The sequence below is a fragment of the Microbacterium yannicii genome, assembly GCF_024055635.1.
Taxonomy (GTDB): domain Bacteria; phylum Actinomycetota; class Actinomycetes; order Actinomycetales; family Microbacteriaceae; genus Microbacterium; species Microbacterium yannicii.
In genome coordinates, this window is the sequence record NZ_JAMXMB010000006.1 from 1 (window position 1) to 113,542 (window position 113,542).

A 113,542-nucleotide genomic window follows, 5' to 3' on the forward strand; every position below is an offset into this window, starting at 1 on the left:
TGGTGCGTCCGATCTTTGAGAACTCAACAGCGTGCACTTGTCAAATGCCAATTTTTGTATCCTCGCTGACCATTTGTTTGGTTGGTGGGGGTCCTTTTTGGATCAATTCATGGATGTCAGTTTGATATTCGTTTTTGGTCATGGTTGAACTCGCTGCTTTCGGCCCGTTTTCCCGGGTTGTTGGTGGTTTTCATTTTTTATGGAGAGTTTGATCCTGGCTCAGGATGAACGCTGGCGGCGTGCTTAACACATGCAAGTCGAACGGTGAAGCTCAGCTTGCTGGGTGGATCAGTGGCGAACGGGTGAGTAACACGTGAGCAACCTGCCCCTGACTCTGGGATAAGCGCTGGAAACGGCGTCTAATACTGGATACGAGACGTGATCGCATGGTCAACGTTTGGAAAGATTTTTTGGTTGGGGATGGGCTCGCGGCCTATCAGCTTGTTGGTGAGGTAATGGCTCACCAAGGCGTCGACGGGTAGCCGGCCTGAGAGGGTGACCGGCCACACTGGGACTGAGACACGGCCCAGACTCCTACGGGAGGCAGCAGTGGGGAATATTGCACAATGGGCGGAAGCCTGATGCAGCAACGCCGCGTGAGGGATGACGGCCTTCGGGTTGTAAACCTCTTTTAGCAAGGAAGAAGCGAAAGTGACGGTACTTGCAGAAAAAGCGCCGGCTAACTACGTGCCAGCAGCCGCGGTAATACGTAGGGCGCAAGCGTTATCCGGAATTATTGGGCGTAAAGAGCTCGTAGGCGGTTTGTCGCGTCTGCTGTGAAATCCCGAGGCTCAACCTCGGGTCTGCAGTGGGTACGGGCAGACTAGAGTGCGGTAGGGGAGATTGGAATTCCTGGTGTAGCGGTGGAATGCGCAGATATCAGGAGGAACACCGATGGCGAAGGCAGATCTCTGGGCCGTAACTGACGCTGAGGAGCGAAAGGGTGGGGAGCAAACAGGCTTAGATACCCTGGTAGTCCACCCCGTAAACGTTGGGAACTAGTTGTGGGGTCCTTTCCACGGATTCCGTGACGCAGCTAACGCATTAAGTTCCCCGCCTGGGGAGTACGGCCGCAAGGCTAAAACTCAAAGGAATTGACGGGGACCCGCACAAGCGGCGGAGCATGCGGATTAATTCGATGCAACGCGAAGAACCTTACCAAGGCTTGACATACACGAGAACACCCTAGAAATAGGGGACTCTTTGGACACTCGTGAACAGGTGGTGCATGGTTGTCGTCAGCTCGTGTCGTGAGATGTTGGGTTAAGTCCCGCAACGAGCGCAACCCTCGTTCTATGTTGCCAGCACGTAATGGTGGGAACTCATGGGATACTGCCGGGGTCAACTCGGAGGAAGGTGGGGATGACGTCAAATCATCATGCCCCTTATGTCTTGGGCTTCACGCATGCTACAATGGCCGGTACAAAGGGCTGCAATACCGTGAGGTGGAGCGAATCCCAAAAAGCCGGTCCCAGTTCGGATTGAGGTCTGCAACTCGACCTCATGAAGTCGGAGTCGCTAGTAATCGCAGATCAGCAACGCTGCGGTGAATACGTTCCCGGGTCTTGTACACACCGCCCGTCAAGTCATGAAAGTCGGTAACACCTGAAGCCGGTGGCCCAACCCTTTGTGGAGGGAGCCGTCGAAGGTGGGATCGGTAATTAGGACTAAGTCGTAACAAGGTAGCCGTACCGGAAGGTGCGGCTGGATCACCTCCTTTCTAAGGAGCACTTGGACCTCTTCGGGGGTTCCAGGACTCAGTACCACACCGTTCGTGTGTGGCTGGGGCTCAAGGGTGGAACATTTGACATGGCGTCAGCGCAGCTGGGGTCTACTAGTACGCCGCACTCTTCGGGGTGTGGTTGGAGGGTGGGTTCTGGTGAGCGGGGCGTCGGCACGCTGTTGGGTCCTGAGGGACCGGACGCTGCGCTTGCCGCCCTTTTGGGGTGGTGGGTGTGGGGGTCACTCCTCATGGGCCTTCTGATTCTGCACCTTTGTGGTGGTGGGGTTGGGGGGTACCGCCCGTACTTTGAGAACTACACAGTGGACGCGAGCATCTTCAAGATGATCCTTCGGGATTGTTCTTGTTATAGATGATCTTAAAGATCATTAGTCAATTTCAGCCCGGACCTTTTGGTTCGGGTTCGATTCTTGATGAAACTCATGTGATTTCAAGTCTTTAAGAGCAAACGGTGGATGCCTTGGCATCTGGAGCCGAAGAAGGACGTAGCAATCTGCGATAAGCCTCGGGGAACTGATAAGCAAGTTTTGATCCGAGGGTGTCCGAATGGGGAAACCCCGCCAGGGCGCGTGCGTGCCTGGTGACTCCCGCCTGAATATATAGGGCGGGTAGAGGGAACGTGGGGAAGTGAAACATCTCAGTACCCACAGGAAGAGAAAACAACAGTGATTCCGTGAGTAGTGGCGAGCGAAATCGGATCAGGCTAAACCTCATGTGTGTGAGAGCCGGCAGGCGTTGCATGTGGGGGGTTGCGGGACTTTCCGGACCATTCTGCCGAGTGGTCGACGTGACAGAAGCGTATAGACGAACCGTCTTGAAAGGCGGGCCAGAGTGGGTGCCAGCCCCGTAGTCGAAATGCGTGTTCTGACGTGGAGAGTATCCCAAGTATCACGGGGCCCGAGAAATCCCGTGTGAATCTGTCAGGACCACCTGATAAGCCTAAATACTCCCAGATGACCGATAGCGGACAAGTACCGTGAGGGAAAGGTGAAAAGTACCCCGGGAGGGGAGTGAAATAGTACCTGAAACCGTTTGCTTACAAACCGTTGGAGCCTCCTTAGTAGGGGTGACAGCGTGCCTTTTGAAGAATGAGCCTGCGAGTTAGCGATATGTGGCGAGGTTAACCCGGGTGGGGTAGCCGTAGCGAAAGCGAGTCTGAATAGGGCGATTCAGTCGCATGTCCTAGACCCGAAGCGAAGTGATCTATCCATGGCCAGGCTGAAGCGACGGTAAGACGTCGTGGAGGGCCGAACCCACTTAGGTTGAAAACTGAGGGGATGAGCTGTGGATAGGGGTGAAAGGCCAATCAAACTTCGTGATAGCTGGTTCTCTCCGAAATGCATTTAGGTGCAGCGTTGCGTGTTTCTTGCCGGAGGTAGAGCTACTGGATGGCCGATGGGCCCTACAAGGTTACTGACGTCAGCCAAACTCCGAATGCCGGTAAGTGAGAGCGCAGCAGTGAGACTGTGGGGGATAAGCTTCATAGTCGAGAGGGAAACAACCCAGACCACCATCTAAGGTCCCTAAGCGCGTGCTAAGTGGGAAAGGATGTGGAGTTGCTTAGACAACCAGGAGGTTGGCTTAGAAGCAGCCACCCTTGAAAGAGTGCGTAATAGCTCACTGGTCAAGTGATTCCGCGCCGACAATGTAACGGGGCTCAAGCACGCCACCGAAGTTGTGGCATTGACATTATTGGTAGGCCTTCGTGGTCCAGCCGTGTTGATGGGTAGGAGAGCGTCGTGTGGCGAGTGAAGCGGCGGGGTGACCCAGCCGTGGACGCCACACGAGTGAGAATGCAGGCATGAGTAGCGAAAGACGTGTGAGAAACACGTCCTCCGAAAGACCAAGGGTTCCAGGGTCAAGCTAATCTTCCCTGGGTAAGTCGGGACCTAAGGCGAGGCCGACAGGCGTAGTCGATGGACAACGGGTTGATATTCCCGTACCGGCGAAGAACCGCCCAAACTAATCCAGTAGTGCTAAGTGTCTGAATCCCATTGACGGATCCCTTCGGGGTGATGCTGTGGGCCTAGCGCACGACCCCATTCTGGTGCGGTTAGCGTATTAACAGGTGTGACGCAGGAAGGTAGCCCATCCCGGGCGATGGTTGTCCCGGGGCAAGTGCGTAGGCCGAGTCATAGGCAAATCCGTGACTCATACAGGCTGAGACACGATGCGGATGAAAAGTGGGTGATCCTATGCTGCCAAGAAAAGCATCGACGCGAGGTTCTAGCCGCCCGTACCCCAAACCGACTCAGGTGGTCAGGTAGAGAATACCAAGGAGATCGAGAGAATCGTGGTTAAGGAACTCGGCAAAATGCCCCCGTAACTTCGGGAGAAGGGGGGCCATCCACTTATATGAGCTTGCCTCAAAAAGGGTGTGGTGGCCGCAGAGACTAGTGGGTAGCGACTGTTTACTAAAAACACAGGTCCGTGCCAAGTCGCAAGACGATGTATACGGACTGACGCCTGCCCGGTGCTGGAAGGTTAAGAGGACCGGTTAGCCGCAAGGCGAAGCTGAGAATTTAAGCCCCAGTAAACGGCGGTGGTAACTATAACCATCCTAAGGTAGCGAAATTCCTTGTCGGGTAAGTTCCGACCTGCACGAATGGCGTAACGACTTCCCAACTGTCTCAACCGCGAACTCGGCGAAATTGCATTACGAGTAAAGATGCTCGTTACGCGCAGCAGGACGGAAAGACCCCGTGACCTTTACTACAGCTTGGTATTGGTGTTCGGTGTGGCTTGTGTAGGATAGGTGGGAGACTGTGAAGCGGATACGCCAGTATTCGTGGAGTCATTGTTGAAATACCACTCTGGTCACTCTGGATATCTAACTTCGAACCGTAATCCGGTTCAGGGACAGTGCCTGGTGGGTAGTTTAACTGGGGCGGTTGCCTCCCAAAAAGTAACGGAGGCGCCCAAAGGTTCCCTCAACCTGGTTGGTAATCAGGTGGCGAGTGTAAGTGCACAAGGGAGCTTGACTGTGAGACTGACAGGTCGAGCAGGGACGAAAGTCGGGACTAGTGATCCGGCAGTGGCTTGTGGAAGCGCTGTCGCTCAACGGATAAAAGGTACCTCGGGGATAACAGGCTGATCTTGCCCAAGAGTCCATATCGACGGCATGGTTTGGCACCTCGATGTCGGCTCGTCGCATCCTGGGGCTGGAGTAGGTCCCAAGGGTTGGGCTGTTCGCCCATTAAAGCGGTACGCGAGCTGGGTTTAGAACGTCGTGAGACAGTTCGGTCCCTATCCGCTGCGCGCGTAGGAAGTTTGAGAGGATCTGACCCTAGTACGAGAGGACCGGGTTGGACGAACCTCTGGTGTGCCAGTTGTACTGCCAAGTGCACCGCTGGTTAGCTACGTTCGGGATGGATAACCGCTGAAAGCATCTAAGCGGGAAGCCGGCCTCAAGATGAGACTTCCATACCTTCGGGTGAGAGGCTCCCAGCCAGACTACTGGGTTGATAGGCCAGATGTGGAAGCGCAGCAATGCGTGCAGCTGACTGGTACTAATAAGCCGATGACTTGATAACACACCGTTTCTGGTGCTTGCGTCCACTGAGTGGTTCCCGATGTACGGTCGGGAACACAACAGAACATTGTTTTTCACGTTGTGAAGACTGAAACATCGAAAGAGTTTCGGCGGCCATAGCGAGAGGGAAACGCCCGGTCACATTCCGAACCCGGAAGCTAAGCCTCTCAGCGCCGATGGTACTGCAGGGGGGACCCTGTGGGAGAGTAGGACACCGCCGGACACCCATTCACGTAATGGCCACCCCCCAAGGGTGGCCATTACGCGTTAACACGGTGGATTGCCGAGGCAGACCACATCCAGGAGGATCGAAGAATGGCCGAGCAGGAGCCGCGCGACGACAGACGCGCGCCGAGCGAACGATCCGACGGGAAGCAGTCGCCGGCACGAGCCGACCGCAAGCCGTACCAGAAGCGCGACGGGGATCGGAAGCCGTACCAGAAACGCGACGGCGATCGTCCTTCCGCTGCGCGTGACGGTGCCCGCTCGTATGCACCGCGCGATGGCGGCGATCGGAAGCCGTACCAGAAGCGTGACGGTGACCGTGCGTACGCTCCCCGTGACGGGGACCGCAAGCCGTATACCCCGCGCGATGGCGGCGATCGGAAGCCGTACCAGAAGCGTGATGGCGACCGTCCGTACGCTCCGCGCGACGGGGACCGCAAGCCTTACACGCCGCGCGACGGCGGCGATCGGAAGCCGTACCAGAAGCGTGACGGTGACCGTCCGTACGCTCCCCGTGACGGGGACCGCAAGCCTTACGCCCCACGCGACGGCGGTGACCGGAAGCCGTACCAGAAGCGTGACGGCGACCGCCCCTACGCGCCTCGCGATGGCGGTGACCGCAAGCCGTACCAGAAGCGCGACGGTGACCGTGCGTACGCTCCCCGTGACGGGGACCGCAAGCCCTACACCCCGCGTGAAGGCGGGGACCGGAAGCCGTACCAGAAGCGTGACGGCGACCGCCCGTACGCTGCCCGCGACGGCGACCGCAAGCCCTACACCCCACGCGACGGCGGGGACCGCAAGCCGTACCAGAAGCGCGAGGGCGACCGTCCGTACGCACCTCGCGACGGTGACCGCAAGCCGTACCAGAAGCGCGAGGGCGACCGTCCTTACACGCCTCGCGATGGCGGGGACCGCAAGCCGTACCAGAAGCGTGACGGCGACCGCAGCTACGCCCCCCGCGACGGTGAGCGTTCGTACACGCCGCGCGATGGCGGGGACCGCAAGCCGTATGAGCGCAGCGCCCGCCCGACGCGTGGCGGGGCGAACCGTCCCGATCGTGAGGTGCGGGAGGGTGAGATCCGCGCGATCCGTCCGCGGCACGATGATCCGTACATCCCGGATGACGTCACCGCCCGCGACCTGCCGCCGGCCGCGCGGAACGAGCTGAAGACGCTGAGCAAGGAGAACGCCGACGAGGTCGCGCGCCACCTGGCAATGGCGTCGGAGCTCATCGACGAGGATCCCGCCCTGGCTCACCAGCACGCGCTGTCGGCGTCACGTCGGGCCGGGCGCATCGCCGTGGTGCGGGAGACGCTCGCGATCACTGCCTATGCGATCGGCGACTTCGCGCTCGCGCTGCGCGAGCTGCGCACCTATCGGCGCATCTCGGGTCGAGACGACCAGATCGCCCTCATGGTCGACAGCGAGCGGGGAGTCGGCCGTGCCGACCGTGCCCTGGAGGTCGGTCGTTCCGTCGACCGCGCCACGTTGGACACGCCCGTCCGCGTCGAGCTGGCCATTGCGATGTCGGGCGCTCGCCTCGATCTCGGCGAGCCGGAGCGTGCTCTCCAGGAGCTCGACATCCCCGAGCTCGATCCCGATCGCGCCTTCGAATGGAGCCCGGGACTGTTCGCCGCACGAGCCGCGGTGCTCGAGGAGCTCGGACGCACCGAAGAGGCCGCCCAGTGGCAGCGTCGCGCCATCGTCGCCGGAGACGCGATCGACGCGGCAACCGGACTCGGGGACCTCGAGACGGTGCTCGTCGAGGAAATCCTCGAGGAGAACGACGAGGACGAGTTCTCCGACGAGGTCGAGGAACACGATGATTCCGAGGACGGCGACGACTCAGCCGACGCCGAGGACGAGGTCGGCACCGAGGACGAGGACGGCTCGGTCGACGACACCGAGGACGCCGAGACCGATGCCGACGACGAAGCCGCACCTGAGCCCGAGCCCGAGCTGAGCCCCCAGGAGGAGTTCTCGGTCGCAGACGAGGTGGCCGAGATCCTCGAGGAGGCCGGCGTCGATGAGCCGCAGCCCGAAGCTGACGCAAGCGCGGATGCGGAGGCCGACGCAGACATCGACGAGGCCGGGCGCTGATGGCGCTCTTCGGCAGGCGGACGGCGACGCCCGCCCCGCTCGATGGCGTCGATGTGGTGCTCGCCGATCTCGACGGGGTCGTGTACGCCGGCGCAGGAGCGCTGCCGTACGCGGTCGAGAGCCTGAATCGCGCACGGGGCGGCAGATCCCTCGCCTACATCACGAACAACGCGGCGCGCACCGACGCGTCGGTGGCGGCGCACCTGACCGAGCTCGGGCTGCAGACCGCCCCGCGGGATGTCGTGACCAGCCCGCAGGCCGCGATGCGGCTGCTCGCTGAGAGGATCGCACCGGGTTCGACGGTGCTCGTCGTCGGAGGCGACGGGCTCGTCGTCGAGGTCGAGAAGGCGGGCTTCGTCGTCACGCGAAGTGCCGACGACGCCCCGGCGGCGGTCGTGCAGGGGTTCGCGCCCGAGGTCGGATGGACGCAGCTCGCCGAAGCGGCGTTCGCCCTCCACACGCCCGAGGAGGACGGTGGCATCCCCTGGGTCGCCACCAACACCGACTGGACGATTCCGCAGTCACGCGGCATCGCCCCGGGCAACGGCACGCTGGTCTCCGCGGTGCACACCGCGGTGGGCCGGCTCGCGACCGTGGCCGGCAAGCCGGAGACGCCCATCTTCCACGAGGCTGTCGCACGGTTCGGGGCGCGGCATCCGCTCTTCCTCGGTGATCGCCTGGACACCGACATCCTCGGCGCGAACCGTGCCGGCATCGCCTCCGCGCTCGTGCTCACCGGCGTCGACCGGCCCAAGCACGTACTGGCCGCCCCCGAGGACTCGCGGCCCACCTACATCCTCGGCGATCTTCGCGAGCTTCACGAGCCGTATCCCGACGTGCAGGTGAAGGACGGCATCGCCAGCGTGCGCGACGCGCGAGTGGCGATCGACGGCGCCGACATCCGCATTCTCAGCGAGGGGGATCGCCCCATCGACCTGGTGCGAGCGGGCGCCGCCGCGATCTGGGCGAGCGGCCGTGCGATCTTCGGGTTCCGCGTACCGGAGCGGCTGTACGCCGACCCGTTCCACCGGCCCTGACACCGTGCCGGGTCAGCCCGGCCGCGTCGAATCCGGTCGGCTGTCGTGGTGCCCCGTATTCTGGGGGAATGGATCAGGCCAGCCCGCGTGACGACCAGACCGGCGACCTCCTGTCGAGCCTCGAGGTGATCGAGGCGCAGCCGCTGGCCACGCGCGCCGAGGCCTACGACGCCCTGCACGACACGCTCGCCCGCCGCCTCGAGGCGACCCCCGGCTCTTCGTCATGACGAGCCGGCTGGACGCCGCTCTCGCCGCCCGCGGTCTCGCGCGCTCGCGCACGCAGGCCGCGACACTGATCGCAGACGGACTCGTGAGCGTCGACGGCCGGCCGGTGGTGAAGGCCTCGACGCCGGTGGGGGACGACAGCCTCATCGAGGTGGCCGGTGCCGATCACTACGTCAGCCGCGCGGCGCACAAGCTCATCGCCGGACTTGACGCCTTCGACGTCGACGTCCGTGGCCGTGTGGCGCTCGACATGGGCGCGTCCACCGGTGGGTTCACCCAGGTGCTCCGCGAGCGCGGTGCTGAGCCGGTGATCGCGGTGGATGTCGGTCACGGCCAGCTCGCGGCATCCGTCGCCGACGACCCCGGTGTCGTCGCGATCGAGGGCTTCAACGTCCGCTACATGACGTCCGACTCGCTCGCCGAGGCGAGCGGTGTGGCTGCCGCGCCGTCCGTGATCACGGGGGACCTCTCGTTCATCTCGCTGGGCCACGTGCTGCCGGCCGCGACGGCGGTGGCGGCATCCGATGCGGATCTCGTCCTTCTCATCAAGCCGCAGTTCGAAGTCGGTCGCACCGCGGTGAAGGGCGGCCTCGTGACCAACCCCGTGCTGCGCGCCGATGCGGTGGCGCGGGTGCTGTGGTCGGCGTGGGACGCGGGGCTCGGCACGTGCGGCATCGTCTCCTCCCCGATCGCGGGCACGCACGGCAATTCCGAGTTCATCGCCCACCTCGCGCCGGGGCGGGGAAGCAATCCGACAGAATGGTCAGGCACTGTGAACCGACTGGCGGGGAGCCGATGAACAACGCCGACGCACCGCACGACACGCCGGCGCACGCGCAGGCCCGGACTCCGGGGCACACCGAGCGCAGCATCCTGGTCGTCGCACATGCGCATCGTGCCGAGACGGTGACCGCCGCTGAGAGAGTCGTCGACGCATTGCGCGAGGCCGGTGCACGGCCGGTGTTCGCGCCCGACGACGCAGAGGAACTGCTGGCGGCGGGCTCCACGCTCGGCGATGTGGCGCTGCTGGGACGCGATGTGCCGGTCGGCGAGGTCGAGCTGGCGATCGTGCTGGGCGGCGACGGCACCATCCTGCGCGCGGCGGAGCTGGTGCGCGACGGGCGCGCGCCTGTGCTCGGCATCAACATGGGCCACGTCGGCTTCCTCGCCGAGACCGAGCGCGACGACATGGACGAGGCGGTCCGTCGCGTCATCGCCCGGGAGTACGAGGTCGAGGAGCGCATGGCGCTGCAGGTGCGCGTGAAGGACACCGCCGACTCGGTGATCTACGAGACGTGGGCACTCAACGAGGCCACGGTCGAGAAGGCCAGTCGCGAGCGGATGCTCGAGGTCGTGGTCGAGATCGACGGCCGACCGCTCTCGACGTTCGGCTGCGACGGCATGGTCGTGTCGACGCCCACGGGGTCGACCGCCTACAACTTCTCCGCGGGCGGCCCGGTCATCTGGCCGACCGTCGAGGCGATCGCCGTGGTGCCGCTCTCTGCGCACGCGCTGTTCGCCAAGCCGCTCGTCGTCGGTCCGGAGCACTCGGTGGCGATCGAGGTGCTCGAACGCACCAATGGCACCGGCATCCTCTGGTGCGACGGCCGCCGCTCGCACGATCTGCCGCCCGGCGCGCGCGTGGTGGTGCGTCGCTCCGACCGTCCGGTGCGCCTGGCGCGCCTGCATCCGGCGCAGTTCACCGATCGGCTCGTGCGCAAGTTCCGCCTGCCCGTCGAGGGCTGGCGGGGGCCGGCGGCGATCACCGGCGTGCTGCCCGTCTCATCCGAGGTGGCGCCGTGATCGAGGAGATGCGCCTGCGCGACCTCGGCGTGATCGCTGAGGCGACGCTGCCCATCGGCGCGGGCTTCACCGCGATCACGGGGGAGACCGGCGCGGGCAAGACGATGGTCGTGACGGGCCTGGGTCTGCTGCTGGGTCAGCGCGCCGACTCCGGCGCCGTCCGCGCCGGCGCTTCGCAGGCCACCGTCGACGGCGTGTGGATCGTGCCCGAGGACGGGCCCGTCGCCGCGCGCGTGCGCGAGGCGGGCGGCGACGTCGAGCCGATCGGCGACGGCCGCGCCGAGCTCTACATCGGCCGCTCCATCTCGAGCGAGGGGCGCGGCCGGGCTTCCGTCGGCGGGCGCGCCGCCCCGGCCGGCGTGCTCGCCGACCTCGCCGACGAGCTCGTGGTGGTGCACGGCCAGTCCGACCAGCTGCGTCTGCGCTCGGCGGCCGCCCAGCGCGACGCGCTCGACAGGTTCGGTGGCGAGGCCGTCCACACCGCGCGCGATGCCTACCGGCGCGCGTTCGAGCACTGGCGCGCGATCGACCGCGAACTGTCGCAGCTCACCGACGCGCGCGATATCCGCGCCCGCGAGGCCGAAGAGCTGCGGGCACAGCTGGCAGAGATCGAGCAGGCCGCCCCCCAACCGGGTGAGGACGCCGAGCTCGCCGCCCGCGCGGAGCGGCTGGCGAACGCGGAAGAGCTGCGGGTCGCCGCCGCGACCGCTCACGACGGCCTGTCGGGCGAGGGCGACGAGCCCGACGCGGCCACGCTCCTGGCCGAATCCCGCCGTGTGCTCGAACGTGTCCACGATCCGGTGCTCGAAGAGCTCGCCGGACAGCTCGCCGACCTCGGCTATCGCGTCGCCGACGTGGCCGCAGCCCTCGCCGGCTATCTCGCCGACCTCGACGAGTCGGGCCCACATGAGCTCGCGGCCGTCGAGGAGCGGCGCGCGGTGCTGGCCGGGCTCGTGCGCGCCCACGGCACCCTCGATGCCGCGATCGACCTGCTCGACACCGGCTCGTCGCGCCTCGCAGAGCTCGACGACGACTCCGACCGCATCGAGCGGCTGACCGAGGACCAGGATGCCGCGGCCGCCGCTCTCGACGAGACCGCCGCCGTGCTCACCGCGGCGAGGACCGAGGCGGCCGCGCGGCTGGGGTCCGCCGTGACGACGGAGCTGCATGCTCTGGCGATGCCGGATGCCCGCCTCGAGGTCGCCGTCACGCCCGGAGCGGAGACGGCCTCGGGGCGCGACGATGTCGCGATCCTGCTCGCGCCGCACCCGGGCGCGGAGCCGCGCGCCGTCTCGCGCGGCGCCAGCGGGGGAGAGCTGAGCCGCGTCATGCTCGCCATCGAGGTCGTGATCGCGGCCGTCGACCCGGTGCCGACGTTCGTCTTCGACGAGGTGGACGCCGGGATCGGCGGCGCCGCGGCGATCGAGGTCGGCCGGCGCCTCGCCCGTCTGTCGGAGTCCTCGCAGGTGATCGCGGTCACCCACCTCGCCCAGGTGGCCGCATTCGCCGCCAACCATCTCACCGTCGTGAAAGCGAACGACGGGTCGGTGACAGCATCCGATGTCCGTCGCCTGGACGGTGCCGATCGCGAGGCCGAGATGGCCCGGCTGCTGTCGGGCATGCCGGATTCGGACGCCGCCCTCACCCACGCCCGCGAGCTGCTGGGCCTCCGCACTGAAGCCGACTGAGATTCGGCGCCCCGCCTCCGCGTGTCCTCAGCTTCTGCGGAGCTCATCGAAAAAACCGCCTGATAGGATAAAAGCCCGTGATGCAGACTTCTGGTTCTTCCCGCGGCGACAGTTCGAACGACACCACCAAGCACATCTTCGTGACGGGTGGTGTCGTTTCCTCGTTGGGCAAGGGCCTCACCGCCGCGAGCCTCGGGAACCTCCTCACGGCGCGCGGTCTGCACGTCGTGATGCAGAAGCTCGATCCCTATCTGAACGTGGATCCGGGCACGATGAACCCGTTCCAGCACGGCGAGGTGTTCGTGACCGACGACGGCGCCGAGACCGATCTCGACATCGGCCACTACGAGCGCTTCCTCGACATCGAGCTGAGCCAGGCTGCCAACGTCACGACGGGCCAGATCTACTCGCAGGTGATCGCCAAGGAGCGCCGTGGCGAGTATCTCGGCGACACCGTGCAGGTGATCCCGCACATCACCGACGAGATCAAGCGGCGCATGCGCCTTCAGGCCGACGCGACACCGAAGCCGGACGTCATCATCACCGAGATCGGCGGCACGGTCGGCGACATCGAGTCGCAGCCGTTCATCGAGTCGGCCCGCCAGATCCGTCATGAGCTCGGCCGCAACAACGTCTTCTTCGTGCACGTGTCGCTCGTGCCGTTCATGGGCGCGTCCGGCGAGCAGAAGACCAAGCCCACGCAGCACTCCGTCGCGACGCTGCGCTCCATCGGCATTCAGCCCGATGCGCTGGTGCTGCGCAGCGACCGCCCGGTGACCGAGTCCAACAAGCGCAAGATCGCGCTGATGTGCGACGTCGACGAGGGCGCGGTCGTGAACGCGGTCGACGTTCCGAGCATCTACGACATCCCGTCCATGCTGAACGAGCAGGGTCTCGACGAGTACATCGTCCGCACGCTCGGGCTGTCCAAGGCGGCCGACGTCGACTGGTCGCGCTGGCAGCGCGTGCTCAGCGCCGTGCACAACCCCAAGCACGAGGTCACGATCGGTCTGGTCGGCAAGTACATCGACCTGCCGGACGCCTACCTCTCGGTCACCGAGGCGCTGAAGGCGGGCGGGTTCGCGCAGGAGACGCACGTCAACATCCGGTGGATCCCGTCCGACGAGTGCGAGACGCCGGAGGGTGCGGCCAAGGCGCTCGCGCCGCTCGACGGCATCGTGATCCCCGGCGGCTTCGGCATCCGCGGCATCGAAGGCAAGATCGGTGCGCTGAAGTTCGCGCGCGAGCAGGGCATCCCGACGCTCGGCATCTGCCTGGGCCTGCAGTGCATCGTCATCGAATACGCGCGTCACGTCGCCGGCATCGCCGACGCGTCGTCGAGCGAATTCGACCCCGACACCGAGCACCCCGTCATCGCGACGATGGAGGAGCAGGTCGACATCCTCGATCACGGCGACCTCGGCGGCACCATGCGCCTCGGTCTCTACCCGGCGGAGCTGACGCAGGGTTCGATCGCCGCAGAGGTGTACGGCTCGACCCGTGCCTCGGAGCGCCACCGCCACCGCTACGAGGTGAACAACCGCTACCGCGACCGGATCGCCGACGCCGGACTCGTGTTCTCGGGCATCAACCCCGACCTCGACCTCGTCGAGTACGTCGAGCTTCCGCGTGACGTCCACCCCTACTACATCGCGACCCAGGCGCACCCGGAGCTGCGTTCGCGCCCGACGGACGCCAACCCGCTGTTCCGCGGGCTGGTCGGTGCGGCGCTCGAGCGTCACCGCGCGAGCGAGCTGTTCGAGGTGGAGCCGTTCGATGAGCTCGCGGGGCGGTGACGTGACGGACGAGCGGATGCCGCAGCCCGGCGCTCCGGCCGCGCCGACGCCGTCGCTGCTCGCGGACGAGCCCGTCGATGCCGCCATCGTCGACAGCCAGCTGGTCTACGAAGGACGGGTGTGGGACGTCCGCAGCGACACCGTCGCGTACGGTGACGGACAGATCGTGCGCCAGTACGTCGATCATCCCGGTGCCGCGGCCGTCGTCGCGGTGGACGAGGACGGCAAGGTGCTGCTGATCCAGCAGTACCGTCATCCGATCCGGCTCCGCGACTGGGAGATTCCCGCGGGTCTCCTCGACATCGAGGGGGAGTCGCCGCTCGAGACGGCCCAGCGCGAGCTGGCCGAGGAGGTCGACCTCGTCGCCTCCTCGTGGGAGCCGCTGGTGAGCATCTTCACCACACCGGGCGGGAACGACGAGATCGTGCACCTCTTCCTCGCCCGAGGCCTGACCCCGGCGGACGACGTGCATGCGCGGGAGGACGAAGAGGCCGACATCCGTCTGGAATGGGTGCCGATCGCCGACGCCGTGGCCGGCATCTTCGCCGGCCGGCTGCGCAACGGCATCCTCGCGGTCGGTGTGCTGGCCGCGGCGGAGCGTCTTCGGGACTCGAAGACGGGCGGCGCGGGGGACGCACCGGTCGCGTGAGATGAAGCTCGCCTGCGAGGAAGGTCGCCTGAGGTGAAGGTCGACCGTGCGGTGGACGCGTACCTGCGGCATGTCGCGATCGAGCGCGGTCTGTCTGAGAACACGATCGCCGCGTACCGTCGCGATCTCTCGGGCTACGCGGGGTGGCTGCGCGAGCAGCGCATCGAAGACACGGCCGAAGTCACCGCGGTGACCCTCGCCAGCTTCATCGCCGACCGGGCGGCCGGGCGGCCTCCGATCGCCGCGTCGTCGCTCGCCCGCCTCCAGTCATCGGTTCGCGGACTGCACCGCTTCCTCGCGCGCGAGGGCAGCGAGCCGGCCGATCCGTCGTCCAACCTGCGTCCGCCGAAGCAGCCCCGGCGGCTGCCGAAGGCGCTCACGATCGAGCAGGTCGAGCAGCTGCTGGATGCCGCCGGCCCGGCGCCGTCGACCGACGCCGACGCCGCGGGTACGGCGGCCGCGGCGCAGGGCGACCTGGTCGGCACGCGGGATCGTGCGCTCCTCGAGCTGCTGTACGCGACCGGCGCACGGGTATCGGAGATCGTCCAGCTCGACGTCGACGACGTGTCGCACGGCGACGTGCTGAGGGTGCGCGGCAAGGGATCGAAGGAGCGGATCGTGCCGGTCGGCTCATACGCCCGCGCCGCCGTCGACGCCTACCTCACGCGTGCCCGTCCGGAGCTGTCGTTGCGAGGCCGTTCGACGCCCAAGCTGTTCCTCGGCGCGCGGGGAGCACCGCTGTCGCGCCAGAGCGCCTGGCTGATCATCCAGTCCGCAGCCGAGCGCGCCCACCTCACGGCGCACGTGTCGCCGCACACCCTGCGTCACTCGTTCGCCACTCACCTGCTGCAGGGCGGCGCCGACGTGCGCGTCGTGCAGGAGCTGCTGGGACATGCGTCGGTGGCGACCACCCAGATCTACACCTACGTGTCGGTGGACGCGCTGCGCGACGTGTACGCGACCTCCCACCCCCGCGCGCGGTAGCCCCCGCGCGCGGTAGCCGTCGCCGGGGGGAGCGGAGAGCGCTCATCTCCCGCTGCCGCGGCGCTTTGCTGAAGGATTTCGCGGACGGCCCACTAGGATCGAGCGAGCACGAGGAAGCGGGAGCACGGTGGCTGACAGCACGGCGAAGACCAGATCGGGGAAGGCCTCGGAGTCCGAGGTTCCCATCGGGCCGACCGGTCGTCCGTACCACGGCTTCCCCACTCCACCGAAGCTCGACGGTCACGGCCCCGCTCGCATCATCGCCCTCTGCAACCAGAAGGGCGGCGTCGGCAAGACGACCACCACCATCAACCTCGCCGCCGCGCTCGCCGGCTATGGCCGCAAGGTGCTCGCGGTCGACTTCGACCCGCAGGGCGCGCTGTCGGCGGGCCTCGGCATTCAGACGCACGAGATCCCGACGATCTACGACCTGCTGCTGGACAGCAAGCGCGACCCGCACGAGGTCGTCGTCCACTCGCGCGTCCCGAATCTCGATGTCATCCCGGCGAACATCGACCTGTCGGCCGCCGAGGTCCACCTCGTCAACGAGGTTGCCCGCGAGCAGACCCTCTCACGTGCGCTGCGCAAGGTGTCCGCCGACTACGACGTCGTGCTCATCGACTGCCAGCCCTCGCTGGGACTGCTGACCGTCAACGCCCTCACCGCCAGCCATGGCGTGGTCATCCCGCTCGAGTGCGAGTTCTTCGCCCTGCGCGGCGTCGCGATGCTGATCGAGACGATCGACAAGGTGCGCGACCGTCTGAACCCCACGATCACGCTCGACGGCGTGCTCGCGACGATGTACGACGCCCGCACCCTGCACTCGCGCGAGGTGCTCGAGCGCGTGGTGGACGCGTTCGGCGACGACGTCCTCGAGACGGTCATCGGCCGCACCGTCAAGTTCCCGGATGCCTCGGTCTCGGGCATGCCGATCACCGAGTTCGCGCCGGAGCACGCTGCCGCGCAGGCCTACCTGCGGCTGGCACGGGAGCTGGTCGCCCGTGGTGCTGTCGCCTGACCCTTCGACGAGCTCAGGGACCGTTGCGGGCCCCGTGAGGGGTGAGGAGTCCGCGACCGAGGCGGGGTTCCGCGTCGCCCTGGCGAACTTCGACGGACCGTTCGACCTGCTGCTGACCCTCATCTCCAAGCACGAGCTCGACATCACCGAGGTCTCACTGTCGCTCGTGACCAACGAGTTCATCGCTTATCTGCGCCAGTTGGGTCCCGACGAGGATCTGGATGAGGCATCCGAGTTCCTCGTCGTCGCCGCGACCCTGCTCGACATGAAGGTCGCCGGACTCCTGCCCCAGGGCGAGCTCGTCGACGCCGAGTCCGTCGCACTGCTGGAGGCGCGCGACCTGCTCTTCGCGCGGCTGCTGCAGTACCGGGCGTTCAAAGAGGTGTCCACGTGGTTCGAGCGGTGCCTTCGCCGCGAGGGCGTGCGGCACACGCGGTCGGTGCGCCTCGACGAGAAGTACCGCCAGGCGGTGCCCGAGCTCGTGTGGTCGCTGAGCCCCGACGATTTCGCCGCGCTCGCGCTGCTCGCGATGACGCCCAAGGAGATTCCCCGGATCGGCTTCGATCATCTGCATGCGCCGCTCATCAGCATCCGCGAGCAGGCCGCGATCGTGGTGACGCTGCTGCGGGATGCCGGATCGCTGACGTTCCGCGAGCTGATCGCGGGCGTCGGGCAACCGGGTGTCGTGGTCGCGCGATTCCTCTCGGTGCTCGAGCTGTACCGCCACGCCGCCCTGTCGTTCGAACAGCTCGAGCCACTCGGCGAATTGACCCTCCGCTGGAGCGCGCAGCGCTGGAGCGACGAGAACCTCGCCACGTTGGGGGCCGACTATGACCGATGATGCTTCGACAAGCTCAGCAACCGGCGGTGGGAGCTCGGCAACCACGGGTGTGCACGCTGCTGTGACGGCGACCGATGTCGCGCGGCGGCTCGAGGCGATCCTGCTGATCGTCGAGGAGCCGCAGAGCCTGGTGAGCCTGGCGGCCGCGGTCGGTGCGCCCGTGCCGGCGGTGCGGCAGGCGATCGAGACGCTCGTCGACGACTACGACGGCAAGTCGGGCGGGCCGGTGCGCGGCTTCGAGCTGCGCGAGGTCGGCGGCGGCTGGCGGTTGTACGTCCGTGAGGAGCTCGATGACCTCGTCAGCGAGTTCGTCGGTGGTCAGGCGCCGTCGCGACTGTCGCAGGCGGCGCTCGAGACGCTCGCGGTCATCGCGTACAAGCAGCCGGTCACGCGCAGCCAGGTCGCGTCGATCCGCGCGGTCAACGTCGACTCGGTCGTGCGCACGCTGCTCGCGCGCGGACTCATCACCGAACTCTTCGCGGATGCCGAGACTGGCGCCATCAACTACGGGACGACCGACGCGCTGCTGGTGCACCTCGGCATCAACTCACTGGACGAGCTGCCCCACATCTCGCCGCTGCTGGACGGCGTTGACGAGGTGTCGAGGGCGGACGAGGTGTCGAGGGCGGACGAAGCCGGCGGCACCATGGACGAAGGGATACGGCGATGAACGACGGAGCACCACAGGGATGGGGCGCGCAATCCACCGACGGCGTACGCCTGCAGAAGGTGCTCGCGAACGCCGGGGTCGCGTCGCGCCGGGTGGCGGAGGATCTCATCGTGGCCGGCCGCGTCCGCGTCAACGGCGAGGTCGTGACGGAGCTCGGCTCGCGCATCGATCCGGAGAACGACCTCGTCGACGTCGACGGCACCGCCGTGCAGCTCGACCAGTCCAAGCGCTACGTCATGCTCAACAAGCCGACCGGCGTCGTGAGCTCGATGAAGGACGACCGCGGTCGCCCCGACCTCCGCCGTTTCACCCAGGACTGGGACGAGCGGCTCTACAACGTGGGGCGATTGGATGCCGAGACCAGCGGCCTGCTCGTACTCACCAATGACGGCGAGCTCGCGCATGTGCTCGCTCATCCGTCGTTCGGCGTGACCAAGGTCTACATCGCCAAAGTGGACGGCCGCGTCACGCCGCAGACCGTCCAGAAGCTGGTGCGCGGCGTCGACCTGGAGGACGGCCCGATCGCGGCCGACAAGGCCCGGCTGCTGTCCGCTTCGACAGGCTCAGCGACCGGACGCGAGGAGTCGCTCGTCGAGCTCACCCTCCACTCGGGGCGCAACCGCATCGTGCGCCGCATGATGGCGGCGGTCGGGCATCCGGTCGTCGAACTCGTGCGCCGGCAGTTCGGACCGCTCCACCTGGGAACCCTGCCAGCCGGGCGCGCCCGCGAGTTGACTAAAGTGGAGCGGGGCGCTCTGCTGACTCTCGCGCGCAGTGCGACTTCTTCCACGCCGGCGGAGGACGCGCCCGATACCCGCGATGGCGATCCGTCCGCGGAGTGAAGATGCCTCTCTGCGGGGCGAACAGGAGACGCAAGTGACCGACACGAGGCCGACCTCGGCGCGCGAGCGCGCCGGTGAGTCCGCGCTCGCCCCGCGCGTGCAGGGCACGGTGCGGATCGTCGGCGCAGGCCTCCTCGGGGCCAGCATCGGTCATGCGCTCACCGCTCGCGGGGTCGACGTCGCACTCGACGACACCTCGCCCTCGCAGCTGCGCCTCGCGGTGGACTACGGCGCCGGTCGCCATGCCGCCGACACCGACGAGCCGTCGCTGGTCGTCGTCGCCGTGCCGCCGGACGTGACCGCCGACGTCATCCAGCGCGAGCTCGCCCGCTTTCCGCGCGCGGTCGTGACGGATGTCGCGAGCGTCAAGCTCGAGCCGCTCCACGTCCTGCGCGAGCGTGGCGTCGACCTCACCCACTACATCGGCTCTCACCCCCTGGCGGGACGCGAGCGCGGGGGAGCGATCTCGGCGCGCGCCGACATCTTCGTCGGGCGGCCGTGGGTCGTCTGCCGCGACGAAGAGACCCCGTCGGCCGACCTCGCGCTCGTCGAGGGCCTGGCGCTCGACCTCGGCGCGACGCCGCTGGAGATGACTCCCGAAGACCACGACCGTGCCGTCGCACTCGTCTCGCATGTGCCCCAGCTGGTGGCGAGCCTCCTGGCCGGCCGCTTCGTCGACGCGCCCGACGGGTCGCTGCGCCTCGCCGGCCAGGGCGTGCGCGACACGACGCGCATCGCGGCATCCGCTCCCGAACTGTGGGTGCAGATCCTCGGCGCGAACGCCGCACCGGTCGTGGACGTGCTCGACCTGCTGGCCTCCGACCTGACCGCCGTCGCGGATGCGCTGCGCGCGCCCGATGCTCCAGGCTCGCGCCGCGCGGTCGCCGACACGATCCGCCGCGGCAACGACGGCGTCGAGCGCCTGCCGGGCAAGCACGGTCAGAACCGTCGCTTCGAGCAGGTGGTCGTCATGGTCGACGACACCCCCGGGCAACTGGGCCGTCTCTTCGGCGAGCTCGGCGAGCTCGGCGTCAACGTGGAAGACCTCCGGCTCGAGCATTCGCCGGGCGCCCAGTTCGGCCTCGCCGATATCAGCGTCGTCCCGAGCGCGGTGCGCCGGGCCGTCGACGGTCTCGAGTCGCGCGGCTGGAAGATTGCGAGCAGCACCAATGACTGACCCCACCACCCCCTCCACGGCCGCCGACGTGGTGTTCGTCGTCGCCATCGACGGACCTGCGGGCAGCGGCAAGTCGAGCGTCTCGAAGCAGGTCGCCCGCCGACTCGGCTACGGCTACCTCGACACCGGCGCAGCGTACCGGGCGCTCGCGTGGCACGCCCTCGAACACGGCATCGACACGTCGGACGCGGCATCCGTTCTGGACGTCACCGGGGACTTCGAGTACGCGATCTCGCTCGATCCCGATGCGTACTGGGTGCGGGTCGGCGCGGCCGACGTGACCGACGCGATCCGCGAGCCGCGCGTCTCGGACGCCGTCAGCGGCGTGGCGCGCGTTCCGGCTGTGCGGGAATCGGTGAACCGGCTGTTCCGCGGTCTCATCGCCGGCTCCGGCCGCCCCGGTGTGATCGTCGAAGGCCGTGACATCACGACAGTCGTCGCCCCCGATGCCCCGGTGCGCATCCTCCTCACCGCCGCACCTGAGGTGCGTGCCGCCCGTCGGAGCGCCGAGGTGACGACGCAGGATGCCGCAGCAGTCGCCGCCGCACTTCACCAGCGCGACGCCTCCGACTCGGCCGTCGTCGACTTCCTCACCGCCGCTCCCGGCGTCGAGGTCGTCGACTCGACCCGCCTCGATTTCGACCAGACCGTGGACGCCGTGCTCCGTGTGATCCGGGCGGCGCAGTCCGCCCCGATGATCCACGGCGCACCCGCGGTCGAACCACAGCAGACAGGAGCCTGAGATGGCCGCTGACAACTCCACCGACAGCCCCGGCGACTTCGACGAGTTCGAAGACACCGCCGGCGACCAGATCGCCGAGAATCTCGCCGCACTCGACGACAACCTCGCCGAGCAGCGTGCGGCGGCCCTTCGTGCCGGCCTCGAGGACTACGACCTCGATGAGGAGGATGCCGAGCTCCTCGAGGGCCTCGTGCGCGGCGAGGACGGCATCGAGTTCCTTCCTGCCCTCCCCGTGGTGGCGATCGTCGGCCGGCCGAACGTCGGCAAGTCCGCCCTGGTGAACCGCATCCTCGGCCGCCGCGAGGCCGTCGTGGAGGACACGCCGGGCGTCACGCGCGACCGCGTCACCTACAAGGCCGAGTGGATGGACCGCCGGTTCACCATCGTCGACACCGGCGGCTGGGAGCCGGACGCCAAGGGCATCGACCGCTCCGTCGCCCTGCAGGCCGAGGTCGCGATCGACCTGTCGGACGTCGTGATGTTCGTCGTCGACGCCATGGTCGGTGCCACCTCCACCGACGAGCACGTCGTGCGCCTGCTGCGCAAGGCCGGCAAGCCCGTCTTCCTCGTCGCCAACAAGATCGACGATGCCCGCCAGGAGCCCGAGGCCGCGGCCTTGTGGAACCTCGGTCTCGGCGAGCCGTACCCCGTCTCGGCGATCCACGGCCGTGGCGTCGCCGACCTGCTCGACGAGATCGTCAAGGTGCTCCCCGACGTGTCGGCGGTCGCCAAGCACGAGATCGGTGGGCCTCGCCGCGTCGCGATCCTCGGGCGTCCGAACGTCGGCAAGTCGTCGCTGCTCAACAAGGCCGCCGGCGAGGAGCGCGTCGTCGTGAACGAGCTGGCCGGCACCACGCGCGACCCCGTCGACGAGATCGTCGAGCTCGGCGGCAAGCTGTGGCGCTTCGTGGACACCGCCGGCATCCGGCGCCGCGTGCACCTGCAGCAGGGCGCCGACTTCTACGCGTCGCTGCGCACATCGGCCGCGCTGGAGAAGGCGGAGGTCGCCGTCGTGGTGCTCGATGTCACCCAGTCGCTCAGCGAGCAGGATGTGCGCATCATCGACCTCGTGCTCGAGTCGGGTCGCGCGCTCATCCTGGCGTTCAACAAGTGGGACCGCCTCAACGACGACGACCTCGACGGGCAGGACCGCCGCCGCTACCTGGAGCGCGAGATCGAGCAGGACCTCGCGCACGTCGCGTGGGCGCCCCGCGTCAACATCTCGGCGCGTACCGGGCGCCACCTCGACAAGCTGGTGCCGGCGCTCGAGACGGCGCTCGAGTCATGGGACCAGCGCATCCCGACGGGTAAGTTCAACGCGTTCCTCTCGGAGCTGATCGCCGAGCACCCGCACCCGCTGCGCGGCGGCAAGCAGCCGCGCATCCTGTTCGGCACCCAGGCGTCCACGCGCCCGCCGACCTTCGTGCTGTTCACCACCGGCTTCCTCGACCCGGGCTACCGTCGCTTCATCCAGCGCCGCCTGCGCGAGCTCTACGGCTTCGAGGGCACGCCGATCGTCATCAACATGCGGGTGCGCGAGCGTCGCCAGCGCTGACGTCGACCGCATCGACGGTGGGGGAGCGATGCCTCGGCCGAGGCATCCCCTACTCTCCGGTTCGGTGCGCGAACGCCGGCCGCACCATCGCGGTGCGGTCGGGCTCGGCGAAGCCGAACTGCCGGTACAGGCCGTGCGCGTCGCCGGTGAAGAGCGTCCACCGCAGGTCGCGCCCGGGGCCGTCCTCGATCATGAGCTGCAGCAGCCGCTTGCTGAGCCCGTGACCGCGGTGCGCGTCGAGGACGAACACGTCGGCGAGGTACGCGAAGCCGACGCCGTCCGACACTGCGCGGGCGAATGCGACCTGCTCGCCGGTGGTGCGGTCGTACGCACCCACGACGCGCCAGGCGTTGCCGATCTGCGTCTCGACGTCGGAGCGTGTGCGCCAGCGTCCCCAGTACGCCTCCGTCGACAGCCACGCCCATACCACCTCGTGCTGGATGCGGGCGGGGTCGTCGTCGAGGTCGTAGTCCATCCATCCATTGTGGTGAGTCCCTGCACGAGCCCGGTGAGTCTTCGCGTGACAGGGGCCGGGCCGGTCCCCGGCCGGTGGCCCGGCGGTGTGACAGGCTGGCAGAGACGGAAGGGCTGGCACAGTGACGATCGAGCCTCTCGCACCCGGCGAGCCGCGGCGTCCGCACGGACCGCGTGATCCGGGCGACGCCTGGGTGGTCGCGCCGACGGGAGAACGCTACTGGGGACGCTTCGGCGCCGCCGGACTGCTCGCCATCGACGCCGAACGTGGGGTGTTGCTGCAGCACCGCGTCTCGTGGAGCCACTTCGGGGACACCTGGGCGCTGCCGGGCGGCGCGCGTCACGAAGGGGAGTCCGCCTGCGACGGCGCCCTGCGGGAAGCCTCGGAGGAGGCGGGTGTGCCCGACGCCGCGGTGCAGCCGCGGGTGCTGAGCGTCTTCGACCTGGGCTACTGGAGCTACACCACCGTCGTCGGCGATGTGGTCCGGCCGTTCGAGCCCGTCATCAGCGACCCCGAGAGTCGAGAGCTGGCGTGGGTGCCGGTCGCGGATGTGACGGAATACCCGCTGCATCCCGGTTTCGCGGCATCGTGGCAGGGACTGCGGAGCCTTCTCGATGTGCGGCCCGCCGTGATCGTGGACGTCGCCAACGTCATGGGCTCGGTGCCCGACGGCTGGTGGAACGACCGCGCCGGGGCGGCATCGCGGCTCATCTCGCGGATCGCCGAGCTCGCTGCCCGCGGGGTGCCGGCCTCGGCGCTCGAACTGCCCGAGCACACCTGGTACCCGGAATGGACGGCGGTCGTCGAGGGGCAGGCGCGCTCCGTCGCCGCGGCGGGTGCCGTGGGCGTCGATGTGGTGCCGGCCGAGGCCTCCGGTGACGACGCGATCGCCGCCACCGCTCAGCGCGCTGTCGCCGCCGGGCGGAGCGCGACCGTCGTCACGAGCGATCGCGGTCTGGCCGAGCGGGCGAGGGATGCCGGTGCCGCCGTCCGCGGTGCGCGCTGGCTGCTCGACCTCCTGGGCTGAGGCGACGTCGCGCCGCCCGTTGCCCGCGCGAGCGGGCCGGCGGTCCTTGGACCGCCGGCCACACCCGTCTAGTGTGCGGGTTCGGGCTCGGCAGGCGTGCGGACGAAGCAGGCGAGCACCACGGCGACCGAAGCGACGATGGCGCCGATCAGGAAGGCGCTGTGGACGCCCGCGGCCGTCGCGGCCGCGGCATCCGTTCCCTGCTGCAGCTGTCGGGCTGCCGTCACCGACATCAGGGTCACGAAGAGTGCGGTGCCGGCGGCGCCCGCGACCTGCTGGATGGTCGAGACGATCGCGCTGCCGTGAGGGTACAGCGGCTTCGGCAGCGACCCGAGCGCCGAGGTCAGCAGCGGCGTGAAGACGAAGCCGAGGCCCAGATTGAGACCCATCTGCACGACGACGATCCACCAGATCGGCGTCGCAGCGTCGAAGGTCGTCATGCCCCACAGTGCTGCCGCGGCGACGGCCATGCCCGGGATGACGAGCGGGGTGGGCCCGTAGCGGTCGAACAGCGAGCCCACGATCGGCGCGATGACGCCCATCAGGATGCCGCCGGGCAGCAGCATGAGTCCGACCGTGAGGGTGTCGAGGCCGAGCACCTGCTGCAGGTACATCGGCAGCAGCACGAGCGATCCGAACAGTGCGGCCATCACGATCGCCACCAGCACGATCGCCAGGCTGAACGAGCGGGACCGGAACGTGCGGAGGTCGAGCAGTGCCGAATCGGTGCGCTGCAGTCGCAGCTGGCGCAGCACGAAGGCCACGAGGGCGAGCACGCCGATGGCGAGCGGGATCCACACCGGTACGGGGGCGTGTCCGGTCGCCGCCTCGCCGATCGAGCTGAGACCGAAGATCAGACCGCCGAAGCCGAACGCGGAGAGCACGACGGAGAGCGCGTCGAAACGCACCCGGTGCGTCTCGGTGATGTTGCGAACCCAGATCGCGCCCAGGATGAGCGCCACGACCGCGATCGGCAGGACGAGCCAGAACATCCACCGCCAGTCCAGCACCGCCAGGATGATGCCCGACACCGTGGGGCCGATCGCCGGCGCGACGGCGATGACGATCGAGATGACACCCATCATGCGGCCGCGATGAGCGGGAGCGACGACCGTGAGCACGGTGGTGAACAGCAGCGGCATCATGATCGCGGTGCCGGAGGCCTGCACGATGCGTCCGGCCAGGAGCATCTCGAAGCCCGGCGCGAGGGCGGCGATGAGGGTACCCGCGGCGAAGAGCCCCATCGCGCCGAAGTAGACGCGCCGCAGCGGAAAGCGCTGCAGCAGGTAGCCCGTGAGAGGAATGACGATGGCCATGGTCAGCAGGTAGCCGGTCGTCAGCCACTGCGCGGTGGCGGCGGTGATCTGCAGGCTCACCATGAGGCTCGGCAGGGCGACGCTCATGATCGTCTCGTTGAGGATCACGACGAACGCCGAGGCGACGAGGAGCGCGATCACGGGGCCGGTGCGGGGCGTGGCGGCAGGCGCGCCGACGGGGGTGGAAGTCAGGGTGGGCGGGTGCTTCTCGAGGGTCACGTCGGTCTTTCTTTCGGGTCGCGACGGCAGGCTGCGCGGCGACGGGGGTGACGGCGCAGCGGCGGGCCGTGAAGAAGGCGAAGGTTCCATTATATGGCAGGGACTGCCAACTTGTCACCTCCTGTACGATGTGGGGATGGATGCCTCGACCCGCGCCGGCTCGCCGAAGGAGCCTGCTGGACCACCGGATGTGCCGCTGGGCCTGCGCGAACGGCGGCGGCGCGAAACGCTCCGCGAGGTGTCCGACGCCGCCATCGCTCTCTTCGAGCGCAAGGGTGTCGCCGCGACCACGGTCGACGACATCGCCCACGCTGCCGGGATCTCGCAGCGGACCTTCTTCCGTTACTACGCGACGAAGGAGCACGCCCTGTTCGTCGACGACGAGGGCTTCGGCACGGTCATGAGTGAGACGATCGCGGCGATCCGCGCGGGCACACCCGTCGTCGCCGCTCTCGAAGGCGGCTGGCTGCGATTGTTCGCCGACTTCGACGCACGACCCGAAGACCATGCGCGTACGCTGCGCGTGCGGCGGCTGATCCACACGGAGCCGAGCCTGCTGGCCCTCGCCCTCTCGAACGAGGCCGAGCACTCGGATGAGCTCACCGCGGCGACAATCGATGCAGCCGGTGCTGACGCAGACCTGCTCACCGCCCGTGCGCTCGTCGCAGCGATCGCCACCACCACCCGGCTCGCGTTCGACGAATGGGCGCGCCGCACCGAGCTCGCCGGTGAAGCCGGGGTGAGCCTCCGTGCTGAGCCAGGCGCGCCCGCACGCGTGCGCGACATCTACCTCGAGCTGCGCCGCGGGCTCGCCGCCTACGCGGTGCAGCTCGGAGAAGATCCGGCCTGAGCGAAGAGGAGTCGGCCCCGGAGGGGCGGTCCCGTGGGCGCCGGGCACCCGCCTGTCACGCGACGTCAGCCCACGGCGGCGCTCGCTCCCGTTTCGTCGATGCGGGCGAGGTCGCCGAGCACGTCGAGGCGCGCGATGCGCCCCTCGGCGACGGTGAAAGCCATGAGCGAGACCACACGGCCGCGCTCCACGACGGCGACGCCGGGCAGCCCGTCGATCAGCACAGGCTGTGAGTGCGCGGCCAGGCGGGCGGCGAGAGTGGCCCGGGCGGCGATCTCGGCCGCACCGCGGAGCGTCTCGGACGACGAGCCGTAGTCGGCGTGCAGCACCGCGCCGTCGCTGAGCAGCGCGAGCAGCGCGCGCAGGTCGCCGTCCTGCACGGCCGCCAGCCACGCCGCCACGATCGCCCGGCAGGCGCTGCCGGCGCTGGGCGCGTCGTCCTCGGGCGCGCCCTGCAGTCGTCGGCGGGCACGCGAGGCGAGCTGACGGACGGCGTCGGGGGAGCGATCGAGGGTGCGCGCGACGTCGTCGAAGGGCACGGCGAAGACGTCGTGGAGCACGAAGGCGATGCGCTCCGCAGGGCTGAGCTGCTCGAGCACCATCAGCAGGGCCACGCTGACGCGGTCGGCGCTGACCGCCGCCTCCTCGGGATCGCCCCAGCCCTCGAGATCTGCGGGCTCGTCCGGCCAGCGCTCCACCTGCCAGGCGCGCTCCCGGCGGACGCGGGCCGAACCGAGGATGTCGAGGCAGATCCGCGACACCACGGTGGTCAGCCACGCGTCGAGGTTGTCGATGGATGCGGCATCCGTCCGGGCGAGTCGCAGCCACGCTTCCTGCACCGCGTCATCGGCGTCGCGGTTCGATCCGAGCAGCTGCACCGCGATGGCCCGCAATCTCGGGCGCTGAGCCTCGAAACGTTCGGCCAGAGAAATCTCACCGGTCATGTCACATCCTCCTCGGGAGCGTCGTCGTGATCATGACGGGGCAGCACGCCCCGATGTGACAGAAGGAGACATGATGGCTTCCATTCTCGTGACCGGCGGTACCGGAAACCTCGGGCGCCACGTCGTCCCGCTGCTGCGCGGACGCGGCCACGACCTGCGACTGCTCAGCCGTACGCCCCGCGAGGGCGCGGGGTTCGTGGCCGGCGACACCGTGGCCGGCGCCGGTCTCGCGGAGGCCGTTGCAGGAGTCGACGCGGTCCTGCATCTGGCCGGCAGCAGCAAGGGCGACGATGTGGGAACGGCGAACCTGGCTCAGGCCGCTCGTCGCGGGGGCGTGCGGCATCTCGTGATGATCTCGGTGATCGGGGCCGACACGATGCCGATCGGCTACTTCCGCGCCAAGGAGCGCGCGGAAGCCGCGCTGGCCGCATCCGGCGTGCCGTTCACCGTGCTGCGGGCCGCCCAGTTCCACGACTTCGCCTGGAACATGTTCTCGCCCATGCTCAAGCTGCCGGTGGTGCCCGCGCCGGGCGCGATCCGACTCGAGCCGATCGATGTCGGCGAGGTCGCGGCGCGACTGGCGGACCTCGTCGACGACGCCCCCAGCGGACGGGTCGCGGACCTCGCCGGGCCTGAGGTGATCGACGCGCCGACGATGCTGCGCGCGATCGCGGCGGCGCAGGGCCTTCGTCGCTCGTTCTTGCCCGTGCGTGTCCCCGGTGCGATCGGACGCGCCTACCGCGACGGCGTGAATCTCGCGGCTCCCACGGCGGAGCACGGATCGCGCACGTGGGCCGCATACCTGCAGGAGCGGGTCGCGGTGCCTGCCGTCGCGTGACCGGCCGCGGAGCACAGAGACAGCGCTCAACGGTCCTGGCCGCGCAGCCGGTCGATCTCGCGGCGCTCCCGCTTGGTCGGCCGGCCGGCGCCGCGGTCTCGCTGCGCCATGATCGGCGTCGGGTCACGCGGAGGCGTGCGGTCTTCCATCGCGGTCGCGACGAGGGGCGCGCCGACGCGCTTCGAGATCGGCTGACGCACCACGAGCATCCGGTCGAATCCGTCGATGCGCACGCGCACCTCGTCGCCGATCCGCAGCTGCTGCGCCGCCTTCGCACGCTCGCCGCCGACGCGGACGTGGCCCGCGCGGCACGCCGTCGTCGCCGCCGACCGGGTCTTGTAGATCCGCACAGCCCAGAGCCAGGCATCCACACGCACCGTCTTGCCGGGGGCGAAGGGGTCTGTCATGCCGTCACCGCCGGGGTGGGGAGCGGGCGGCGCGCCCGGACGCCGGCGAGCACGCCGGCTGCGATGAGGCCCTGGCCGAGGCAGTAGGTCAGCATGACGAGGGGACTCGTCCAGTCCGGCATCGCGTCGGGCAGGAACAGCCGGAACGCGAGCACCGAATCAGAGGCGAGGAAGAACACGCCGCCCCACACGACCAGAGGATGGCAGCGGGATGCCGCGACCGCCGTGCCCCCCAGCACCAGGCCGTAGAGCGCGACGGCGACGGTGAGGCCGCCGAGATGGGGCCACAGCACCGCGAGGAGCACGATCCACCACGCGGCGAAGACGGCCGCCCACGGCGGCACGCGCCGGACAGCGAGCAGGCGCCAGAACAGCCAGATGTAGCAGAGGTGAGCGAGTCCGAAGAACAGCAGCATGGCGGGAACGGTGGGCAGCCACGGGAAGAACGCGCCCGCGCCGTCACCGAGCCACGACAGCCCGAGCGTCACCACGAGCAGCGTCTGGGCCGGTGTCCAGGCCGAGCCGCGTGAACCCCAGAGCACGGCGACGGCGAGCAGCGGCATCAGCGCCAGCTTGGTGGGCGTGGCGACGGCGGTCGCGTCCGCCGCGAGAGCCGTGACGTGCACGAGCGACACTGCGATGTACGGCACGAAGGCGATCCACAGCCGGCGCATGGTCCTCCTCGAGATGCAGGGCGACCCTCATCGTCGCATGCCGGAGCCGGCGGCCGATCCCCACACCGGCGGCGGTCAGCCCGCCAGGTCGAGCGAGACGATCGCGAGGTGGGGCTGCGGGCGGGCCACCTCGCGGAAGCCGGCCGCTTCGAAAGTCGACACCACGCCGTGGTAGAGGTCGTTGACGGGGATCTTCTTTCCCGCATCGGGATCGAACGGATAGGCCTCGATGACGCGTGCCCCGCTCGCGCGGGCGTGGTCGATCGCGGCGTCGAGCAGCCGCGCGTTGAGTCCCTGACCGCGATGCTCCTTGCGCACCACGAAGCAGCTGACCGTCCAGACCGACTCGTCGTCCCAGGGTTCTGGCGAGTTCGGCGCCAGCTTGCGCGTTCGCCCGAGGCGCACCTGCCGGTTGCGGGGTCCGACCCGCACCCAGCCGGCCGCTTCGCCGTCGACGTACGCGATGAGGGCCGGAGGTGGGCCGGCGTCGATCTCGGCGCGCAGCATGCCCTCGCGCTGCTCTCTCGTCGTCCGATCCCACTCGCTGTTCGGCATCATCCACCACTGGCACTGGCAGCCGTATCCGTCGCCGCCGCCGCTCAGCGCGTGCTCGGCGTCGTCGAAGCGATCCGCGGTGGCCGGTTCGATGGAGATGTGCGCCATGCGGTGAACCTAGTGCGCCCCACCGACACCGGCAAGGCGCAGACGGATGCCGCGCCCGGGCGCACGCCGGTTCGCGAGCCCTCCGCGGAGCGGGTAGGATGGGGGAGTTGTCCGCGCGGAAGCGGGGCCGACGGGATGTGGCGCAGCTTGGTAGCGCACTTGACTGGGGGTCAAGGGGTCGCAGGTTCAAATCCTGTCATCCCGACAGAGAGCAAGACGGTCGGAAAGAGAAGGGCACGGGCTTCGAGCCCGTGCCCTTCGCTTTTCCTGGCGTCCGTGACGGCGACATCGAGCGTGAGACACCTCACCGATTCCTCACCCCGCGCGGCGCTTCGCGCGTCCGGCCTGCGCGATGTCATCGGCGAGCAGATCGAGGTTGATCGAGCCTCCGACGAGCGTTCCGAGGCCCAGCGAGACGGAGACGTTCGATCGCGGATTGACGACGTTGCCGACGGCATACACGCCTCGCACGCTGGTTTGTCCGTCGTCGTCGATCGTGATCCAGCTCCCGGTCTCGTCCTCGGTGGCGGTCGCACCGACGGCGCGCAGCAGAGAGTCATGGGGCCTCAGCCGTGTGCCGATGAAGATCACACCGACCGAGACCGTGCGGTCGCCGAGATCCACGCCGGTCAGTCGATCGCCATCGATGCGGAGTCCTGCGACGTCTCCGAGTTCGATTCGGATGCCCCGATCGGCGAGCGCAGCGGCGTCCTCGGGGTCTGGTTCGCCGAAGGCGCCCGGGAAGTAGACGACCCGTTCGGCCCACTGGCGCAGCAGCTGTGCCTGATCGACGCTGCGCGGAGAGGTCGCGATCACTCCGACCACGTCGAGGCGGTGCTCCCAGCCGTCGCAGTACGGACAGACGACGACTCCGCGTCCCCATTGGTCGCGCAGGCCGGGGATGTCGGGGAGGTCATCGCTCAGCCCGGTCGCCACCAGCGCGCGCCGTGCACGAAAGCGCGTCCCCGTCAGGGTCATGGACACCTCGACCGCATCGTCGCGCACGGTCAGCGCGGACACGGTGCCGCGTTCGAATCGGCCGCCGTACCCGGCGATCTCCGCCCTCCCGAGCTCGAGCAGCCGCCGTGGCGGGAGGCCGTCGTGTCCGAGGACGCCGTGCATGTGTGCGGCAGACGCGTTGCGCGGCCGCCCGTCGTCGACGACGATGACCCGGCGCCGGGCCCGACTCAGCAGAAGGGCTGCACTGAGGCCCGCCGACCCACCGCCCACCACGATGACGTCGACCGTCTCCGTCGAATTCTCCATGCCTGCGACGGTCCCAGTTGGGTGTGTAAAGTCGCAACCGGATTTGCCAAGTCGACAACAACCCACGCAGACGACGACCACGACGAACTCCGATGCACGAGCAAGGACGAGGAGGGGACTGGTGGAGCGAGACACAGAATTCACGCGACTCGGTTCGCGCCTCCGGTCCATCCGAGAGTCGCGGCACCTGACCCTCGCAACCGTGAGCGAGGCGAGCGGCATCTCGATCAGCACTCTGTCGCGACTCGAGTCCGGCTCGAGGCGACCGCATCTCGATCTTCTGCTTCCCCTTGCGCGCGTCTACCGATTGACGCTCGACGATCTGGTCGATGCTCCCGCTTTGGGCGACCCGCGCATCCGTCCACGGCCACGAGTGCGCGAGGGCGTCGTCACCGTGCCGCTGTCCGGTGGAGATGGCCCCTGGGAAGCCTTCAAGCAGGTCCATCCGCCCGCTCCGGACGCCGACATCCGCCAGTGGGTGCATCAAGGCTGGGACTGGATCTATGTGATCTCCGGGCGCATGCGCCTGCTGCTGGCAGACGACGACCTGATGGTGGAGGCGGGTGCCGCGGTGGAGTTCGACACCCGCGTTCCGCATGGGTTCAGCAACCCCGGTCCCGGGGTGCTCGAGGTGCTGTGCCTGTTCAACGCGGCCGGCGCGCGTCTTCATACGCGGGCTGTCGGGGAGGACGACCGGCTCGTCAGCGGGTGACGCGCGCATGCGACGCAGCGACGTGGCTGTGTGCCCCGCCTCACGGTGTGTCAGAGCACGCTGACAAGCTGGTCGAGGTCGTCGTTGGGCAGCTCGTCGGCGAGAGCGCTGACAGAGACGTTCACGAGTTCGGCCCTGCCGGAGAGGACGTTGAGGAACGCCGTGTCTGCCGCATCCCTTCCGGTGGCGATCCTCACCAGGGTCGAACGCGGGGCGAGCGTGGTGGCGTCGACTGCCCGCCACGCACCGTCCACCCACGCCTCCGCGACCGCGTGGAAGTCCATCGGGTCGAGCCCGGGCGCATACACGGCGACGGAGCGGGCCGGGACTCCCCGGGCGCGCAGCAGCGCGACGCAGAGGTGCGAGTAGTCACGGCAGACGCCGCTGCGAGCCAGCAGGGTCCGCACCGCGCCGTCGGTCGGGAGGGAGGAGCCCGGGATGTAGCTCAGCCGCGTACCGACCCACGACGACACCGCCGTGAGGAGCTCGGCCGCGCCCTGGATGCCGCGGAACTCGGCCGCGGAGGTCTCGGCGAGCGCGTCCGACTCGGCATACCTGCTGGGGCGCAGGTACGTCAGGAGCTCCACGTCGTCTCGTGCCGTCGGCGTCGCCGCGCCCTCGATGGTGGCGGTGTAGCTCATCACGAGCTCGCCGATGCCGCTCTGAACCCGATGGAGCCGCGTGGAGTGGACGTCGGTCAGCTCGGTGATCGAGACGGGCGCGCCGTCCAGATTCGCGGTGACATGCTCGCTGCTCATGTCGTAGACGCCGGCTGCCGCGATCGAGAAGACCAGGTCGGCGGGCTCGGTGACGTTGAGGACGATGGTGCTGCTGACCGTGCGCTGCATTGCCCAAGCCTGCCTGAACGCGGCGAGAAAGCGAAAAGAGATCAGGTCCAGGCGGTCTCGATGAGAATCTCGTGCCCCATCACCCGCGACGCCGCCCGGTGGCCGGACCGCATCGCCGCGGTCACGGTGGCAGGGTCATCGGTCCAGGTCGCCTCGCCGGCGAGATGCAGGACCCCGCCGATCGGCGTCGCGAGATCGTCGTGGTCGGACGTCGCCGATCCCACGGTCATGTAGGCGTAGGACCCGTGCGACCACGGGTCGTCCTGCCAGTCGGTGACGTGCACCGAGGTCGGCTGCTCCACGCGATCGCCGTACAGGCGCCGCAGCTGCACGAGGATCGATTCCACGATCTCCTCCTCGGTCCAGTCGCGCGTCTCGACGGCGGCGGGTCCGGCGGCGAAGGTCAGCAGGGTGGGCGTGTCGTGCAGCGCGGTCAGGTCGTACCACGAGTGCCACCAGCGGCTCTCCGGCCCCTGCTGCCGGATCGCATAGACCCCGTCGTCCCAGAACCGGCTGCGGAACCGCAGGAACACCTTCTCGAACGCGTTCATGGTGAGCCGGCTCAACGCGCCGGCGACCGGATCGGGGAGCGCCGGCTCGATGACGAAGTCCTCGGACTGGAGCACCCCGACCGGCACGGTGACGACGGCCGTGTCGGCCGAGAAGGTGCCGTGGTCGGTCGTGACGACGACGCCCTCGGCCGACCACTGCACGCGCGAGACGACATGGATCAGTCGGATGTCGAGGCCCTCCGCCAGCCGTCGCGGAAGGCGGTCGTACCCGTCGGGGAACACCACCTCGTCACCCTCGACGACATCATCGTCGAGGCCGTGGGCGGCGAGGTCCTCGATCCAGGCCCCGTACTGCTCCTCAGAGCGGTGCTCCAGATACTCGCGCACGCGCGCCGTGCGCTCGGCGTCCCACCCCTGGGCGGCGAGCGCCGTCTCGGTGACATCCCGGTACGAGGCATCGGCAGCGGAGGCCGCGACCACATCGAGCAGGGCGGCGTCGACGGCGTGGATGTCGCCGACGAACGCCTGCGTCGCGGCATCCGTCAGCCGACGACCATCGGGGCCGTAATACGCGATCGGACGGCTGGCGGGCTGGTAGCCGCCGACGGTGAACTCGACCATGGGCATGCCGAACGCTTCGGCCGCGGCGGCGACGGGGGAGTCCGTGATGCCGTGGATCCACGACGCGCCCATATCGGTGACCAGGCCGAAGCGGCGGTCGGTCGAGACGCGGCCACCGACGCGGTCGCGGGCCTCCAGCACGACGACGTCGCGTCCGGCCTCGACGAGAAGTCGCGCGGCGGTGAGGCCCGCGACCCCCGCGCCCACCACGATGGTGTCGAAATGATCCATGTGCCCCGTCCTCCTGCGCGCAGCACCGCGCGCTCCGACGCTATCGCAGGCGGTTCGGACCTCACGGAGATCGGGCGGAGCGACGCTCTTTCCTCGGGCGGAGGCGAGTGGGACGATGAGCCATGGCGACTGGGGCCGACGACAGGTCCGGCGCGTCCGAGCGCGCCGGCGACGCCGGCGATGACGCCCGCGCGGCCGCCGTCGCCACCGATGCGGCGCTCGCCCGCCGGCTGCAGATCCTCGCGACGGAGCACTGGGGACTGCTCGCGGCGCGCAGCACCGCGCAGAACGAGGTGCTCACCCGCATCAGCATCTATCTCACGCTCGTGTCGGCGGGGCTCGTCACCATCGGCCTGCTCGGTCAGGCCACCCGGTTCGGGTCGTGGTTCCCGGTCGCCGCGCTCGCGATCCTCGGGTTCCTGACGGTGGTCGGCCTGCTGACATTGATCCGCATGCTGACGATCTCCGAAGAGGACATGATGTTCGTCGTCGCGATGAACCGCATCCGGGGCGGCTACGCGGATGTCGATCCGACGGCGGCCGAGTACTTCCTCGCCTCCACCCATGACGACTTCGTCGGAATGACCGTCACATACTCGTTCCTCCGTCGTCGCGGAGGTTTCGAGCAGGTGCTCGGCTCTTCCTTGATCATGAGCGCACTCGTCACCGGATCGGTGGGAGGGATGTTCGCCGGTGGTCTGTGTGCAGCGCTGGGCGTGCCCACCGGCGGGGCAGTGACCATCGGCGTCGTCGTGGGGCTGGGGGTCGTCGCCACCACCGCCTGGTACGGCGGCTACCGCTTCACGGGGTCATGGCGGACGTACACGCCGCGGCGCCCGAGCGCGGGGCCGCCGGCGCAATGGGGGCCGCGCTGAGGCCACGCCCGGCGAGAGCGTGAGAGTGTGGTGCCCGTGGCACCGCCTGCTCCGCTCCCGTCTCGCATTCCGGCCCTCGTCATTCGCGAGGAGAAGCGAGCGGATGCCGAGGCCGACCTCGAGCACTCGGTCGAGCTCCTGCGGGGCGTCGCCGCCCGCGAGATCGCCGAGGATCGCGTGGTACGGGTGTACGCGCCGGCGCCGACGGTCGCCATGAGCCGCCGGGAGAGCCGCCTGCCCGGCTTCACCACGGCCCGCCGGGCGTCGGTGGAGCACGGCTTCGCGCCGGTGATCCGTCCCACCGGCGGCCGCGCCGTCGCGTACGACGAGACGTGCATCGTGTTCGACGTGATCCAGCGCGAGGAGGACGGCGCCATCGACCAGGTGCGGTTCTTCCGGGCGGTCGGCGAAGCGCTCGCCGCCGCGCTGCGCGGGCTGGGCGTCGACGCACGGGTCGGCGACGTGCCGGGGGAGTACTGCCCGGGTGAGTTCAGCATCAACGCGCGCGGCGCCGTCAAGCTGGTCGGCACCTCGCAGCGGGCGGTCCGCGGCGCGCGGCTGCTCAGCGGGATGCTGCCCCTCGCCGGTGTCGAGCGGTTCGCCGACGTGCTCACCGCCGTGAACGCGGCTCTCGAGCTGGACTGGGACCCGGCGACCTTTGGCAGTCTGGGCGCCGAGGCGGCGGGGATCCCCCGTGCCACCGTCGAGGACGCCCTGATCGCCGCGCTCGCCGCCGGCTGAGGGGCTCGGCGCCGGCTGAGGCGCTCGACGAATCGGACGTGGATGTATCACCGCGCCGTCGGCGTGCTCTGAAGTGACATCGCTCCGACGACTCTGGGGGAATCATGCGTCTCGCATACCGCATCATCTCGTTCATCATCTGCGCGCTCGTCGCGCTGCAGGCGGCGTCCCACGCGTGGGCGTCCGCCGGGCTCGGTCTCTTCATCGCGGAGGGCGGCGTGGTCGACGCCTCGGCCCAGGAGGGACCGCCGCCGTTCCCCGAGGCCCTGGGCTTCATGATCCACGGCATCAACGGCATGATGGTCATCCCGGTCCTCGCGCTGGCCCTCCTGATCGTGTCGTTCTTCGCCAAGGTCCCACGCGGCATCGTTTTCGCGGTCGGCGTCCTCGTGCTGGTCGTCCTCCAGGTGACGCTGGGCCTGCTGGGCCACGGCATCCCGATGCTCGGATTCCTGCACGGCGTCAATGCGCTGCTGCTGTTCGCGACCGCGCTGATCGCGGGACTGCGCGCGTCGAAGAACCGCGCGCCGTCGACCACGGCAACGACAGCCACCGCAGCCGGTGCCCCGGTCTGAGGCGGCTCCGGCTGAGAGCACGCCGTCGAGAACGGCTCCTGCGGCGAGCCGGTGGGCCTGGTTCGCCCGCCGGCTCGCGCTGGTGGTCGTCGCGATCGCGTTGGTCGCGTTCGGCTGGGCCTGGTGGGCCAGCGTCCTTCCGGGGACGTACCCCGCGATGGACATGGGCGTGCCCGACTACGGCGGCGGACCCGGCGACGGCTCCGGTCCGAGCGCCGCGCATGCAGCGATGCACGACGACACGTCGGCCGAGGTCACGGCAGCACGCGGCTCGGGCACGACGAGCACGACGAGGGTGACCGATCTCGTGGCCGATCCTGACCGGCCCGTGGACGTCCGCCTGGAGCTCGTCGCACGCGCCGAGCGCATCACGCCGGATGGCGGCGAGCCCTTCGACGGATTCACGCTCAACGGCCAGTCGCCGGGTCCGGTCATCCGGGCCAGGCAGGGCGAGCTCGTCGAGGTGGTGCTGCGCAACGACGATGTGGCTGACGGTGTCACGCTGCACTGGCACGGCGTCGATGTGCCGGCGGCGATGGACGGCGTCGCGGGTGTCACGCAGGATGCGGTGCGCCCCGGCGAGAGCTTCACCTATCGGTTCGTCGCCGAGCAGGCGGGCACGTTCTGGTATCACTCGCACCAGGCGTCCCACCCGCAGGTGGTCGGCGGTCTGTTCGGCGCGCTCGTCCTCGAGCCGGCGGAGCAGACAACGGATGCCGCGGCCGACGCGCTCGCGGCGATCCACACGTATCCCGGTGGTCAGCGCACCATCAACGGCGCCGTCGGCGACGCGCACCGTGATGCGGCGCCGGGGGAGACGGTACGGGTGCGGCTGATCAACACCGACAGCACGCCCACATCCGCATGGGTCACCGGCTCGGTCTTCCGCGTGCTGGCGGTCGACGGCAAGGACCTGCACGGTCCCGGCGAGGTGGACGGGCAGGCGATCGAACTCACGGCCGGGGCTCGAGCCGACCTCGAGGTGCGGGTTCCGGCACACGGCGCGGTGCGGGTGCAGGTTCCGGGGGCGTCGCTCGTCGTCGGACCCGACGGCGCTGGGGCTGACACATCCTCGGCGCCGCGCGCGTCGGTCGACCTGCTCACATACGGCGAGCCGGCGGACCCGGGGGTCGACCCGGCCGACGCCGATCGCACCTTCGCGTACGACATCGGCCGCTGGCCGGGTTTCCTCGATGGGCGTCCCGGCTACTGGTGGACGATCAACGGCGGCATCCTGCCTGCCGTTCCGATGTACATGGTCGATGAGGGCGACATCGTCGTGATGCGCATCGCGAACAACAGCGGCGAGGTGCATCCGATGCATCTCCACGGTCACCATCTGCTCGTCCTGTCCCGGGACGGGCAGCCGTCGTCGGGCAGCCCGTGGTGGGTGGATTCCCTGGACGTCGAGCACGGCGAGTCGTACGAGGTCGCGTTCGTCGCCGACAATCCCGGCATCTGGATGGACCACTGCCACAACCTTCCTCACGCGTCCGAGGGCCTCATGACCCATCTCGCGTACTCCGGCGTCACGACCCCGTTCCGGCTCGGCCGCGACTCGGGCAACGACCCCGAGTGAGGGCACCCCCGCGCGTGGCGCGGGCATCAGGACCCGCCGGTCAGCCTCCCGTGGATCCGAGTGGCTGAGGGATGCCGCCTCCCGCGGGCCGGAGAGTGCGCGCGTAGTCCTCCTTGAGCACGGCGAGGTGGAACCAGGCTTCGACGTGCGCCACACCGGGGATCGCGCGGATGCGCTCGAGGCTCGCATACAGCGCCCCGGCGGACGGCTCCACCAGCGTGGTGACGACGTCGAAGCGCCCCAGCGTGCGCGCCGCGAAGTCCACGCCGCGCCAGGTGCGCAGAGCCTCGGTCACGCGCACGTCCGCGCCGGCGAGGTTGAGCCCGACGCCCATCGAGAGCTGCCGGTGTGCGAGGCCCCGCGCCTCGACCGCGCTGATCTTGATCACACCGCCGTCGACGAGCCGCTGCACCCGGGTCGTCACGGCGGAGGGTGACAGGCGCACGGCTTCGCCGAGGGCCCGGTAGCTCCTCCGCCCGTCGCGCTGAAGCTCCTCGATGAGTGCGGTGTCGATGGCGTCGATGGTGATGTCGCCGTGATACTCCGAGACGAAGAACCCCTTGACCACGTCGGTGTAGATGAGCGTGTTGATGTCGGCCACTCCGGGAAGCGCACGGATCTCGGCGAGCAGGTCGTGCAGGGCCGGCATCGACCCGAGCCGGACCTCGGTGACGAGGTCGTGGGCACCGCCGACCGCCGACACCAGCACCGTCTCGCTCAGCCCGCGCAGGTGCTGCGCGACGGGTTCGACGCCGCCGCGTGTGCGGATCGAGACGTGCGCGAGCACATGCTGGCCGAGGAAGACCGGGTCGACGGCGGCCACGACCCGTACGGTGCCGTCGGACAGCATCGCGTTCAGGCGCGACGAGACCGCGGCGCGCGACTGACCCAGGCGGCCCGCCAGGGAGTGGATGCTGGCGCGGCCGTCGAGCTGCAGCTCGCGGATGAGTTCGGCGTCGAAATCCATCCCGATCCTCGATTCGTCGATTTTCCCGAGATCGCACGCCGTCACGTGCAGAAATCCAGGCTCGACCGAGTCTAGCCGGACGCGTCACGACGGAGTGCGCGTGAAGCCGCACAGAACGCCAGTCGATCGGCGCTGCTGCTGGAGTTCTGCGCTTGCCCGCGGCATCCGTCGTCCCTAGCATCGCTCCCATCCCGACACATCCGCAAAGGAGCGGTCATGACTACCACCACCACCAGCAGGGCGCGGCGCGCCGGCATCGCCGCGTTCGTGGGGACCACCATCGAGTGGTACGACTTCTACGTCTACGCGACCGCCGCCGCGCTCGTGTTCGGACCGCTGTTCTTCCCGAGCGGGGACCCGCTCGCCGAGACGGCGGCGGCGTTCGCCACCTTCGCTGTGGCGTTCCTCGTCCGCCCGCTCGGCGGCATCATCTTCGGGCACATCGGCGACAAGCTGGGGCGGCGCGTCTCGCTCGTGATCACGCTGCTGCTGATGGGCATCTCGACGGTGCTGGTGGGCTGCCTGCCGACGTACGAGACGATCGGCATCGTCGCTCCGATCCTGCTGATCCTGCTGCGCGCGATGCAGGGCCTCGCCGTCGGCGGCGAGTGGGGTGGCGCGGTGCTGATGAGCGTCGAGCACGCGCCCGAGGGCAAGAAGACCTTCTACGGCGGCTTCACGCAGCTGGGGAACCCCGCGGGCGCGCTGCTGGCGTCGGGCATGTTCGCCATCATGTCGCGCTGGGGCGAGGACTTCATCATGAACGGCGGCTGGCGCATCCCGTTCCTCCTGTCGATCGTGCTCGTCGCCGTCGGCTTCTGGGTGCGCTACCGCGTCGAGGAATCGCCGGTGTTCGAGCAGAAGGTCGAGGGTCGCAAGCAGAGCATGCCGCTCGCCTTCGCACTGCGCGTCAACTGGAAGCCGATCCTGCTCGGCATCGGCCTGCTGCCGATCTCGACCGGCGGCTACTACCTCGCGACGACGTTCGCGACCGCCTATGCGACGGGCGAGCCGATCAGCATGAGCCCGCAGCTGATCCTCGACGCCATGACGATCGCGTCGTTCATCGAGTTCGTGGTGACACTGCCGGTGGCGTGGCTGGGCGACAAGTGGGGCCGCAAGAACGTCATGTACATCGGTCTCGTCACCTCGGTGCTCACGTTCGTGCCGTTCATGCTCGTCCTGCCCGGCAAGATCGAGCCCATCATCTTCCTGCTCGCCTCGCTCGTGCGCATCGCGATGAGCTTCACGTACGCGCCGATCGCCGCCATCCTGGCGCAGATGTTCCGCCCGCAGGCCCGGTACACGTCGATCGCGCTCTCGTACGGCGTGGGTGCGGCGATCTGGGCCGGCTTCTCGCCCTGGTTCGCGACGCAGCTGATCGCGTGGACGGGCAGCGTCTGGTCGGTGCTCGCGATGTTCACCGGCATGGCGCTGATCGCCGGGCTGTGCACCTGGCTCGCTCCGCAGCACTCCGACGAGGCGCCGGTGACGGACTCGTTCACCCCGCGCACCGACACGACGACGGCGCGCACGGCCTGACCGGCCGCGTCGCCCGGCACGTCCCCGACCACCGAGGAAGACATGCGAAAGCTCGCCCCGTTCGACCGCCCCGCGCAGCAGACCCCGCTTCTGCTGACGTCCGCCGCGATCCACACCGTCGACGCGCTCGACCGGACCGCCACCGCGATGCTGATCGATCGCGGGCGGATCGTCGCGGTCGGCACGGCGGACGAGGTCCGGGATGCCGCGGCCGCCGCGGGTCTCGTCCCCGAGCTCGTCGACCTCGGCGATGCGGTGGTCGTGCCGGGATTCGTCGACGCGCACGCCCACCCGCTCATGTACGGGCAGCTGATGACCTGGGTCGACTGCGGACCGGAGAAGGCGGCCGGCATCCCCGAGATCGTGGCGCTGCTGCAGGCCGCCGCCGCGGACCTGCCGGAAGGGCGCCCGGTGCGCGGGTACGGCTATGAGCACCGCAACCTGGCCGAGCAGCGGCATCCCACCCGGTTCGAGCTCGACGAGGTCGCGAGCGATCGCGAGGTCTACCTCATGAACGCGTCGGGCCACGGCGGCGTGGTGAACTCATACACGTTCGCGCAGAACGGCGTCGACCGCGACACCCCGAACCCCGAGGGCGGCGAGTATTTCCGAGACGCGGATGGCGAGCTCACGGGCGAGATCTCGGATGCCGCGTGCAACATGCTCACGGGAGTGCACGGGGTGAAGATCGGGCACCACGGACCGAACTTCCACCTCGCCGACGAGCCGGAGGAGCACCTGCGGCAGCTGGACGCCGCGACGCAGCGCTTCCTCGCCGGGGGCGTGACCACGCTCGGCGACGCGCAGGTCTCGCGACGCGAGTTCGACATGTACCTGCGGCTCGCGGAGGCGGGGCGGCTCGAGCTTCGGGTGTCGATGTACCTTTTGTCGCACCTGCTCGACGAGGCGCTCGAGATGGGTCTCGTCGGCCAGTTCGGCAATGCGCACCTGAGCTTCGCCGGCATCAAGCTGTACGCGGACGGCACGCTCGGCGGGTGGACGGCGTACTTCCCCGACGGCTACGTCGGAGATCCCTGCCGCACCGGCCAGCTGTACCACGAGCCGGCCGAGTACGCCGAGCTCATCCGCAAGGCGCACGCGGCAGGGCTGCAGACAGCGACGCACGCGCAGTCGCCGACCGCGATCGAGATGGTGGTCTCGGCGATCGAGGCGGCGCTCGCGGAGCGGCCCGACGCCGATGCGCGCCATCGCATTGAGCACTGCGGGCTCCCGACACCGGAGCAGATCCGGCGCATGGCGGCAGCCGGCATCCGTCCCGTCAACCAGACGCAGCACTACTTCAACTGGGGCGAGGGCGTAGAACAGGCGATCGGAACGCCGGGGGAGCGGTTCAACCCGCTCGGTGAGTTCGCGGCCGCGGGCGTGCCGTTCACGATCTCGTCGGACGCGCCGGTCGCCGAACCGATCCCACTGGAGGCGATCCAGACCGCCGTCACGCGGGTCACTCGCCGGGGGCACAAGCTCGGGCCGGACGACCTGCGCGTGTCGGCACGCGCTGCGCTGCGCGCGCACACGTACGAGGGTGCGGTGTCGCTCGGCCGAGAGGACGACCTGGGCTCGCTCGAGCCCGGCAAGTACGCGGACTTCGCGGTGCTCGGGGGCGACCCGTTGGTCGCGGATGCGGCCGAGATCTCGCAGATCCCTGTGCTCGAGACGTGGGTCGGCGGCGTGCGCCGGTTCCCGGCATCCTGAGGCGAGGGGGAGACATGGACCCGAACGACACGAGCGCGGCGCCGTATGCCGACACGACGGGCCGGGCGGTGCTCGAGACGGTGCGCAACTACGGTGTGACCGCCGTCTTCGGCATTCCGGGCACGCACAACCTCGAGCTGTACCGGCCGCTCACCGACCTCGGCATCCGTGCGGTGACGAATCGACACGAGCAGGGGTCGGGGTACGGCGCGGACGGGTGGGCGCAGCAGACGGGACTGCCGGGCGTCGTGATCACCACCTCCGGGCCGGGCCTGCAGAACGCGATGAGCGCGATCGGCACGGCGTTCTGCGAGTCGCGGCCGCTGCTGGTGATCTCGCCGGGGGTGGCGCTCGGCGCGGAGTTCCGCGACGTCGGCACCCTCCACGAGACGAAGGACGCCACGGCGATGGTCGGGGCGATCGCGGAGTGGTCGCGCCGCGTGACGAGCGGGACGGATGCCGTCGACGCCGTGCACGACGCGTTCGCGCTGTTCCGCACCGGGCGCCCGCGGCCGGTGCACATCGAGATCCCGCTGGACGTGCTCGAATCGCCTGCCGAGGTGCCCGCGGCCGCGCGCGCCGCCCGGCCTGCGCCGGCACCCGCGCGCGGGGACGCGGCGGCGGTGCGCGAGGCGGCCGCCCTGCTCTCGGGCGCCGAGCGCCCCGTGATCGTCGCGGGGGGTGGCGCGACGCGCGCCGGTCGCAGTCTCACGGCGCTCGCCGAGCGCCTCGGCGCGCCCGTGCTCACGACGCTCAACGGCAAGGCGACCGTCGACGAGCATCACCCGCTGTCGCTGGGGTCGAACCTGAGCCTCGCGGCAGCCCGTGCGGTCGCCGAGGACGCCGACGTGCTGCTCGTCCTCGGCTCGAAGCTGGGCGAGGCCGAGCTGTGGGCACCCGTGCTGGAGGCGCGCGGCGCGGTCGTGCGCGTCGACATCTCTGCGGCACAGCTGCATAAGAACCTCGATGCGACGGTGGGGATCGCGGGAGACTGTGCCGCCGTGGTCGAGGATCTCCTGGCCGCCCTGCCCGCCGCGGCGCGGCCCGTGCGCGACCTCGAGGCGGACCTCGACGCAGTGCGCGCCGCGATCGCCGACGAGACCCGAACGATCCTCCCCGAGACCGTGGCGCTCGCCGAGACGATCGCGGCGGCGCTGCCGCGCGACGCGATCGTGGCCGGCGACTCCTCGCAGATCGTGTACATGGCGCTGGCCAGCGTGCTGCGCCAGTCCCGTCCGCACTCGCTGCTGTACACGCCGACGTACGCGACGCTCGGTTACGGCCTTCCCGCCGCGATCGGCGCCCGCGTCGCCCAGCCCGCCGACGATGGCCGCCACGTCGTCGCGGTGGTCGGCGACGGTGCGCTCATGTTCTGCGTCAACGAGCTGGCGACCGCGGTCGAGCAGCGTCTCGATCTCACGGTCGTCTGCGTGGACAACGGCGGATACGCCGAGATCAAGCAGAACGAGCTGGATCGCGGCATCCGTCCCATCGGTGTCGATCTCGTGCAGCCAGACTGGGTCGCGCTCGCGAACGCGTTCGGGGCGACAGGCCGTCGCGCCGAGACACCGGACGAGGTCGAACCTGCGCTCGTCGCGGCGATCGCGGCCGGCGGCGTGCAGCTGGTGCACCTCGCTCAGACCATCGGCGCCCAGAGCGCCGGCCCCGCCACCCCGAGAGGTGAGTCATGACCGAGCACGACGAGAATCCGCAGCCCCACACGCCGGTCGGTCCGGTCGATGCCTCGGTGAACCCCCGCTACGCGGGCATCGCCACGTTCGTGCGACTCCCGCGTATCGAAGACGTGCCGCGCGCCGACATCGCGATCGTCGGCATCCCGTTCGACACCGGCGTCAGCTACCGTCCCGGCGCGCGCTTCGGCCCGTCGCACGTTCGCGAGTCGTCGCGGCTGCTGCGTCCGTACAATCCGGCGCAGGACGTGTCGCCGTTCGCCGAGGCGCAGGTCGTCGACGCGGGCGACATCCCGGCGAATCCGTTCGACATCAGCGCCGCCGTCGCCGAGATCGAGCAGGCTGCGGTCGATCTGGGCTCGCGGGTCGAGCGCATCGTCACGGTCGGCGGCGATCACACGATCGCGCTGCCGCTGCTGCGGGCGGTGAACCAGAAGCACGGCCCCGTCGCGGTGCTGCACTTCGACGCGCACCTCGACACGTGGGACACGTACTTCGGCGCACCCATCACCCACGGCACGCCGTTCCGGCGCGCGAGCGAGGAGGGTCTGATCGACCTCACCGCGAGCTGCCACGTCGGCACGCGCGGGCCGCTGTACTCGAAGCAGGATCTCGACGACGACGAGCGCCTGGGGTTCTCTATCGTCTCGAGCGTCGACATCGAGGAGCGGGGCATCGAGGCGGCGATCGAGCGGGTGCGGCGCCGCGTCGGCGACCGGCCGCTGTACATCTCCATCGACATCGACGTGCTCGACCCCGCGCACGCACCCGGCACCGGAACACCCGAGGCCGGCGGCATGACGAGCAGGGAACTGCTCCGGATGCTGCGTGCCCTGAGCGATCTCGACATCGTGGGCGCTGACGTGGTCGAGGTGTCGCCGGCGTACGACCACGCGCAGCTGACGGGCATCGCCGCGAGTCATGTCGTCTACGAGCTCGTCACGCTCATGGCCGCCCGGATCGGAGCGGCCCGCAACGGCGGAGAGCCGGGCTAGCGCGGTCCACCGTCGTCTGCAACCCCCTCCACGCGAGGCCGCGTGCGGCCCAGGGTGGAAGGACATGCAGAGGAGGACGCTATGAGCGGCTATGCAGAGGATCCGCGGACCCCGGACGAGACGATCGCCGGCGACACGATGACCGGCGCGAGCACGGGTGCGACGCGTGATGCGACGAGCGGAGTCACGCCGGGTGAGACGCCGACCGCGATGACGGGAGCGACGGCAGGGGCCACGGCGGGAGCGACCGCAGATGCCCACGAGTACAGCGCCACGACGGATCACGACGTGATCCGTCAATGGGCCGAGGACCGCCACGCGACCCCGGCGACCGTCGGCGGCGAGGACGGCGACGGCATCGTCGGCGAGCTGCGCCTGGACTTCGACTTCGGCAACGACCTCGAAGACCTGCGGGCCGTCACCTGGGAAGAGTGGTTCGCGGCGTTCGACCAGCGCGGAGACCAGTTCGTCTACCAGGAGACGACGCGCCCCGACGGGTCGCGCTCGAACGACTTCCACCTGGAGGAGCGGCAAGCCCGCTGATCAGAATCGGCCGGCAGCGCGGTGCGCGAGACTGGACGCATGGGTTTCACGCGCGCCGAGCTGCAGTCGTTCCGCGGGCGCAGCATCCCCGATCTGATGCCCCCGCATCCGCGGCTCGTGTTCGTCGGGATCAACCCGGGACTGTGGACCGCGGCGACGGGTGTGCCCTTCGCGCATCCGGGTAATCGCTTCTATCCGGCGCTCGTCGCGGCGGGCATCATTCCGCGGATGCCGCAGATCGACGCCGACGGCATCGCAGAGGCCGACCGGCGGATGATCCTGGACGCCGGCATCGGCATCTCGAGCGTCGTGCGCCGCGCCACCGCCCGCGCGGACGAACTCAGTCGCGACGAACTTCGCGAGGGTGCCGAACGGCTCGCTCGCGATGTCGAGGACTGGCAGGCCCGGGTCGTCGCCGTCGCCGGGCTCACGGTCTATCGGCAGGGTTTCGAGCGGCCCCGTGCGGTGGCCGGGCGTCAGCCGGAGCGCCTCGGCGGTGCGGAGCTGTGGGTGGTCCCGAACCCGAGCGGTCTCAACGCTCACGCCACGGTCGCCAGCCTTGCGGCCGCGTACGCCGAGCCCGCCCGGGCGGCGGGGATCCTCGCGTGAGCGCGGAGGAGCAGATCGGCACGCGCGCGCCGTCGAGCGTTCCCCGCAGGGTGACCGCGGGCGTGCTGCTGATCCTCACGATCGCGGCCGGTCTGCTCGTGCATGGCGCGCTGCCCGATGCGGCTGCCACCGACATCGCTGGCGACGCTCTCTACGCCGTCGCCGCCTATCTGGCTGTCGTGCTGATCGCGCCGCGGCTGCCGCCCGTCGCTGCGGGAGCGATCGCCGCGGCGTGGTGCACGGCCGTCGAGCTGTTTCAGCTGACCGGCCTGCCGCTCGCGTGGGGCGCGCAACTCCCGCCCGTCATGCTGGTGCTCGGCACCGTGTTCGACGCGCGGGATCTGGTCGTGTACCTCGCCACCATCGCGCTCGCCGCGGCGCTGGACGTCGGAATCCGCGCGATCCTGCACCGCCGCTGAGGTCAGGAGGCGGCATCCGTCCCCGTCAGCGCTCGGCGGGCGCGGGCGACGACGATGCCGCGCTGCGACGTGGGGAAGCGGTCGAGCATCGCGCGCAGCTCCTCCGCATCCACGTCGGCGCCGAAGGCTTCGGCGCCCGGCTCGAGCATGATGCCCGCGGCCAGGGGACCTGCGTGCACCGCATCGAAGCCGAGATCATCGACGAGCCCCATGACGGCAGCCACACCGGCCGCGTCGTCGCCGGCTACCGCGATGGCCTTGCGTCCGGGCGAGCCGGCGGGGCCCGCCTCTTCGTCGAGATCGCGGTAGCCCATGTGGTTGAAGGCTTTCACCACCCGCGCCTGCGGCAGGAATCGCTGCACCGTCTCGCTGGTCGAGGTGCGCAGGTCGCCGAGGTCGGCGCGCAGTCCGTCCACCTCCCACCAGTAGTTCATCGCGTCGATCACGAGCTTTCCGTTGAGTGCCTCGACGGGCAGCGTCCGGTGCTGCGGCAGGGGAAGAGCGAGCACGACCGCGTCGGCGTCGCGTGCGACGGCGGATGCCTCGGCCGCGACGGCTCCCGGAGCCACGGCCCCGATCGTGGCGGCGACGCGAGCGGGGTCTCCCGATCCGGCGACGAGCACGCGGTATCCGGCGGCGATCGCCAGGCGCGCCAGTACCTGGCCGACGCGACCGGCGCCGATGATGCCGAGCACCCGGATCGGGGGGCGGGTCTCCTCGTCGGTGCTCACCGCCTCAGGCTAGCCACCGGCGTGCGGTTGCGGCATCCGCCATCGACACCGACGATGGGGGAATGGGGGATGCCGAGACAGACGGCCCGGCGGCGGTCGAGCCTGATGCGCCGCAGGCGCAGAGGCCGCAGGCGCCCTCGCGTCGACCGCGGAGCGCGTGGCTCGTCAGCGTGCTCGCCGCTGTCCTGATCGCGGGCGGCCTCGCGGCGGTATGGCTGCTGCGGCCGCCCATGACCGAGGCATCCGCTCCTCCGCCGTCACCGACCCGCTCGGCGACGGCGGCACCCCGCCCCACGCCCACCCCGACGCCGACGCCGACCGGTTTCGCCGCGAATACCGCCGCCTACGACGTGGCGGCGCTGCCGCAGGTGAACGTGTTCGCGGTGGTTCCGGGCCTGCCGGTCGACGACGCCGCGTTCACGACGCCGCTGCCCGAGCAGGCGGTCGCGCTCGGCAGCGGGGCGCCGATCTGGGCCGACCCGACCGCGCAGCCGGTGGCGTACCTCCCGCACGAGTTCGCCTACGACGGCACCGCAGTGCCCGTCGTCGAGGAGCAGGAGCACTGGGTGAGGGTGCTCCTCACCGGACGCCAGGCCGTGCCGTCGCAGGGCAACCCCGCCCAGGTCACCGGCTGGCTGCGCAAGGGCGACGTCCAGCTCGCACCGAGCGACGCGAGCGTCGTGGTGAGCATCTCGGCCCGCACGATCGACATCGTCCGCGCGGGGGTGGCGGAGCGGATCGCGACCGACTTCGGGTGGGGTCAGGACGGCACACCGACGCCGCTCGGGCGCTCGTTCATCATGACGACGCGGGTGGTGCCCGAATACGGGTACACGCGCGGATACCCGATCGTCTACCTGTCGGTGCAGTCGCCCACCCTCGACGGCTTCGGAGGAGCGGATGCCGCCGTCGTGGCCTTCCACTACCACGACGCCCGTTCGGGGCCGATCTCGAACGGGTGCCTCCGGGTCGACCCGACCGCCATCACGAAGCTCTCGGAGCTGCCTCTCGGAACGCCCGTGATCGTCAACCCCTGAGCAGCGCGACCCCGGAGATCCCGGGGAGCGTGGGAATCCCGACGCCGATCCCGATCAGACGAACGGTCGAGTGACGTCGATGATGCGGCGCAGACACAGCTCGACCGCCGCGCCCGCCGCCGGCTCCGTGCGCCTGCCGGCAGCGGGTGTGCCCAGCGCGCTCTGGTACTCGGCAAGGGCCTCGCTCGCGCCGCGGAAGCGGTCGGATGCCCCGGGGTCGCCGAGCGGAGTGGCGATGAGGTCGGCGGACTCCCGGATCGCGTGCGCGAGGCGCTCGCGCACGGTATCGGTGGACGCGACGTCGTCGGAGGCCTGCAGCCCGACCAGCAGGTCGATGAGCTCACGGGTGAGGAAAGCCGTGCGCTCGAGAGCGGCCATGCGGCGCGCGTTCTCCTCCCGCTCCTCCTGGTGGCGCCGGCGGCGAGGATTCGCACGGGCGCTCTCGTCGGCTTCGTCGACCACCTCGGTCACCGCCGATCGCGTGTGGCCGAGATCGTCCAGCGCGGCGCGGAAGCGGTCGGGGTCCAGCCGGTCGTCAGCCACGGCCTCGGCGGCGTCCCGCAGCAGCGTCGTGACGGCGTCGCGCAGCGCCGAGAGCCGCTCGCTCGCGCGGCGGAGGTACAGGGGAGGCACGACGATGAGGTTCACCGCGATGCCCACGACGACGCCGAACGCCGTCGTGCCGAGGTAGGAGATCGAGAACCCCTCGGGATCGCCGCCCGCGGCGAGCAGCACGAACAAAGCCGCCAGCGCCACCCAGTCGGCGCCGGCGCCGAGCACTCGCCATCCGCCGAGCAGAACGCCGACGCCGATCACGACACCCAGCACTACGCCGCCCGGAACCCCCAGCCGGAGCGCCGCGATGCCACACAGGCTGAGCGCGATGCCCAGGGCGAGTCCCGCCAGGACCTGCACGCCCACCTGCGCGGAGCGGGCGATCGTCGGGTGCATCGTGACGAGAGCGCCGAGCGGAGCGTAGTAGGAGTACTGGTCCTCGGTGAACGGGATGAGCGGCGCCAGATACCACGCCAGCACCGCTGCCAGAGAGGTCTTGATGGCCAGCAGCAGGCGCGGCTGATCGGCGAGTCGCGCGGTGTACGAGACGGCGCGGCGCAGCCGCGGAGTGTGCTCGGCGATGGCGGCCTCCAGAGGTGGGTCGCAGGCAAAAGTACCCGCTGGCGTGACCGTGCGTACCGGACTTGCGCCCACCGGCGCCTGCGGGTAGCCGGGAGGCCTCGTCGACAGGGTCGAGCTCTCCGCGCCGTGGGATGCTGGAGTCACCCTCGCTCCGCACCTCGAAGGATCCTCATGCAGCAGCGCGCACTCGGCCGTACCGGACGCTCGGTCTCGGCCATCGGCCTCGGCACCTGGCAGCTCGGCGCCGATTGGGGCGCGGTGTCGGAGGAGGACGCGACCGCGGTGCTCGCGGCATCCGTCGACAATGGCGTCACCCTGTTCGACACCGCCGATGTCTACGGCGACGGGCGGAGCGAGTCGATCATCGGCCGGTTCCTCGCCGCACGTCCGGATCACGGCATCACCGTCGCGACCAAGATGGGCCGGCGCCTGGCGCAGGAGCCCGAGAACTACACGCCCGAGAATTTCCGCGCGTGGACCGACCGCTCGCGCACTAACCTGGGCGTCGACACGCTCGATCTCGTGCAGCTGCACTGCCCGCCGACCGCGGTGATCGAGGCCGACGCGACGTACGACGCCCTCGACGACCTCGTCGCCGCCGGGGCCATCGCCGCGTACGGCGTGTCGGTGGAGACCTGCGCACAGGCGCTCGCTGCGATCGCCCGGCCGAACGTCACGAACGTGCAGATCATCTTCAACCCGTTCCGCCTCAAGCCGTTCGATGAGGTGCTGCCCGCGGCCGAAGCGGCGGGCGTCGCCATCTTCGCTCGTGTGCCGCTCGCGTCGGGGCTCCTGTCGGGCAAGTACACGACTCACACGACGTTCGCCGCCGACGACCACCGCACCTACAACCGTCACGGCGAGGCGTTCGACCGCGGCGAGACGTTCTCGGGCGTCGACTTCGAGACCGGTGTCGCCGCGGCGGCGGAGCTCGCGGCTGCGCTGCCGGACGGGGTTCCGCTGCCCGCCGCGACGCTCGCCTGGATCGCGGCCCAACCGGGCGTGACGAGCGTCATCCCCGGCGCGCGCAACGTGCGCCAGGCCGAGGCGAACGCGGATGCGGCCGCCCTGCTCGACGCCTCCGGTGCGGAGACGGGCTTCGACCTCGCCGCGTTCGATCGCCTCGTGCGCGCTGTCTATGACCGTGACCTGCGTGAGGCCATCCACCCGCTCTGGTGACTCCGTTCGAATGACGGATGCCCCAGCCCGGCGTGAATCGCCGGGGCCGGGGCATCCGTCTTCCTCGCCTTACGGCAGCGGGTAGTCCACGACGAACTGCGGCGTGCCGGTGTTGCCGCTGTCGGCCTGCCCGCCGACCCCGTTCACGACGTGCTGGACGGTGCCGGCCGAGAGGTTCACCGTCATGATGTGGTGCAGTCGCACGCCCGGCGTCTCCGGCACCTCGAACCCGTCGGCCGTGAGGATCGACGGGTTGTTCTGGTTGAAGACGTACACGCCGGCACCGTCGAGGCGGTGCGTCGAGACGTCGTCGTCCACCTTGTAGCCGGGGTAGCCGAGCGTGCCGTCCGGCTGCGTCCAGTCAGCCTGCGTCGGCGGGTCGTACGGCAGCTCGTTCTGGTAGAGCACGACGCGGCCGTTCTCGCCGTCCCAGAGGGTGTTGTACGTCTGGAAGTGCTCGACGAACAGACCGGTCGCCGTGACGTCGTCGCCATTGACGATGACGCCGTTCGTGCCGGTGTTGGCCTGCCACCGGTCCGTGTCGCCGTTCACGCCGTCGGTGAACCCCTCGACGCCATGGTCGCCGCGCCACACCCAGGTGTGGTCGATCAGCACGTCGTCGGCGTTCACCTCGAGCGCCGTCGTCGCCTTGCCGATGTGCGGACCGCCGACGCGGAAGTAAACGTCGCTGAGCGTGATCGGATTGGCGGCGTCGAGCTTCTTGTTGCCGCGTGGCTCGCCCACGCGCAGCAGCGCCGGCGACAGCTTGGTGCCGGCGTCGATGGTGACGCCCGCGACCACGATGCCGTCGGCATCCTTCACCTCCAGCGGCACCGCACCGCCCACGGCGGTGAGGGTCGCGTGCCCGAGTCCGAGCACCACGGTGTTCGCGCGCTTCACCTTGATCGTCTGGGCGATGTCGTACACCCCGGGCGTCAGGATCAGGTGCTGGCCGCGCGCGAGCGCGTTGTTGATGTCCTTCACCGAGTCTGCCGGGGTGGCGATGAAGAAGTCGGTGATCGGGATGGTGCGTCCCGCCGTCTCACCGTCGCCCCAGCTGACGCCGCGTGAGTCGTGCTGCGCGGCAGGCACGCGCACGTTGTATCGGCCCTCGTCGTCGACGTACAGGTACGGCTTCTCGCGGCTGACCGGCGTCGTGCCGAGCGTCGTGTACGGCGGGTCGGGGAACGCCGCGTCGTCGGGGGCGCCGACGACGCCGGCGAACACCTGGTTCCAGACGGCGTTCGACCAGTTCGCGACTTCGCTGTTGCGGATGAGCCACTGCTGCTGCGAGCCGTTGATCACGTTCGGCAGCCGCGAGTCGGCGATGAATCCGCCGCTCGCATACTGCGGGCCGGCGGTGCAGTAGTCCATCAGCGACAGGTTGCCCCCCGAGACGTCGAGACGTCGCATCGAGACGGCCTGCGACACGGCCCAGAAGTCGGTGCCCGTGCGGCAGCCGCGGTCGGCCGCCTGGATGTCGATCGACAGGTTGGCGATCGTGCGCCAGAAATTGACGAGCGCGAGACAGTTGCCCGTGCCGCCGTCGGCCAGGCACCGGTTGTAGACCTCGACAGCGCCGTGGACGGTGACGTCCTCGGGCGAGGCCCCGAGGCCGGCGATCTCGGTGTAGTAGCCGACCTTCACCTGCAGGGGATCGGCCGCCGAGCCGTAGTCGCCGGGCAGGAAGTAGACCGCCTGGCGCGCGGTGCTCATCTCGGCGTCGACCTGCTGCGCGTGGAGGGCATCGAGACCTGCCCGGATGTCGGCGATCGGCGTCTCGGGCGAGTAGATGGTGACGTTCGGACCGAAGTCGGGGTGGAACGGGTCGACCGTCCGTGGTGGTGCGGCCTCGGCCGGGGCGGCGAGCAGTGCCGTCGCGATGAGCGCGGTGCCGGTGGCGAGCGCGGCGATGCGTGCGGTGAGGCGGCGGGCGGAGGGGGCGGAGCGCGCGGAGGGAGCGCGAGGCGACAGCAGGCGGGGAACGGGGGCGGGCATGGGGAGAGTCCTCTCCGTTGAGGGATGACCGCGGCGGCCTGCCGCTTACTTACCGGACTGTAACCAAACGTGGGAGCGGTCTCAAGCACGAATGTCGTGAGCGCGGTTACCCGTCAGAAGTCGAGCCGCATGACGAGTCGCCGCTTCGTCGGATGCGACACCTCGCGGAACCCGGCAGCCAGGAAGGGCCCGAGGGGTCCGACGTTGAGTTCGTCCCAGGTGACGTTGCCGCCGCCGGTCAGCAGCGGGTAGCCCTCGACGGCCGTCGCGCCACGCGAGCGCGCGTGCTCCGCCGCCGCTGCCACGAGCGGATACGTCAGGCCCTGGCGGCGGTAGCCCTTGCGCACGATCATGCAGGGGATGGCCCAGACCGTGTCATCGTCCGGGTCCTCCTCACGTCCCTGCCACGGAACGGGCGACCCCCGAACGCGTCCGTAGACGCCGCGTCGGTCCACGGCACACCATGCGACGGGCTCGTCGCCGTGGTAGGCGACGATGCCGATCGTCTCCGCCGAACGCGGATCGTCGCAGTGGGTCTCGGCACGCAGGATGGCGCCGCGCTCCGATTCGGGCATGTACCACCAGTCGCGATCGCCCAGGCGCTGACGCTGGCACTGACAGCGCCCGGCGACGCCCGTGAGGATCACCTGCAGGTCATCCCACGACGCCTCATTGGCGGGCACGACGCGCAGTCCGTCCATGTCGGCAGGGTAGCGCCGCCTGCCGACAGCGCGGGAGTAGGGTGACGATGTGCCCCTCGCCCCTCGCGTCGCCGTGGTCATTCCGTGCCGGAATGATGCGGATTACCTCGCAGCGTGCCTGGCTGCGCTCGCCGCGCAGACGCACCCGGCCGACGTCGTGATCGTCGTGGACAATGCGAGCACGGATGCCTCCGCCGCGGTCGCCCGCTCTCATGACGCGGTCGTCGTGCACGAGTCGTCGATCGGCATCTGGCCGGCAGCCGCGCGCGGTTACGACGAGGCGCTCGAGCGAGCCGACATCATCGCGCGGCTCGATGCGGACTCGCGCCCGCACTCGGACTGGATCGCGACCCTGGTGCGCGCGTTCGTCTCCGACCCGACGCTGGGCGTCCTCACCGGCGGGGCCGAGTTCTACGGCGGCACGCCGCTGCAGAACTACCTCGGCGAGCGCTGGTACATCGGCGGCGGGCACTACTGGATCAAGAAGTGGCTCGGCATCCCGCTGGTGTTCGGGTCGAACTTCGCCATGCGGGCCCGCGTGTGGGAGCGGGTGCGGGAGCACGTCGACCGGCAGAACGCCCGCATCCACGACGACCTCGATCTGACCATCCGCCTGCGTCCGTCCGACGGCGTGCGCTACGACCCGCAGCTGCGGATGCCGGTGTCTGCTCGCCCGGTGCAGACCCTGTCTGGCCTGTCTCGCCGCGTGTTCAAGGTCGCGTCGACGTTCGCGGTGAGCTGGCCGGAGGGCGCCAAGTGGCGGCGTGCCGACCTGTCGCCGACGAATGCCGAGCCCGCCGCCGAGTGGATCCGCGACGGGGACGACTGGGCGCCTGGCTACGGTCGCTGACCCCGCCGCGCTGCCTCGTACGCTCGACGCGTTTCGTCTTCGGGCGCTGGAGCGTCCTTCGCTCAACGACCAGGGGCAAAGGTTCCGGTCGTTGAGCGAGCGAGGAACGAGCGAGACGAAACGCCCCGGAGCGACGAGCAACCCCGGTCCCCGGTCGCTGAGCCTGTCGAAGCGCGCCGCACCCCGCGCACCGCGTCAGAAGCCGAACACGCCACCCGCGACGAGGTACACGTAAACCCCCAGCAAGAGGACGTTGACTGCGACCGTTCCCCAGAACACTCGGCGGAAGGACCGCTTGCGTGTCTTGTGGCGGAAGAGCTGCTGCGCCACGATCGCTCCGGGCCACCCGCCGATGAGCCCGAGCAGGAGCAGCGTCTGTTCCGAGATGCGAGCCGCGCCGCGTCGGGCTGCCGATTTGTCGATGCCGTAGGCCGCGAACGCGACGAGGCTCGCGGCGCCATAGAGGACGGGCACCCACCACGCCAGGCCCCACACGAGGTACGCGATGGCGATTCCGACGGCGAAGACCAGCAGCGCGATCCAGCTCAGCGCCGGTGGCAGCGGTTGGGAGAGGTCGCGGCCCGGGCGGTCCGGCGTGGCGAGGGGTGGCCGGGGGCGCGCGTTCGACATGCGCTTGATCCTATGGGGGAGGCTCGGCGTACGGTGTCAGCATGCACGAGCTCACCGAAGAGGCGCTGGTCGCGGCATCCGTCGATGTCGTGTGGCGCGAGTTCACGCTCGCCGACCTGCTCGCCGAATGGTTCTGGCCACCCCGCTTCGAGTCCACTGCCGTGGTGGAGCTCCGGGAGCTGGGTCGCTGGGAGGTGCGGTCGGTGCCCGCCGACCTCGCCGTCGAGGCGACGGTGCTCACGTTCGAGGCGCCGCGCACGCTGCGGCTGGCGTGGCGATGGGCCGGGGAGGAGCACGCGACCGACGTCGAGATCGACCTGCGGCCGGCAGCGGATGCCGCGACCCGCGTGATCGTGCGGCACTCCGGGTTCACGAGCGGCGAGGAGCGCGACCAGCACGTCGACGGCTGGTCGAGCTGTCTGCAGCGCCTCGTGGATCGGCACGGCGGGCCGCCGGGTGAGCATCTGTGACGGGTGTCGCCTGCGGGCGGTAGCGTCGCAGGGTGATCATCGAGTTCGACAGCGATGTGTTCCGCTGGGCTGCGCGGGAGGACTCCGCGTGGTTCTTCACGGCCGTGCCGTCGGAGCTCGGCCATGAGATCCGCGAGATCCCGCGGCCGTATCGCGGGTTCGGCTCGGTGCGCGTGCGCGCCCGCATCGGCGGCACCGAGTGGGCCACGTCGATCTTTCCGCTGGCCGAGACCGATTCGTACGTGCTGCCGCTCAAGAAGGCCGTGCGGGATGCCGAGCAGCTCGTCGACGGCGGTCCGGTGACCGTGCGCCTGGAGGTGCTCGACGGGTGATCAGGTCGACTGCCTCGCGGCGCTCCAGTCCTGAGTGTTTGCTTGCACAACAATGAGCAAATCCGCATTGACACGGTTGAGGCGTCCGCTCATGCTCGTGGGGGAAGGATTCGCCGGTACCACGGGTCCTTTCCCGTTCGAATGAGACCCGTGCCTTCGAGCGGCTGGGATACCCCCGAGGCGGTCGTCTCGTCGGTTCGATCGGGCATCGAAAGACTGCGAGGGGGCATCGCACGATGCGCAGCTTCACCGAGATATATCGCGACGCGGAGATAGCACGTCGTCGGACTGACGAGGGTGAGTCGGGCTTCTCGCTCATCGAGCTCATCGTCGTCGTCGTGATCCTGGGGATTCTGGTCGCCATCGCGATCCCTGTCTTCATCGGGTTGCAGCAGCAGGCCGGCAGAAACGCCGCGCTCGCCGCGGCGGCGAACGGTGCCACCCAGGTCGCTTCTCAGATCGCCGCGGGCACGGATCCGGTCGCGCCGGAGGACAACGACGAGTTCACCTATGCGATCGTCGGCGCTGTCGCCACCGTCGATCAGGTCTGCGTGTCGGCCACGAGCGCATCGTTCACTGCGCTCGCGGGCCCCGGTTGCACGAATCCCGGCATCGTGGGTGAGTGAGGGCGGCCCGACCGACTGATCCGGAACGATGGTCGTTCCCATCGCCCCTCGCCACCCGGCTCCGGCGGGCCGGGGGGTCGACGACGGGCAGCAGGCGGGCTTCAGCCTGGTGGAGATGATCGTCGCGATGTTCCTCCTCGCGGTGCTGGCACTGGCCGTGCTGCCCCTCCTCATCGGGGTGACGCGGTCCGGGGCTGTCAATGAGCAGGTCGTTGCGGCCAATGCGCTGGCGGCGGGCCGGCTCGCCACGATGCGGAACGCCTTTCCCGACGACGGTGACAATGCGTGCGAGGGCGGCGCCGGCAGCGTGCGCGACTCGGTGCAGGTGGATGTGCCTGAACCCGAGTCGGGCCTGCTCTCCGCGGTCCATGTCGGTTCCTGCCCGCCGGTGTTTCCCGGCACGGTCGTCGTCACCTCGTGCGTGTACGAACAAGACGCTTCGCCCGCCGCGGATCCGGCATCGCCATGCCCGCGGTCGAACTCACTGGCGACGCTCGTGACGAGAGTCGTCGTCACGTCATGACGCCCGTCCTCCGCCGCCGAGGGGTCGCCGACGACGGTGGCGTCACCCTCATCGAACTGATCATGTACGTCGGCCTTGCGGCAGTCGTCCTCGGACTGATGACCGCACTCTTCACCACGGGCTGGCAATCGCAGGCCGCGACGACGGAGAGCGACAGCCTGACGGGCCGCGCCGCGGTCACGAACGAGACGCTGCAGAGCGGCATCCGCAGCGCCAGCTGGTTCGCGGTGACCGACGATGGCGGCACGCTGCGCGCCCGTGTGCTCATCGACAGCGGCAGTTCGGAGTGCCGCGCATGGGTCGTGACGGGGGAGGGCGATCTGCTCTACCGAACGAGCCCGGCGCCGATCGACGTTGCGCCCGCACGCGAGGCATCGGCAGGCGAAGCGCCGGCCGGGTGGGTCTCGCTCGTGCACCGCGAATCCACCGATGGACTGCCCGTCCGAGTCACCGGCGCGTTCGAGGCGGACGCCCGCGAGCTGCGCTATCACGTCACGCTCTCGTCCCAGGGATCGAGCGTCCCACTGGTCGGGGGCGCGACGAGCGCAGGCGGCGTCGGAGGTGCGCCGTGCTGAGGGCTGCGCGTCGGGATCGTCAGCCCGACGATGCGGGTTCCATGCTGATCGTCGTGCTCGTCGTGATGCTGGTGCTCTCAATGGCCGGGCTGGCGCTCGCGGTCATCGTGACCGAGACCACCGGCGCGCTCGTCGGCAACCGCGACGTCGCCGAAGCTCGTGCCGCAGCCGATGCGGGCATCGCGGCTGCCGTTGCGACGGCGCGCAGTGCCGACGGTCCCTGTGGTATCGAGACAAGCGCATCGGATCCGCAGTATTCGGCGGAGTCGGAGTGCGGCGACGGAGCCGTGACGTTCACGTCGACCGGGACCGGGTCCGCCGGTGCGGTGACGGTGACCGAAGCCGTCTATCTCATCCCCTGGGTCGACTACTCCTTCGACGCGGCGGAGTGGCCGGGGTGGGACGCGCCTGTGCGGGGCGCGTGCGACTTCCCTGCGCTCCCGCCCGCCGACGCCGTCGCAGAGATCGAAGAGCTCACAGAGCCGACGGTGATCGACCTCCGGAACTGCGGACGCATCGACCTCGACGGTGTCGAGCTCGAGATTCAGACCGACGTCGCTCTCATCGTCGACGGGCTCAGCGGCAGGAACCTGACGGTGCGCTCAAGCGACGGGGTCGACCACGCCTTCCACATCATCGCCCCCGACGATACGGTCGACCAGCAGCCCACATGTCCCGACGAGAGCCGCTCGATCTCCTTGCGGAACGTCTTCCTCGACGAGAAGGTATCCGGTCAGGTGTACTCTCCGTGCACCATCACGCTCGGCCGGCGCTTCGCCCCGGTCTCGCGCTGGAACGGCCAGGTCTACGGTGGAGAAGTGGATTGGATTGGGAGCACACCGCCGTCCTTGATCCTGGCGGAACGGTCCGTCGACGTCCCCGGCCTCAGCCTCGCGCCCACCCTGGGGCCGATCGTGTCGCAGCGTGATGTGCGATGACGGCGGGCTCCGTCGTCGTCCCGGTCCTCGTCCTCGCCGGTATTCTCGGCCTTGTCATCGGGTCTTTCCTCAACGTGGTGATCGTCCGTGTGCCGGCGGGAGTGCCGCTGACCCGGGAGAGCCGCTGCCCGCGGTGCGACGCACGCGTGACGCCGCCGCAGAACGTGCCGGTGGTGTCATGGATCGCCCTGCGCGGCAGGTGCGCATCGTGTGGAGAACCGATCTCTGTGCGCTACCCGCTCGTCGAGGTCCTCACAGGCGGGGCCTTCATCGGCGTCGCGTGGCTCTTCGGGGCGTCAGTGTTCCGGACGGACGCGCCCGCCTCCGCCGGCATCGGCGGCGCATGGGTCGGGGCTGCGCTCGTCGTCGTCGCGTTCCTCTATCTCGCCGCGATCAGCGTCGCGCTGACTTTCATCGACCTGGACACGCACCGTCTCCCGAACACCATCGTGCTTCCGAGCTATGCCGTCGCCGGCATCCTCTTCACGCTGGCATCTGTGTCGGGTCACGATTGGCCGGCGCTGCTCCGCGCCGCTGTCGGCGGCGCGGTGCTCTACGGGTTCTATCTGCTGCTGCGATCGATCCGCCGCGGTGGCATGGGAGGAGGCGACGTCAAGCTCGCGGGGGTGCTCGGCATCTACTTGGGGTGGCTGGGGTGGGGACCCCTCACGGTGGGCACCTTCGCCGCGTTCCTCCTGGGGGGTATGTTCGGAATCATCCTGCTGGCGTTCCGGCGTGCGGGCCGCACGAGCGCGATCCCGTTCGGCCCGTGGATGCTCGCCGGGGCGTGGGTGGGAATCCTCTTCGGGGAGAGGATCGCAACGTGGTATTTGGGGCTCGTCGCGGGGACATGATGCAGCGACACGCCGAGGTCAGGGACGACACGGCGCAGGGGAGGTGAGGGACGATGGCCGGCACGCTGGTGGGACTCGAGATCACCGAGCAGAGCGTGCGCGCGGTCGAGGTGACATCGGGCCGCGCCCCGAGGCTGGTCGCGGCGGGCGAGGTGCCGCTGCCCATCGGCGCCGCGAAGGACTCCGAGGTGCTCGACCCCGATGCGGTATCGGTGGCACTCCGCCAACTGTGGCTGCGCGCGGGCATCAAAGGGCGCCAGGTCGTGCTCGGCATCGGCAGCCGCCGCGTTCTGGTTCGCGAGTACACCACTCACGCCCTGCGTCCGGATCTGCTGAAGCAGGCCCTTCCGTTCCAGGTGCAGGACCTGCTCCCCGTGCCGGCGCATCAGGCGGTCCTCGACTTCTATCCGGTGTCCCAGGAAGGCGACCAGGTGAGCGGCCTGCTCGTCGCTGCGGTGTCGGAGACGGTCGAGGGGCTGATCGCAACGATGACGAAGGCGAGGCTGCGGGTCGATTCGGTCGACCTCGTGCCGTTCGGGCTCGCTCGCGTCGCCCGAATCCTCGGCGCGCCGGGCAAGACCGTCGCCATGCTTCATGTCGGCGACCACACGACCTACGTCGTCATCGCGGTGGACGGCATTCCCCGTTTCGTCCGCATCATCCCCATCGACGTCCTCACATCCGCTGCACGAGCACGCGCCCAGCGCATCGTCGCAACGGATGCGAACGGCCAGATCTTCGAGACCGTGCCGACGCCGACGCCCACGCCGCGCGGGCGGGCGGCGACCCGCATGGCGAACGGCCAGGATCCGTCGATCGCCGACCTGGTATCGCGGCTGCGGAGCACCATTGCGTTCTACGGCAATCGCGCCGGCTCGACTGCGGCCACGGAGGTGTTCCTGAGCGGGGCCGGCGCCGCCGCTCCCGGCGTCAAGGACGCACTGGCGGACGCGCTCGATGCGCAGGTACGGACGATCCGGGTCGACGAGGTACTGAAGACCGACGCGTCGACCGCGGCGGCCGACGAGTTCGGCATGGATCTGATCGCCACGATCGGCGTGACGCTCAGGGAGGGCTACTGATGGCACGCGGTGCGCCCACCACGACTCTGTCAGGGATCCCTCGCGTCGATCTCACGCCACGGGTCGAGATCCAGCGCCGCGATCGCGCCAGGATCCTCCGTGCATGGGGTTGGGCGCTGGTCGCAGCGCTGATCGCCCTGCTGGTGATCCTCGCCGTCACCCTGTATCTGAACTGGGTCGCCGTCAACGAGCTGGCCGCGGAGCAGGCCCGCACCGACGCCCTCCTCACTGAATCGGCCGAGCTGTCCGAGGTGAGCGTCGCGCTCGGCACCCAGCGCGACCTCGAGGATTTCCGCGCCGACGCGATGGCGTCCGAGCTCGACTGGTCGTCGCTGTACGCGACGCTGAACGGTGTCCTGCCTGCGGGGGCAGTGATGACAGCTTTCGACCTCGAGGTGGGTGGCGCCCCCCTCGAAGACGAGGAGCCCACCGAGCAGACGGGGCTGCGGGGACAGCTCACCGTGACGAGCCCGACGCCCGTCGAGATCGCGGGCCTGATTCGCGCCTACCGGGCGCTGCCCGGGGTCATCGGCGCCGACGGGTGGGAGGTCTCCTCCTCGGCGGGCGACGGGGTCTACACGAACCAACTCACGATCGAGTTCGATCAGTCGGTCTACACCGGGGCGTATGCCGGAGGGCAGGGATGATGCAGAAGCAGTTCATCAACGTCGTCGGAACGGTCGTGGTGGCTGCCGTGCTGGCGGCGGGGATCCTCCTGATCGGAATGCCGGTCTACTTCCAGTCGCTTGCCACGAGCGCACAGACAAGACTCATCTCCCAGAACAACGATCTGTATCAGAGCCAAGTCGACCTGCTGAACGAGGAGGATGGACGCCTCGACGAGATCAACGCCGATGTCGCCGTGCTGCGGACCCAGATCCCAGCTACGGCTCAGACGGAAGACCTCTTCGAGATCGTCGCGAGTGCTGCCGCCACAGCCGGTGCGACAGTGCTCGCCGTGAACGCACTCGAGCCCGTGCCATGGACCACACGCACCGGGCCCGAAGACACCGGCGCCGTCGATCTCGGCGCCGATTCCGAGCCGAGCGGGCCGAGGAGCGAGGGGTCCGCGGATGCCGCTGCCGATCCAGGCAGGGGGACGGCTGAGGCGCCGGAGCTCCAGGTCGCCGTATCCATCTCTCTCGCGCTCGACGATCCGGCTCAGGCGGCGGCGTTCCTGGATGCGCTCGGGATGGGCCCGCGTCTGCTGGCCGTGACCGAGACGATGATGGAGTCCGTGCAAGACGGCTATCATCTCGACGTGCAGGCGCTCGCGTTCGTGCGGACGGAGGAGTGACGTGCCGATCGTCCAGGAGTATGCCTATCGCGCCGTAGACGCCGCCGGCGGTGGCGTGGTCAAAGGCACGATCGAGGCTCCCGGCGAGGGAGCAGTCACGAGCAAGCTGCGAGCGCAGGGACTCACGCCTCTCGAAGTGACGCTGGTATCGAAGACCGGCCTCAACATGGACCTGTCCCTGCCCGGGTTCGAGCGCCGCGTCAAGGTCAAGTCGCTTGCCCTCTTCGCGACACAGATGGCCGGTCTCATCAATGCGGGGCTTCCGCTCCTGCGCACACTCACCATCCTCAGCGAGCAGACGACGGACAAACGGCTGCAGGGCGCGATCATCAGCGTTCACGCCGAAGTCGAGTCGGGCGTGGCGTTCTCAGCCGCACTGGCCTCGCACCCCGATGTGTTCCCACCGCTGATGGTGAACGTCATCCGCGTCGGCGAGACCGGCGGATTCCTCGGGGCGGCGATGGAATCGGTCGCGCGGACCTACACGAACGAGTCCGAGCTGCGGAACAGGGTCCGCGCGGCGGTGACCTATCCCATCATCGTCCTGGTGATCGCGATCCTGGGTGTGATCGCCATGGTGACATTCGTGGTGCCGGTGTTCGCGGGGATGTTCGCCGGCCTCGGCTCGCAGCTGCCCTTGCCGACGCAGGTCCTCGTCGGCGTCTCGTCGAACATGTGGTGGATCCTGCCCCTCCTGCTGGTGTGCGGCGGCGCGGTATGGCTGGTCTGGAGGCGCCAGCGCCGATCCGAGGCGTACCGCAGAGTGGTCGATCCGATGAAGCTCAAACTGCCCGTCTTCGGTTCGATGATCACGAAGATCGCCGCGGCACGATTCGCGCGCAACCTCGCCATGATGCTGGACGCCGGAGTTCCGCTCGTTCAGGGACTGGACGTCATCGGCAAGGCCTCTGACAACTGGGCGATCGAGCAGGCCGTGCGCAGCATTCAGGCGTCGATCCGCGACGGCAAGTCGTTCTCGGCGCCGCTGGCCAAGGCTGCGGTCTTCCCGCCGATGGTCGCCCAGATGGTGTCGGTGGGAGAGGAGTCGGGCACGCTGTCAGCGATGCTCGCGAGCGTCGCTGACTTCTACGAGAAGGAGGTCGAGACGGCGACCTCACAGCTGACCTCGGTCATCGAACCCATCCTCATCGTGGGCATCGGCCTGATCATCGGGGGCATGGTGGTGACGCTGTATCTTCCGATTTTCACCATCTACGGGGAGTTGAGCCGGCAGTGACGGAGAGGCCTAGACCGCGACGCGTAGCACCTCTTCGATCGTCGTCAGACCTTGAGCCGCCTTGCTCCAGCCGTCGTCCCTGAGGGCGATCATGCCTTGCTGCAGTGCGAGCTGACGCATCGCGGTGACAGTCGCGCGGGTCACGACGAGCTGTTCCAGCTCGTCCGTCATGACCATCACCTCATGCAGAGCGATGCGCCCGCGGTAGCCGGTACCAGAACAGGCGGGGCAGCCGACGGCGCGGTACAGCAGGGGTGGATCGGTGGGAACGTGCGGGAAGCCGAGCGAATCGAGGACGTCCTCCGGCTCGGTATACGCCGCGCGACACCGCAGGCAGAGGCGGCGCGCGAGCCGCTGTGCGACGACCGCCGTGAGTGCGGTCGCCACCAGGAAGGGTTCGCTGCCGATCTCGGTCAATCGAGTCAACGCGGACGGCGCATCGTTCGTGTGCAACGTCGAGAGCACGAGGTGGCCCGTCAGCGCCGCCTCGATCGAGATGATCGCCGTCTCCTGATCGCGGATCTCGCCGACGAGCACGACGTCGGGATCGCTGCGGAGAATCGATCGCAGCGCCACCCCGAATGTCAGGCCGGCACGGTTGTTGACCTGCACTTGACTGACCCCGGGAATGCGGTACTCGACCGGATCCTCGACCGTGATCACGTTGATGCGCGGGTTGGCGACTGAGAGAAGAGCGGTGTAGAGGGTTGTCGACTTGCCCGCGCCGGTCGGCCCGGTCGCGAGGACCATTCCATGCGGTCGCGCGATCGCCGCGCGGAAGCGCTGCTCGTTGATCGGGGAGAAGCGCAGGTCGCTCATCGCCATCACCTGGCCGGAGGTGTCGAGGATGCGCATGACGATCTTCTCGCCCCACACCGTGGGGAGCGTGGCCACCCGGAGATCGATCTGCCTCCCCTCGTGCAGGACGGAGAGACGCCCGTCCTGCGGGCGGCGCCGTTCGGCGATGTCGATCGCAGACATGATCTTCAGCCGGGAGATCACACCGTCCTGGATCGCGCGGTCGGCGCGCTGCATCTCGTGGAGCACGCCGTCGATCCGGAATCGAACCGTGAGCTGATGCTCGCCCGGCTCGATGTGGATGTCGCTGGCCCGGTCGTTGATGGCTTGGGTGATGAGCAGATTGACGAACCGGACAACGGGGGCGTCGGCATCCTGCTCCTCGAGCACTTCCGTGAAGGTGACGCCGGGAGAGGATGAAGCGGACTCGCCGATCTGCTCCGACAGGTCGCTCAACTCTTCGTCGGACCGCAGATAGCGTTCGAAGGCGTTGCGGAGCGCGTCGGCTGCAACGACCACCGCTTCCACCTGCAGGTCGGTGATGCTCGTCACGTCGTCGATCGCGATGATGTCTGTCGGGTCCAGCATCCCCACGACGATCCGGTCGCGCAGTCGATCGAGGGGGATGAGCTGGTAACGGCGGCAGAGGTGCCCCGGCACCAGCGAGAGCACATCAGTCGCAATCGTGATGTCGCTCATGTCGAAGTAGCGGTGGCCGGTCTGCAGAGCCACGGCCTCGGCGATCTGCGCTTCCGTCGCGAGGCTGCTGTTCACGAGCAGCTGCCTGAGATCCGGCCCGTCGCCGACCGCGGCGAGGGCGGCGGACATCTCCGCGGCGCGAACGGCGCCGGTGAGCACGAGCGTCTGCGCGAGACCTCTCATGTCATCCCCAATCCCCAGGCTCATATTATGACCCCTGCGTCAACCCTGAGCCGAGGGGTTCGCCGGCCGATAGTGTGACGCCATGGCGGACTTGATCGCGAAAGTGACCGCGTGGGCCTTGTCTCTTCGCCTGGTGCGGGTATGGCTGCACTACGCCGAGCGCCGCGGTCCGATGCTGTCGGACAGCGTCACGTACCGGTCCCTCTTCTCGGTATTCGCGGGTGTTCTGCTCGGCTTCTCGTTCGCCGCAATCTGGCTCGCCGGCAACCCCGCGGCCTGGGCATCGCTGGTGGACGCCGTGGACGCCGCGATCCCGGGTCTCGTCGGCAAGGGCGGCCTCGTCGACGTGTCTGACATCGAAGCGCCCGCGGGCCTCACCGTCGCGGGGATCATCGCCCTCGTCGCGCTGGTCGGAGCGGCCATCGGCGCGATCGGGTCGCTGCGCGTGGCGATCCGCACGCTGGCCGACCGCGTGCACGACGACGTGTTCTTCGTCTGGGTGCTGCTGCGCAACCTGCTGCTGGCGATCGCCATCGGCGGCGGCTTCGTGCTCTCCGCCGGCGCGACGTTCGTGGGCACCTCGTTCATCGGCGCCGTGCTCGACTGGATGGGAATCGCACAGGGCGACTTCGCGACGATCGCCACGCGCAGCGTGTCGGTGCTCGTCGTCTTCGTGCTCGACATGGCGGTCGTCGCCCTGGCCTTCGTGACGCTGAGTGGCGTGCGCGCACGTCCGCGCGCGTTGTGGTCTGGCGCCTTCCTCGGCGCCGTGGGGCTGACGGTGCTGCAGCAGCTGTCGGGGATCTTCGTATCCGGCGCGGGGTCGAACCCGCTCCTCGCCACGTTCGCCAGCCTGATCGCGCTGCTGCTGTGGCTCAACCTCTCCGCCCAGGTCATCCTGCTGGCGTCGACGTGGATCATCGTGAGCGAGCGCGAGAACGTCGATCGCGTGCGCGAACGGTTCGGCTCGCCGACGTTCGCGCTGCGGCGGGTGCGGCAGGCGGAGGATGCCGTGCGCGTGGCCACCGAGGAACTCCAGCACGCGCGCGCCGACGCCGACAAAGAGCGCGTGGCCGCGCAGAAGAAGACGGCGAAGGACGCCGGCGGAGTCCCGGGGAGCAAGGCCGCGGAAGACGCCGGTGCACCGGCCGATGCGGCGCGGGTCGGTGAACGAGAGTCGCGACCGTGAGCCACACGGTGCCGACCTATACGGCCGAGCAGGTGCGCGCTGCCGAGCGCCCGCTGCTCGACCGTGGCGTGCCGCTCATGCAGCGAGCTGCCGGTGCGCTCGCTGACGTCATACGGGCCGAACTCGCGCCGCCGGTCGTCACCATGGTCACCGGCGCGCTGGAGTCCGTCGCCCTCGAACGCCCCGACGCACCGCACCCGCGGGTGCTCGTGCTGGCAGGCAGCGGTGACAACGGCGGCGACGCGCTCTACGCCGCCGCGCAGCTTGTCGATGTAGCCGACGTCGACGCACTGCTCGTCGCCGACCGGTTCCACGAGGCGGCTCTCGCGTCCGCCACCGGAGCGGGCGTCAGAAGGGTCGATCTGGCCGACGTCCGCGAGACGGTGCACCGCTACGGGCTCATCGTCGATGGCGTCCTCGGCATCGGCGCTTCCGGCGACCCCGCGCTGCGCGGCGTCGCCCGCGAGGCGGTCGCCGGACTCCTCTCCACAGCGTCGACCTCCTCGGGCGACGCGCGCCCGCCCCGCGTCTTGGCCGTCGACCTGCCGAGCGGCTTGCACCCTGACACCGGCGCAGCCGACGGCGTCGTGCTGCCGGCATCCGTCACCGTCACGTTCGGGGCGGTCAAGGCTGGTCTGGTGGTCGGACGCGGGCCGATGCTCGCCGGCGAGATCGTGCTCGTCGACATCGGCCTGGGCCCGGCGTTGGAATCCGTCGCACCCGCCGGGCAGGCATCCGTCAGCCGCATCGTCGTCGCACCTGCGAGTGAGAAGAGCCGGCCTTGGCAGCCGGCCGAAGGGCCCGCTCAGCGCCCGTAGCGGTCGACGAACGTGCGCAACATGCGGCTCGGGTGCGAGACCGCAGCCCGGCGCACCGCGGCGAGGGTGAGCTCGAGTTCGTCGGCGGCGAAATATCCGTATTCGGCGTATGCGTGGATGCGCGTCGTGATGCCCTCAACGTCGAGCTCGGGATGGAACTGCGTCGCGTACACGTTCGCGCCGACGCGGAACATCTGCACCGGACAGTCAGGCGACGACGCCAGCAGCGTCGCCGAGGCGGGGAGCTGCGAGATCGCCTCCTTGTGGCCGACGAAGGCGTCGAAGGTGGTCGGCATGCCCTCGAGGAGGGGATCGGATGCCCCGGCCGCCGTCACCGTGACCGGCACGACGCTGATCGGCTCGCTGTGGCTGCGGTCGATCACCGCGCCCTGGTGCGCGCCCAGTGTTCCGATGCCGTAGCAGGCGCCGAGGAACGGGAAGTCGCGCTCCACGACCTCGTCGAGCAGACGCGCGAACTCCGCTTCGACCCGGCGCTGCGCCGCCGACTTCTTCTCGAGAGGATCGGAGGCGTTGAACGGACCCCCGCCCACGAAGATGCCCGACAGCTCATCGAGATCGAACCTCGGCATGGGCTCGGCCTCCAGCCGCACCCGCACGAGCTCCTCGGGCGTGAGACCGGTGTAGCGCAGGAACAGCGCGTACTCCTCGTCGGCGGGCACGTCCTCGGCACGGGTCGCGAGGAGGACGAACGGCTTCACCGCACCAGCCTACGTGGGACGACGGATGCCCCGGACCCGCGCATACGCGCCGGGCCGTGGCATCCGTCTTCCGTGCGTCAGGCGTTCGGCTCGAACCGGTGGGTCCAGGCCGCCGAGGCCGACATGGGAACGATCCAACGCACGCGGCCGGCCGTGAACCCGATCCTCAGATGAGGAGCAGGGTCGAGCTGCGGGCCGCCGCGCGGCCCGTCGTCCCTCATCTCGGCGCAGCTCCTCAAGTGAGGAACGACCGACCCGTGACGCCGCAACCATGAACGAAACGGATGCCTCGACCCGACGCAGCGCGCCGGGTCGAGGCATCCGTCATCGGCGTCCTACGAGGCGTAGGTGACCAGCCCGAGCTCCACCGGCGACACCAGCTGCGGGTGAGTGGGTCGCACGCGGACCGTGTACCCGAAGGTGCCCGTCACCGTGAGCGGCAGGGTGCCGGTGAAGGTGCGGACACCGTCGACGCCGTCGCCGGTGGGGGAGAGGCGGTACACCGAGTGCTCGCGCGCCAGCGCGTCGTCCTCGTCGGTGCGGCCGTAGAGCAGCTCGACCGCCACGTCGTCGGGCGAGAGGCCGTCGAGGCGGACGTCGGCGTGCACCTCGAGCGCGTCGCCGGCCTGCGCCTGCGCGGGGATGCCCGAACTGTCGACGCTCGCGATCGAGATCCGGCCCCAGGCGCTCTTGACGCGCCCGACGAACGCCGCGAGCTCGCGCGCCTCGGCGAACCCGTCCGCGCGCAGCGCCACATCGTGGGCGGCCGCCGGCACATACAGCCGGCGGACGTAGTCCTGCACCATGCGGTCGCTCGTCGCCTTCTTGCCGAGGTCGGTCATGGTGTGGCGCACCATGCCCAGCCAGGCGGTGGGGATGCCGCCCTCGCGCTCGTAGAACTTCGGCACCAGCTGGTGCTCGATGAGGTCGTACAGGGCAGCGGCCTCGACGTCGTCGCGCTCCTCGTCGTTCGCCGCGGTGTCGGCCGTCGGGATCGCCCAGCCGTTCTCGCCGTCGTACCACTCGTCCCACCAGCCGTCGAGGATCGAGAGGTTGAGCGCGCCATTGAGCGCGGCCTTCATGCCGCTCGTACCGCAGGCCTCGAGCGGGCGCAGCGGGTTGTTGAGCCAGACGTCGCAGCCGGGGTACAGATCCTTGGCGAGGGTGATGTCATAGTCGGGCAGGAACACGATCCGGCCGCGCACCTTCGGATCGCGGCTGAAGCGCACGAGCTGCTGGATGAGGATCTTGCCCGAGTCGTCGGCCGGGTGCGACTTGCCGCCGATCACGATCTGCACCGGTCGCTCGGGGTCGGTCAGCAGTCGCGTGAGCCGCTCCGGGTCGCGCAGCATCAGCGTGAGGCGCTTGTACGTCGGCACGCGTCGAGCGAAGCCGATCGTCAGCACCTCCGGGTCGAGCAGGTCCTCCACCCACGCGGGCGTGCGGCTGCTGCCGCTGGAGGTGCCGTGGGAGAGGGATGCCGCCACCCGCCGCCGTGCCTCGGCGACGAGCCCGCCCTTCATCTGCTGACGCACACCCCAGAGCTCGGCATCCGTCACGGCTGCGCGGTCGGTCCAGTCGTGCGTGTCGGTGTGCGCATCGCCCCACGCCCGCTCGCTCACTGCTTTGAGAGCGGGGTGGACCCACGTCGGCGCGTGCACGCCGTTGGTGATGGAGGTGATCGGCACCTCGTCGGCGTCGACCCCCGGCCACAGCATGCCGAACATGCCGCGGCTCACCTCGCCGTGCAGCACCGAGACGCCGTTCGCGTGCTGGCCGAGGTGCAGGCCGAGCACGGCCATGTTGAAGACACCCTGGTCGCCGCCGTCCCAGGTCTCGAGGCCGAGCGCGATCGCGCGGCCCGCATCGAGGCCCTGGAACAGACCGCCCGCCAGCACGTCCGCGATGAGCTCGCGTGAGAAGCGATCGATGCCGGCCGGCACGGGGGTGTGCGTCGTGAAGACCGTGCCCGCGCGCACCTGGGCCAGAGCCGCGTCGAAGTCGAGGGCATCGTGCGTGATGAGCTCCGACATCCGCTCGAGTCCCTGGAAGCCGGCGTGGCCCTCGTTGGTGTGGTAGACGTCGGGGCTCGGGCGACCGGTCAGGTCGGAGAACGCGCGAACCGCGCGCACGCCGCCCACACCGAGCAGCAGCTCCTGCAGCAGGCGGTGCTCGCCGCCGCCGCCGTACAGACGGTCGGTGACGCGGCGCAGCTCGTCGGTGTTCGACGGCGTCTCGGAGTCGAGGAGCAGCAGCGGCACGCGGCCGATGTCGGCCACCCAGACGCGTGCGTGCAGCCGGCGGTCGCCCGGCAGGTCGAGCGCGATCTCGACGGGAGCGCCCGCGCGGTCCCGCAGCAGCGTCAGCCCGAGACCGTAGGGGTCGAGCAGGGGATAGGCCTCGCGCTGCCAGCCATCGTCGCCGATCGACTGGCGGAAATAGCCGGCTCGGTAGAACAGGCCGACGCCGGTCAGCGGCACGCCGAGGTCGGAGGCGCTCTTGAGGTGGTCGCCGGCGAGGATGCCGAGGCCGCCGGAGTACTGCGGCAGCGAGCCGTCGACACCGAACTCGGGGGAGAAGTACGCGATGTGGATCGGCTTCGGGCCCTCGAGGCGCTGGAACCAGCGGTCGCCGTCGAGGTAGGCGGTGAGGCGCTCGTCCTCGTCGCGGACGCGCGCCACGAACTCCTCATCGCGCGCGAGCTCGTCGAGCCTCTCCTGCCCGAGGGCGCCGAGCATGCGCGCGGGGTTGGCGCCGATGTCGTCCCACAGCGCGGGATCCATCGAGGCGAACAGGGCATGCGTCGCACGGCTCCACGACCAGCGCCAGTTCGAGGCGAGGCGATCGAGCGGGGCGAGGGGTTCGGCGAGGACAGGGCGGACCGTGAACGTTCGGATGGCCTTCACGCTCGCGATTCTAGGGGCAGAAGCTGGAAGCGCTTGCACGGATGCCTCGGTGCTGCCACCGGCGCGCGTCACCGTCGCTGCTTCTTCAGGGGCTGGCATGTCTCGCGGCGATCCGCAAGGTGCGGGTGACTGTCCTCGCGCGGGGCTACCATGGGGCCCATGGCCATCGCACGACTGCATGGAGGCCCGCTCGACGGGCAGCTCCTCCCGCTGGAAGACCCCGAACTCGACCGACTGATCGTCCCGTACAGCGAGACCCAGGTCGTCTACGAACGCAAGGGGTCGCCCGAGAACACCGGCGACGGCGATGGACCGACCGAGGCCGAGTTCTGGTTCATCGAATCCGAGGACGACATCGATCCCTACAGCGACACCGCACGTGAGCGTCGCTGAAGAGCAGCCTGACGAACTGTCTGCTGAGCCCGCCGGCCCGGCCCATTCGGTCGAGGTCGAGTTGAAGTTCGACGTCGACGACGACACTCCGCTGCCCGACTGGTCGGGTCTGCCCGGGGTGGTGTCCGTCGGCGCAGCCGAGCTGCGGGAACTCGACGCCGTCTATTTCGACAGCGACGACCTCGCGCTCGCGCACGCCGGGTACGCGGTGCGCCGCCGCACCGGCGGCCCCGATGAGGGCTGGCACATCAAGGGTGCGCGCGATGCCGAGGGCGGTCGCGTCGAACGGCAATGGCCGCTCGGGAAGGACACGGCCGAGCAGGGGGTTCCGGATGCCGTCGCCGACGCGCTCGCGACACTCGTCGTTGCTTCGCGCCTGACGCCGATCGCGCGCATCCGCAATCGACGTCACGCGTTCGCGCTGGGCGACGCCGACGGCGGACTGGTGGCGGAGTTCGTGGACGATCACGTCGTCGCCAGCGACGAGCGTCACGGCGTGGAGCGCACCTGGCGCGAGTGGGAGTTCGAGCTCGGCCCCGCCGCCCCGGCTTCGGCGGACGACCGCACCGCGCTGTTCGCCGCCGCCGTGCAGGCGGTGCACGCCGCAGGCGGCCGGGCCGCGGCATCCGATTCCAAGCTCGCCCGCACTCTCGGAGCCTGAGCGCCGCGTTTCGTCTCGCTTCGCTCGCTCAACGACCGGGAAAGACGCGTTTCGTCTTTCTGCGCGCGCGACGGAACCGGGACCCCGGTCGTTGAGCGAGCGAGGAACGAGCGAGACGAAACGCCCCGGACCTTCGAGAAGGCCCGGGGCGTTTCAGCGCGGTACGCGGATCAGAGGTTGATCATGTGGCCGGCAAGACCGTGGAAGGCCTCCTGCACGGCCTCCGACAGGGTCGGGTGCGTGTGGACGTTGCGGGCGGCCTCGAGAGCGGTGAGGTCCCACTTCTGCGCCAGCGTCAGCTCGGGCAGGAGCTCCGAGACGTCGGGGCCGATGAGGTGGCCGCCGAGGAGCTCGAGGTGCTCGCCGTCGGCGATGAGCTTGACGAAGCCGATCGGCTCGCCCAGGCCGTTCGCCTTGCCGTTCGCCGAGAACGGGAACTTCGCGACCTTGACGTCGTAGCCGGCGTCGCGCGCCTGCTGCTCGGTGAGTCCGAATGACGCCACCTGAGGCGAGCAGAACGTCGCGCGCGGCATCATGCGGTAGTCGCCGAGGGTCATCGTCTCGGCCTTGCCGATCGTCTCGGCGGCCACGACACCCTGCGCCTCGGCCACGTGGGCCAGCTGCAGCTTGGCCGTGACGTCACCGATCGCGTAGATGTGCGGCACGTTGGTGCGCATGTGGTCGTCGATGTCGATGGCGCCGCGGTCGGTGAGCTTCACGCCGGTGGTCTCGAGCCCGAAGCCCTCGACGTTGGCGGCGAAGCCGATCGACATCATGACCTTGTCGGCGTCGATCGAGCCGGTGGTGCCATCCTTGGCCGTGTAGGTCACGGTGACCTTGTCGCCCTGGTCGTTGACCGTCTCGACCTTCGTCGAGGTGAGGATGTCGACCCCGTAGCCCTTGTACTGGCGCGCGATCTCCTTGGAGACGTCCGCGTCCTCGTTGGGCAGGGCACGGTCGAGGAACTCGATGATCGTGACCTTCACGCCGTAGTTCACCATGACGAAGGCGAACTCCATGCCGATCGCGCCGGCGCCGACGATGACGATCGACTGCGGCAGGTCGCGGGCGAGGATCTGCTCCTCGTACGTGACGATGTTGCCGCCGATCTGCACGCCCGGGAGCAGGCGGACCTTCGAGCCGGTCGAGATGATCGCGTTGTCGAAGGTGACGTCCTCGGTGGAGCCGTCGGCCTTGGCCACGCGGATCGCGTTCGGACCGGTGAACGATCCGCGGCCCTCGTACTCGTCGACCTTGTTCTTCTTCATCAGGTAGTGGATGCCCTTGACGTGGGTGTCGGCCACCTTGCGGCTGCGATCCCACGCGACTCCGAAGTCGAAGTGCACGTCGCCCGAGATGCCGAACAGGTCGGCCTTGTGATGGAACTGGTGCGCGAGGTCGGCGTTCTTGAGCAGAGCCTTCGAGGGGATGCAGCCGACGTTGAGGCAGACACCGCCCCAGTACTTCTCTTCGATGATCGCGACCTTGAGGCCGAGCTGAGAAGCACGGACGGCCGCGACGTACCCGCCGGGCCCCGCGCCGAGGATGGCGACGTCGTAGTGAGGCATGCTTCCAGCCTAGTGGTCGGCAGGAGGCTCGGAGCCGGGCTGCGGGGCGGCGCCGGCGGTGCCCTGGGCCCCCTCGGCCAGCGCCTTCTCGCGTCGTGAGCGCGACACCAGCAGGTAGACGACGGCGCCGAGGAGAGCGAGCGCCAGCACGCCGGCGATGATCCAGGGGAGCGCGCTCGAGCCGTCCGAAGCGGCCGGCTGGCTGGTCACGGTCGGCGTCGGCTCGACGGTCTCGCTCGGCGCCGTAGTCGCGCTCTGCGTGGGAGCCGCCGTCTCCGTCGGCGTCGGCGTCGGCGCGGGTGCGCCCGCAACGGTGAACGAGAACTCGCCCGAGATGGGGTGCCCGTCGCTCGAGACGACCTTCCACAGCACCGTCACGGCGCCGGATGCCTCGCCCGCGAGCGGCTGCGTCAGCACGTTGTCGCGCACGGCCGGAGCGTCGTCGACGAGCGTGGTGCCCGCGGCATCCGTCACCTCGACGACGGAGGCGCCCTCGTCATCGGCGATCTCGGCGCTGAAGGTGAGCGTGAGCTGCGCGGGGAGCGCGTCGAGGCTGCTGTCGGCGGCCGGGTCGCTGCCCAGCAGCTCGTCATGCGCCTGGGCGGGGGATGCCCCGGCCAGCACGACGACGAAGGCGAGGAGCAGTGCGGCGACGAGCGCGGCGACACGTGCGGAGACGGATGCCGAGACCGATGCCGCGTCGGAGGCTGAGAGCGGTTTGTGAACTCTGTGTGACATCACGCGGTCGAGCCTATCCGGCCCTTCGATCCGAACGCCCCGAGGTCTAGCATGGCCGCAGGCGGGGGATCTGCCCGCTGACCGGTGACGGAAGGATGGCGGCGATGGACTCCATGATGATGGACGCCATGTCGAAGGACATGATGTCGATGCCCGGCATGGACACGATGGACATGTCGGTGATGCAGGCCTGTATGGACGCCTGCTCCGCCTGCGAGCAGGCGTGCACGGTGTGCTCCACGCAGATGATGTCGTGCGCGCCCGCGTGCATGAACTGCGCGGACATGTGCAACACGATGATGCGCGCCATGATGCGCATGCAGGGCATGACCCCGGCGGCGATGATGTCGATGCTCGACGCGTGCATCGCGATGTGCCAGGTCTGCATGGACGAGTGCATGGAGCACGCGGACCACAGCGAGGTCTGCAAGATGTGCGCTCAGGCCTGCCAGGCGTGCATGGACGCCTGCATGGCGATGAAGAACTCGATGATGGCGATGGGCTGAGTCCCGTCGCCTTTCTCATACCTGCGCGATCGCTCGCGCAGGACGTCGCGGGAACGCGACCGCGTGTTCACGCGCGAAGCGCGGCGAGCGCCGGGCCCGATCGCTCAGGCCTGATGGCTCACGCCTGATGGCTCAGGCGCCGACGAGGTCGGCGCGCAGGACGTTGTAGCGCGCGCCGCCGACGGCGAGCACGTGGTAGCGCTCGTGCAGCGCGACCGGCGTGCCGGGCGTTGCCGTCGCGGCGGCGCCCACGCCGTTCCACAGCACGATCGACGTGCCGTCCGCCAGTGTGCGCACCACCACGAATCCGGACCGCTCGTCTGACTCCTCGACGATCGCGTCTGCCCACTCCGACGGGGTGGCCGAGGCCAGCCGCGCCTGGATGAGGTGCAGGGCGTGGCCCGGAGCGAAGGAGGAGCAGCTGCCACCGTGGTCGCACATGCACGCCGCACGCTCACGCACCTGGAGGGGCGGGATGTGGCTGTGCGGGGTGGACACGATGGTCTCCTTCTCATGTGACGGATCGTCTGCGTCCTGCCAGGCTAAGGGGGCGGGTCGGTCGGGGCATCTCGGTCGACACGGGACGAAACATTGCGGCACGTGGGCTTTCGGGCGTGACGGACTGGCCTCGTGCTTCCGCCGCACCGGGGGCTCCGGGGCACCGACGCGGGGCAGGTCTCCGCGGCGAACCGCAAAACGGTCTCTTCCGAGCCGAGGGTGATCGGATAGGCTGGCCGAACAGAGGAGGAAACCGTGGAGCACGACCGCCGACCCGATGAGGGCGACATCCGCCGGGCTGCCGGGGCCGACGCACGCGAGTCCGACCGTGGCGCCGACACGACGCAGACGTTCGGCCACGATTCCGACCTTTCGTTCGTGCCGTTCGGCAGCGAGCTGGGGGATGCGGAGCTCGACGCCATCGAGGCGCTCCCTTCGGGTGCCGCGCTGCTGCTCGTGCGTTCCGGGCCCACCGCCGGCGCCCGCTACCTGCTGGACTCCGATGTGACGACGGTGGGGCGGCATCCCGAAGCCGACATCTTCTTCGACGACGTCACGGTCTCCCGCCGCCATGCCGAGATCACGCGCTCGGGCACGAGCTTCGAGCTCGTCGACCAGCGCTCCCTCAACGGCACCTACGTCAACGGCGAGCGGGTCGACAGGGCCGCGCTCACCAACGGCGCCGAGGTGCGCGTCGGAAAGTTCCGCCTCAACTTCTTCGTCTCGCCGGCCGATCTCGCCCGGGCGGCGGACGCCTGATGCCCGCGGCTTCCGCCCGTGAAAGGGCGTCGTCCGCGGGTCTTCTCAGCATCGGGCAGGTTCTGGCGCGTCTGTCGCCGGAGTTCCCCTCCCTCACCTCCAGCAAGCTGCGCTTCCTCGAGGTTCAGGGAATCGTCACGCCGCTGCGCACCGAGTCCGGCTATCGCAAATTCTCGCAGGACGATCTGGAACGGCTGCGGCTCGCACTGACGCTTCAGCGCGACCACTACCTGCCGCTGTCCGTCATCCGCGACTATCTCGAGGACGTCGACGCCGGACGCGATCCGGCCACGCCCTCGGCCGTGCCGCCGCCGTCGATCGTGCCGGCGCCGCGCCGCTACCGGCGCGACGAGATGCTGGCCGCCGCCGGAGCCGCCCCGCAGCTGCTCAACGACGCGATCAGCACCGGCATCCTCACCGGTGCGGAGTCGTACACCGAGCAGTCCGTCACGCTGTTGCGCGCGCTCGTCGCGCTGGACCGGCACGGCATCGAGCCGCGGCATGTGCGGGCGCTCCGCCAGAGCGCCGAACGCGACGTCGCCCTGGTCGAGTCGGCCCTGGCCCCGCTGCTGCGTAGGACCGATGCCTCGTCCCGCGGTCGTGCCGGGGAACTCGCGCCCGAGCTGACCCGGCGCCTCGATGACGTCCGCGCGATCTTCGTCCGCGCCGCGCTGGACCGCATGCTGAGCTGACCAGGGCTTTCTCGGACGCGGCGGCCAGGGCCGATCGCTTATCCGGGCCGGTCGCGAGAGCGCAGCGGGTCGTCGAACCCGTCGAGGCGTGCGACACGCCGACCTCCGAACAGCGGATGTCATTGCCGCGAGGGGGAGGCTGATCTAGCGTTGAGGTATCCGATTCCGGAGGGGGGAACGAGCATGACCGGAGACGGTACAGCGGGCGAGCCATTCGGCGCCGAGCTCCTCTTCACCGATGGACTTCCCGCAATGGACGACGAAGTCGGCTATCGCGGTGCCGTCGCAGCGAAGGCCGCCGGCATCACCTATCGTCAGCTCGACTACTGGGCGCGCACCGAGCTCGTCGAGCCGACGGTGCGAGGCGCCAGCGGGTCGGGATCGCAGCGGCTGTACGGATTCCGCGACATCCTCGTCCTGAAGCTCGTCAAGCGACTGCTCGACACCGGCATCTCGCTGCAGCAGATCCGCACCGCCGTGGATCAGCTCCGGGCCTCCGGCATCCGCGATCTCGCCGGCACGACCCTCATGAGCGATGGCGCATCGGTCTACCTCTGCACGTCGAACGACGAGGTCATCGACCTCGTGAGCCGTGGTCAGGGCGTCTTCGGCATCGCCGTGGGCAAGGTGCTGCGCGAGGTCGAGTCGGAGCTCGTGGAGTTCGAGTTCGAGCGGCCCGACCCGATGGACGAGCTCGCGGTGCGCCGCGCCGCCCGCTCCGCCTGAGCCACGCGAGCCCTCGACCTGCGCGAGCGCCCTGCGTCACGTCACGCGAGGCAGCTGAGTCACGCGAGCGCGGTCTCGGCGTTCTCCCGCGCGTCCGCCGTCGCGGTGAGCGCCTGAGCCAGATCGGCGATGAGATCGGCCGGGTCTTCGAGGCCGATCGACAGCCGCACCAGAGCGTCCGACGGCTTCGCCTCCGATGCGACCGGGCGGTGGGTGAGCGCCGCCGGGTGCTGGATGAGCGAATCGACGCTGCCCAGCGAGACGGCGTGGGTGAAGAGCTCGACCGACGACGTCAGCAAGGATGCCGCGGCGAACCCGCCGGTCAGCTCGATGGCGATCATGGCGCCCGGACCCGACTGCTGGGTGCCGACGAGCCCGTCCGGGTCGCTCGCCGCGAAGCCGGGGAAGTGCACGCGGGCGACCTCCGGTCGCGCCGTGAGCCAGTCGGCGACGATGCGGGCGCCCTCCTGCTGCGCCCGCATGCGCACCGGCAGCGTCGCGAGCCCGCGGTGCAGCAGGTAGGCGGCGAGCGGATGCATGATCGCACCGGTGATCGCACGCGTGCGACGCAGCGCCGCGGCCAGGCGCGCGTCGCAGGCGACCACACCGCCCACCACGTCGCCATGGCCGCCGAGGTACTTCGTGGCGCTGTGAAGTGACAGCGCGGCACCCAGATCGAGCGGATGCTGGAGCACGGGCGTCGCGAACGTGTTGTCGACAAGCACGGGCACATCGCCGGCCGCCGCGACCACGGCGCGGATGTCGACCAGCTCGAGCGTGGGGTTCGCCGGCGTCTCGAGCACGACCAGCGCCGTGTCGTCGCGCACCGCCGACGCGACGGCGTCCGGAGCGCAGAAGGTGGTCTCGACGCCGAGCAGCCCCGACGCCAGCAGGTGGTCGGTTCCGCCGTACAGCGGGCGCACCGCGACCACGTGCCGGCGCTGGGACTCGTGGGTCAGCGCCAGCAGCACAGCGGTCATCGCCGCCATGCCGGAGGAGAACGCGACCGACTCCTCGGCATGCTCGAGACGCGCGAGGGCTTCTTCGAACCGCGCGACAGTGGGGTTCCACAGCCGCGCGTAGACGTTGGAGCCCCCCTCGAACGGGTGTCCGCCGGTCGCCAACACCTCGTACGACAAACCGCCCAGTTCGATGTCGGGCAGCGGATTCGTCGACGAGAGCTCGAGGGGGAGAGCGTGCACGCCCAGCGCCGCGAGGTCGTCGCGGCCGGCGTGCACGGCGAGGCTGTCAGGGTGCAGCGTCATCGGTGCCATGGCGATATGGTCAGCGATCGCGAGGCGAATAGCAAGTCGTGATCAGACCAGCGCGCACAAAATGCGCAAAGTGTTCATCTCGTGAGCAGACTGGTCACTCAACTGGGCGCCGGGGCGCGGCATCCGTCGTCCGCTGTCAGGAACGGGTGTCTTCGGCGACCGGGATGCGGCCGGTGCGCATGACGCGGTCGAGCAGCGAGTCGAAGTCCGCCGCGAGCTCCTGAGCCGAGTCGCCGGGCCAGATGTGCAGGGGCTTCGCGGCGCCCTGCGCCTGCTGGAGCGACGTGCGCTCGGGCAGCTGCGGACTCAGCACGAGCGGTCCGAACATGTCGCGCAGCTCTTTGATGCGGAACTGGTGCTCGATCGACTGCGGGCGCACGCGGTTGACCACGATGCCCAGCGGCTGCAGGCGGGGGGAGAGGCCGCGGCGGATCTCTTCGATCGCACGCAGCGCCCGGTCGGCTGCCGCCACCGAGAAGAGGCCCGGCTCGGTGACGACGATCACACGGTCGGAGGCCGCCCACGCGGTGCGGGTGAGGGCGTTGAGCGACGGCGCGCAGTCGATGAGGACGAGGTCGTAGTCGGCCTCGATCGTCGCCAGTGCCTCCTCCATCTTCCACACGTCGCGGACGCTCGGGTGCGGCCCGTCGAAGTTGATGGCCGACGGACTGCCGATCATGACGTCGATGGTGCCCGGATGCACCTTCGCCCAGCCGCTGGAGGTGATGGCCTGGCGGACCGTCTTCTCCTTCGGATTGGCGAGGACATCCGCGACATTCAGTCGACCGGCGACTTGGATGTCCATGCCCGTCGAGACGTCGGACTGCGGGTCGAGATCGACGACGAGCGTGCGGACACCGCGGGCGAAAGCCGCCGACGCGAGTCCGAGAGTCACGGTTGTCTTGCCGACCCCACCCTTGAGCGAGCTGACGGATAGGACGTGCACAAGGCACCACGTTACCGTCCCCTAGGCTGAGAGCACACTCAGCCTGTTCCCCGGGCCCGCCTGCGCCGCCGCACACGGAGGTCGAATGTTCCGCAAGATCCTGGTCGCGAACCGAGGCGAGATCGCCATCCGGGCCTTCCGCGCCGCATATGAACTGGGTGCCCGCACGGTCGCGGTGTTCCCCTACGAAGATCGCGGGTCGCTGCATCGGCAGAAGGCCGACGAGTCCTACGAGATCGGCGAGAAGGGGCATCCCGTCCGCGCCTACCTCGATGTCGACGAGATCGTGCGCGTCGCCAAGGACGCCGGCGCGGATGCCATCTACCCCGGCTACGGCTTCCTCTCGGAGAACCCGGAGCTGGCGGAGAAGGCGGCCGCGAACGGCATCGCGTTCATCGGGCCCCCCGCGAAGGTGCTCGAGATGGCCGGCAACAAGGTCACCGCCAAGCACCACGCGGTGGCCGCGGGCGTGCCGGTGCTGCGCTCGACCGAGGCGTCCGACGACGTCGACATGCTGCTCGGCCAGGCCGACGACATCGGCTTCCCGATCTTCGTCAAAGCGGTCGCCGGCGGCGGCGGACGCGGCATGCGTCGCGTCGAGCGCAAGGAAGAGCTCGCCCCGGCCGTGGCCGAGGCGATGCGTGAGGCCGGGAGTGCCTTCGGCGACGCCCGCGTGTTCCTCGAACAGGCCGTGCAGCGACCCCGGCACGTCGAGGTGCAGATCCTCGCCGACGCGACGGGCGAGACCGTGCACCTCTTCGAGCGCGACTGCTCGGTGCAGCGTCGTCACCAGAAGGTGATCGAGATCGCGCCCGCGCCCAACCTCGACCCGGCCGTCCGGGACGCACTCCACGGGTACGCCGTCGCCTTCGCACGGTCGATCGGCTACGAGAACGCCGGGACAGTGGAGTTCCTCCTGGAGACGGCGGGCCCGCGCACGGGTGAAGTCGTGTTCATCGAGATGAACCCGCGCATCCAGGTCGAGCACACCGTCACCGAAGAGGTGACCGACGTCGACCTCGTGCAGTCGCAGATGCGCATCGCCGCCGGGCAGACGATCGCCGAGCTCGGCCTGACGCAGGACCGCATCCAGCTGCGCGGCGCCGCGCTCCAGTGCCGCATCACGACCGAGGACCCCTCGCAGGGGTTCCGCCCCGACACGGGGCGGATCACCACCTACCGCTCGCCCGGCGGCGCCGGCATCCGCCTCGACGGCGGCACGACTGCGGCGGGCTCGCAGATCAGCCCGCATTTCGACTCGATGCTCGCGAAGCTCACGTGCCGCGGTCGCGACTTTCCGGCCGCCGTGGCCCGCGCCCGCCGCGCACTGGCCGAGTTCCGCATCCGCGGTGTCTCGACCAACGTCCCGTTCCTGCGCGCGGTCCTGGACGACCCGGCGTTCGTCGCCGGCGACGTCAGCACCTCGTTCATCGACGAGCGCCCCGAGCTGCTCACCAGCAACCCGTCCCGCGACCGGGCGACGAAGCTGCTCAACTGGCTGGGCGACGTGACGGTCAACAGGCCGTACGGCGACAAGCCGCTCTCGGTCTCGCCCGGCAGCAAGCTGCCCGACATCGACCTCACGACCGCACCGCCGGCCGGCAGCCTCGCGCGACTGCGCGAGCTCGGCCCCGAGGGCTTCGCCCGCGCCCTGCGCGCCCAGAGTGCGCTTGCCGTCACCGAGACCACCTTCCGTGATGCGCATCAGTCGTTGCTGGCCACCCGCGTGCGCACCCGCGACCTGGTCCGGGTCGGCCCGCACGTGTCGCGCATGACTCCAGAGCTGCTGTCGGTCGAGGCGTGGGGCGGTGCCACCTACGACGTCGCGCTGCGCTTCCTGGCGGAGGACCCGTGGGAGCGGCTCGAGGCCCTCCGCGAGGCCATGCCCAACATCCCGATCCAGATGCTGCTGCGCGGCCGCAACACGGTCGGTTACACGCCCCGCCCCGTCGAGGTGACCGACGCCTTCGTACGCGAAGCGGCCGCCACCGGCGTCGACATCTTCCGCATCTTCGACGCGCTCAACGATGTGTCGCAGATGCGTCCGGCCATCGACGCCGTCCGCTCGACGGGCACTGCGATCGCGGAGGTGGCGCTCTGCTACACCGCCGATCTGCTGGACCCGGCGGAGCAGCTCTACACGCTCGACTACTACCTGGGCCTCGCCGAGCAGATCGTCGAGTCGGGCGCGCACATCATCGCGATCAAGGACATGGCGGGGCTTCTCCGGCCGGCCGCCGCCGCCAAGCTCGTCACGGCGCTGCGCGAGAACTTCGACCTGCCGGTGCATCTGCACACCCACGACACCGCCGGCGGTCAGCTCGCGACGCTGCTGGCGGCCAGCGCCGCAGGCGTCGACGCGGTGGATGCCGCGGCAGCGCCGATGTCGGGAACCACGAGCCAGCCCTCGCTCTCGGCCCTGGTCGCCGCGCTCGCGCACACCGACCGCGACACCGGTCTGGACCTCCAGGCCGTCAGCGATCTGGAACCGTACTGGGAGGCCGTGCGCCACCTCTACCGTCCGTTCGAGTCGGGGCTCGCCTCGCCGACGGGCCGCGTCTACCACCACGAGATCCCGGGCGGGCAGCTCTCGAACCTGCGCCAGCAGGCCATCGCCCTGGGCCTGGCGGACGACTTCGAGCTCATCGAGGACATGTATGCCGCAGCGGACCGGATCCTCGGCCGCATCCCCAAGGTGACGCCCTCGTCCAAGGTCGTCGGCGACCTCGCCCTCGCGCTGGTCGCCGTGCGCGCCGACCCGGCCGACTTCGAGGCGAACCCGCAGAACTACGACATCCCCGACTCGGTCGTCGGATTCATGGCGGGGGAGCTCGGGGATCTGCCCGGCGGCTGGCCCGAGCCCTTCCGCACCAAGGTGCTCGAGGGACGCACGATCTCGATCGATGTGCCGGCGCTCACGGCCGACGAGCAGGACGGCCTCGCCGGCGACACGGCGATCCGCCGCCGCACCCTCAACCGGCTGCTCTTCCCCGGGCCGGCCCGGGAGTTCGAGAGCAACCGCGAGGCGTACGGCGACCTGACGGCGCTCGGCACGCCCGACTACCTCTACGGTCTGAAGCCGGGGGAGGAGCACATCGCCGAGATCGACCCGGGGGTGCAGCTCTACGTCGGACTCGAGGCGATCGGCGAGGCCGACGACAAGGGCTTCCGCACGGTGATGACGACGCTCAACGGCCAGCTGCGCCCCGTGTTCGTCCGCGACCGCAGCATCAAGGTCGAGACCCGGCCGGCGGAGAAGGCCGACACGTCGAAGCCGGGGCAGGTGGCGGCGCCTTTCTCAGGGGTCGTGACCCTCAAATCGGCCGTCGGCGACACCGTGACGGCGGGTCAGCCCGTGGCATCGATCGAGGCGATGAAGATGGAGGCCGCCATCACGGCACCCGTCGACGGCGTGATCGAACGGCTCGCGATCGCCGCAACCGCACAGGTCGATGCCGGCGACCTTTTGGTCGTGATCCGTCCCGCCCAGTAGCCTGGAGGGCGGCATACGCCCCGATATGCGCCCGCGGCACCCTTCCGGCGCCGCCTTCCCAGGAGAACTTTCGCAGTGACGCCCGATCGCACCGAACACACGCCCGACGAACCCGAGAACGGAGTGCTCTCCGAGACGGGAAGCATCGACACCACGGGTCTCGGCATTCTGGGCGGTGCGACGGCGCAGGTGAACGTCCAACTGCCCACCGAATCGGAGGACGACCTCGCGGATGACGACGTCATCGACGACGAGGTGCCCTTCATCATCGAGATCCCGGCCGACGCCGACCTTCCGGTGATCGAGCCGGCGCCCAGCGAGACGTTCTCCACCGACACTGCTGAGGCTGAGATCGTCGAGGCCGCCGCCGACCTCGAGGAGTGGACGGTGGAGGGCGAGGGCTTCGCGCCGTCGCCCCCGGTCGAGGACATCGCCGACGCCGACGAGGTCCTCGAGGCGCTCGAAGCCGGTGACCCGTCGGGCGCCGATGATGCCGACGTGCCGGTGGAGTTCGAGGCTGTCATCCTCCCGCAGCCGGAGGACGAAGCGGACCTCGCCGGCGACACCGCGTGGTCTGCTGCGCATGAGGCCGTCGTGACCGAAGACCTTCCGGTCGGTGTGCCCGTCGATTCTGACGCCGCCGACTCCAGCGGAACTGATTCCCCCGCACCTGATTCGACCGCACCCGCCGATGCGGATGCCGCAGCGACCGATACTGACGAGTTCGGCATCGTGGACTTCGAGGCCGTCGAGTTCGAGGATGGCGAGTTCGACGAAGAGTTCGACCCCGCCGCGTTCGACATCGTGCTCGCGGAGGCCGAAGCCGAGGCTGAAGCCGAAGCGGACGCTGCGGAAGCCGAGGCCGGAGCCGCTGCGGGTGCCGAGGACGACGGCCATGACGACGACGAGGCCGAAGCCGCTCTGGCGGAGAACGCCGCAACGGGAGACGATGTCATCGCGACCGATGACACCTCGGAGGAGCCCATGATCGCGAAGACCCCGGCCGGCGATGACGCGGACGCCGGCAAGACGGACGCCTCGAAGACGGATGCCGCGGCCGCGGCATCCGTTCCCCACAAGTCGCCCGCACCGCCGTCCGTCTCGGCCGCCGCGGCTGCCGCCAAGACCACCACCGGGCAGACTCCGGCCACGCGTCGTGCGGCGAATCACACGGGCGCCCACCCCGTGGTCGAGCGTTCCGCCGTGGAGCGCGCGGCATTCGCCCGCTCCGACGTCGCGCTGACGTCGAAGCGCCTCGGCGAGTTCGAGCCCGATCGCGAGACCGCCGACCTGCTGACCGCCGACCGGCTGCTCGACCCGCACCAAGTGGTCCGGCCCGAGCCGGAGGGCGCCTGGCAGCACTTCGTCTACTCGATCTCGGGTCGGCGCATCAACCTCGGCGACAGCAAGCGCGCGAAGGCGCGCAAGGAGCTCGACCGCCGCATCGCAGCGCCGCTCACCGGCGGTGCGCGGTTCGTACCGGTGCTGTCCCGCAAGGGCGGCGTCGGCAAGACCACCGTCACGGCACTGCTGGGCCAGGCGCTGGCGGATGCGCGCGACGACCGCGTCATCGCGGTGGACGCCAATCCGGACCGGGGCACGCTCGCCGAGCGGATCTCGAGGGACAGCGGCAAGACCGTGCGCGACCTGGTGCGCATCAGTCCCGAGGTGGTCGGCTTCAACGACCTCTCCAACATCGTCGCGCGCGACGAGACCCGGCTCGATGTCGTCGCGTCCGACACCGACCCCCGCGTGTCCGAGGCGTTCAACGATGCCGACTACCGCGACGTCGCTGCCCTCGCCGCGCACTACTACTCGGTCGTCCTCACCGACACCGGCACCGGCATCGTGCACTCCGTCATGGGTGCGACCCTCGACCTGGCCGACCAGCTGGTGATCGTCGCCGGCCTCAGCGTCGACGAGGCGCGCCTGGCGTCCGAGACGCTGACATGGCTCGAGACGAACGGCTACTCCGACAAGGTGCGCAACGCGGTCGTGGTGCTCAACAACGCGCGCCCCGGTCAGCCCCTCGTACAGCTCGACGAGCTCGAGTCGCACTTCCGCACGCGTGTGCGGGCGGTGGTGCGCGTGCCGTACGACCCGCACATCGCGGCCGGCAGCGCCATCGTGTTCCGCGAGCTGCAGCCCGCGACGCGGGATGCGGCGCGCGACCTCGCCGCGACCGTGGTCGAAGGCCTTCGCTCGCTCGCTCCGGCGGCCTGAGGCTCCGATGGCTGTTCGTCCCATCCGTGTCTTCGGCGACCCCGTTCTCACCTCGGTCAGCACCCCGATCGAGACCGTGGACGAGGGTGTGCGCGCGCTCGTCCGTGACCTCATCGACACCGTCGAGCTGCCCGGACGCGCCGGCGTCGCGGCACCGCAGATCGGCGTCGGGCTCCGGGCCTTCAGCTACAACATCGACGGCGACATCGGGTACGTGCTGAATCCCGTGCTCGTCGAGGTCTCGGGCGAGCCCGAGGCGATCGGCGAGGGATGCCTGTCGGTGCCGGGACTCTGGCACGACGCCGTCCGCTATCCCCGGGCGAAGGTCGTCGGGATGGACCTCGACGGCAACGAGCTCGTGCTGGAGGGCGAGGGGCTGCTGGCCCAGGCGCTGCAGCACGAGACCGACCACCTCGACGGCATGCTCTATCTGAAGCGCCTCACGCCCGAAGAGCGTCGCGTCGCGATGCGCGAGATCCGCGAGTCCGACTGGTTCTGACCCCGCCGGGAGCCCCCTCGGCCGCGGGCGAGACCGAGACGACGAAGCCCCGGACCCTGATGGGCCCGGGGCTTCGGCATCCGTCCTCCGCTACGAGAGCGAGACGTTCGTCGTGCTGACGGGCACGGCGTAGAGCTCAGCGATGTCGTCGGCGAAGTCGGCGAGGATCACATTGCGCTTGATGCTCATCTTGGGCGTCAGGTGGCCGCTGCCCTCGGTCCACTCCGTCGAGAGGATCGTGAACTTGCGGATCGACTCGGCGCGTGACACCGACGTGTTGGCGCGGTCGATCGCGCGCTGCACCTCGGCGCGCACGGCGTCGTTCTTCGCCGCATCGGCGATCGGCATGTCGGCGGGCAGGCCGTTGTTGGCCAGCCACGTCGGCAGCATCTCGGGGTCGAGCGTCACGAGCGCCGCGATGAAGGGCTTCTGGTCGCCCACGACCACGACCTGGCTGACGATCGGGTTGGCGCGGATGGGGTCCTCCAGCGCAGCGGGGGAGACGTTCTTGCCGCCGGCGGTGACGATGATCTCCTTCTTGCGGCCGGTGATCGTGAGGAAGCCCTCGTCGTCGAACGAGCCGATGTCGCCCGTCTTGAACCAGTCGCCGTCGAACGCCTCGGCCGTGGCCTCGGGATTGCGCCAGTACTCCTTGAACACGTTGACGCCGCGGACCTGGATCTCGCCGTCGTCGCCGAGGCGGACGCCGACGCCGGGGATGACCGGTCCGACCGTGCCGATCTTCGACTTGCGGGCCTGGTTGACCGTTGCGGGCGCGGTGGTCTCGGTGAGGCCGTAGCCCTCGAGGATGGTCACTCCGAGGCTGTGGAAGAAGTGTCCGAGGCGGGGTCCGAGCGGTGCCGAGCCCGAGACGGCGTAGGCGATGTTCCCGCCCATCGCGGTGCGGAGCTTGCTGTAGACGAGCCGATCGAAGAGCGCGAACTTGAGCTTCGTGCCCAGGGGGATCTTCTTGCCCTCCTGCTGCAGTCGCGAGTGCTCGACGGCGGTGTGGGCGGCGGCGCGGAAGATCTTGCCCTTGCCGCCCGCCTCGGCCTTCTGCTCGGCGGAGTTGTAGACCTTCTCGAAGACGCGGGGTACGGCGAGGAGGAACGTCGGCTTGAAGGAGCCGAGCGCGGGCAGCAGCTGCTTGGTGTCGGGCTGGTGTCCCGTCTTCACTCCGGCGTGGATGTCGAGGATCGAGATGAACCGGGCGAACACGTGGGCCGTCGTGATGAACAGCAGCGTCGAGGCGCCCGGAGTCGCGAAGACCTCCTGGTTCGACAGCGTCGCGTTGCGCGTGAGCTCGACGAAGTTGCTGTGGGTGAGGACGCACCCCTTCGGGCGGCCGGTGGAGCCCGACGTGTAGATGAGGGTGGCGATGTCGGCGCCGTTGGCGAGGTTGCGTCGCCGTTCGATCTCGTCGTCGGAGACGCTCGCGCCCTCAGCGATGAGCCGGTCGAGGTCGCCGCTGTGCATCTCCCAGGCGGAGCGGATGAGCGGCAGCTCGTCGCGCGCCTCCGCGAAGCGGGCGGTGTGCTCCGGCAGCTCGGTGATGAGCGCGATCGCACCGGAGTCGGTGAGGTTCCATGCGATCTGACCGGTCGAGCTGGTCTCGTAGATCGGCACCATCACGGCGCCGGCATAGAACAGCGCGAAATCGACCAGGGTCCAGTCGTACGTGGTGCGGGCGATGAAGCCCACCTTGTCGCCGGGCGCGATGCCGCCGGCCACGAACCCCTTCGCGAGCGCGATGACTTGCTTCTGGAACTCGGCGGCGGTGATGTCGCGCCATCCGTCACCATCGGGCACGGCGAACAATGCGCGGTCAGGGGTCGCCTTGACGCGCTCGACCAGCAGGTCGGTGATGTTCGCCTGCGGATCAGCGGGGACGATGGCGGGGACTTCGAACTGGACCACGGCAGCTCCTTCGGTACCGGACGACTGAATCTCGGGTGGATCTCACCCGAGTCTAATCGGCCGTCACACGCCCGCCGGTGGCGGCTGTGGACGGGGACCGCCTCGGTAGACTTCACGGGCTGTCGTACGTGCGGCGGCCGGAGAGGGAGATCGTGCTCAAGGTCGGTATCGACATCGGCGGAACCAAGATCGCGGGAGGCGTCGTCGATCAGGACGGCCACATCGTCGAGCAGCTCCGCGTCGACACCCCGAGCGACACCGACGCCCTCGCGCAGGCCGTCGTCGACATGGCCCGCTACTTCCGGGCGGCGCACCGCGTCGCCGCCGTGGGTGTGGCGGCAGCGGGATTCATCGACCGAGACCGCGCCACCGTCATCCACGCGCCGAACATCGACTGGCACAACGAGCCGCTGAAGGCGACGCTCGAAGACGGCATCGACCTTCCGGTCACCATCGAGAACGATGCGAACGCCGCCGGGTGGGCCGAGTTCCGCTTCGGGGCCGGACGCGGCGTCGACCACATGATCATGCTGACGATGGGGACCGGGGTCGGCGGCGCCATCGTCCTCGACGGCCAACTCTTCCGCGGCGGACACGGCATCGCCGCCGAGCTCGGTCATACCCGCTTCATCCGCGACGGTCTTCTGTGCGGCTGCGGACAGAGGGGATGCCTCGAGCAGTACGCGTCGGGGCGTGCGCTGCAGCGCGAGGCCGGTGAGATCGCCGACGCGGGCGGCATCGGCGCAGCGCTTGCGGCTCACCGCGACCAGCACGGCTCGATCAGCGGACCGGCGGTGTCACGACTCGTCCTCGCGGGCGACGCCGGCGCCGCCGAGGCCCTGCGTCGCGTCGCGACGGCCCTCGGGGAGGCGTGCGGCGGGTTCCAGGCCGTGCTCGACCCCGAGCTCTTCGTCATCGGCGGCGGCGTCGCGCAGCTCGGCGACGCACTGCTGGAGCCCATGCGCGTGGCGTACGAGCGGTCGCTGCCCGGCTACGGCGACCGGCCCATCGCGACGTTCGCGATCGCGAAGCTCGTGAACGACGCGGGCCTCATCGGCGCGGCGGACCTGGCGGGCACCGAGGCATAGCGATGTTCTACTGGCTGATGAAGTACGTGGTGATCGGGCCGATCGTCAAGGCGATCTGGCGCCCGTGGATCGTCGGCCGCCGCAACGTCCCCGCCGAAGGTGCCGCGATCCTCGCGAGCAACCACCTGTCGTTCGTCGACTCGGTCTTCCTGCCGCTGATGCTCGACCGGCGCGTGGCGTTCCTGGCCAAGAGCGACTACTTCACGGGCAAGGGGCTCAAGGGCATGGCCACTCGCATCTTCATGAAGGGCACCGGCCAGCTCCCGATCGACCGCTCCGGCGGCAAGGCCTCGGAGGCCTCGCTCAACACCGGGCTGCAGGTGCTGGGCAGCGGCGAGCTGCTCGGAATCTATCCCGAGGGCACGCGCAGCCCCGACGGCAAGCTGTATCGCGGCCGCACCGGCATCGCGCGCATGGCGCTCGAAGCCCACGTGCCCGTGGTGCCGGTGCTCATGGTCGACACCGACACGATGATGCCGATCGGCACCACCGTGCCGCGCATCGTGCGAGTCGGCATCGTCATCGGTGAGCCGCTCGACTTCTCGCGCTTCGCCGGCATGGAGGGCGACCGCTACATCCTGCGCTCGATCACCGACGAGATCATGGTCGCACTGCAGCGGCTGGGCGAGCAGGAGTACGAGGACGTCTACGCCTCGACGGTGAAGGATCGCCTGAAGAAGAAGCGCTCCTGACGGCCCGGCGAACGAGCGTCACGCGGCGCCGGCCGTCGGCCCGCCACGGCTAGACTCGAGGGATGCTTCAGCAGCTCGACGCACTCGACCACTGGCGGACCCTGCCCATCAAGCAGCAGCCGCAGTGGTATGACGCCGAGCTGGTGGCGGCCACATCTGCAGAGCTCGCCACGCTGCCCCCGCTGGTGTTCGCGGGCGAGGTCGACAACCTGCGCGACCGCCTCGCCCGGGCGGCCTCGGGACGTGCGTTCCTGCTGCAGGGCGGCGACTGCGCCGAGACCTTCGCGGGTGCCACCGCCGAGCAGATCCGCAACCGCATCAAGACGGTGCTCCAGATGGCCGTCGTGCTCACGTACGGCGCATCGATGCCCATCGTCAAGATGGGCCGCATGGCCGGCCAGTTCGCCAAGCCCCGCTCCAGCGACACGGAGACCCGCGGGGACGTCACCCTCCCCGCGTACCGCGGCGACATCGTGAACGGCTACGACTTCACCGAGGGCTCGCGTCAGGCCGACCCGCAGCGTCTGCTGAAGGGGTACCACACGGCGGCTTCGACCATCAACCTCATCCGCGCGTTCACGCAGGGCGGCTTCGCCGACCTTCGCGAGGTGCACTCCTGGAACAAGGGCTTCGCGCAGAACCCGGCGAACCAGCAGTACGAGCGCCTGGCGACCGAGATCGACCGCGCCATCCGGTTCATGGAGGCGGCCGGCGCCGACTTCGACGAGCTCAAGCGCGTCGAGTTCTACACCGGCCACGAGGGCCTGCTGATGGACTACGAGCGGCCAATGACGCGGATCGACTCGCGCACCGGCACGCCGTACAACACCTCGGCGCACTTCCTCTGGATCGGCGAGCGCACGCGCGACCTCGACGGCGCGCACGTCGACTACTTCTCGAAGATCCGCAACCCCATCGGCGTGAAGCTCGGACCGACGACCACGCCGGAGACGGCGCTGGCCCTCATCGACAAGCTCGACCCGAACCGCGAGCCGGGCCGCCTCACGTTCATCACCCGGATGGGCGCGGGCAAGATCCGCGACGCGCTGCCCCCGCTGCTGGAGGCCGTGCGCGACTCGGGTGCCACGCCGCTGTGGGTCACCGACCCGATGCACGGCAACGGGATCACCACGCCGACCGGCTACAAGACGCGTCGCTTCGACGACGTCGTGGACGAGGTGCGCGGCTTCTTCGAGGCGCACCGCGCGGTCGGCACCTTCCCGGGCGGCATCCACGTCGAGCTCACCGGCGACGACGTCACCGAATGCCTCGGCGGGTCCGAAGAGATCGACGAGGCCGCTTTGGCGACGCGCTACGAGTCGCTCTGCGATCCGCGCCTGAACCACATGCAGTCGCTCGAGCTGGCGTTCCTCGTCGCGGAGGAGCTCGAGAAGCTCACCGCGCGCTCCTGACGACGCCGAAGATCCCGGATGCCGCGGCCCGCGGCATCCGGGATCTTCTCTGTTCTCGGTCAGAGTGCGGCGGCGATCCGCAGGGAGATCACGGTGCCCCGCGGCTCCAGGTCCTCGGCGTCGGGCTTCTGCGACTCGACCTGTGTGAACGGGTCGGGGAAGGCATCCCAGCGGTCGTCGTAGTCGATCGTGAAGCCGGCATCGGTGGCCGCCTGGCGAGCCTCGGCGAGCGTCATGCCGACGAGATCGGGGATCGCGAACAGCGGGGGACCGGTCGACACGACCAGGGTCACCGTGTCGCCGGGGGCGAGCCAGCCGCCGTCCTCCTTGCCGATCACGCGGATGACGCGCCCCTCGTCCACCGAGTCGCTCGCCTCGGTCTGACTGGGATCGGCGACGGTGAGCCCGAGGCCCTCGAGGGTGCTGCGCGCCTTGCCCTCGCTCTCGCCGGCGACGTCCGGCAGCGGGCCGAGCGACACCTGGAGCCAGGCGCTGTCGCCCTGGTGGACCGTGCAGCCGTCGATGCACGGGACGTCCTGCGACCCGTCGTCGGGAGCCCCCGCCGGCCGGACGAAGGCGCCGACGACCGTACCGGCCGGCGCATCCGTGAAGAACGTGGCGCTGTCGTCCGCGACCGAGACGGACTGCCCCGTGAAGGTGGCGCGCGCGTCGTCCTCGGACATGCCTGCGAAAGCGGTGAACGTCGCCTCTGCGGGACCGAGCGAGACGAATACGTTGATCTCGGAGGACTTCTCGACGCGTGTGCCCTGCGGCGGATTGGTGCGGATGACCTGCCCGGCAGCCACCTCGAGGCTGTTCTCGCCCTGCTGGACCGCGATGAGGGAGTCCTCTTCGAATATGGCGGCGGCCTCTTCGAAAGACTTTCCGGTGACATCGGCGACGGCGACGAGGGAGCCGGGTCCGGAGCCGAACCACCAGCCGAGCCCGCCGGCGAGCGCCGCCAGCAGCAGCACCAGGACGATGAGCCACGCTCCGCGGGAGCGGCGGCGCTGGGTGGCGCGGCGCAGGCGGCCGGCGTTGTCGACCTCCTCCATCGCGGCGGTGGGGCCGGTCGCGACGCTCGGCAGCACCGCGGTGAGCTCGCCCGTGGGCGTGACCTCGTTGCGCACGACGCCGATCGGGCCCGTCCGGGTGACAGTGGGCGAGATGCCGAGCTCGCGCTCGATGTCGCGCAGGCGCTGCAGCATCTCGCGGGCGTCGATCGGTCGCTCGTCGGGCGACTTCTCGGTCGCCCACAGCACGAGCTCGTCGAGCTGCTCGGGCACGCCGGGGTTCTTCACGCTCGGCCGGGGCACCGAGTCGGTCGCATGCTGGAAAGCGATCTGCATCGGCTGCTCGCCCTTGTAGGGCTGCTCACCGGTGAGCATCTCGTAGAGCATGATGCCGATGGCGTAGATGTCGCTGCGGGCATCGGCGGTGCCGCGGGTGACGAGCTCGGGAGCGAGGTAGGCGATCGTGCCGAGCAACTGCGCGCCGGATGCGGTGTTCGCCGTCGTGGCACGCGCGAGCCCGAAGTCTCCGATCTTGATCCGGCCGTCTTCGGCGAGGAGCACATTCTCGGGCTTGACGTCGCGGTGCACGATGCCCGCCTTGTGTGCGGCCGCGAGACCCGAGAGGACCGCGTCGAGAATCGACACCGCCTGCGGCACGGTGAGCCGGCGCTGCTCGCGGAGGAGCTCGCGCAGCGTGATGCCGGGGAGGTACTCCATGACCAGGTACGCCATATCGCCGTCCTGGCCCTGGTCGAACACGTTCACCACGTTCGGATCGGCCAGGCGGGCGGCGGCGCGGGCCTCCTGGATGAACCGGCTCTGGAACACCGTGTCGTCGCTGAGATGGCCATGCATGACCTTGAGCGCGATGCGACGCTCGAGGCGCAGATCGGTGGCGACGTAGACCGTCGCCATGCCGCCGCGCGCGATGCGAGCACGCACCCGGTACCGGCCGTCGACCAGACGGCCGATCAGCGGGTCCGTCTGCTGACTCGTGCTCACGCTGAGAGTCTACGGACGCGGGCCCGCGAGCACGCGGAGCGCCTCACCCGGCGAGATCGTAATGTGACGGTTCCTCAGCGCGATCAGCGGAGCGCGGCGAGCCATGCGTGCGCCGACGTCTCCCACTGCGCGTAGGCGTCGGGATACGCCGAGATCTGCACCGCCTGGGCCGCCTGCGTGAACGTCAGCCCCTCCCAGCCGGGGATGTCGAGGAGCCCGCGTGTGCGGGAGCCGTTCGGATCTCCCGAGCCGCCGAAGAACGCGCGGGTCGCACGTGCAGCGTCCTGCACCTCGGCCTCGGTGCCCCAGCCGTAGCTCGGCCGCTGCTGGAACAGTCCGAGCGAATCCCGGTCTCCCCAGGTCACGTTGCGCAGCGACGACTCCTGCATCGCGGTGCCGAGTGCGATCGCGATGCCGTGGTCCGACACTCCGAGCTCGCGGCCGATGCGCACGATCAGCTGCGCGTTGGCGACCTGCTCGGCGGTCAGTCCGGGAACGGACGGCGCGGATGCCGGGATCCTGAGCGTCTGCCCGGGGTAGATGATCGACGACCGGGCGAGGCCGTTGGCGGAGAGCACGGCATCGATCGTCACACCGTAGCGATGGGCGATCGCGCTGATGGTGTCGCCCGCGACGATGGTGTGACTGCCGGCGGCCGGCGCACTGGGCGCGGGAGCCGGTGCGGGCGCGGGTGCCGGCGCCGGAGCGGATGCCGCGGGCGCGGCGGCGCCCGGGATCGTGAGGGTCTGGCCGGGGTAGATGATCGACGACCAGCCCAGCCCGTTGGCGGCCAGCACGGCATTGGTCGTGAGACCGTGGCGCTGCGCGATGGCGCCGACGGTGTCGCCTCGCTGCACCGTGTAGGCGCCACCCGTGGGCGCGGGCGCCGGGCTGGCCGGCGCGGGCGCAGCGGCGCCCCCGGCGAGCTTCAGCACCTGGCCGGGGTAGATCGTCGAGGACCATCCGAGTCCGTTGAGCGCGAGCACATCGGTGGTGCGCAGCCCGAAGCGCGCGGCGATGCGGCTCACGGTGTCGCCGGGTTGCACGGTGTAGCTCGCCGGCGCCGTCTCCGCGGCCACGCGGGCAGCGGCGGGTGCGGCGATCGTCGCCGCGGGCGCGGCCATCGCCGCCCTGGGGTCGGAGACGGTCGGCACGGCGGCCGCCCCGGGCCGCATGGCGCGGGCGTCGCGGTCGGCACTTCGTCCGGCGGCATCCACGGTGCTCGGATGTCCTGTCGCCGCATGCCCTGTCGCTGCGTGCGCGGGGACGGCCGACAGCGTCAGCGCGATCGAGCCCGCGAGGGCGACCGGGACGCCGAGAAGCGCCCGCGACGAGGCGGCGCTCCGATCGACCCTGTTTCTTGTACTCCGGACCTGTCGCACGAGTTTTCCCCCCTCAGCCGACTCCGAAAACCGTGTCACGGAAGTCGATTGGTGTCAACGGGTGCTATAAGAAGTGGCTGATGTGACTGGTGTGGCCAGAGTGTGAGCGACGCGTCCACGAGGCGATCTGAGATAGTTGGTCTCGTGACCTCTGACGACGCCTCCCGCTTCGAGACCGACTGGCTCACCCTTCCCGATCTGGTGGAGGTGCTGGGCGAACCGCTGGGCAGGGTGCGGCGGATGCTCGACGAGTTCCAGCTCGTCGGATCCAAGCGGGACGGCGTCCTGAAGGTGCCGTCCGTCTTCATCGTCGACGGGCACCCGCTGCCGTCGCTGCGGGGTACCGTCTTCGCGCTCCACGACGCCGGGTTCTCGGACGACGAGGCGATCGACTGGCTGCTCACGCCTGAGGAGTCCATCGGGATGCCGCCGATCGAGGCGCTCCTCGCCGGCCGCAAGAGCGAGGTCCGCAGGGTCGCGCGCACGGTGCTCTGACGCTGGCGTCACGTTCCGCCCGGCCGCGTCGCGCAGCCCTCGGGGCGCACCCAGGCTTCAGGTGGTGCGCACGGTCGCCGCGCGAGCCAGATCCCGCAGCTCGCCCACGGCGGCGTTGCCCAGGCGCGCCCCTGACAACGCGTGGTCTGCCTCGCGGGCGTAGTCGGCGATGAGGCGCTCGACGCGGTCGAGCGCGCCGGTATCGACGATGGTCTGCTGCAGTGCCGCAATCTGCCCCGCGTCGAGGTCGGGCTGTCCGATCATCTCATCGACGAGGCGCCGCGCGCCCGGCGCGAGCGCCTCGCGGGCATAGGCCACCAGGACGGTGCGCTTGCCCTCGCGGAGGTCGTCGCCCGACGGCTTGCCGGTGGCGGCCTCGTCGCCGAAGACACCCAGCACGTCGTCGCGCAGCTGGAACGCCATTCCGAGCGGATGCCCGAACGCGGCCAGCGCCGCAGACTGGGCGGCATCGGCTCCTGCGAGCGCCGCGCCGATGGCGAGCGGCTGCTGCACGCTGTAGCGCGCCGACTTGAAGGACGCCACGCGCAAGGCGCGCTCGGCGTGCCGTTCGTCGGGCGCGGTGACGAAGGCCGACTCCTCGGCGATGTCGAGGAACTGGCCGAGCGTGACTTCCCGGCGCATCAGCGCGTACTCGCGGCGGGCAGCGGCCGCACGTTCGGGCGAGGTCTCGGCGAGTCCCTCCTCGAGGAGGTCGTCGCTCCACGCGACGAGGAGGTCGCCGAGCAGGATCGCCCCTGACCGGCCGAAGGCGTCGGCGTCCCCGCGCCACCCGGAGTCGCGGTGCCCTGCCTCCAGCGCACGGTGCGCCGACGGGCGGCCGCGGCGCGTGTCGGAGTTGTCGATGAGGTCGTCGTGCACGAGCGCGGCGGCATGGAAGACCTCGAGCGCCGCCGCGGCGGCCAGGACCGGGTCCTGGCTGTCTCCGGTCGCCGTCGACGCCTCCTCCACAGCCCTCCACCCGGCGATGCAGAAGCGTCCGCGGAGGCGTTTGCCGCCGGTCGCCGCGTCCGCCGCGGCCGAGATGAACCTCGCTGCCTCGGCTCCGGCATCCGTCACGCTGTCGCGGTGTGTCGAGATGAAGATGTCCACTCGCTGAGAAATGGCTTCGATCGGCTCTGCGAGTGCTGACACGGGCCTAGCCTAGTGACGAACGGCACGCGTACAATCGAGCCACCGAAGTACAGAGGGGGATGCATGCCACTCTCCGAACAGGAGCAGCGCCTGCTGGACGAGATGGAGCGCCATCTCATGCGCAACGACGCGGATGTCGTCAGCGCGCCCCGTGACGGACGCACCCTGAGCTATCGAAACATCGTGTACGGCACGATCCTCGTGCTGCTGGGGCTCGGCGGTCTGATCGTCGGGGTCTCGCAGCAGTTGATCGTCGTCGGCGTGATCGGCTTCGTCGTGATGCTGGGCGGAGTCCTCCTCGCCGTCACGCCGGGCCGCGGACCGGGCAAGATTCCGACCGAGCCCGACCGGCCGGCAAAACCACAGAATGCCTCCTCGTTCATGGACCGCATGAACGACCGATGGGACAAGCGGCAAGGCGAGCGCTGAGCGCCGCCGGCTGAATCCGAGCGAGAAGCACCGACCTCCGGGTCGGTGCTTTTTTGTTGTCCGCGCGCCAGGTCTCGAGCGCCCGTCGGGGTACGCGGGGGAGTGTTCGGCGATCCTTCGGTAGCGAAGTGGAGGAGAGTGGAGTAAAGTGGCGCATAACCCGGGGGGGCCGGACGAAGGGGGTGTGATGTACCGATGCTTTTGGGCACGCACACACCCAAGCTCGATGACAAAGGTCGCGTCATCCTCCCGGCGAAGTTCCGCGACGATCTCGGTGGGGGTGTCGTCGTGACGCGCGGGCAGGATCGCTGCCTGTACGTGTTCAGCGAGAAGGAGTTCGAACGGGTGCACGACCGCATCCGTGAGGCCCCGCTCGCGAACAAGCAGGCACGCGACTTCCTGCGCATGTTCCTCTCGGGTGCCAGTGCCGAGAAGCCCGACGGTCAGAACCGCATCACGATCCCCCCTCCGCTGCGCGCATACGCCGGTCTGGAGCGCGACCTCGTCGTCACCGGCGTAGGCGCTCATGCCGAGATCTGGGACGCCACGGCATGGAACACCTACGCCGAGGCCAACGAAGAGACATACGCCGAGCTGGAGCAGGAGGTGATTCCGGGCCTGTTCTGAGGCTCCTGTCGCCTGAGCCCTGACTCCCAGCCGCTCCCGCCCTGTCGCCACTTCCCCGGTGCCAGGTCAGAGCGGATGGGGATCAGGACCCAGGGGACACGTCCTCGGAGGCCCTGCCGATCATGAACCTGCGCGACATCCACACCCCGGTCATGCTCGAGCGCTGCCTCGAGCTGCTTGCTCCCGCGCTCGAGCGCGAGGGTGCCGTCTTCGTCGATGCGACGCTCGGCATGGGCGGACACTCCGAGGCGTTCCTCGAGCGTTTCCCGCACCTTCACCTCGTGGGCCTCGACCGCGACACCGACGCGCTGCGCATCGCAGGCGAGCGCCTCGCGCGCTTCGGCGACCGCATCACGCTCGTCCACACCGTGTACGACGGAATCGCGGATGCCGTCACCTCGAGCGGTTTCGCCGCGGCAGACGGCATCCTGTTCGATCTCGGCGTCTCGTCGCTGCAGCTCGACGTCGCCGACCGCGGCTTCGCGTACGCGCAGGATGCCCCGCTCGACATGCGCATGGACCAGTCGGCGGGCACGACGGCCGCCGACATCCTCGCGAGCTACGGCGAGGGCGATCTGCGGCGCATCTTCGAGCGCTACGGGGAAGAGAAGCTGGCCGGCCGGTATGCCCGCGCGATCATCGCGGCCCGGGCTCAGGAGCCGATCGAGCGGTCGGGCCGGCTCGTCGAGATCCTGCAGGCGGCGACCCCGGCGGCGGTGCAGCGCACCGGCCACCCCGCCAAGCGCGTGTTCCAGGCGCTCCGTATCGAGGTCAATCGCGAGCTCTCGGTGCTCGAGCGCGCGATTCCTGCCGCCTTGGACATCCTGCCGGTCGGCGGGCGCGTGGTCGTGCTGTCGTATCAGTCGCTCGAGGACCGCCTGATCAAGCGTGCGCTCGCCGAGGCATCCGCTTCGACCGCGCCCGCGGGCCTTCCGGTCGAGCTGCCCCAGCACACCCCCAGATTCCGACTGCTCGTCAAGGGTGCCGAGCTCGCCACCGACGAGGAGCGCGCGGTCAACCCGCGTGCGACGCCGGTGCGCCTGCGCGCCGCCGAGCGCATCAGGCCCGAGCACGCGAAGGGTGCGGCATGAGCACGATCGCCAACGCCACGACAGCGGCCAATCTCTCTGGGCCGGCTGCGCGCCGCCCGATCGGCGGTGCGGCACCGGACCGAGCGGATGCCCCGCGCCGGCGCCTGCAGGCCGTCGACGCACCCGCCCGCCGCCGTCGGCCCAAGCTCTTCTACGGGATCGTGGCCGTGCTCGGCGCCTTCCTCATCGCCGGCGCTCAGATGTCGCTGTCGATCATGACGACCCAGAGCACATACGAGCTCGCCGCGCTCTCGAAAGAGCAGCGGGATCTCACCTACCAGAAGCAGATCCTGTACGACGACGTCGCGGGACTGAGCTCGCCGCAGTATCTCGCCGCGAACGCCGCCGCACTCGGCATGGTGATCAACGAGGCGCCGAGCTACCTCCGGTTGAGCGACGGCGCGATCCTCGGTCCGTCCGAGGTGGCGATGGGTTCCTCTTCGGTCGACGCCATCGGGCGCGGCGCGGTCGCGAACGCCCTCATCACCGACACGCCTCTCGTCACCGTCCCCGACGCCACCATCGACGGCGTACCGGTCGAGGTGGCCGAGACGCCGGACGGCGGAGTCGGCAACACTCCGCCGCCGCTCACCGACGGACTGCCCACTCCGAGCACACACTGAACCGACGGCACCGCCGGCGGTCGACACGAGAACGCGAGACCAGAGCACGAGACGCACATGACGACACGAAGCACGAGAAGTCCCCGCCGCCGCACCGTCGTCGCCCTCGCCGTCGTCCTCGCCGTCCTCGCCGGCTTCATCGTGCGCCTCGTCGACATCCAGGTCGTGAACGCCGACGACCACGTGAAGGACTCGCTCAACACCGCCTTCGCCAGCCAGCAGACGCTCTACGGCACGCGCGGCGCCATCGTCGATGAGAACGGCCAGGTGCTGGCCGGCAGCATCCTGCAGTACGACTGTCAGCTCTCGCCGCTGCTGATCAGGCAGACCGACGCTTCTGTGCTCGAAGGCGAGTCGAAGTCCAGGCTCTGGGCGGACGTCTCGAATGACGTCGCCCGGATCACCGGACAGACGCCGGAGGAGGTGCGCGGCATCGTCGCCGCCGCGCTCGCGGAGAACCCGGACTCGGAGTTCGCCTACCTGAAGAAGAGCGTGTCGACGGAGACGTTCCGGGAGCTCGCCGACCTCAAGGCGCCCTACATCACGTGCATGCCGCATCCGGCGCGGGCCTACCCCGACGGCGCGGTCGCCGGCAACCTCGTCGGCTTCGTCGGCACCGACGGGAAGCCGCAGGAGAGCCTGGAGCGCTCGCAGAACGACTGCCTCGCCGCCACGAACGGCACTCGCACCTACGAGAAGGGCAAGGACGGGGTCGTGATCCCCGGCACCGAGGTGGAGACCCCCGCGACCGACGGCGGCACGCTGGAGCTGACCATCAACCGAGACCTGCAGTGGTATCTGCAGCAGCTCATCGCCGAGCAGACGCAGAACATGGTCGCCCAGCACGGCTCGATCCTCGTGTACGAGGTCAAGACGGGCAAGGTGCGGGCCGCCGCCGAGTACCCGACCGTCGACCCGAACAACGTCGACGCCACCGACGTCAAGGACCGCACCAGCCAGATCTTCCTCGGCACGTTCGAGCCCGGATCGACGTTCAAGGGCCTCACTGCGGCGACCGTCATCGACGCCGGAGGGCAGACCCCCACCTCGACCGTGGTCGCCTCCAGCGAGGAGCACTTCGCCGACGGGGCGCGCGTGCGCGACTCGTTCAAGCACCCCGCGAACACCTACACCCTGACCGGCGTGCTCATCGACTCGTCCAACGCGGGCATCTCCAAGTTCAGCGAGAAGGTCGACAAGCAGACGCGCTACGACTACTTCCAGCGCTTCGGCATCGGCCAGGGCACGGGATCCGGGTATCCCGGCGAGGAGAACGGCCTGGTCTATCCGGCCGACCAGTGGGGTGCGCAGACGACGTACAACACCTCGTTCGGGCAGGGTGTGACCACCACGATGCCGGAGCTCGCCCGCGCGTACGGCGCGATCGTGAACGGCGGCGTCCGCATGCCGCTGCAGATCATCGAGTCCTGCACCAAGGCGGACGGCACCGTCGTCGAGCCCGAGGTCGGCGACCCCGAGCGCGTCATCAGCGAGAGCACCTCGGCAGAGATGCGCCAGATGCTCGAGAACGTGTTCCTGCAGGCGCCCTACGCCAAGACCGTCGCGATTCCCGGATACCGGATCGGCGGCAAGACCGGCACCGGCGAGAAGAGCGACGGCAACGGGGGCTACAAGCAGGGCGTCTACTACACGACCATGGTCGGTTTCGCTCCCGCCGACGACCCTCAGTACGTGGTCGTCGTCACGCTCGACGAGCCGACGAAGGTAACATCGTCTGCGGCCAACGCGACCGCGTTCCAGAAGGCCATGACCCAGGTTCTCAAGACCTACCGCGTCATGCCCTCGACGACGTCGCCGGAGCTGCTGCCCAAGTTCGGGTAGTCTCCCCACCCGACGGAGAGTCCCCTGATGATCGCGCTCACCATCGCCCAGATCGCCCATGCCATCGCGGGCGAGACACACCTCGCCGACGGCGACACGCCCGACACGTTGATCTCGGGAGCCGTCGACACCGATTCCCGGCTCATCCGCCCGGGCGGGGTGTTCGTCGCCAAGCCCGGCGAAGAGACCGACGGGCACCTTTTCGTCGACGCCGCCGTCGCGAACGGCGCCGCCCTCGCGCTCGTCGAGCGCCGGGTCGACGCTGAAGTGACGCAGATCCTCGTGCCCGACGTCGTCGCGGCACTCGCCGCGCTGGCCCGCGAAGTCGTGCAGCGCGTCCGGGCCGGCGGAACCCTGCGCGTCGTCGGCATCACGGGCTCGAACGGCAAGACCACCACCAAGAACCTGCTGGCACGCATCCTCGAGGGCGAGGGCGAGACGGTCTCGCCGAAGGCGTCCTTCAACAACGAGGTCGGAGCGCCGCTCACGATGCTGCGCGTCACCGACACCACGGAATTCCTCGTGAGCGAGTTCGGCGCGAGCGCGCCCGGCGAGATCGCCCGACTGGCAGGGCTGGTCGACCCCGACGTCGGCGTCGTGCTCATGGTCGGCATGGCGCACGCCGGTGGGTTCGGCGGCATCGAGGCCACGTTCCACGCCAAGTCCGAGCTGGTGCGGGCGCTGGGCGACGGGGGAGTGGCCGTGCTCAATGCCGACGACGCCCGCGTCGCGGCGATGGCGCCGATCGCCGCGGAGCGGGGCGCGAGCGTTCGGTGGTTCGGCCGCGGCCCCGCCGCCGAGGTGCGCGCCGACGACGTCGTGGTGACGGCATCCGGAACATCCTTCACGGTGACCGCCGACGGCGTCTCGCTGCCGGTGCGCCTGCGTGTGCTGGGCGAGCACCACGTCATGAACGCCCTCGCCGCCATCGCAGCCGCGACCATGCTCGGGGTGTCGCTCGCCGACGCCGTGGCCCGCCTGGAGACCGTGGAGATCGCCGAACGGTGGCGCATGCAGCCGCTCGGATCGGATCGCGTGCGCATCATCAACGACGCGTACAACGCCAGCCCCGACTCGATGTCGGCGGCCCTGCGCACCCTCGCCCAGATCACCGGCCCGGGCGAGCGCACCGTCGCCGTGCTGGGGGCGATGAGCGAGCTCGGCGAGTACGCCGAGGAGGAGCACGACCGCGTCGGCCTGCTGGCCGTGCGGCTCGGCATCCAGCGCATCGTCGTCGTCGGCGACGCTGCCCGCCGGATGTACCTCGAAGCGGTCGCTCAGGGGTCGTGGGACAACGAGGCCGTGTTCTTCGCCACCGCCGACGAGGCGTTCGACTACCTGCAGGGCGAACTGCGCGACGGCGACCGCGTGCTCGTGAAGTCGTCGAACTCGGCAGGACTGCGGTTCCTGGGTGATCGTCTGGGAGAATCGTTCTCGTGAGATCTCTCCTGACGGCGGCGGCGATCTCGCTGGCATTCACCCTCTTCCTCACCCCCGTCTTCCTGCGGCTCTTCCGCAAGTGGGGCTGGGGACAGGTGATCCGCACCCCCGAGGACATCCGCAACCCCAACCACAAGGCGAAGCGCGGCATCCCGACGATGGGCGGCACGATCTTCATCGTCGGCACGATCGTCGGCTATCTGGTCGGCTGCTACGTCGGCAACAACCCGCCGACCGTCTCGGGTCTGCTGGTGATCTGGATGATGGTCGGACTCGGCGCGGTCGGCTTCATCGACGACTACATGAAGGTGCGCCAGCAGAAGTTCATGGGACTGAGCGGATGGCGCAAGATCCTGGGACAGGTGATCGTGACGGTGCCGTTCGGCATCGTGGCCCTGAACTTCCCGAACCAGTTCGACCAGACGCCGGCCTCGCCGTACATCTCCGTGTTCCGCGACGTGCCGGTGCTCGGCTTCATGACGCTCGGGCTCATCGTCGGATGGATCCTCTACCTCGCCTGGGTGACGTTCATCGGCGTGGCGTTCTCCAACAGCACCAACGTGACGGATGGCCTGGACGGCATGGCGGCCGGTGCCGGCATCTTCGTGATCGGCGCGTACAGCCTCATCGCCTTCTGGCAGTTCAACCAGGCGTGCTGGGGCGGGGAGGCGCTGTCGGCGGCCGCCAAGGCCGCCTGCTATCCGACCCGTGACCCGTTCGACCTGGCGATCGTCTCGGCGTCGTTCGTCGGCGCTCTGATCGGATTCCTGTGGTGGAACGCGCCGAAGGCCAAGGTCTTCATGGGCGACGTCGGATCGATGGCCATCGGCGGCGTGATCGCCGCGATGGCGATCCTCACCCGCACCGAGCTGCTCGCCGTGCTCGTCGCCGGCGTCTTCATCATCGGCCCGGGTTCCGTGATCCTGCAGCGCCTCTACTTCAAGATCACGCGCGGCAAGCGGCTGTTCCTGATGAGCCCGTTCCACCACCACCTCGAACTGCGCGGCTGGTCGGAGGTCACCATCGTGGTGCGCATGTGGATCATCGCCGGCCTCCTCGCGGTGTCGGGGGTCGGATTCTTCTACGTCGAATGGCTCTCTCGCACATGACCTCGGAACGACTGTCCACCCTCACCAGCTGGAACGCCGATTGGAAGGGCCTCCGCGTCGCGGTGCTCGGGATGTCGGTCACCGGCTTCTCGGTCGCCGACACCCTGGCCGAGCTCGGCGCCGACGTCCTCGTCGTCACCGAGCAGGCCGATGAGGAGTACGCGCGGCTGCTTCCGGTCATCGGGGCGCGCCTGTGGACCGGTTCGCTCGCTTCGGTGCCGGCGGAGCTCGCGGACTTCGCGCCCGAGGTCGTCGTGGCGTCGCCCGGCTTCTCGCCGCGGCATCCCGTCATCGCGTGGGCGCAGCAGAACGACATCGCGCTGTGGGGCGACGTCGAGCTCGCCTGGCGCGTGCGCGACAAGGTCCTGCGCGCGGACGGAACCCCGGCGGAGTGGCTTCTCATCACCGGCACCAACGGCAAGACCACGACCACCCGCCTCGCCGCGAGCATGCTCGTGGCGGGCGGGCTGCGGGCAGCTCCCGTCGGCAACATCGGCACGCCGGTGCTCGACGCCGTGCGCGACCCGTCCGGCTTCGACGCCCTCGTGGTCGAGCTGTCGAGCCACCAGCTCTGGTATCTGGGGCTGCAGGACTCTCCCGACCCGCTGTCGCCGTGGGCGGCGGTCTGCCTGAATCTCGCGGACGACCACCTCGAGTGGCACGGCTCCTTCGACGAGTACCGCGCGGCGAAGGCGCACGTGTACGACAACACGCGCGTCGCGTGCGTCTACAACAAAGCGGATGCCGCGACCCAGCGCATGGTCGAAGACGCCGAGGTGGTCGAGGGTGCGCGCGCCATCGGCTTCGACCTCGGCGTGCCGGGGCCGAGCGACCTGGGTCTCGTCGACGGCATCGTCGTCGACCGCGCCTTCCTCGACGACCGGCGCACCAGTGCGCTGGAGCTCACCACGGTCGATGAGCTCGCCTCGCTGGGCCTCGCCGCCCCGCACATCGTCTCCAACGTCCTGGCGGCTGCCGCGCTGGCACGCTCGCTGGACGTCGCGCCTGCCGCGATCCGCGATGCCCTGCGCGCCTTCCGCCTGGACCCGCACCGCATCGAAGTCGTCGCGCGCCACGCCGGCATCACCTGGGTCGACGACTCCAAGGCCACCAACCCGCACGCGGCCGCCTCGTCGCTCGCCGCCTACCCGGGCGCCGTGTGGGTCGTCGGCGGACTGCTGAAGGGCGTCGACGTCTCCGAGCTCGTGTCGGGTCGCGGTGCCGGCGCGAAGGCGGCCATCGTGATCGGCGTCGACCGGACAGCGGTGGTCGCCGCGTTCGAGCGACACGCGCCGGCAGTGCCGGTATTCGAGGTCGACGCCGCTGAGACTGAAGAGGTCATGGCGCAGGTCGTCGAACTGGCGGCTGGGGTGGCGCGTGACGGGGACGTGGTTCTGCTCGCTCCCGCCGCGGCATCCTTCGACCAGTTCGCGTCGTATGCCGACCGCGGTCGCAGATTCGCTGCGGCGGTGAGGGAACGGATCGGAACGGGGGAGCCGGATGACCACGACGCAGCCGCCCCGAACCCGGGAGAGCCCGACTCCGCCTGAGCCTCCCGCCCGACGCGGGCTCGCCGCCCGCGTCTCGCTGGGCCGGGTCTTCGCGCCGGTGCCGAGCGAGTTCCTGCTCATCGCCTCCACGGCGCTCCTGCTGACGGTCTTCGGCCTCGTCATGGTGCTGTCGGCGACGTCGGCGACGGCCACCGCCCAGGGCGAGGCGCCGTGGGAGATGGTGCTGAAGCAGGTGATGTTCGCCGCGGTGAGCATCCCGCTCATGTTCATCGCCAGCCGTCTGCCGATCACCTTCTACAAGAAGATCGCATGGCCCGCGCTCATCATCGGCGTGGCGGTCCAGATGCTGGTGTTCACGCCGCTGGGCATCGACAACGACGGGAACCGCAACTGGATCAACATCGGCGGGGTGCAGGCACAGCCGTCCGAGTTCCTCAAGCTCGGTCTGGCGCTCTGGCTCGCGTTCGTGCTGTTCCGCAAGCAGACCCTGCTGAGCAAGTGGCAGCACGTGTTCATCCCCGTCGTGCCCGTGTCGATCGCCGTCTTCGCGACCGTCCTCGCCGGGCACGATCTCGGCACGGTGATCATCCTGGTGCTCGTCCTTCTGGGCGCGCTGTTCTTCTCCAACGTCAAGCTGCGGCTGTTCGTGATCCCGCTGCTGGTGGCCGCCGCGGGCCTCGCGGCGTTCGCCATCACCAGCCCGAACCGCATGAAGCGCATCATGAGCTTCCTGGATCAGGACTGCCTCGCCGACTACCTCAACTCCTGCTACCAGCCGCTGCACGGCATCTGGGGCCTCGCCAGCGGCGGCGTCTTCGGACTCGGCCTCGGCAATTCGCGTGAGAAGTACGACTGGCTGCCCGCTGCGGCGAACGACTACATCTTCGCGATCGTCGGGGAGGAGCTCGGCCTCATCGGCTGCGCCGTGGTGCTGACGCTGTTCGCCCTGTTCGCCGTCGGCGCCTTCCACGTCATCCGCAAGACCGACGATCCGTTCGTGCGCATCGCCGCGGGCGGCATCACGGTGTGGATCATCGGGCAGGCGCTCATCAACATCGGCGTCGTCCTGCGCGTGCTGCCTGTCCTGGGCGTGCCGCTGCCGTTCATGTCGCAGGGCGGCACATCGCTGCTGTCGGTGCTGCTGGCATCCGGGGTGCTGCTCGCGTTCGCGCGCTCCCTCCCGGCCTCCGTCGCCCGGCGTGAGGCGGCGATCGCCGCCGCGCGGGCCGCGCGCGAGCGCGCGAAGCTCCGCGCCGTCCGCTGAGCCGCGGCATCCGTCCCCGCCGTCGTCGTGCCGTCACCTTCGGTATGCCCCCCGTGGTTTGGGGCGCGCCACGACCGTCCGGGGCGCGTGACGTGCGCCCCGAGCGACCGTCGCGCGCCCCAAACCCCGTCGGCTCGGCCGGGTAGGCTCGGGGAGTGACGACGTACCTCCTGGCCGGCGGCGGTACCGCCGGACACGTGAACCCGCTCCTCGCTGTCGCCGACGCGCTGCGCGCACGGGATGCCGATGCCGAGGTCCTCGTGCTCGGCACGCGCGAGGGCCTCGAGGCGCGCCTCGTGCCCGAACGCGGCTACGAGCTGCTCTTCGTCGACAAGGTGCCGTTCCCGCGGCGCCCGAACACCGCTGCGGCCGCGTTTCCGGCGAAGTTCCAGCGGGCGATCGCGCAGGTACGCGGTCACCTGGCCGATCGCCGCGTCGATGTCGTCGTCGGCTTCGGCGGCTACGCGTCGGCGCCCGCCTACGTCGCGGCGCGCCGCGCGGGCGTGCCGTTCGTCGTGCACGAGGCGAACGCGCGGCCCGGTCTGGCGAACGTGCTCGGCGCGCGTCGAGCCGCCGGTGTCGGCGTCGCGTTCGAGGGCACGCCCCTGAAGCGGTCGCGGGTCGTAGGGATGCCGCTGCGCCGCGAGATCGTGACCCTCGACCGCGAGGCGCTCCGGGCGGAGGCGGCCGAGCACTTCGGGCTCGACCCTGCCAAGCCCGTGGTGCTGGTCTTCGGCGGCTCACTCGGCGCCCAGCGGCTCAACGAGGCGTTCGGCGAGGGGCACGGAGCCGCCTGGCGCGACGTGCTCGACGCCGGCTGGCAGCTGCTGCACGCGACGGGGGAGCGTTCCACCCTCCCCGACCCCGGCGTGCCCGGATACGCGGTGCGCCGCTACCTCGACCGCATGGACCTCGCCTTCGCGCTGACGGACGTCGTCGTGTCGCGCGCCGGTGCCGCGACGGTCAGCGAGATCAGCGCACTCGGCATCCCGACCGTCTACGTCCCGTACGCCGTCGGCAACGGCGAGCAGGCTCTCAACGCCTCGTCCGCTGTTCGCGCCGGAGCCGCGATCCTGATTCCGGATGCCGGGTTCACAGGTGACCGCGTGCGGTCCGAGGTCATCCCGCTCCTCACCGACGAAGCCCGGCGTGCCACGATGGCGGCAGCTGCGGCATCGGTCGGCACCCGCACCGGAACGGAGAACGTCGTCGCGATGATCGACGAAGCCGTCCAGCATTCAGGACGCGGGTGACGCCTCTCCGCCCCGCAGCGCGGCGGTGACGATCGCGAGCGCCTCGTCGGCGTCGAGGCGCAGTTCCCGCACCTGGTCGGCGAAGGCTGCCGCGGCGCGCTGCAGCTGCTGACGAGCCGGATCGGCGTCGAACGCGACGAACGTACCGTTGCGGCCGCGGGTCTCGATGATGCCGGATGCCTCGAGCTCTCGGTACGCACGGGCGACCGTGCCGGGCGCGATGCCCAGGTCTTCGGCGAGGCGGCGGACGGTGGGCAGGCGCTCGCCCGCGCCGAGCTCGCCGGATGCGACGGCGTCGACGAGGCCGGACCGGAGCTGCTCGAACGGCGGCACGGGGGACGACGGGTCGATCGTGATCATGCGGCAGTCCCTTCGGCGACGGGTCGGCGGAGCCACTCGGGGTAGAGCCCGGCGGGCAGCGGCCGGCCGGTGTTCGGGTAGACGAATTGGAGGGCGATGATGCCCCACGTGGGCACTTGCGCAGCAAGCCCGGTGAACGGGCCGTCTGCTCCCGGCCACAGCACCCCGACGGACAGCGCGAGGACGATCCACGCCGCGAACGCGAGTGAGAGGTGAAGTTGACCGATCGTCGTGGCTCGGAACGCATCGTCCCAGGCGAGCTCGAGCGTGTCGGACGCCGGCTGCGGCTGGTCGAGCACCTTCCTCTCGAGGATCGGCACCGCCACGAACGCCGCAACTGCAACGATGGCGACGATCAGCAGACTGACCGCGAGCGCCTCGCCGGTGCGTTCCCGCCGGCCCGTCCCACTGACCCAGACGGTGACCAGAGCCAGCGTCGCACACGCGGCGAGCGCCCAGGGGAGGAGGCGGCGGAAGGGATCCAGGTAGTCGCCGACGCCGAGCGCTCGAGCCCGTGCGATGCGCGGCGCATCCGGCGCCGGGTGGAAGAGCCGCTCGCGCACACTCACCGCCGCGGACACCGTGCCCGTCACGATCAGCACGGGGAACACGACAACGAAAAGGAAGACGGGGGTCGTCGCCAGCGGCGTGAACAACAGACAGGAGGCGGCCAGAAGTCCCGCCAGGGCGGCGATCGTTCCGGCCCGACTTGCGGACTGCACGTGTCGGACGACCGACTCCCGCGTCTGCGTCGTTCCGTAGGGCAGTCGGCTTCGCTGGGAGAAGCGGTCCGCGCGGGCGTAGGCGGACGAGTTCGAGCCGACCACCCACACCATGACCGTGAAGACGGCGATCAGCGCCGCCATGACCACGACGTTCATCGCACGCATCTGATCCGGATCCACCCGTCGATTGTGCTGCACATTGTAGCAATGTGTCAACACATAGTCCGTCTTCGGCCGCGAGCGGACCGCACAGCGCGCCGGGGCCCTGCTCCCCGCCGGCCAACTTAGGATTGACGGGCCATGATCAGACCCGATCTCAGTCTTCCCATCCCCGACGACATCACCGCCGCCCACTTCATCGGAATCGGCGGATCCGGCATGTCGGGGCTCGCCCGGATGTTCCTGGAGCGCGGCATCCGCGTGTCGGGGTCCGACCGCGCCGACAGCCGCGGTCTGCGCGAACTCGCCGAGCTCGGGGCGACGGTCTACGTCGGTCACGACGCAGCGAACCTCGCCGACGACGTGGACACCGTCGTGCACACCGGCGCGATCTGGCCCGAGAACCCCGAGTTCCTGCTGGCCAAGGAACGCGGCCTGCACGTGATCCACCGTTCGCAGGCGCTGTACTGGCTCATCGGCGGACGCCGGCTGGTGTCGGTCGCCGGTGCCCACGGCAAGACGACGTCCACGGGCATGATCGTGACGGCGCTGCGCGACCTCGATGTGGACCCCACGTTCGTCAACGGCGGTGTGATCGCGCAGCTCGGCGTGTCGAGTGGCAGCGGGCACGACCTCTTCGTCATCGAGGCGGACGAGTCGGACGGGACGTTCCTCCTGTACGACACGTCGATCGCCCTCATCACCAACGTCGACCCCGACCACCTCGACCACTGGGGCACGCGCGAGGCGTTCTACGCGGCGTTCGCCCGGTTCGCGAACGAGGCGCGAGAAGCTGTCGTCATCTCGTCCGACGATGCCGGCGCTCAGCTGGTGGCCGCGCAGCTCACCCATCCGCACGTCGTCACCTTCGGCGAGGCCGAGGATGCGACGGTCCGCGTGAGCGGCATCGTCACGGACGGACCCGTCTCCTTCCGCGTGACGCACGCCGGGACCACCGTCGACGCCCGGCTGCCGATCCCCGGCGCGCACAATGCCATCAACGCCGCAGGAGCCGTTGCCGTGCTCCTGACACTCGGTCACGAGCTCGAGCCGGCAGTACGCGCGGTCGAGGGCTTCGCAGGCACGGTGCGGCGCTTCGAGCTGCACGGGGTCGAACGCGGCGTCAGCGTCTTCGACGACTATGCCCACCACCCGACCGAGGTCGCGGCGGCCCTGGCGGCCGCTCGCACCGTCGTGGGCGAGGGGCGCATCATCGCGATCCAGCAGCCCCACACGTACTCCCGGACGAAGGACATGTACCAGGAGTTCGCCGATGTGCTCGAGCGCTATGCCGACCACACCGTCATGCTCGATGTGTACGGCGCCCGTGAGGATCCCGTGCCGGGTGTGACCGGCGAACTCGTGAGCGACGCCTTCGCCGACCCGTCGCACGTGCACTTCGTGCCCGACTGGCAGGAGGCCGCCGACTACACCGCGTCGGTCGCCCGCGATGGCGACTACGTGATCACCCTCGGCTGCGGCAACGTGAACCTCATCATCCCGCAGGTGCTCGAGGCTCTGGGCCGCCCGACCTCCGCCTCGTCTCGCCCCTCCGACACCACAAGCCGCACGGAGTAGCACCGCATGCGTCGCCCGTCGCCGTTGCCGCAGTCGCCGGTCGCCTCGCGCGGCGTGGCGGGTGCTGCCGTGCCGGGGCGGCCCGCGCCCGACGATCGCTCTCGCGAGCCGCGATCCAGCGGCGTCGCGGAGTCGGAGCACCCGGAGGCGCTGCCCGTCGATGAGCACGAGACTGCCCCCGTCATCCCCTTGTCGCCTGCGACGGCTCCGCCGGACACAGCGTCTGCGACGGATGCCGGGCGGATGCCGGGCACGGAGAAGAGCCCACGCGCGAAGGCGCCGCGCGACAAGGCCGGGGCTGGCAGGACTCCGGATGCCGGCGACGTCGGGTTCCGCGAGGTCTGGAAGGCCTCGCGGGCGCGGCGCAAGGCGCTGCGCGCCGAGATCCGCCGCTTCACCGTGCGTCAGCGACGCCGCCGGGCGATCTGGCTCGGGGTCGCGGCATCCCTCGTCCTCCTCGCTCTCGGTACGATCGGCGCCGCCTACAGCCCGCTGTTCGGGGTCGAGAAGATCTCGGTGGTGGGTGCGCAGCAGCTCCCTGCCGACGACGTCGCCGACGCGCTGTCCGGACAGCTCGGCACGCCCCTGCCGCTTGTGGACGAGAGCGCTGTGAAGGCCGAGCTCGTCGCCTTCCCGTTGATCGAGACCTACGCGCTCGAGGCGCGTCCGCCCCACGAGCTGGTGGTGCGCATCGTCGAGCGCACGCCCATCGGACTGATCGAGACCCGCGCCGGGTACACGCTCGTCGATGCGGCCGGTGTGGCGCTGTCCACCTCCGGCTCGGGCGCGCCGAGTCCCGGCACACCCCTGCTCACGGTCACCGGTGGCGTGGATTCGGACGCCTTCGCCGCCGCGGGACAGGTGATGCGGTCGCTGCCCGACGACATCCGCGCGCAGGTGACGGAAGTGACGGCCTCAACGCCCGACGACGTCACCCTCACGCTGGGCGGTTCGAACGCGCAGGTGGTGTGGGGGAGTGCCGAGCAGTCCGCACGCAAGGCGATGGTGCTGGCCACCGCGATGGCGGCCCGGCCGCCGGCCGATGTCGTCAGCTATGACGTCTCGTCGCCCGACGCGATCGTCATCCGCTGACCCTGACGGCGCCGCCGCCACGACTTCCGACACGGGATGCCGCGACACGCCGATGCGTTGCGGGCCCGGGCGCGGTGTCCGCTTACTTTCGAGTCAAGGAATTGCATACCGGGCAATTCTTTATACCTCTACTAGAGGTTGAAGGTTTTAGAAGGTCCAGGGCTACGGAGGCCGGCATGAGCCAGAACCAGAACTACCTCGCGGTCATCAAGGTCGTCGGCGTCGGCGGCGGCGGCGTCAACGCGGTCAACCGCATGATCGAGCTCGGCCTGCGGGGCGTCGAGTTCATCGCCATCAACACGGACGCCCAGGCGCTGCTGATGAGCGACGCCGACGTCAAGCTCGATGTGGGGCGCGAGCTGACCCGTGGGCTCGGCGCAGGCGCCGACCCGGAAGTGGGTCGTCGCGCCGCCGAAGACCACGCCGAAGAGATCGAAGAGGCGCTGCGCGGCGCCGACATGGTCTTCGTGACCGCGGGCGAAGGCGGCGGCACGGGCACCGGCGGCGCGCCGGTGGTCGCGAAGATCGCGAAGTCGATCGGCGCCCTCACCATCGGTGTCGTGACCAAGCCCTTCTCGTTCGAGGGCCGTCGTCGCCAGCAGCAGGCCGAGACAGGCGTCGCGAAGCTCAAGGAAGAGGTCGACACCCTCATCGTGGTGCCGAACGACCGCCTCCTCGAGATCAGCGACCGCGGCATCTCGATGATCGAGGCGTTCGCCACCGCCGACCAGGTGCTCCTCGCCGGTGTCCAGGGCATCACCGACCTGATCACGACGCCGGGTCTCATCAACCTCGACTTCGCCGACGTCAAGTCGGTCATGCAGGGAGCAGGTTCGGCCCTCATGGGCATCGGCTCCGCACGCGGGGCAGATCGTGCCATCAAGGCCGCCGAGCTCGCAGTCGAGTCGCCGCTGCTCGAGGCGTCGATCGAGGGCGCACACGGTGTGCTGCTGTCGATCCAGGGCGGATCGAACCTCGGCATCTTCGAGATCAACGACGCCGCCCAGCTCGTCAAGGAGGCCGCGCACCCGGAGGCCAACATCATCTTCGGAACGGTCATCGACGACACGCTCGGCGACGAGGTGCGGGTCACGGTCATCGCGGCCGGCTTCGATGGCGGCGAGCCCGAGAAGCGCATCGAGCCGATCACCGCGTCGCGCATCGTGTCGACTCCCGCCGTGCCGGTGACGCCCGCCGACGAAGCCGCCAAGGACCGCGACGTCGTCGAGCAGTCGCCCGTGCCGGTGCCCGTCGGAGCCGTCACGGAGTCGTCGTACGACGCGGCGTTCGGCGATGACGACCTCGACATCCCCGACTTCCTCAAGTAGCCGGTCAGGGACGCCCATCGACCGCCGTTCGACAGGGTCAGGAACCGTGGGAGAACTGGGCTCGCGCCTCGCGACGATCGACGAGCGGATTGCGGATGCCGCACGCGCGGCCGGCCGCGATCCGGCGTCCCTCACGCGCATCGTCGTGACCAAGTTCCACCCCGCGTCGCTCGTCGACGAGCTCTATGAGCTCGGCGTCCGCGACGTGGGGGAGAACCGGCAGCAGGAGTTCAGCCGCAAGGTGGTCGAGGTCGGCGATCTCCCCGGACTGCGCTGGCATTTCATCGGGCAGGCGCAGACCAACAAGGCGCGCGCGATCCGTGGCGCGGCATCCGTCGTCCATTCGCTCGACCGCGCGCGCCTCGCCGACGCACTCGACGCGGCCGGCGAACCCGACGAGCCGGTGCTGGACGTGCTGCTGCAGGTGAATCTCACCGATGACCCAGGGCGCGGCGGAGTCGATCCCGGCGAGCTCGAGGCGCTCGCCTCGCACGTCGCCGCGCTCGCTTCGCTGCGCGTGCGTGGCGTGATGGCCGTCGCGCCGCTCGACGAGCCTCCGGGAGCCGCTTTCGCGCGCCTGAACGCGCTCTCGGGCACCGTCCGCTCGGTCGTGCCTGATGCGGACTGGATCTCCGCCGGGATGACGGCGGACTACGCGGAAGCGATCGCCGCCGGCGCGACACACCTTCGGATCGGTTCGGCAATCACCGGCCCCAGACCACAACACGGTTAACCTCGGAACAGATGAGCACTACGGAGGATCAGATGTCGAACCCGCTCAAGAAGACCATGGTGTACCTCGGCCTCGCCGACGAGGAAGAGGTCTACGAAGAGCCGGCGCCCCAGCCGCGTGCTCGGAAGTCGGAGCAGGTGGTCGACAAGCCCGCGGCGCCGATCACCCCGATCCACCGGCCCGCCGTCGTGCGTCAGCCGGCTCCCACGACGATCAACGAGATCCTCACGGTGCACCCCAAGCAGTACCGGGACGCCCAGGTCATCGCCGAGAACTTCCGTGACGGCATCCCCGTCATCATCAACCTCTCGCAGATGAGCGACGCCGACGCGCGCCGTCTGATCGACTTCGCCAGCGGGCTCTCTCTGGGCCTGTACGGCCGCATCGAGCGTGTCACGAGCAAGGTGTTCCTGCTCTCGCCCGAGAACGTCGCCGTCTCGGGCGACGGTGCCGTCGCCCAGGCGGACCCGGAGTCGGTCCCCTTCACGCAGCCGTAGTCTGGCTTCGTGGCCGTCGTACAACTCATCGCAGCGATCCTCAACCTCGCGCTGCTGCTCTATGTCTTCGTGTTGCTGGCGCGGCTGATCCTCGATTGGATTCCGTTCTTCAACCGTGAATGGCGTCCGCGGGGTGCCGGGCTCGTGGTCGCGGAGCTGATCTACACCGTCACCGACCCGCCTATCAGGCTGTTCCGGCGCTTCATTCCGCCGTTGCGCGTCGGTGCCATCGCGATCGATTTCGGGTTCGCACTGACGATGCTGGGCTGCTTCATCCTGCTCAGCATCACGCGCACCCTCGCGGGTTGAATCGGCGATGAGCCCCCGGCGCCGCGTCGCCTTCGACACTCCCAGAACCGATGACTATGCTTTGCTGATACGAACGGCCGCCAGCCGGCGGTCGCCCCGACATCGGCCAGCGACCAGACGCTCGAAAGAGGAATCACCATGGCATTGACCCCCGATGACGTCGTCACCAAACAGTTCCAGCACGTCCGCTTCAAGGAGGGCTTCGACCCCGATGAGGTTGACGACTTCCTCGACGAGATCGTCGTGGAGTGGCGCAAGTCCATCGCCGAGGCCGAGGAGCTGCGGGCCAAGCTGGCGGCGTACGAATCGGGTGCTGCTCCCGCACGTGCGGCCGAGCCGGCCCCCGCCCCGGTCGCCGAGCCCGCCCCGGCCTCCGGTGCCGCCCCCGCCGCGAGCGCAGGCATCATCGAGCTGGCCCAGCGCCTGCACGACGAGCACGTCGCCGAGGGCATCG

At 69.6% G+C, this 113,542-nt stretch carries 106 protein-coding genes, 1 tRNA gene and 3 rRNA genes (1 of these 110 cut by a window edge); 81 read left to right on the plus strand and 29 right to left on the minus strand.

Annotation, left to right across the window (positions count from 1 at the left end):
* Window positions 1–196 precede the first annotated feature (196 nt).
* The 19 genes from NCG93_RS01510 to der all read left to right on the plus strand — a co-directional run bounded on the left by NCG93_RS01510 (window position 197) and on the right by der (window position 22,628).
* A 16S ribosomal RNA gene (locus NCG93_RS01510) occupies window positions 197–1,720 on the plus strand.
* Between the two features lie 449 nt (window positions 1,721–2,169).
* Window positions 2,170–5,274 (plus strand): 23S ribosomal RNA (locus NCG93_RS01515).
* Between the two features lie 105 nt (window positions 5,275–5,379).
* Window positions 5,380–5,496, plus strand: a 5S ribosomal RNA gene (gene rrf, locus NCG93_RS01520).
* The 16S, 23S and 5S rRNA genes sit together here, the layout of an rRNA operon.
* A 92-nt stretch (window positions 5,497–5,588) precedes the next feature.
* The gene (locus NCG93_RS20275; RefSeq protein ID WP_308212078.1) at window positions 5,589–7,601 is read left to right on the plus strand and encodes a primosomal protein; all 2,013 of its coding nucleotides are present in this window, start codon (window positions 5,589–5,591) and stop codon (window positions 7,599–7,601) included.
* Window positions 7,601–8,638 (plus strand): HAD-IIA family hydrolase, encoded by a 1,038-nt coding sequence (locus NCG93_RS01530; protein WP_194415968.1) that lies wholly within the window; start codon window positions 7,601–7,603, stop codon window positions 8,636–8,638. The genes NCG93_RS20275 and NCG93_RS01530 overlap by 1 nt, the downstream gene beginning before the upstream one ends.
* 68 nt (window positions 8,639–8,706) lie before the next feature.
* The gene (locus NCG93_RS01535; protein ID WP_194415966.1) at window positions 8,707–8,865 is read left to right on the plus strand and encodes a hypothetical protein; all 159 of its coding nucleotides are present in this window, start codon (window positions 8,707–8,709) and stop codon (window positions 8,863–8,865) included.
* Window positions 8,862–9,662: a TlyA family RNA methyltransferase gene (locus NCG93_RS01540; protein ID WP_194415964.1), complete on the plus strand. Its 801-nt coding sequence runs from the start codon at window positions 8,862–8,864 to the stop codon at window positions 9,660–9,662. The genes NCG93_RS01535 and NCG93_RS01540 overlap by 4 nt, the downstream gene beginning before the upstream one ends.
* On the plus strand, window positions 9,659–10,666 hold the full coding sequence (locus NCG93_RS01545; protein ID WP_194415961.1) for an NAD kinase: 1,008 nt from the start codon (window positions 9,659–9,661) through the stop codon (window positions 10,664–10,666). The genes NCG93_RS01540 and NCG93_RS01545 overlap by 4 nt, the downstream gene beginning before the upstream one ends.
* The gene (gene recN / locus NCG93_RS01550) at window positions 10,663–12,354 is read left to right on the plus strand and encodes a DNA repair protein RecN (RefSeq protein WP_194415959.1); all 1,692 of its coding nucleotides are present in this window, start codon (window positions 10,663–10,665) and stop codon (window positions 12,352–12,354) included. Before NCG93_RS01545 ends, recN begins: the two co-directional genes overlap by 4 nt.
* An 80-nt stretch (window positions 12,355–12,434) precedes the next feature.
* Window positions 12,435–14,150: a CTP synthase gene (gene pyrG / locus NCG93_RS01555; RefSeq protein ID WP_194416122.1), complete on the plus strand. Its 1,716-nt coding sequence runs from the start codon at window positions 12,435–12,437 to the stop codon at window positions 14,148–14,150.
* 16 nt (window positions 14,151–14,166) lie between these two features.
* Window positions 14,167–14,799: an NUDIX domain-containing protein gene (locus tag NCG93_RS01560; protein ID WP_194416120.1), complete on the plus strand. Its 633-nt coding sequence runs from the start codon at window positions 14,167–14,169 to the stop codon at window positions 14,797–14,799.
* A 33-nt stretch (window positions 14,800–14,832) separates the two neighbouring features.
* On the plus strand, window positions 14,833–15,783 hold the full coding sequence (gene xerD, locus NCG93_RS01565) for a site-specific tyrosine recombinase XerD (RefSeq protein WP_194415957.1): 951 nt from the start codon (window positions 14,833–14,835) through the stop codon (window positions 15,781–15,783).
* Window positions 15,784–15,910: 127 nt separating this feature from the next.
* Complete coding sequence (locus NCG93_RS01570; protein ID WP_194415955.1) at window positions 15,911–16,801, plus strand: ParA family protein; 891 nt, start codon at window positions 15,911–15,913, stop codon at window positions 16,799–16,801.
* Window positions 16,802–16,835: 34 nt separating this feature from the next.
* Window positions 16,836–17,642, plus strand: coding sequence for a segregation and condensation protein A (locus NCG93_RS01575; protein ID WP_194415953.1), 807 nt, complete (start codon window positions 16,836–16,838; stop codon window positions 17,640–17,642).
* Complete coding sequence (gene scpB / locus NCG93_RS01580; protein ID WP_206687854.1) at window positions 17,632–18,312, plus strand: SMC-Scp complex subunit ScpB; 681 nt, start codon at window positions 17,632–17,634, stop codon at window positions 18,310–18,312. Before NCG93_RS01575 ends, scpB begins: the two co-directional genes overlap by 11 nt.
* Window positions 18,309–19,154 carry a pseudouridine synthase gene (locus tag NCG93_RS01585; protein ID WP_241742217.1) on the plus strand — a complete coding sequence of 282 codons (846 nt, stop codon included), beginning with the start codon at window positions 18,309–18,311 and terminating at the stop codon, window positions 19,152–19,154. Before scpB ends, NCG93_RS01585 begins: the two co-directional genes overlap by 4 nt.
* Before the next feature lie 34 nt (window positions 19,155–19,188).
* Window positions 19,189–20,331, plus strand: coding sequence for a prephenate dehydrogenase (locus NCG93_RS01590; RefSeq protein ID WP_372495930.1), 1,143 nt, complete (start codon window positions 19,189–19,191; stop codon window positions 20,329–20,331).
* A complete protein-coding gene (gene cmk, locus NCG93_RS01595; protein ID WP_194415951.1) occupies window positions 20,324–21,073 on the plus strand; it encodes a (d)CMP kinase in 750 nt (249 codons plus the stop codon). Before NCG93_RS01590 ends, cmk begins: the two co-directional genes overlap by 8 nt.
* A 1-nt stretch (window position 21,074) precedes the next feature.
* On the plus strand, window positions 21,075–22,628 hold the full coding sequence (gene der, locus NCG93_RS01600) for a ribosome biogenesis GTPase Der (RefSeq protein ID WP_194415949.1): 1,554 nt from the start codon (window positions 21,075–21,077) through the stop codon (window positions 22,626–22,628).
* Window positions 22,629–22,677: 49 nt separating this feature from the next.
* Here der and NCG93_RS01605 read toward each other — a convergent pair whose 3' ends face one another.
* Window positions 22,678–23,103 (minus strand): GNAT family N-acetyltransferase, encoded by a 426-nt coding sequence (locus NCG93_RS01605; protein WP_194415947.1) that lies wholly within the window; start codon window positions 23,101–23,103, stop codon window positions 22,678–22,680.
* 121 nt (window positions 23,104–23,224) lie between these two features.
* Here NCG93_RS01605 and NCG93_RS01610 point away from each other — a divergent pair, with 121 nt between their 5' ends.
* Window positions 23,225–24,130 carry an NUDIX domain-containing protein gene (locus NCG93_RS01610; protein WP_194415945.1) on the plus strand — a complete coding sequence of 302 codons (906 nt, stop codon included), beginning with the start codon at window positions 23,225–23,227 and terminating at the stop codon, window positions 24,128–24,130.
* Window positions 24,131–24,198: 68 nt separating this feature from the next.
* On the opposite strand, the gene NCG93_RS01615 is transcribed toward NCG93_RS01610, so the two are convergent.
* On the minus strand, window positions 24,199–25,755 hold the full coding sequence (locus tag NCG93_RS01615; protein ID WP_194415943.1) for a DHA2 family efflux MFS transporter permease subunit: 1,557 nt from the start codon (window positions 25,753–25,755) through the stop codon (window positions 24,199–24,201).
* A 46-nt stretch (window positions 25,756–25,801) separates the two neighbouring features.
* On the opposite strand from NCG93_RS01615, the gene NCG93_RS01620 reads away from it, so the two are divergent.
* Window positions 25,802–26,515: a TetR family transcriptional regulator gene (locus tag NCG93_RS01620; RefSeq protein WP_194415941.1), complete on the plus strand. Its 714-nt coding sequence runs from the start codon at window positions 25,802–25,804 to the stop codon at window positions 26,513–26,515.
* Between the two features lie 65 nt (window positions 26,516–26,580).
* Here NCG93_RS01620 and NCG93_RS01625 read toward each other — a convergent pair whose 3' ends face one another.
* A complete protein-coding gene (locus tag NCG93_RS01625) occupies window positions 26,581–27,459 on the minus strand; it encodes a sigma-70 family RNA polymerase sigma factor (RefSeq protein WP_194415939.1) in 879 nt (292 codons plus the stop codon).
* Between the two features lie 73 nt (window positions 27,460–27,532).
* On the opposite strand from NCG93_RS01625, the gene NCG93_RS01630 reads away from it, so the two are divergent.
* Entirely contained in the window at window positions 27,533–28,297 is a 765-nt protein-coding gene (locus NCG93_RS01630) for an SDR family oxidoreductase (protein WP_241742215.1), read from the plus strand.
* 26 nt (window positions 28,298–28,323) lie between these two features.
* Here NCG93_RS01630 and NCG93_RS01635 read toward each other — a convergent pair whose 3' ends face one another.
* The 3 genes from NCG93_RS01635 to NCG93_RS01645 all read right to left on the minus strand — a co-directional run bounded on the left by NCG93_RS01635 (window position 28,324) and on the right by NCG93_RS01645 (window position 30,041).
* Window positions 28,324–28,704, minus strand: coding sequence for an RNA-binding S4 domain-containing protein (locus NCG93_RS01635; RefSeq protein WP_194415935.1), 381 nt, complete (start codon window positions 28,702–28,704; stop codon window positions 28,324–28,326).
* Complete coding sequence (locus NCG93_RS01640; RefSeq protein WP_194415933.1) at window positions 28,701–29,378, minus strand: lysoplasmalogenase; 678 nt, start codon at window positions 29,376–29,378, stop codon at window positions 28,701–28,703. Before NCG93_RS01640 ends, NCG93_RS01635 begins: the two co-directional genes overlap by 4 nt.
* A 75-nt stretch (window positions 29,379–29,453) precedes the next feature.
* Window positions 29,454–30,041 carry a GNAT family N-acetyltransferase gene (locus NCG93_RS01645; protein ID WP_194415931.1) on the minus strand — a complete coding sequence of 196 codons (588 nt, stop codon included), beginning with the start codon at window positions 30,039–30,041 and terminating at the stop codon, window positions 29,454–29,456.
* Window positions 30,042–30,172: 131 nt separating this feature from the next.
* Between NCG93_RS01645 and NCG93_RS01650 the strand changes: the two genes are divergently transcribed.
* Window positions 30,173–30,246, plus strand: a tRNA-Pro gene (locus tag NCG93_RS01650).
* Window positions 30,247–30,356: 110 nt separating this feature from the next.
* Here the strand turns inward: NCG93_RS01650 and NCG93_RS01655 are convergent.
* Window positions 30,357–31,307 (minus strand): NAD(P)/FAD-dependent oxidoreductase, encoded by a 951-nt coding sequence (locus NCG93_RS01655; RefSeq protein WP_194415929.1) that lies wholly within the window; start codon window positions 31,305–31,307, stop codon window positions 30,357–30,359.
* Here NCG93_RS01655 and NCG93_RS20015 point away from each other — a divergent pair.
* Window positions 31,306–32,019 carry a helix-turn-helix domain-containing protein gene (locus tag NCG93_RS20015; RefSeq protein ID WP_194415927.1) on the plus strand — a complete coding sequence of 238 codons (714 nt, stop codon included), beginning with the start codon at window positions 31,306–31,308 and terminating at the stop codon, window positions 32,017–32,019. The genes NCG93_RS01655 and NCG93_RS20015 overlap by 2 nt on opposite strands.
* 50 nt (window positions 32,020–32,069) lie before the next feature.
* Here NCG93_RS20015 and NCG93_RS01670 read toward each other — a convergent pair whose 3' ends face one another.
* Both NCG93_RS01670 and NCG93_RS01675 read right to left on the minus strand, forming a co-directional pair.
* A complete protein-coding gene (locus NCG93_RS01670; RefSeq protein WP_194415924.1) occupies window positions 32,070–32,867 on the minus strand; it encodes a transglutaminase-like domain-containing protein in 798 nt (265 codons plus the stop codon).
* A gap of 41 nt (window positions 32,868–32,908) precedes the next feature.
* Complete coding sequence (locus NCG93_RS01675; RefSeq protein ID WP_194415922.1) at window positions 32,909–34,231, minus strand: flavin monoamine oxidase family protein; 1,323 nt, start codon at window positions 34,229–34,231, stop codon at window positions 32,909–32,911.
* A 122-nt stretch (window positions 34,232–34,353) separates the two neighbouring features.
* On the opposite strand from NCG93_RS01675, the gene NCG93_RS01680 reads away from it, so the two are divergent.
* The 4 genes from NCG93_RS01680 (at window position 34,354) to NCG93_RS01695 (ending at window position 38,001) form a co-directional block, all read left to right on the plus strand.
* Window positions 34,354–35,106 carry a hypothetical protein gene (locus NCG93_RS01680; protein WP_194415920.1) on the plus strand — a complete coding sequence of 251 codons (753 nt, stop codon included), beginning with the start codon at window positions 34,354–34,356 and terminating at the stop codon, window positions 35,104–35,106.
* Between the two features lie 36 nt (window positions 35,107–35,142).
* Window positions 35,143–35,847: a lipoate--protein ligase family protein gene (locus tag NCG93_RS01685; protein WP_194415917.1), complete on the plus strand. Its 705-nt coding sequence runs from the start codon at window positions 35,143–35,145 to the stop codon at window positions 35,845–35,847.
* 104 nt (window positions 35,848–35,951) lie between these two features.
* Complete coding sequence (locus tag NCG93_RS01690) at window positions 35,952–36,422, plus strand: hypothetical protein (RefSeq protein WP_194415915.1); 471 nt, start codon at window positions 35,952–35,954, stop codon at window positions 36,420–36,422.
* An 82-nt stretch (window positions 36,423–36,504) separates the two neighbouring features.
* Window positions 36,505–38,001: a multicopper oxidase family protein gene (locus NCG93_RS01695; protein WP_252787404.1), complete on the plus strand. Its 1,497-nt coding sequence runs from the start codon at window positions 36,505–36,507 to the stop codon at window positions 37,999–38,001.
* A gap of 40 nt (window positions 38,002–38,041) precedes the next feature.
* On the opposite strand, the gene NCG93_RS01700 is transcribed toward NCG93_RS01695, so the two are convergent.
* On the minus strand, window positions 38,042–38,968 hold the full coding sequence (locus tag NCG93_RS01700) for an Lrp/AsnC family transcriptional regulator (protein WP_194415914.1): 927 nt from the start codon (window positions 38,966–38,968) through the stop codon (window positions 38,042–38,044).
* Between the two features lie 216 nt (window positions 38,969–39,184).
* Between NCG93_RS01700 and NCG93_RS01705 the strand changes: the two genes are divergently transcribed.
* From NCG93_RS01705 to NCG93_RS01735, 7 genes are all read left to right on the plus strand, one after another.
* Window positions 39,185–40,510, plus strand: a complete 1,326-nt coding sequence (locus tag NCG93_RS01705; protein WP_194415911.1) for an MFS transporter — start codon at window positions 39,185–39,187, stop codon at window positions 40,508–40,510.
* A gap of 42 nt (window positions 40,511–40,552) precedes the next feature.
* Complete coding sequence (locus NCG93_RS01710; RefSeq protein ID WP_194415909.1) at window positions 40,553–42,223, plus strand: amidohydrolase; 1,671 nt, start codon at window positions 40,553–40,555, stop codon at window positions 42,221–42,223.
* Window positions 42,224–42,237: 14 nt separating this feature from the next.
* Window positions 42,238–43,914, plus strand: coding sequence for a thiamine pyrophosphate-binding protein (locus tag NCG93_RS01715; protein ID WP_194415907.1), 1,677 nt, complete (start codon window positions 42,238–42,240; stop codon window positions 43,912–43,914).
* Window positions 43,911–44,909, plus strand: a complete 999-nt coding sequence (speB, locus tag NCG93_RS01720) for an agmatinase (protein ID WP_194415905.1) — start codon at window positions 43,911–43,913, stop codon at window positions 44,907–44,909. The genes NCG93_RS01715 and speB overlap by 4 nt, the downstream gene beginning before the upstream one ends.
* Before the next feature lie 81 nt (window positions 44,910–44,990).
* A complete protein-coding gene (locus NCG93_RS01725; protein ID WP_206687853.1) occupies window positions 44,991–45,452 on the plus strand; it encodes a hypothetical protein in 462 nt (153 codons plus the stop codon).
* 39 nt (window positions 45,453–45,491) lie between these two features.
* Window positions 45,492–46,061 (plus strand): mismatch-specific DNA-glycosylase, encoded by a 570-nt coding sequence (locus NCG93_RS01730; RefSeq protein ID WP_194415903.1) that lies wholly within the window; start codon window positions 45,492–45,494, stop codon window positions 46,059–46,061.
* A complete protein-coding gene (locus tag NCG93_RS01735) occupies window positions 46,058–46,480 on the plus strand; it encodes a DUF2809 domain-containing protein (RefSeq protein ID WP_252787405.1) in 423 nt (140 codons plus the stop codon). Before NCG93_RS01730 ends, NCG93_RS01735 begins: the two co-directional genes overlap by 4 nt.
* A 2-nt stretch (window positions 46,481–46,482) precedes the next feature.
* On the opposite strand, the gene NCG93_RS01740 is transcribed toward NCG93_RS01735, so the two are convergent.
* Window positions 46,483–47,211, minus strand: a complete 729-nt coding sequence (locus NCG93_RS01740) for an NADPH-dependent F420 reductase (protein ID WP_252787406.1) — start codon at window positions 47,209–47,211, stop codon at window positions 46,483–46,485.
* Window positions 47,212–47,273: 62 nt separating this feature from the next.
* Between NCG93_RS01740 and NCG93_RS01745 the strand changes: the two genes are divergently transcribed.
* Window positions 47,274–48,248: a L,D-transpeptidase gene (locus tag NCG93_RS01745; RefSeq protein WP_194415901.1), complete on the plus strand. Its 975-nt coding sequence runs from the start codon at window positions 47,274–47,276 to the stop codon at window positions 48,246–48,248.
* Window positions 48,249–48,302: 54 nt separating this feature from the next.
* Here NCG93_RS01745 and NCG93_RS01750 read toward each other — a convergent pair whose 3' ends face one another.
* Entirely contained in the window at window positions 48,303–49,529 is a 1,227-nt protein-coding gene (locus NCG93_RS01750; RefSeq protein WP_252787407.1) for an FUSC family protein, read from the minus strand.
* Window positions 49,530–49,556: 27 nt separating this feature from the next.
* Here NCG93_RS01750 and NCG93_RS01755 point away from each other — a divergent pair, with 27 nt between their 5' ends.
* Complete coding sequence (locus NCG93_RS01755; protein WP_194415900.1) at window positions 49,557–50,564, plus strand: aldo/keto reductase; 1,008 nt, start codon at window positions 49,557–49,559, stop codon at window positions 50,562–50,564.
* A 69-nt stretch (window positions 50,565–50,633) separates the two neighbouring features.
* Here NCG93_RS01755 and NCG93_RS01760 read toward each other — a convergent pair whose 3' ends face one another.
* Window positions 50,634–52,562, minus strand: a complete 1,929-nt coding sequence (locus tag NCG93_RS01760) for a pectate lyase-like domain-containing protein (protein WP_194415898.1) — start codon at window positions 52,560–52,562, stop codon at window positions 50,634–50,636.
* 113 nt (window positions 52,563–52,675) lie between these two features.
* The gene (locus tag NCG93_RS01765; protein ID WP_194415896.1) at window positions 52,676–53,263 is read right to left on the minus strand and encodes a GNAT family N-acetyltransferase; all 588 of its coding nucleotides are present in this window, start codon (window positions 53,261–53,263) and stop codon (window positions 52,676–52,678) included.
* 49 nt (window positions 53,264–53,312) lie between these two features.
* On the opposite strand from NCG93_RS01765, the gene NCG93_RS01770 reads away from it, so the two are divergent.
* Window positions 53,313–54,113, plus strand: coding sequence for a glycosyltransferase family 2 protein (locus NCG93_RS01770; protein ID WP_252787408.1), 801 nt, complete (start codon window positions 53,313–53,315; stop codon window positions 54,111–54,113).
* 195 nt (window positions 54,114–54,308) lie between these two features.
* Here the strand turns inward: NCG93_RS01770 and NCG93_RS01775 are convergent, their stop codons facing one another.
* Window positions 54,309–54,743 (minus strand): DUF1294 domain-containing protein, encoded by a 435-nt coding sequence (locus NCG93_RS01775; protein WP_194415894.1) that lies wholly within the window; start codon window positions 54,741–54,743, stop codon window positions 54,309–54,311.
* Between the two features lie 41 nt (window positions 54,744–54,784).
* On the opposite strand from NCG93_RS01775, the gene NCG93_RS01780 reads away from it, so the two are divergent.
* From NCG93_RS01780 to NCG93_RS01830, 11 genes are all read left to right on the plus strand, one after another.
* Complete coding sequence (locus tag NCG93_RS01780; protein ID WP_194415892.1) at window positions 54,785–55,213, plus strand: SRPBCC family protein; 429 nt, start codon at window positions 54,785–54,787, stop codon at window positions 55,211–55,213.
* A gap of 32 nt (window positions 55,214–55,245) precedes the next feature.
* Window positions 55,246–55,545 (plus strand): DUF1905 domain-containing protein, encoded by a 300-nt coding sequence (locus NCG93_RS01785; protein WP_194415890.1) that lies wholly within the window; start codon window positions 55,246–55,248, stop codon window positions 55,543–55,545.
* A gap of 236 nt (window positions 55,546–55,781) precedes the next feature.
* Complete coding sequence (locus NCG93_RS01790; RefSeq protein ID WP_194415888.1) at window positions 55,782–56,171, plus strand: prepilin-type N-terminal cleavage/methylation domain-containing protein; 390 nt, start codon at window positions 55,782–55,784, stop codon at window positions 56,169–56,171.
* A 28-nt stretch (window positions 56,172–56,199) separates the two neighbouring features.
* Window positions 56,200–56,694: a prepilin-type N-terminal cleavage/methylation domain-containing protein gene (locus NCG93_RS01795; protein ID WP_194415886.1), complete on the plus strand. Its 495-nt coding sequence runs from the start codon at window positions 56,200–56,202 to the stop codon at window positions 56,692–56,694.
* Window positions 56,691–57,269: a hypothetical protein gene (locus NCG93_RS01800; RefSeq protein ID WP_194415884.1), complete on the plus strand. Its 579-nt coding sequence runs from the start codon at window positions 56,691–56,693 to the stop codon at window positions 57,267–57,269. Before NCG93_RS01795 ends, NCG93_RS01800 begins: the two co-directional genes overlap by 4 nt.
* A 41-nt stretch (window positions 57,270–57,310) precedes the next feature.
* Window positions 57,311–58,207 (plus strand): hypothetical protein, encoded by an 897-nt coding sequence (locus tag NCG93_RS01805; RefSeq protein ID WP_194415882.1) that lies wholly within the window; start codon window positions 57,311–57,313, stop codon window positions 58,205–58,207.
* Window positions 58,204–59,061 carry a prepilin peptidase gene (locus NCG93_RS01810; RefSeq protein ID WP_194415880.1) on the plus strand — a complete coding sequence of 286 codons (858 nt, stop codon included), beginning with the start codon at window positions 58,204–58,206 and terminating at the stop codon, window positions 59,059–59,061. Before NCG93_RS01805 ends, NCG93_RS01810 begins: the two co-directional genes overlap by 4 nt.
* Window positions 59,062–59,114: 53 nt before the next feature.
* Window positions 59,115–60,143, plus strand: coding sequence for a type IV pilus biogenesis protein PilM (gene pilM, locus NCG93_RS01815; protein WP_194415878.1), 1,029 nt, complete (start codon window positions 59,115–59,117; stop codon window positions 60,141–60,143).
* Window positions 60,143–60,790, plus strand: coding sequence for a hypothetical protein (locus NCG93_RS01820; protein WP_194415877.1), 648 nt, complete (start codon window positions 60,143–60,145; stop codon window positions 60,788–60,790). The genes pilM and NCG93_RS01820 overlap by 1 nt, the downstream gene beginning before the upstream one ends.
* On the plus strand, window positions 60,787–61,440 hold the full coding sequence (locus NCG93_RS01825) for a hypothetical protein (protein WP_194415876.1): 654 nt from the start codon (window positions 60,787–60,789) through the stop codon (window positions 61,438–61,440). The genes NCG93_RS01820 and NCG93_RS01825 overlap by 4 nt, the downstream gene beginning before the upstream one ends.
* Before the next feature lies 1 nt (window position 61,441).
* Window positions 61,442–62,677, plus strand: coding sequence for a type II secretion system F family protein (locus tag NCG93_RS01830; RefSeq protein WP_194415875.1), 1,236 nt, complete (start codon window positions 61,442–61,444; stop codon window positions 62,675–62,677).
* Window positions 62,678–62,686: 9 nt separating this feature from the next.
* On the opposite strand, the gene NCG93_RS01835 is transcribed toward NCG93_RS01830, so the two are convergent.
* Complete coding sequence (locus NCG93_RS01835; protein WP_194415874.1) at window positions 62,687–64,357, minus strand: GspE/PulE family protein; 1,671 nt, start codon at window positions 64,355–64,357, stop codon at window positions 62,687–62,689.
* An 82-nt stretch (window positions 64,358–64,439) separates the two neighbouring features.
* Here NCG93_RS01835 and NCG93_RS01840 point away from each other — a divergent pair, with 82 nt between their 5' ends.
* The gene (locus NCG93_RS01840; RefSeq protein ID WP_194415873.1) at window positions 64,440–65,546 is read left to right on the plus strand and encodes a YihY/virulence factor BrkB family protein; all 1,107 of its coding nucleotides are present in this window, start codon (window positions 64,440–64,442) and stop codon (window positions 65,544–65,546) included.
* Entirely contained in the window at window positions 65,543–66,364 is an 822-nt protein-coding gene (locus tag NCG93_RS01845; RefSeq protein WP_252787409.1) for an NAD(P)H-hydrate epimerase, read from the plus strand. The genes NCG93_RS01840 and NCG93_RS01845 overlap by 4 nt, the downstream gene beginning before the upstream one ends.
* Here NCG93_RS01845 and NCG93_RS01850 read toward each other — a convergent pair.
* Window positions 66,352–67,083, minus strand: a complete 732-nt coding sequence (locus NCG93_RS01850; RefSeq protein WP_194415872.1) for a glutamine amidotransferase — start codon at window positions 67,081–67,083, stop codon at window positions 66,352–66,354. The genes NCG93_RS01845 and NCG93_RS01850 overlap by 13 nt on opposite strands.
* 335 nt (window positions 67,084–67,418) lie before the next feature.
* Window positions 67,419–69,989, minus strand: coding sequence for an alpha-glucan family phosphorylase (glgP, locus tag NCG93_RS01855; protein WP_194415870.1), 2,571 nt, complete (start codon window positions 69,987–69,989; stop codon window positions 67,419–67,421).
* Window positions 69,990–70,148: 159 nt separating this feature from the next.
* On the opposite strand from glgP, the gene NCG93_RS01860 reads away from it, so the two are divergent.
* Both NCG93_RS01860 and NCG93_RS01865 read left to right on the plus strand, forming a co-directional pair.
* On the plus strand, window positions 70,149–70,382 hold the full coding sequence (locus NCG93_RS01860; protein WP_194415868.1) for a response regulator: 234 nt from the start codon (window positions 70,149–70,151) through the stop codon (window positions 70,380–70,382).
* Window positions 70,369–71,043, plus strand: coding sequence for a CYTH domain-containing protein (locus NCG93_RS01865; RefSeq protein ID WP_252787410.1), 675 nt, complete (start codon window positions 70,369–70,371; stop codon window positions 71,041–71,043). Before NCG93_RS01860 ends, NCG93_RS01865 begins: the two co-directional genes overlap by 14 nt.
* A gap of 170 nt (window positions 71,044–71,213) precedes the next feature.
* Here NCG93_RS01865 and lpdA read toward each other — a convergent pair whose 3' ends face one another.
* Together lpdA and NCG93_RS01875 are read right to left on the minus strand one after the other, a co-directional pair.
* A complete protein-coding gene (lpdA, locus tag NCG93_RS01870; RefSeq protein WP_194415864.1) occupies window positions 71,214–72,611 on the minus strand; it encodes a dihydrolipoyl dehydrogenase in 1,398 nt (465 codons plus the stop codon).
* A 9-nt stretch (window positions 72,612–72,620) separates the two neighbouring features.
* Window positions 72,621–73,349, minus strand: a complete 729-nt coding sequence (locus tag NCG93_RS01875) for a copper resistance protein CopC (protein ID WP_194415862.1) — start codon at window positions 73,347–73,349, stop codon at window positions 72,621–72,623.
* A gap of 104 nt (window positions 73,350–73,453) precedes the next feature.
* On the opposite strand from NCG93_RS01875, the gene NCG93_RS01880 reads away from it, so the two are divergent.
* Window positions 73,454–73,855: a four-helix bundle copper-binding protein gene (locus tag NCG93_RS01880; RefSeq protein WP_194415860.1), complete on the plus strand. Its 402-nt coding sequence runs from the start codon at window positions 73,454–73,456 to the stop codon at window positions 73,853–73,855.
* A gap of 132 nt (window positions 73,856–73,987) precedes the next feature.
* On the opposite strand, the gene NCG93_RS01885 is transcribed toward NCG93_RS01880, so the two are convergent.
* A complete protein-coding gene (locus NCG93_RS01885) occupies window positions 73,988–74,353 on the minus strand; it encodes a hypothetical protein (RefSeq protein WP_252787411.1) in 366 nt (121 codons plus the stop codon).
* Between the two features lie 255 nt (window positions 74,354–74,608).
* Here NCG93_RS01885 and NCG93_RS01890 point away from each other — a divergent pair, with 255 nt between their 5' ends.
* From NCG93_RS01890 to NCG93_RS01900, 3 genes are all read left to right on the plus strand, one after another.
* A complete protein-coding gene (locus NCG93_RS01890) occupies window positions 74,609–75,112 on the plus strand; it encodes an FHA domain-containing protein (RefSeq protein ID WP_194415859.1) in 504 nt (167 codons plus the stop codon).
* Window positions 75,112–75,804 (plus strand): transcriptional regulator FtsR, encoded by a 693-nt coding sequence (ftsR, locus tag NCG93_RS01895; protein WP_194415857.1) that lies wholly within the window; start codon window positions 75,112–75,114, stop codon window positions 75,802–75,804. Before NCG93_RS01890 ends, ftsR begins: the two co-directional genes overlap by 1 nt.
* Before the next feature lie 183 nt (window positions 75,805–75,987).
* Window positions 75,988–76,530, plus strand: a complete 543-nt coding sequence (locus NCG93_RS01900) for a MerR family transcriptional regulator (RefSeq protein WP_194415855.1) — start codon at window positions 75,988–75,990, stop codon at window positions 76,528–76,530.
* A 59-nt stretch (window positions 76,531–76,589) separates the two neighbouring features.
* On the opposite strand, the gene NCG93_RS01905 is transcribed toward NCG93_RS01900, so the two are convergent.
* Together NCG93_RS01905 and NCG93_RS01910 are read right to left on the minus strand one after the other, a co-directional pair.
* Window positions 76,590–77,804 (minus strand): trans-sulfuration enzyme family protein, encoded by a 1,215-nt coding sequence (locus NCG93_RS01905; RefSeq protein WP_372495932.1) that lies wholly within the window; start codon window positions 77,802–77,804, stop codon window positions 76,590–76,592.
* A gap of 136 nt (window positions 77,805–77,940) precedes the next feature.
* Window positions 77,941–78,750: an AAA family ATPase gene (locus NCG93_RS01910; RefSeq protein ID WP_194415853.1), complete on the minus strand. Its 810-nt coding sequence runs from the start codon at window positions 78,748–78,750 to the stop codon at window positions 77,941–77,943.
* Between the two features lie 85 nt (window positions 78,751–78,835).
* Here NCG93_RS01910 and NCG93_RS01915 point away from each other — a divergent pair, with 85 nt between their 5' ends.
* From NCG93_RS01915 to NCG93_RS01925, 3 genes are all read left to right on the plus strand, one after another.
* Complete coding sequence (locus tag NCG93_RS01915; protein WP_194415851.1) at window positions 78,836–82,243, plus strand: pyruvate carboxylase; 3,408 nt, start codon at window positions 78,836–78,838, stop codon at window positions 82,241–82,243.
* A gap of 75 nt (window positions 82,244–82,318) precedes the next feature.
* Window positions 82,319–84,466 carry a MinD/ParA family ATP-binding protein gene (locus NCG93_RS20280; RefSeq protein WP_194415848.1) on the plus strand — a complete coding sequence of 716 codons (2,148 nt, stop codon included), beginning with the start codon at window positions 82,319–82,321 and terminating at the stop codon, window positions 84,464–84,466.
* Between the two features lie 7 nt (window positions 84,467–84,473).
* Window positions 84,474–84,965 carry a peptide deformylase gene (locus NCG93_RS01925; protein WP_194415846.1) on the plus strand — a complete coding sequence of 164 codons (492 nt, stop codon included), beginning with the start codon at window positions 84,474–84,476 and terminating at the stop codon, window positions 84,963–84,965.
* A gap of 90 nt (window positions 84,966–85,055) precedes the next feature.
* Here the strand turns inward: NCG93_RS01925 and NCG93_RS01930 are convergent, their stop codons facing one another.
* Window positions 85,056–86,882 (minus strand): AMP-dependent synthetase/ligase, encoded by a 1,827-nt coding sequence (locus NCG93_RS01930; protein WP_194415844.1) that lies wholly within the window; start codon window positions 86,880–86,882, stop codon window positions 85,056–85,058.
* Between the two features lie 152 nt (window positions 86,883–87,034).
* Here NCG93_RS01930 and NCG93_RS01935 point away from each other — a divergent pair, with 152 nt between their 5' ends.
* From NCG93_RS01935 to NCG93_RS01945, 3 genes are all read left to right on the plus strand, one after another.
* On the plus strand, window positions 87,035–87,970 hold the full coding sequence (locus tag NCG93_RS01935) for an ROK family glucokinase (RefSeq protein WP_194415842.1): 936 nt from the start codon (window positions 87,035–87,037) through the stop codon (window positions 87,968–87,970).
* Between the two features lie 2 nt (window positions 87,971–87,972).
* Window positions 87,973–88,662, plus strand: a complete 690-nt coding sequence (locus NCG93_RS01940) for a lysophospholipid acyltransferase family protein (protein ID WP_194415840.1) — start codon at window positions 87,973–87,975, stop codon at window positions 88,660–88,662.
* Between the two features lie 62 nt (window positions 88,663–88,724).
* Window positions 88,725–90,074, plus strand: coding sequence for a class II 3-deoxy-7-phosphoheptulonate synthase (locus NCG93_RS01945; protein ID WP_194415838.1), 1,350 nt, complete (start codon window positions 88,725–88,727; stop codon window positions 90,072–90,074).
* 59 nt (window positions 90,075–90,133) lie between these two features.
* Here the strand turns inward: NCG93_RS01945 and pknB are convergent, their stop codons facing one another.
* Together pknB and NCG93_RS01955 are read right to left on the minus strand one after the other, a co-directional pair.
* Window positions 90,134–92,089: a Stk1 family PASTA domain-containing Ser/Thr kinase gene (pknB, locus tag NCG93_RS01950; RefSeq protein ID WP_194415836.1), complete on the minus strand. Its 1,956-nt coding sequence runs from the start codon at window positions 92,087–92,089 to the stop codon at window positions 90,134–90,136.
* 83 nt (window positions 92,090–92,172) lie between these two features.
* Window positions 92,173–93,213 (minus strand): LysM peptidoglycan-binding domain-containing protein, encoded by a 1,041-nt coding sequence (locus NCG93_RS01955; protein ID WP_194416097.1) that lies wholly within the window; start codon window positions 93,211–93,213, stop codon window positions 92,173–92,175.
* A 402-nt stretch (window positions 93,214–93,615) separates the two neighbouring features.
* Between NCG93_RS01955 and NCG93_RS01960 the strand changes: the two genes are divergently transcribed.
* Window positions 93,616–93,966, plus strand: coding sequence for an Rv2175c family DNA-binding protein (locus NCG93_RS01960; RefSeq protein ID WP_194415834.1), 351 nt, complete (start codon window positions 93,616–93,618; stop codon window positions 93,964–93,966).
* A 57-nt stretch (window positions 93,967–94,023) separates the two neighbouring features.
* Here NCG93_RS01960 and NCG93_RS01965 read toward each other — a convergent pair whose 3' ends face one another.
* On the minus strand, window positions 94,024–95,118 hold the full coding sequence (locus NCG93_RS01965) for a polyprenyl synthetase family protein (RefSeq protein WP_194415832.1): 1,095 nt from the start codon (window positions 95,116–95,118) through the stop codon (window positions 94,024–94,026).
* A gap of 63 nt (window positions 95,119–95,181) precedes the next feature.
* Here NCG93_RS01965 and NCG93_RS01970 point away from each other — a divergent pair, with 63 nt between their 5' ends.
* From NCG93_RS01970 to NCG93_RS02015, 10 genes are all read left to right on the plus strand, one after another.
* Window positions 95,182–95,547, plus strand: coding sequence for an SCO2097 family morphological protein (locus tag NCG93_RS01970; protein ID WP_194415830.1), 366 nt, complete (start codon window positions 95,182–95,184; stop codon window positions 95,545–95,547).
* 195 nt (window positions 95,548–95,742) lie between these two features.
* Window positions 95,743–96,174, plus strand: a complete 432-nt coding sequence (mraZ, locus tag NCG93_RS01975) for a division/cell wall cluster transcriptional repressor MraZ (RefSeq protein WP_194415828.1) — start codon at window positions 95,743–95,745, stop codon at window positions 96,172–96,174.
* A 122-nt stretch (window positions 96,175–96,296) separates the two neighbouring features.
* The gene (rsmH, locus tag NCG93_RS01980) at window positions 96,297–97,265 is read left to right on the plus strand and encodes a 16S rRNA (cytosine(1402)-N(4))-methyltransferase RsmH (RefSeq protein ID WP_194415826.1); all 969 of its coding nucleotides are present in this window, start codon (window positions 96,297–96,299) and stop codon (window positions 97,263–97,265) included.
* On the plus strand, window positions 97,262–97,888 hold the full coding sequence (gene ftsL / locus NCG93_RS01985; protein ID WP_206687852.1) for a cell division protein FtsL: 627 nt from the start codon (window positions 97,262–97,264) through the stop codon (window positions 97,886–97,888). Before rsmH ends, ftsL begins: the two co-directional genes overlap by 4 nt.
* Window positions 97,889–97,945: 57 nt before the next feature.
* Window positions 97,946–99,730 carry a peptidoglycan D,D-transpeptidase FtsI family protein gene (locus tag NCG93_RS01990; protein WP_194415824.1) on the plus strand — a complete coding sequence of 595 codons (1,785 nt, stop codon included), beginning with the start codon at window positions 97,946–97,948 and terminating at the stop codon, window positions 99,728–99,730.
* A gap of 27 nt (window positions 99,731–99,757) precedes the next feature.
* Window positions 99,758–101,170, plus strand: a complete 1,413-nt coding sequence (locus tag NCG93_RS01995) for a UDP-N-acetylmuramoyl-tripeptide--D-alanyl-D-alanine ligase (protein ID WP_194415821.1) — start codon at window positions 99,758–99,760, stop codon at window positions 101,168–101,170.
* Window positions 101,167–102,279 carry a phospho-N-acetylmuramoyl-pentapeptide-transferase gene (gene mraY, locus NCG93_RS02000; protein WP_194415818.1) on the plus strand — a complete coding sequence of 371 codons (1,113 nt, stop codon included), beginning with the start codon at window positions 101,167–101,169 and terminating at the stop codon, window positions 102,277–102,279. The genes NCG93_RS01995 and mraY overlap by 4 nt, the downstream gene beginning before the upstream one ends.
* The gene (murD, locus tag NCG93_RS02005) at window positions 102,276–103,829 is read left to right on the plus strand and encodes a UDP-N-acetylmuramoyl-L-alanine--D-glutamate ligase (protein WP_194415816.1); all 1,554 of its coding nucleotides are present in this window, start codon (window positions 102,276–102,278) and stop codon (window positions 103,827–103,829) included. The genes mraY and murD overlap by 4 nt, the downstream gene beginning before the upstream one ends.
* Entirely contained in the window at window positions 103,780–105,054 is a 1,275-nt protein-coding gene (ftsW, locus tag NCG93_RS02010; RefSeq protein WP_194415814.1) for a putative lipid II flippase FtsW, read from the plus strand. The genes murD and ftsW overlap by 50 nt, the downstream gene beginning before the upstream one ends.
* Window positions 105,055–105,209: 155 nt before the next feature.
* Complete coding sequence (locus tag NCG93_RS02015; protein WP_194415812.1) at window positions 105,210–106,307, plus strand: UDP-N-acetylglucosamine--N-acetylmuramyl-(pentapeptide) pyrophosphoryl-undecaprenol N-acetylglucosamine transferase; 1,098 nt, start codon at window positions 105,210–105,212, stop codon at window positions 106,305–106,307.
* On the opposite strand, the gene NCG93_RS02020 is transcribed toward NCG93_RS02015, so the two are convergent.
* Complete coding sequence (locus tag NCG93_RS02020; protein WP_194415810.1) at window positions 106,293–106,667, minus strand: GntR family transcriptional regulator; 375 nt, start codon at window positions 106,665–106,667, stop codon at window positions 106,293–106,295. The two genes, NCG93_RS02015 and NCG93_RS02020, sit on opposite strands and share 15 nt — an antisense overlap.
* Window positions 106,664–107,572 carry a hypothetical protein gene (locus NCG93_RS02025; RefSeq protein ID WP_194415808.1) on the minus strand — a complete coding sequence of 303 codons (909 nt, stop codon included), beginning with the start codon at window positions 107,570–107,572 and terminating at the stop codon, window positions 106,664–106,666. The genes NCG93_RS02020 and NCG93_RS02025 overlap by 4 nt, the downstream gene beginning before the upstream one ends.
* Window positions 107,573–107,692: 120 nt before the next feature.
* On the opposite strand from NCG93_RS02025, the gene murC reads away from it, so the two are divergent.
* From murC to NCG93_RS02060, 7 genes are all read left to right on the plus strand, one after another.
* Window positions 107,693–109,129 carry a UDP-N-acetylmuramate--L-alanine ligase gene (gene murC / locus NCG93_RS02030; RefSeq protein WP_194415806.1) on the plus strand — a complete coding sequence of 479 codons (1,437 nt, stop codon included), beginning with the start codon at window positions 107,693–107,695 and terminating at the stop codon, window positions 109,127–109,129.
* 6 nt (window positions 109,130–109,135) lie between these two features.
* Window positions 109,136–110,221 carry an FtsQ-type POTRA domain-containing protein gene (locus NCG93_RS02035; RefSeq protein ID WP_194415804.1) on the plus strand — a complete coding sequence of 362 codons (1,086 nt, stop codon included), beginning with the start codon at window positions 109,136–109,138 and terminating at the stop codon, window positions 110,219–110,221.
* Window positions 110,222–110,397: 176 nt separating this feature from the next.
* Window positions 110,398–111,549, plus strand: a complete 1,152-nt coding sequence (gene ftsZ, locus NCG93_RS02040; RefSeq protein ID WP_194415801.1) for a cell division protein FtsZ — start codon at window positions 110,398–110,400, stop codon at window positions 111,547–111,549.
* A 46-nt stretch (window positions 111,550–111,595) separates the two neighbouring features.
* Window positions 111,596–112,282, plus strand: a complete 687-nt coding sequence (locus NCG93_RS02045; protein WP_252787413.1) for a YggS family pyridoxal phosphate-dependent enzyme — start codon at window positions 111,596–111,598, stop codon at window positions 112,280–112,282.
* Window positions 112,283–112,314: 32 nt separating this feature from the next.
* Window positions 112,315–112,779 (plus strand): cell division protein SepF, encoded by a 465-nt coding sequence (locus NCG93_RS02050; protein ID WP_194416093.1) that lies wholly within the window; start codon window positions 112,315–112,317, stop codon window positions 112,777–112,779.
* A 9-nt stretch (window positions 112,780–112,788) separates the two neighbouring features.
* Entirely contained in the window at window positions 112,789–113,088 is a 300-nt protein-coding gene (locus NCG93_RS02055) for a YggT family protein (RefSeq protein ID WP_194415798.1), read from the plus strand.
* A gap of 138 nt (window positions 113,089–113,226) precedes the next feature.
* Window positions 113,227–113,542, plus strand: the 5' portion of a protein-coding gene (locus NCG93_RS02060) for a DivIVA domain-containing protein (RefSeq protein ID WP_194415796.1). It continues 257 nt past the right edge of the window; 316 of the gene's 573 nt are visible here — the first part of the coding sequence; the start codon lies at window positions 113,227–113,229; the stop codon falls past the right edge of the window.

Excerpts from the sequence above, each read along its gene's own strand:
- NCG93_RS20275 (WP_308212078.1), top strand. The coding sequence starts at position 5,589 with ATGGCCGAGCAGGAGCCGCGCGACGACAGACGCGCGCCGAGCGAACGA.
- NCG93_RS01530 (WP_194415968.1), top strand. The coding sequence starts at position 7,601 with ATGGCGCTCTTCGGCAGGCGGACGGCGACGCCCGCCCCGCTCGATGGC.
- NCG93_RS01535 (WP_194415966.1), top strand. The coding sequence starts at position 8,707 with ATGGATCAGGCCAGCCCGCGTGACGACCAGACCGGCGACCTCCTGTCG.
- NCG93_RS01540 (WP_194415964.1), top strand. The coding sequence starts at position 8,862 with ATGACGAGCCGGCTGGACGCCGCTCTCGCCGCCCGCGGTCTCGCGCGC.
- NCG93_RS01545 (WP_194415961.1), top strand. The coding sequence starts at position 9,659 with ATGAACAACGCCGACGCACCGCACGACACGCCGGCGCACGCGCAGGCC.
- pyrG (WP_194416122.1), top strand. The coding sequence starts at position 12,435 with ATGCAGACTTCTGGTTCTTCCCGCGGCGACAGTTCGAACGACACCACC.
- NCG93_RS01560 (WP_194416120.1), top strand. The coding sequence starts at position 14,167 with ATGCCGCAGCCCGGCGCTCCGGCCGCGCCGACGCCGTCGCTGCTCGCG.
- scpB (WP_206687854.1), top strand. The coding sequence starts at position 17,632 with ATGACCGATGATGCTTCGACAAGCTCAGCAACCGGCGGTGGGAGCTCG.
- NCG93_RS01585 (WP_241742217.1), top strand. The coding sequence starts at position 18,309 with ATGAACGACGGAGCACCACAGGGATGGGGCGCGCAATCCACCGACGGC.
- cmk (WP_194415951.1), top strand. The coding sequence starts at position 20,324 with ATGACTGACCCCACCACCCCCTCCACGGCCGCCGACGTGGTGTTCGTC.
- der (WP_194415949.1), top strand. The coding sequence starts at position 21,075 with ATGGCCGCTGACAACTCCACCGACAGCCCCGGCGACTTCGACGAGTTC.
- NCG93_RS01605 (WP_194415947.1), bottom strand. The coding sequence starts at position 23,103 with ATGGACTACGACCTCGACGACGACCCCGCCCGCATCCAGCACGAGGTG.
- NCG93_RS01615 (WP_194415943.1), bottom strand. The coding sequence starts at position 25,755 with ATGGAACCTTCGCCTTCTTCACGGCCCGCCGCTGCGCCGTCACCCCCG.
- NCG93_RS01620 (WP_194415941.1), top strand. The coding sequence starts at position 25,802 with ATGGATGCCTCGACCCGCGCCGGCTCGCCGAAGGAGCCTGCTGGACCA.
- NCG93_RS01625 (WP_194415939.1), bottom strand. The coding sequence starts at position 27,459 with ATGACCGGTGAGATTTCTCTGGCCGAACGTTTCGAGGCTCAGCGCCCG.
- NCG93_RS01630 (WP_241742215.1), top strand. The coding sequence starts at position 27,533 with ATGGCTTCCATTCTCGTGACCGGCGGTACCGGAAACCTCGGGCGCCAC.
- NCG93_RS01635 (WP_194415935.1), bottom strand. The coding sequence starts at position 28,704 with ATGACAGACCCCTTCGCCCCCGGCAAGACGGTGCGTGTGGATGCCTGG.
- NCG93_RS01640 (WP_194415933.1), bottom strand. The coding sequence starts at position 29,378 with ATGCGCCGGCTGTGGATCGCCTTCGTGCCGTACATCGCAGTGTCGCTC.
- NCG93_RS01645 (WP_194415931.1), bottom strand. The coding sequence starts at position 30,041 with ATGGCGCACATCTCCATCGAACCGGCCACCGCGGATCGCTTCGACGAC.
- NCG93_RS20015 (WP_194415927.1), top strand. The coding sequence starts at position 31,306 with ATGCCTGCGACGGTCCCAGTTGGGTGTGTAAAGTCGCAACCGGATTTG.
- NCG93_RS01655 (WP_194415929.1), bottom strand. The coding sequence starts at position 31,307 with ATGGAGAATTCGACGGAGACGGTCGACGTCATCGTGGTGGGCGGTGGG.
- NCG93_RS01670 (WP_194415924.1), bottom strand. The coding sequence starts at position 32,867 with ATGCAGCGCACGGTCAGCAGCACCATCGTCCTCAACGTCACCGAGCCC.
- NCG93_RS01675 (WP_194415922.1), bottom strand. The coding sequence starts at position 34,231 with ATGGATCATTTCGACACCATCGTGGTGGGCGCGGGGGTCGCGGGCCTC.
- NCG93_RS01680 (WP_194415920.1), top strand. The coding sequence starts at position 34,354 with ATGGCGACTGGGGCCGACGACAGGTCCGGCGCGTCCGAGCGCGCCGGC.
- NCG93_RS01690 (WP_194415915.1), top strand. The coding sequence starts at position 35,952 with ATGCGTCTCGCATACCGCATCATCTCGTTCATCATCTGCGCGCTCGTC.
- NCG93_RS01700 (WP_194415914.1), bottom strand. The coding sequence starts at position 38,968 with ATGGATTTCGACGCCGAACTCATCCGCGAGCTGCAGCTCGACGGCCGC.
- NCG93_RS01705 (WP_194415911.1), top strand. The coding sequence starts at position 39,185 with ATGACTACCACCACCACCAGCAGGGCGCGGCGCGCCGGCATCGCCGCG.
- NCG93_RS01710 (WP_194415909.1), top strand. The coding sequence starts at position 40,553 with ATGCGAAAGCTCGCCCCGTTCGACCGCCCCGCGCAGCAGACCCCGCTT.
- NCG93_RS01715 (WP_194415907.1), top strand. The coding sequence starts at position 42,238 with ATGGACCCGAACGACACGAGCGCGGCGCCGTATGCCGACACGACGGGC.
- speB (WP_194415905.1), top strand. The coding sequence starts at position 43,911 with ATGACCGAGCACGACGAGAATCCGCAGCCCCACACGCCGGTCGGTCCG.
- NCG93_RS01725 (WP_206687853.1), top strand. The coding sequence starts at position 44,991 with ATGAGCGGCTATGCAGAGGATCCGCGGACCCCGGACGAGACGATCGCC.
- NCG93_RS01730 (WP_194415903.1), top strand. The coding sequence starts at position 45,492 with ATGGGTTTCACGCGCGCCGAGCTGCAGTCGTTCCGCGGGCGCAGCATC.
- NCG93_RS01745 (WP_194415901.1), top strand. The coding sequence starts at position 47,274 with ATGGGGGATGCCGAGACAGACGGCCCGGCGGCGGTCGAGCCTGATGCG.
- NCG93_RS01755 (WP_194415900.1), top strand. The coding sequence starts at position 49,557 with ATGCAGCAGCGCGCACTCGGCCGTACCGGACGCTCGGTCTCGGCCATC.
- NCG93_RS01760 (WP_194415898.1), bottom strand. The coding sequence starts at position 52,562 with ATGCCCGCCCCCGTTCCCCGCCTGCTGTCGCCTCGCGCTCCCTCCGCG.
- NCG93_RS01765 (WP_194415896.1), bottom strand. The coding sequence starts at position 53,263 with ATGGACGGACTGCGCGTCGTGCCCGCCAATGAGGCGTCGTGGGATGAC.
- NCG93_RS01775 (WP_194415894.1), bottom strand. The coding sequence starts at position 54,743 with ATGTCGAACGCGCGCCCCCGGCCACCCCTCGCCACGCCGGACCGCCCG.
- NCG93_RS01780 (WP_194415892.1), top strand. The coding sequence starts at position 54,785 with ATGCACGAGCTCACCGAAGAGGCGCTGGTCGCGGCATCCGTCGATGTC.
- NCG93_RS01790 (WP_194415888.1), top strand. The coding sequence starts at position 55,782 with ATGCGCAGCTTCACCGAGATATATCGCGACGCGGAGATAGCACGTCGT.
- NCG93_RS01795 (WP_194415886.1), top strand. The coding sequence starts at position 56,200 with ATGGTCGTTCCCATCGCCCCTCGCCACCCGGCTCCGGCGGGCCGGGGG.
- NCG93_RS01800 (WP_194415884.1), top strand. The coding sequence starts at position 56,691 with ATGACGCCCGTCCTCCGCCGCCGAGGGGTCGCCGACGACGGTGGCGTC.
- NCG93_RS01805 (WP_194415882.1), top strand. The coding sequence starts at position 57,311 with ATGCTGATCGTCGTGCTCGTCGTGATGCTGGTGCTCTCAATGGCCGGG.
- NCG93_RS01810 (WP_194415880.1), top strand. The coding sequence starts at position 58,204 with ATGACGGCGGGCTCCGTCGTCGTCCCGGTCCTCGTCCTCGCCGGTATT.
- pilM (WP_194415878.1), top strand. The coding sequence starts at position 59,115 with ATGGCCGGCACGCTGGTGGGACTCGAGATCACCGAGCAGAGCGTGCGC.
- NCG93_RS01820 (WP_194415877.1), top strand. The coding sequence starts at position 60,143 with ATGGCACGCGGTGCGCCCACCACGACTCTGTCAGGGATCCCTCGCGTC.
- NCG93_RS01825 (WP_194415876.1), top strand. The coding sequence starts at position 60,787 with ATGATGCAGAAGCAGTTCATCAACGTCGTCGGAACGGTCGTGGTGGCT.
- NCG93_RS01835 (WP_194415874.1), bottom strand. The coding sequence starts at position 64,357 with ATGAGAGGTCTCGCGCAGACGCTCGTGCTCACCGGCGCCGTTCGCGCC.
- NCG93_RS01840 (WP_194415873.1), top strand. The coding sequence starts at position 64,440 with ATGGCGGACTTGATCGCGAAAGTGACCGCGTGGGCCTTGTCTCTTCGC.
- NCG93_RS01860 (WP_194415868.1), top strand. The coding sequence starts at position 70,149 with ATGGCCATCGCACGACTGCATGGAGGCCCGCTCGACGGGCAGCTCCTC.
- lpdA (WP_194415864.1), bottom strand. The coding sequence starts at position 72,611 with ATGCCTCACTACGACGTCGCCATCCTCGGCGCGGGGCCCGGCGGGTAC.
- NCG93_RS01875 (WP_194415862.1), bottom strand. The coding sequence starts at position 73,349 with ATGTCACACAGAGTTCACAAACCGCTCTCAGCCTCCGACGCGGCATCG.
- NCG93_RS01880 (WP_194415860.1), top strand. The coding sequence starts at position 73,454 with ATGGACTCCATGATGATGGACGCCATGTCGAAGGACATGATGTCGATG.
- ftsR (WP_194415857.1), top strand. The coding sequence starts at position 75,112 with ATGCCCGCGGCTTCCGCCCGTGAAAGGGCGTCGTCCGCGGGTCTTCTC.
- NCG93_RS01900 (WP_194415855.1), top strand. The coding sequence starts at position 75,988 with ATGACCGGAGACGGTACAGCGGGCGAGCCATTCGGCGCCGAGCTCCTC.
- NCG93_RS01905 (WP_372495932.1), bottom strand. The coding sequence starts at position 77,804 with ATGGCACCGATGACGCTGCACCCTGACAGCCTCGCCGTGCACGCCGGC.
- NCG93_RS01915 (WP_194415851.1), top strand. The coding sequence starts at position 78,836 with ATGTTCCGCAAGATCCTGGTCGCGAACCGAGGCGAGATCGCCATCCGG.
- NCG93_RS01925 (WP_194415846.1), top strand. The coding sequence starts at position 84,474 with ATGGCTGTTCGTCCCATCCGTGTCTTCGGCGACCCCGTTCTCACCTCG.
- NCG93_RS01940 (WP_194415840.1), top strand. The coding sequence starts at position 87,973 with ATGTTCTACTGGCTGATGAAGTACGTGGTGATCGGGCCGATCGTCAAG.
- NCG93_RS01945 (WP_194415838.1), top strand. The coding sequence starts at position 88,725 with ATGCTTCAGCAGCTCGACGCACTCGACCACTGGCGGACCCTGCCCATC.
- NCG93_RS01955 (WP_194416097.1), bottom strand. The coding sequence starts at position 93,213 with ATGGCCGCGCCCGCGGCGACGATCGCCGCACCCGCCGCTGCCCGCGTG.
- NCG93_RS01970 (WP_194415830.1), top strand. The coding sequence starts at position 95,182 with ATGCCACTCTCCGAACAGGAGCAGCGCCTGCTGGACGAGATGGAGCGC.
- mraZ (WP_194415828.1), top strand. The coding sequence starts at position 95,743 with ATGCTTTTGGGCACGCACACACCCAAGCTCGATGACAAAGGTCGCGTC.
- rsmH (WP_194415826.1), top strand. The coding sequence starts at position 96,297 with ATGAACCTGCGCGACATCCACACCCCGGTCATGCTCGAGCGCTGCCTC.
- ftsL (WP_206687852.1), top strand. The coding sequence starts at position 97,262 with ATGAGCACGATCGCCAACGCCACGACAGCGGCCAATCTCTCTGGGCCG.
- NCG93_RS01990 (WP_194415824.1), top strand. The coding sequence starts at position 97,946 with ATGACGACACGAAGCACGAGAAGTCCCCGCCGCCGCACCGTCGTCGCC.
- NCG93_RS01995 (WP_194415821.1), top strand. The coding sequence starts at position 99,758 with ATGATCGCGCTCACCATCGCCCAGATCGCCCATGCCATCGCGGGCGAG.
- murD (WP_194415816.1), top strand. The coding sequence starts at position 102,276 with ATGACCTCGGAACGACTGTCCACCCTCACCAGCTGGAACGCCGATTGG.
- ftsW (WP_194415814.1), top strand. The coding sequence starts at position 103,780 with ATGACCACGACGCAGCCGCCCCGAACCCGGGAGAGCCCGACTCCGCCT.
- NCG93_RS02020 (WP_194415810.1), bottom strand. The coding sequence starts at position 106,667 with ATGATCACGATCGACCCGTCGTCCCCCGTGCCGCCGTTCGAGCAGCTC.
- murC (WP_194415806.1), top strand. The coding sequence starts at position 107,693 with ATGATCAGACCCGATCTCAGTCTTCCCATCCCCGACGACATCACCGCC.
- NCG93_RS02035 (WP_194415804.1), top strand. The coding sequence starts at position 109,136 with ATGCGTCGCCCGTCGCCGTTGCCGCAGTCGCCGGTCGCCTCGCGCGGC.
- ftsZ (WP_194415801.1), top strand. The coding sequence starts at position 110,398 with ATGAGCCAGAACCAGAACTACCTCGCGGTCATCAAGGTCGTCGGCGTC.
- NCG93_RS02050 (WP_194416093.1), top strand. The coding sequence starts at position 112,315 with ATGTCGAACCCGCTCAAGAAGACCATGGTGTACCTCGGCCTCGCCGAC.